The organism is Paenibacillus sp. MDV22-iso6 (genome assembly GCF_058408365.1).
Genome location: NZ_JBZVDZ010000008.1, coordinates 57,672 through 173,014, shown reverse-complemented (window position 1 = coordinate 173,014; position 115,343 = coordinate 57,672). Strand labels below are relative to the sequence as shown.

General features: G+C 47.5%; 111 protein-coding genes, 2 pseudogenes and 2 riboswitches (2 of these 115 cut by a window edge). Of the genes and pseudogenes, 82 read left to right on the top strand and 31 right to left on the bottom strand.

What is annotated here, in order from left to right; all coding sequences use genetic code 11:
* Window positions 1-849: the 3' portion of a M15 family metallopeptidase gene (locus tag AC4PM4_RS22530; protein ID WP_491614619.1), read on the top strand. The gene continues 114 nt to the left of window position 1, outside the view; 849 of the gene's 963 nt are visible here — the last part of the coding sequence; its start codon lies beyond the left edge, outside the window; its stop codon occupies window positions 847-849.
* A 223-nt stretch (window positions 850-1,072) separates the two neighbouring features.
* Window positions 1,073-1,496: pseudogene (locus AC4PM4_RS22525) on the top strand (RidA family protein).
* A 164-nt stretch (window positions 1,497-1,660) separates the two neighbouring features.
* On the opposite strand, the gene AC4PM4_RS22520 reads toward AC4PM4_RS22525, so the two are convergent.
* Entirely contained in the window at window positions 1,661-2,722 is a 1,062-nt protein-coding gene (locus tag AC4PM4_RS22520) for a copper amine oxidase N-terminal domain-containing protein (protein WP_491614618.1), read from the bottom strand.
* Between the two features lie 294 nt (window positions 2,723-3,016).
* Between AC4PM4_RS22520 and AC4PM4_RS22515 the strand changes: the two genes are divergently transcribed.
* Together AC4PM4_RS22515 and AC4PM4_RS22510 are read left to right on the top strand one after the other, a co-directional pair.
* Window positions 3,017-3,493 (top strand): GNAT family N-acetyltransferase, encoded by a 477-nt coding sequence (locus AC4PM4_RS22515; protein ID WP_072734885.1) that lies wholly within the window; start codon window positions 3,017-3,019, stop codon window positions 3,491-3,493.
* A 38-nt stretch (window positions 3,494-3,531) separates the two neighbouring features.
* Window positions 3,532-4,602, top strand: a complete 1,071-nt coding sequence (locus AC4PM4_RS22510) for a Gfo/Idh/MocA family protein (RefSeq protein ID WP_063568361.1) — start codon at window positions 3,532-3,534, stop codon at window positions 4,600-4,602.
* A gap of 115 nt (window positions 4,603-4,717) precedes the next feature.
* Here AC4PM4_RS22510 and AC4PM4_RS22505 read toward each other — a convergent pair whose 3' ends face one another.
* From AC4PM4_RS22505 to AC4PM4_RS22495, 3 genes are all read right to left on the bottom strand, one after another.
* Window positions 4,718-5,755, bottom strand: coding sequence for a zinc-binding alcohol dehydrogenase family protein (locus tag AC4PM4_RS22505; RefSeq protein ID WP_491614617.1), 1,038 nt, complete (start codon window positions 5,753-5,755; stop codon window positions 4,718-4,720).
* A 204-nt stretch (window positions 5,756-5,959) separates the two neighbouring features.
* Window positions 5,960-6,328 carry a hypothetical protein gene (locus tag AC4PM4_RS22500; protein ID WP_491614616.1) on the bottom strand — a complete coding sequence of 123 codons (369 nt, stop codon included), beginning with the start codon at window positions 6,326-6,328 and terminating at the stop codon, window positions 5,960-5,962.
* Between the two features lie 85 nt (window positions 6,329-6,413).
* Window positions 6,414-9,077, bottom strand: coding sequence for a UvrD-helicase domain-containing protein (locus tag AC4PM4_RS22495; protein ID WP_491614615.1), 2,664 nt, complete (start codon window positions 9,075-9,077; stop codon window positions 6,414-6,416).
* 348 nt (window positions 9,078-9,425) lie between these two features.
* On the opposite strand from AC4PM4_RS22495, the gene AC4PM4_RS22490 reads away from it, so the two are divergent.
* Complete coding sequence (locus tag AC4PM4_RS22490; RefSeq protein WP_064642520.1) at window positions 9,426-10,217, top strand: zinc ribbon domain-containing protein; 792 nt, start codon at window positions 9,426-9,428, stop codon at window positions 10,215-10,217.
* A 73-nt stretch (window positions 10,218-10,290) separates the two neighbouring features.
* On the top strand, window positions 10,291-11,088 hold the full coding sequence (locus AC4PM4_RS22485; protein ID WP_491614614.1) for a TrmB family transcriptional regulator: 798 nt from the start codon (window positions 10,291-10,293) through the stop codon (window positions 11,086-11,088).
* 188 nt (window positions 11,089-11,276) lie between these two features.
* On the opposite strand, the gene AC4PM4_RS22480 is transcribed toward AC4PM4_RS22485, so the two are convergent.
* Window positions 11,277-11,960 (bottom strand): NUDIX hydrolase, encoded by a 684-nt coding sequence (locus tag AC4PM4_RS22480; protein WP_064642516.1) that lies wholly within the window; start codon window positions 11,958-11,960, stop codon window positions 11,277-11,279.
* 79 nt (window positions 11,961-12,039) lie between these two features.
* On the opposite strand from AC4PM4_RS22480, the gene AC4PM4_RS22475 reads away from it, so the two are divergent.
* On the top strand, window positions 12,040-12,342 hold the full coding sequence (locus tag AC4PM4_RS22475; protein WP_491614613.1) for a hypothetical protein: 303 nt from the start codon (window positions 12,040-12,042) through the stop codon (window positions 12,340-12,342).
* A gap of 285 nt (window positions 12,343-12,627) precedes the next feature.
* On the opposite strand, the gene mscL is transcribed toward AC4PM4_RS22475, so the two are convergent.
* Window positions 12,628-13,122: a large conductance mechanosensitive channel protein MscL gene (gene mscL, locus AC4PM4_RS22470; protein WP_063567891.1), complete on the bottom strand. Its 495-nt coding sequence runs from the start codon at window positions 13,120-13,122 to the stop codon at window positions 12,628-12,630.
* Between the two features lie 270 nt (window positions 13,123-13,392).
* Window positions 13,393-13,492: riboswitch (purine riboswitch) on the top strand.
* Between the two features lie 300 nt (window positions 13,493-13,792).
* Between mscL and AC4PM4_RS22465 the strand changes: the two genes are divergently transcribed.
* Both AC4PM4_RS22465 and AC4PM4_RS22460 read left to right on the top strand, forming a co-directional pair.
* On the top strand, window positions 13,793-14,380 hold the full coding sequence (locus tag AC4PM4_RS22465) for a xanthine phosphoribosyltransferase (RefSeq protein ID WP_063567892.1): 588 nt from the start codon (window positions 13,793-13,795) through the stop codon (window positions 14,378-14,380).
* Between the two features lies 1 nt (window position 14,381).
* Window positions 14,382-15,743 (top strand): nucleobase:cation symporter-2 family protein, encoded by a 1,362-nt coding sequence (locus tag AC4PM4_RS22460; protein WP_063567893.1) that lies wholly within the window; start codon window positions 14,382-14,384, stop codon window positions 15,741-15,743.
* Window positions 15,744-16,058: 315 nt separating this feature from the next.
* Here AC4PM4_RS22460 and AC4PM4_RS22455 read toward each other — a convergent pair whose 3' ends face one another.
* Window positions 16,059-16,397, bottom strand: a complete 339-nt coding sequence (locus tag AC4PM4_RS22455; RefSeq protein ID WP_063567894.1) for a DUF4870 domain-containing protein — start codon at window positions 16,395-16,397, stop codon at window positions 16,059-16,061.
* A 153-nt stretch (window positions 16,398-16,550) separates the two neighbouring features.
* A complete protein-coding gene (locus AC4PM4_RS22450) occupies window positions 16,551-16,832 on the bottom strand; it encodes a hypothetical protein (RefSeq protein ID WP_053779714.1) in 282 nt (93 codons plus the stop codon).
* A 397-nt stretch (window positions 16,833-17,229) separates the two neighbouring features.
* On the opposite strand from AC4PM4_RS22450, the gene AC4PM4_RS22445 reads away from it, so the two are divergent.
* From AC4PM4_RS22445 to AC4PM4_RS22405, 9 genes are all read left to right on the top strand, one after another.
* Complete coding sequence (locus AC4PM4_RS22445; RefSeq protein ID WP_017690840.1) at window positions 17,230-17,418, top strand: hypothetical protein; 189 nt, start codon at window positions 17,230-17,232, stop codon at window positions 17,416-17,418.
* Between the two features lie 232 nt (window positions 17,419-17,650).
* Window positions 17,651-18,412 carry a type I methionyl aminopeptidase gene (map, locus tag AC4PM4_RS22440; RefSeq protein ID WP_491614612.1) on the top strand — a complete coding sequence of 254 codons (762 nt, stop codon included), beginning with the start codon at window positions 17,651-17,653 and terminating at the stop codon, window positions 18,410-18,412.
* A 580-nt stretch (window positions 18,413-18,992) separates the two neighbouring features.
* Window positions 18,993-20,045, top strand: coding sequence for a cytochrome c oxidase subunit II (coxB, locus tag AC4PM4_RS22435; RefSeq protein ID WP_063567896.1), 1,053 nt, complete (start codon window positions 18,993-18,995; stop codon window positions 20,043-20,045).
* 71 nt (window positions 20,046-20,116) lie between these two features.
* On the top strand, window positions 20,117-21,967 hold the full coding sequence (gene ctaD, locus AC4PM4_RS22430) for a cytochrome c oxidase subunit I (protein ID WP_371121660.1): 1,851 nt from the start codon (window positions 20,117-20,119) through the stop codon (window positions 21,965-21,967).
* On the top strand, window positions 21,964-22,590 hold the full coding sequence (locus AC4PM4_RS22425) for a cytochrome (ubi)quinol oxidase subunit III (RefSeq protein ID WP_063567898.1): 627 nt from the start codon (window positions 21,964-21,966) through the stop codon (window positions 22,588-22,590). The genes ctaD and AC4PM4_RS22425 overlap by 4 nt, the downstream gene beginning before the upstream one ends.
* A gap of 3 nt (window positions 22,591-22,593) precedes the next feature.
* Window positions 22,594-22,914, top strand: coding sequence for a cytochrome C oxidase subunit IV family protein (locus tag AC4PM4_RS22420; RefSeq protein ID WP_063567899.1), 321 nt, complete (start codon window positions 22,594-22,596; stop codon window positions 22,912-22,914).
* 106 nt (window positions 22,915-23,020) lie between these two features.
* Window positions 23,021-23,944, top strand: coding sequence for a cytochrome c oxidase assembly factor CtaG (gene ctaG, locus AC4PM4_RS22415; RefSeq protein ID WP_063567900.1), 924 nt, complete (start codon window positions 23,021-23,023; stop codon window positions 23,942-23,944).
* 36 nt (window positions 23,945-23,980) lie between these two features.
* Window positions 23,981-24,445 carry a DUF420 domain-containing protein gene (locus tag AC4PM4_RS22410; RefSeq protein WP_024632131.1) on the top strand — a complete coding sequence of 155 codons (465 nt, stop codon included), beginning with the start codon at window positions 23,981-23,983 and terminating at the stop codon, window positions 24,443-24,445.
* Window positions 24,446-24,556: 111 nt separating this feature from the next.
* Entirely contained in the window at window positions 24,557-24,928 is a 372-nt protein-coding gene (locus AC4PM4_RS22405) for a hypothetical protein (RefSeq protein ID WP_063567901.1), read from the top strand.
* Window positions 24,929-25,034: 106 nt separating this feature from the next.
* Here AC4PM4_RS22405 and AC4PM4_RS22400 read toward each other — a convergent pair whose 3' ends face one another.
* Entirely contained in the window at window positions 25,035-25,322 is a 288-nt protein-coding gene (locus tag AC4PM4_RS22400) for a hypothetical protein (RefSeq protein WP_400348361.1), read from the bottom strand.
* 134 nt (window positions 25,323-25,456) lie between these two features.
* On the opposite strand from AC4PM4_RS22400, the gene AC4PM4_RS22395 reads away from it, so the two are divergent.
* From AC4PM4_RS22395 to AC4PM4_RS22365, 7 genes are all read left to right on the top strand, one after another.
* Entirely contained in the window at window positions 25,457-26,170 is a 714-nt protein-coding gene (locus tag AC4PM4_RS22395; protein WP_143021575.1) for a hypothetical protein, read from the top strand.
* A 92-nt stretch (window positions 26,171-26,262) separates the two neighbouring features.
* Entirely contained in the window at window positions 26,263-26,652 is a 390-nt protein-coding gene (locus AC4PM4_RS22390; protein WP_179261870.1) for a GntR family transcriptional regulator, read from the top strand.
* Window positions 26,653-26,667: 15 nt separating this feature from the next.
* Window positions 26,668-27,564: an ATP-binding cassette domain-containing protein gene (locus AC4PM4_RS22385; protein WP_079695768.1), complete on the top strand. Its 897-nt coding sequence runs from the start codon at window positions 26,668-26,670 to the stop codon at window positions 27,562-27,564.
* Window positions 27,565-27,584: 20 nt separating this feature from the next.
* Window positions 27,585-28,487, top strand: a complete 903-nt coding sequence (locus tag AC4PM4_RS22380; protein ID WP_400348584.1) for an ABC transporter ATP-binding protein — start codon at window positions 27,585-27,587, stop codon at window positions 28,485-28,487.
* Window positions 28,480-29,775, top strand: coding sequence for an ABC transporter permease (locus AC4PM4_RS22375; protein WP_063567904.1), 1,296 nt, complete (start codon window positions 28,480-28,482; stop codon window positions 29,773-29,775). Before AC4PM4_RS22380 ends, AC4PM4_RS22375 begins: the two co-directional genes overlap by 8 nt.
* Window positions 29,776-29,973: 198 nt before the next feature.
* Window positions 29,974-31,194, top strand: coding sequence for a TraB/GumN family protein (locus AC4PM4_RS22370; protein WP_491614611.1), 1,221 nt, complete (start codon window positions 29,974-29,976; stop codon window positions 31,192-31,194).
* A 442-nt stretch (window positions 31,195-31,636) separates the two neighbouring features.
* On the top strand, window positions 31,637-32,866 hold the full coding sequence (locus AC4PM4_RS22365) for a family 8 glycosyl hydrolase (protein WP_090953969.1): 1,230 nt from the start codon (window positions 31,637-31,639) through the stop codon (window positions 32,864-32,866).
* A 254-nt stretch (window positions 32,867-33,120) separates the two neighbouring features.
* Here AC4PM4_RS22365 and AC4PM4_RS22360 read toward each other — a convergent pair whose 3' ends face one another.
* The 6 genes from AC4PM4_RS22360 to AC4PM4_RS22335 form a co-directional block, all read right to left on the bottom strand.
* A complete protein-coding gene (locus AC4PM4_RS22360; protein ID WP_269053845.1) occupies window positions 33,121-34,446 on the bottom strand; it encodes a 6-phospho-beta-glucosidase in 1,326 nt (441 codons plus the stop codon).
* Window positions 34,447-34,500: 54 nt separating this feature from the next.
* Complete coding sequence (locus tag AC4PM4_RS22355; protein WP_491614610.1) at window positions 34,501-35,493, bottom strand: N-acetylglucosamine kinase; 993 nt, start codon at window positions 35,491-35,493, stop codon at window positions 34,501-34,503.
* A 33-nt stretch (window positions 35,494-35,526) separates the two neighbouring features.
* Window positions 35,527-36,534, bottom strand: a complete 1,008-nt coding sequence (locus AC4PM4_RS22350; protein ID WP_063567785.1) for a LacI family DNA-binding transcriptional regulator — start codon at window positions 36,532-36,534, stop codon at window positions 35,527-35,529.
* Between the two features lie 131 nt (window positions 36,535-36,665).
* A complete protein-coding gene (locus AC4PM4_RS22345) occupies window positions 36,666-38,048 on the bottom strand; it encodes an ABC transporter substrate-binding protein (protein ID WP_491614609.1) in 1,383 nt (460 codons plus the stop codon).
* Window positions 38,049-38,101: 53 nt separating this feature from the next.
* Window positions 38,102-38,986 carry a carbohydrate ABC transporter permease gene (locus AC4PM4_RS22340; protein WP_063567787.1) on the bottom strand — a complete coding sequence of 295 codons (885 nt, stop codon included), beginning with the start codon at window positions 38,984-38,986 and terminating at the stop codon, window positions 38,102-38,104.
* Window positions 38,983-39,840, bottom strand: coding sequence for a carbohydrate ABC transporter permease (locus tag AC4PM4_RS22335; protein ID WP_063567788.1), 858 nt, complete (start codon window positions 39,838-39,840; stop codon window positions 38,983-38,985). Before AC4PM4_RS22335 ends, AC4PM4_RS22340 begins: the two co-directional genes overlap by 4 nt.
* A 489-nt stretch (window positions 39,841-40,329) precedes the next feature.
* On the opposite strand from AC4PM4_RS22335, the gene AC4PM4_RS22330 reads away from it, so the two are divergent.
* Window positions 40,330-40,686, top strand: a complete 357-nt coding sequence (locus tag AC4PM4_RS22330; protein ID WP_090953963.1) for a FlxA-like family protein — start codon at window positions 40,330-40,332, stop codon at window positions 40,684-40,686.
* Between the two features lie 143 nt (window positions 40,687-40,829).
* Here AC4PM4_RS22330 and AC4PM4_RS22325 read toward each other — a convergent pair whose 3' ends face one another.
* On the bottom strand, window positions 40,830-42,185 hold the full coding sequence (locus AC4PM4_RS22325) for an MATE family efflux transporter (protein WP_491614608.1): 1,356 nt from the start codon (window positions 42,183-42,185) through the stop codon (window positions 40,830-40,832).
* 167 nt (window positions 42,186-42,352) lie between these two features.
* On the opposite strand from AC4PM4_RS22325, the gene AC4PM4_RS22320 reads away from it, so the two are divergent.
* From AC4PM4_RS22320 to AC4PM4_RS22285, 8 genes are all read left to right on the top strand, one after another.
* A complete protein-coding gene (locus tag AC4PM4_RS22320) occupies window positions 42,353-43,087 on the top strand; it encodes a class I SAM-dependent methyltransferase (protein ID WP_491614607.1) in 735 nt (244 codons plus the stop codon).
* Window positions 43,088-43,261: 174 nt separating this feature from the next.
* A complete protein-coding gene (locus AC4PM4_RS22315; protein WP_090810307.1) occupies window positions 43,262-43,840 on the top strand; it encodes an RNA polymerase sigma factor in 579 nt (192 codons plus the stop codon).
* Window positions 43,837-45,096, top strand: a complete 1,260-nt coding sequence (locus AC4PM4_RS22310) for a hypothetical protein (protein ID WP_491614606.1) — start codon at window positions 43,837-43,839, stop codon at window positions 45,094-45,096. Before AC4PM4_RS22315 ends, AC4PM4_RS22310 begins: the two co-directional genes overlap by 4 nt.
* A 58-nt stretch (window positions 45,097-45,154) precedes the next feature.
* A complete protein-coding gene (locus tag AC4PM4_RS22305; protein WP_063567797.1) occupies window positions 45,155-45,613 on the top strand; it encodes a 2-thiouracil desulfurase family protein in 459 nt (152 codons plus the stop codon).
* Between the two features lie 267 nt (window positions 45,614-45,880).
* Window positions 45,881-46,558 carry an NAD(P)H-dependent oxidoreductase gene (locus AC4PM4_RS22300; protein WP_090810311.1) on the top strand — a complete coding sequence of 226 codons (678 nt, stop codon included), beginning with the start codon at window positions 45,881-45,883 and terminating at the stop codon, window positions 46,556-46,558.
* Between the two features lie 147 nt (window positions 46,559-46,705).
* The gene (locus AC4PM4_RS22295) at window positions 46,706-47,017 is read left to right on the top strand and encodes an ArsR/SmtB family transcription factor (protein ID WP_063567799.1); all 312 of its coding nucleotides are present in this window, start codon (window positions 46,706-46,708) and stop codon (window positions 47,015-47,017) included.
* 164 nt (window positions 47,018-47,181) lie between these two features.
* Window positions 47,182-48,216: an LLM class flavin-dependent oxidoreductase gene (locus AC4PM4_RS22290; protein WP_063567800.1), complete on the top strand. Its 1,035-nt coding sequence runs from the start codon at window positions 47,182-47,184 to the stop codon at window positions 48,214-48,216.
* Between the two features lie 316 nt (window positions 48,217-48,532).
* Window positions 48,533-49,693: an AI-2E family transporter gene (locus AC4PM4_RS22285; RefSeq protein ID WP_063567801.1), complete on the top strand. Its 1,161-nt coding sequence runs from the start codon at window positions 48,533-48,535 to the stop codon at window positions 49,691-49,693.
* Window positions 49,694-49,832: 139 nt separating this feature from the next.
* On the opposite strand, the gene AC4PM4_RS22280 is transcribed toward AC4PM4_RS22285, so the two are convergent.
* Window positions 49,833-50,204 carry an ArsR/SmtB family transcription factor gene (locus tag AC4PM4_RS22280; RefSeq protein ID WP_064642445.1) on the bottom strand — a complete coding sequence of 124 codons (372 nt, stop codon included), beginning with the start codon at window positions 50,202-50,204 and terminating at the stop codon, window positions 49,833-49,835.
* 264 nt (window positions 50,205-50,468) lie between these two features.
* Between AC4PM4_RS22280 and AC4PM4_RS22275 the strand changes: the two genes are divergently transcribed.
* From AC4PM4_RS22275 to AC4PM4_RS22245, 7 genes are all read left to right on the top strand, one after another.
* A complete protein-coding gene (locus tag AC4PM4_RS22275) occupies window positions 50,469-52,841 on the top strand; it encodes a heavy metal translocating P-type ATPase (RefSeq protein WP_491614605.1) in 2,373 nt (790 codons plus the stop codon).
* Between the two features lie 100 nt (window positions 52,842-52,941).
* Window positions 52,942-53,301 carry an SdpI family protein gene (locus tag AC4PM4_RS22270; protein WP_161490650.1) on the top strand — a complete coding sequence of 120 codons (360 nt, stop codon included), beginning with the start codon at window positions 52,942-52,944 and terminating at the stop codon, window positions 53,299-53,301.
* A 246-nt stretch (window positions 53,302-53,547) separates the two neighbouring features.
* On the top strand, window positions 53,548-53,988 hold the full coding sequence (locus AC4PM4_RS22265) for a helix-turn-helix domain-containing protein (RefSeq protein ID WP_090999248.1): 441 nt from the start codon (window positions 53,548-53,550) through the stop codon (window positions 53,986-53,988).
* Between the two features lie 140 nt (window positions 53,989-54,128).
* Window positions 54,129-55,346 carry an MFS transporter gene (locus AC4PM4_RS22260; RefSeq protein ID WP_072734865.1) on the top strand — a complete coding sequence of 406 codons (1,218 nt, stop codon included), beginning with the start codon at window positions 54,129-54,131 and terminating at the stop codon, window positions 55,344-55,346.
* A gap of 19 nt (window positions 55,347-55,365) precedes the next feature.
* Window positions 55,366-55,788 carry a universal stress protein gene (locus tag AC4PM4_RS22255; protein ID WP_090810320.1) on the top strand — a complete coding sequence of 141 codons (423 nt, stop codon included), beginning with the start codon at window positions 55,366-55,368 and terminating at the stop codon, window positions 55,786-55,788.
* A gap of 90 nt (window positions 55,789-55,878) precedes the next feature.
* Window positions 55,879-57,303 (top strand): aldehyde dehydrogenase family protein, encoded by a 1,425-nt coding sequence (locus AC4PM4_RS22250; RefSeq protein WP_090810322.1) that lies wholly within the window; start codon window positions 55,879-55,881, stop codon window positions 57,301-57,303.
* A gap of 368 nt (window positions 57,304-57,671) precedes the next feature.
* Complete coding sequence (locus AC4PM4_RS22245) at window positions 57,672-58,487, top strand: MerR family transcriptional regulator (protein ID WP_063567809.1); 816 nt, start codon at window positions 57,672-57,674, stop codon at window positions 58,485-58,487.
* Window positions 58,488-58,642: 155 nt separating this feature from the next.
* On the opposite strand, the gene AC4PM4_RS22240 is transcribed toward AC4PM4_RS22245, so the two are convergent.
* Entirely contained in the window at window positions 58,643-59,131 is a 489-nt protein-coding gene (locus AC4PM4_RS22240) for a GAF domain-containing protein (RefSeq protein ID WP_063567810.1), read from the bottom strand.
* A gap of 186 nt (window positions 59,132-59,317) precedes the next feature.
* Between AC4PM4_RS22240 and AC4PM4_RS22235 the strand changes: the two genes are divergently transcribed.
* From AC4PM4_RS22235 to AC4PM4_RS22215, 5 genes are all read left to right on the top strand, one after another.
* Window positions 59,318-59,614: a hypothetical protein gene (locus AC4PM4_RS22235; RefSeq protein ID WP_063567811.1), complete on the top strand. Its 297-nt coding sequence runs from the start codon at window positions 59,318-59,320 to the stop codon at window positions 59,612-59,614.
* A gap of 197 nt (window positions 59,615-59,811) precedes the next feature.
* Window positions 59,812-60,384, top strand: coding sequence for a GNAT family N-acetyltransferase (locus AC4PM4_RS22230; RefSeq protein ID WP_063567812.1), 573 nt, complete (start codon window positions 59,812-59,814; stop codon window positions 60,382-60,384).
* 51 nt (window positions 60,385-60,435) lie between these two features.
* Window positions 60,436-61,944 carry an MDR family MFS transporter gene (locus tag AC4PM4_RS22225; protein WP_079695914.1) on the top strand — a complete coding sequence of 503 codons (1,509 nt, stop codon included), beginning with the start codon at window positions 60,436-60,438 and terminating at the stop codon, window positions 61,942-61,944.
* 119 nt (window positions 61,945-62,063) lie between these two features.
* Window positions 62,064-62,552, top strand: coding sequence for a hypothetical protein (locus AC4PM4_RS22220; RefSeq protein WP_063567814.1), 489 nt, complete (start codon window positions 62,064-62,066; stop codon window positions 62,550-62,552).
* Between the two features lie 34 nt (window positions 62,553-62,586).
* The gene (locus AC4PM4_RS22215) at window positions 62,587-62,769 is read left to right on the top strand and encodes a hypothetical protein (protein WP_063567815.1); all 183 of its coding nucleotides are present in this window, start codon (window positions 62,587-62,589) and stop codon (window positions 62,767-62,769) included.
* Between the two features lie 90 nt (window positions 62,770-62,859).
* Here AC4PM4_RS22215 and AC4PM4_RS22210 read toward each other — a convergent pair whose 3' ends face one another.
* Complete coding sequence (locus AC4PM4_RS22210; protein WP_024632985.1) at window positions 62,860-63,321, bottom strand: MarR family winged helix-turn-helix transcriptional regulator; 462 nt, start codon at window positions 63,319-63,321, stop codon at window positions 62,860-62,862.
* A gap of 310 nt (window positions 63,322-63,631) precedes the next feature.
* On the opposite strand from AC4PM4_RS22210, the gene AC4PM4_RS22205 reads away from it, so the two are divergent.
* On the top strand, window positions 63,632-64,963 hold the full coding sequence (locus tag AC4PM4_RS22205) for an MFS transporter (RefSeq protein ID WP_491614604.1): 1,332 nt from the start codon (window positions 63,632-63,634) through the stop codon (window positions 64,961-64,963).
* Window positions 64,964-65,052: 89 nt separating this feature from the next.
* Here the strand turns inward: AC4PM4_RS22205 and AC4PM4_RS22200 are convergent, their stop codons facing one another.
* On the bottom strand, window positions 65,053-65,385 hold the full coding sequence (locus AC4PM4_RS22200) for a type II toxin-antitoxin system death-on-curing family toxin (RefSeq protein WP_491614603.1): 333 nt from the start codon (window positions 65,383-65,385) through the stop codon (window positions 65,053-65,055).
* Window positions 65,386-65,565: 180 nt separating this feature from the next.
* Here AC4PM4_RS22200 and AC4PM4_RS22195 point away from each other — a divergent pair, with 180 nt between their 5' ends.
* From AC4PM4_RS22195 to AC4PM4_RS22185, 3 genes are all read left to right on the top strand, one after another.
* On the top strand, window positions 65,566-66,297 hold the full coding sequence (locus AC4PM4_RS22195; RefSeq protein WP_491614602.1) for an ABC transporter ATP-binding protein: 732 nt from the start codon (window positions 65,566-65,568) through the stop codon (window positions 66,295-66,297).
* Window positions 66,298-66,316: 19 nt separating this feature from the next.
* Window positions 66,317-67,567 carry an ABC transporter permease gene (locus tag AC4PM4_RS22190; protein WP_491614601.1) on the top strand — a complete coding sequence of 417 codons (1,251 nt, stop codon included), beginning with the start codon at window positions 66,317-66,319 and terminating at the stop codon, window positions 67,565-67,567.
* Window positions 67,568-67,681: 114 nt separating this feature from the next.
* A complete protein-coding gene (locus tag AC4PM4_RS22185) occupies window positions 67,682-68,065 on the top strand; it encodes a hypothetical protein (protein WP_063567819.1) in 384 nt (127 codons plus the stop codon).
* Between the two features lie 177 nt (window positions 68,066-68,242).
* On the opposite strand, the gene AC4PM4_RS22180 is transcribed toward AC4PM4_RS22185, so the two are convergent.
* On the bottom strand, window positions 68,243-69,508 hold the full coding sequence (locus AC4PM4_RS22180) for a BaiN/RdsA family NAD(P)/FAD-dependent oxidoreductase (RefSeq protein ID WP_491614600.1): 1,266 nt from the start codon (window positions 69,506-69,508) through the stop codon (window positions 68,243-68,245).
* 169 nt (window positions 69,509-69,677) lie between these two features.
* Between AC4PM4_RS22180 and AC4PM4_RS22175 the strand changes: the two genes are divergently transcribed.
* The 3 genes from AC4PM4_RS22175 (at window position 69,678) to nadE (ending at window position 72,949) form a co-directional block, all read left to right on the top strand.
* Window positions 69,678-71,399 (top strand): two-component system sensor histidine kinase NtrB, encoded by a 1,722-nt coding sequence (locus AC4PM4_RS22175; protein WP_095206241.1) that lies wholly within the window; start codon window positions 69,678-69,680, stop codon window positions 71,397-71,399.
* Window positions 71,400-71,567: 168 nt separating this feature from the next.
* Window positions 71,568-72,002 (top strand): BrxA/BrxB family bacilliredoxin, encoded by a 435-nt coding sequence (locus AC4PM4_RS22170; protein WP_053779648.1) that lies wholly within the window; start codon window positions 71,568-71,570, stop codon window positions 72,000-72,002.
* A gap of 137 nt (window positions 72,003-72,139) precedes the next feature.
* Window positions 72,140-72,949 carry an NAD(+) synthase gene (nadE, locus tag AC4PM4_RS22165; protein WP_063567821.1) on the top strand — a complete coding sequence of 270 codons (810 nt, stop codon included), beginning with the start codon at window positions 72,140-72,142 and terminating at the stop codon, window positions 72,947-72,949.
* A 99-nt stretch (window positions 72,950-73,048) separates the two neighbouring features.
* Here the strand turns inward: nadE and AC4PM4_RS22160 are convergent, their stop codons facing one another.
* On the bottom strand, window positions 73,049-73,864 hold the full coding sequence (locus AC4PM4_RS22160; protein ID WP_491614599.1) for an alpha/beta hydrolase: 816 nt from the start codon (window positions 73,862-73,864) through the stop codon (window positions 73,049-73,051).
* A gap of 186 nt (window positions 73,865-74,050) precedes the next feature.
* Here AC4PM4_RS22160 and acpS point away from each other — a divergent pair, with 186 nt between their 5' ends.
* Together acpS and mutY are read left to right on the top strand one after the other, a co-directional pair.
* On the top strand, window positions 74,051-74,470 hold the full coding sequence (acpS, locus tag AC4PM4_RS22155; protein WP_090810330.1) for a holo-ACP synthase: 420 nt from the start codon (window positions 74,051-74,053) through the stop codon (window positions 74,468-74,470).
* 55 nt (window positions 74,471-74,525) lie between these two features.
* The gene (gene mutY, locus AC4PM4_RS22150; RefSeq protein WP_491614598.1) at window positions 74,526-75,881 is read left to right on the top strand and encodes an A/G-specific adenine glycosylase; all 1,356 of its coding nucleotides are present in this window, start codon (window positions 74,526-74,528) and stop codon (window positions 75,879-75,881) included.
* A gap of 184 nt (window positions 75,882-76,065) precedes the next feature.
* Here mutY and AC4PM4_RS22145 read toward each other — a convergent pair whose 3' ends face one another.
* Window positions 76,066-76,677 (bottom strand): superoxide dismutase, encoded by a 612-nt coding sequence (locus AC4PM4_RS22145; RefSeq protein ID WP_274569474.1) that lies wholly within the window; start codon window positions 76,675-76,677, stop codon window positions 76,066-76,068.
* A 538-nt stretch (window positions 76,678-77,215) separates the two neighbouring features.
* Between AC4PM4_RS22145 and AC4PM4_RS22140 the strand changes: the two genes are divergently transcribed.
* The 9 genes from AC4PM4_RS22140 (at window position 77,216) to AC4PM4_RS22100 (ending at window position 88,207) form a co-directional block, all read left to right on the top strand.
* Complete coding sequence (locus AC4PM4_RS22140) at window positions 77,216-77,641, top strand: GNAT family N-acetyltransferase (RefSeq protein ID WP_024632996.1); 426 nt, start codon at window positions 77,216-77,218, stop codon at window positions 77,639-77,641.
* 423 nt (window positions 77,642-78,064) lie between these two features.
* Window positions 78,065-78,670 (top strand): signal peptidase I, encoded by a 606-nt coding sequence (gene lepB / locus AC4PM4_RS22135; protein WP_024632997.1) that lies wholly within the window; start codon window positions 78,065-78,067, stop codon window positions 78,668-78,670.
* A gap of 178 nt (window positions 78,671-78,848) precedes the next feature.
* Window positions 78,849-80,687: a tRNA epoxyqueuosine(34) reductase QueG gene (gene queG, locus AC4PM4_RS22130; protein WP_090810334.1), complete on the top strand. Its 1,839-nt coding sequence runs from the start codon at window positions 78,849-78,851 to the stop codon at window positions 80,685-80,687.
* A 15-nt stretch (window positions 80,688-80,702) separates the two neighbouring features.
* Window positions 80,703-81,734: an HD-GYP domain-containing protein gene (locus AC4PM4_RS22125; protein ID WP_063568445.1), complete on the top strand. Its 1,032-nt coding sequence runs from the start codon at window positions 80,703-80,705 to the stop codon at window positions 81,732-81,734.
* 223 nt (window positions 81,735-81,957) lie between these two features.
* Window positions 81,958-82,221: a YneF family protein gene (locus AC4PM4_RS22120; protein WP_072734850.1), complete on the top strand. Its 264-nt coding sequence runs from the start codon at window positions 81,958-81,960 to the stop codon at window positions 82,219-82,221.
* Between the two features lie 79 nt (window positions 82,222-82,300).
* Entirely contained in the window at window positions 82,301-82,894 is a 594-nt protein-coding gene (gene folE / locus AC4PM4_RS22115) for a GTP cyclohydrolase I FolE (protein ID WP_063568443.1), read from the top strand.
* Between the two features lie 253 nt (window positions 82,895-83,147).
* Window positions 83,148-84,002, top strand: a complete 855-nt coding sequence (locus AC4PM4_RS22110) for a lipoate--protein ligase family protein (protein ID WP_079695741.1) — start codon at window positions 83,148-83,150, stop codon at window positions 84,000-84,002.
* Window positions 84,003-84,072: 70 nt separating this feature from the next.
* Window positions 84,073-84,297: a hypothetical protein gene (locus AC4PM4_RS22105; RefSeq protein ID WP_053779639.1), complete on the top strand. Its 225-nt coding sequence runs from the start codon at window positions 84,073-84,075 to the stop codon at window positions 84,295-84,297.
* A 352-nt stretch (window positions 84,298-84,649) separates the two neighbouring features.
* Window positions 84,650-88,207 (top strand): S-layer homology domain-containing protein, encoded by a 3,558-nt coding sequence (locus AC4PM4_RS22100; RefSeq protein WP_491614597.1) that lies wholly within the window; start codon window positions 84,650-84,652, stop codon window positions 88,205-88,207.
* A 135-nt stretch (window positions 88,208-88,342) separates the two neighbouring features.
* On the opposite strand, the gene AC4PM4_RS22095 is transcribed toward AC4PM4_RS22100, so the two are convergent.
* Both AC4PM4_RS22095 and AC4PM4_RS22090 read right to left on the bottom strand, forming a co-directional pair.
* Window positions 88,343-89,668 (bottom strand): Fe-Mn family superoxide dismutase, encoded by a 1,326-nt coding sequence (locus AC4PM4_RS22095; protein WP_491614596.1) that lies wholly within the window; start codon window positions 89,666-89,668, stop codon window positions 88,343-88,345.
* A gap of 197 nt (window positions 89,669-89,865) precedes the next feature.
* Complete coding sequence (locus AC4PM4_RS22090) at window positions 89,866-90,894, bottom strand: alpha/beta hydrolase (protein ID WP_063568039.1); 1,029 nt, start codon at window positions 90,892-90,894, stop codon at window positions 89,866-89,868.
* Window positions 90,895-91,252: 358 nt separating this feature from the next.
* Here AC4PM4_RS22090 and AC4PM4_RS22085 point away from each other — a divergent pair, with 358 nt between their 5' ends.
* The 3 genes from AC4PM4_RS22085 to AC4PM4_RS22075 all read left to right on the top strand — a co-directional run bounded on the left by AC4PM4_RS22085 (window position 91,253) and on the right by AC4PM4_RS22075 (window position 94,819).
* On the top strand, window positions 91,253-91,996 hold the full coding sequence (locus tag AC4PM4_RS22085; RefSeq protein WP_063568040.1) for an IclR family transcriptional regulator: 744 nt from the start codon (window positions 91,253-91,255) through the stop codon (window positions 91,994-91,996).
* A gap of 117 nt (window positions 91,997-92,113) precedes the next feature.
* Window positions 92,114-92,227, top strand: a riboswitch (TPP riboswitch).
* 359 nt (window positions 92,228-92,586) lie between these two features.
* On the top strand, window positions 92,587-94,374 hold the full coding sequence (thiC, locus tag AC4PM4_RS22080) for a phosphomethylpyrimidine synthase ThiC (protein ID WP_491614697.1): 1,788 nt from the start codon (window positions 92,587-92,589) through the stop codon (window positions 94,372-94,374).
* Window positions 94,375-94,531: 157 nt separating this feature from the next.
* Window positions 94,532-94,819 carry a hypothetical protein gene (locus tag AC4PM4_RS22075; RefSeq protein WP_491614595.1) on the top strand — a complete coding sequence of 96 codons (288 nt, stop codon included), beginning with the start codon at window positions 94,532-94,534 and terminating at the stop codon, window positions 94,817-94,819.
* 370 nt (window positions 94,820-95,189) lie between these two features.
* Here the strand turns inward: AC4PM4_RS22075 and AC4PM4_RS22070 are convergent, their stop codons facing one another.
* The 5 genes from AC4PM4_RS22070 to AC4PM4_RS22050 form a co-directional block, all read right to left on the bottom strand.
* On the bottom strand, window positions 95,190-95,957 hold the full coding sequence (locus AC4PM4_RS22070; RefSeq protein WP_274569485.1) for a hypothetical protein: 768 nt from the start codon (window positions 95,955-95,957) through the stop codon (window positions 95,190-95,192).
* A 145-nt stretch (window positions 95,958-96,102) separates the two neighbouring features.
* Entirely contained in the window at window positions 96,103-96,843 is a 741-nt protein-coding gene (locus AC4PM4_RS22065) for a hypothetical protein (RefSeq protein WP_491614594.1), read from the bottom strand.
* A gap of 203 nt (window positions 96,844-97,046) precedes the next feature.
* Entirely contained in the window at window positions 97,047-97,214 is a 168-nt protein-coding gene (locus tag AC4PM4_RS22060) for a hypothetical protein (protein ID WP_161490662.1), read from the bottom strand.
* 542 nt (window positions 97,215-97,756) lie between these two features.
* Entirely contained in the window at window positions 97,757-98,575 is an 819-nt protein-coding gene (locus AC4PM4_RS22055) for a zinc ribbon domain-containing protein (protein WP_079695738.1), read from the bottom strand.
* Window positions 98,576-98,647: 72 nt separating this feature from the next.
* On the bottom strand, window positions 98,648-99,598 hold the full coding sequence (locus AC4PM4_RS22050) for a helix-turn-helix transcriptional regulator (protein ID WP_064642392.1): 951 nt from the start codon (window positions 99,596-99,598) through the stop codon (window positions 98,648-98,650).
* Between the two features lie 83 nt (window positions 99,599-99,681).
* Here AC4PM4_RS22050 and AC4PM4_RS22045 point away from each other — a divergent pair, with 83 nt between their 5' ends.
* The 7 genes and pseudogenes from AC4PM4_RS22045 to AC4PM4_RS22015 all read left to right on the top strand — a co-directional run bounded on the left by AC4PM4_RS22045 (window position 99,682) and on the right by AC4PM4_RS22015 (window position 104,193).
* On the top strand, window positions 99,682-100,377 hold the full coding sequence (locus AC4PM4_RS22045) for a response regulator transcription factor (RefSeq protein WP_063568044.1): 696 nt from the start codon (window positions 99,682-99,684) through the stop codon (window positions 100,375-100,377).
* Window positions 100,370-101,458, top strand: a complete 1,089-nt coding sequence (locus AC4PM4_RS22040) for a HAMP domain-containing sensor histidine kinase (RefSeq protein ID WP_064642391.1) — start codon at window positions 100,370-100,372, stop codon at window positions 101,456-101,458. Before AC4PM4_RS22045 ends, AC4PM4_RS22040 begins: the two co-directional genes overlap by 8 nt.
* A 98-nt stretch (window positions 101,459-101,556) precedes the next feature.
* Window positions 101,557-102,217: pseudogene (locus AC4PM4_RS22035) on the top strand (M15 family metallopeptidase); the annotation flags it as partial.
* A 231-nt stretch (window positions 102,218-102,448) separates the two neighbouring features.
* A complete protein-coding gene (locus tag AC4PM4_RS22030; RefSeq protein WP_491614593.1) occupies window positions 102,449-103,000 on the top strand; it encodes a VanZ family protein in 552 nt (183 codons plus the stop codon).
* 13 nt (window positions 103,001-103,013) lie between these two features.
* A complete protein-coding gene (locus tag AC4PM4_RS22025; RefSeq protein WP_491614592.1) occupies window positions 103,014-103,229 on the top strand; it encodes a hypothetical protein in 216 nt (71 codons plus the stop codon).
* Window positions 103,230-103,446: 217 nt separating this feature from the next.
* On the top strand, window positions 103,447-103,845 hold the full coding sequence (locus tag AC4PM4_RS22020; protein ID WP_079695734.1) for a hypothetical protein: 399 nt from the start codon (window positions 103,447-103,449) through the stop codon (window positions 103,843-103,845).
* A 33-nt stretch (window positions 103,846-103,878) separates the two neighbouring features.
* A complete protein-coding gene (locus AC4PM4_RS22015; protein ID WP_143806552.1) occupies window positions 103,879-104,193 on the top strand; it encodes a hypothetical protein in 315 nt (104 codons plus the stop codon).
* Between the two features lie 114 nt (window positions 104,194-104,307).
* Here the strand turns inward: AC4PM4_RS22015 and acnA are convergent, their stop codons facing one another.
* A complete protein-coding gene (gene acnA / locus AC4PM4_RS22010) occupies window positions 104,308-107,022 on the bottom strand; it encodes an aconitate hydratase AcnA (protein ID WP_063568048.1) in 2,715 nt (904 codons plus the stop codon).
* Between the two features lie 381 nt (window positions 107,023-107,403).
* On the opposite strand from acnA, the gene AC4PM4_RS22005 reads away from it, so the two are divergent.
* From AC4PM4_RS22005 to AC4PM4_RS21970, 8 genes are all read left to right on the top strand, one after another.
* Window positions 107,404-108,402: an amidase domain-containing protein gene (locus tag AC4PM4_RS22005; RefSeq protein WP_371121657.1), complete on the top strand. Its 999-nt coding sequence runs from the start codon at window positions 107,404-107,406 to the stop codon at window positions 108,400-108,402.
* Window positions 108,403-108,535: 133 nt separating this feature from the next.
* Window positions 108,536-109,636, top strand: a complete 1,101-nt coding sequence (locus AC4PM4_RS22000) for a D-alanine--D-alanine ligase (protein WP_063568050.1) — start codon at window positions 108,536-108,538, stop codon at window positions 109,634-109,636.
* 31 nt (window positions 109,637-109,667) lie between these two features.
* Window positions 109,668-109,991 carry a hypothetical protein gene (locus AC4PM4_RS21995; RefSeq protein ID WP_053779624.1) on the top strand — a complete coding sequence of 108 codons (324 nt, stop codon included), beginning with the start codon at window positions 109,668-109,670 and terminating at the stop codon, window positions 109,989-109,991.
* Between the two features lie 156 nt (window positions 109,992-110,147).
* Window positions 110,148-111,149 (top strand): UV DNA damage repair endonuclease UvsE, encoded by a 1,002-nt coding sequence (gene uvsE / locus AC4PM4_RS21990; RefSeq protein WP_090810349.1) that lies wholly within the window; start codon window positions 110,148-110,150, stop codon window positions 111,147-111,149.
* A 107-nt stretch (window positions 111,150-111,256) separates the two neighbouring features.
* A complete protein-coding gene (locus AC4PM4_RS21985) occupies window positions 111,257-112,120 on the top strand; it encodes an inositol monophosphatase family protein (protein WP_491614591.1) in 864 nt (287 codons plus the stop codon).
* 25 nt (window positions 112,121-112,145) lie between these two features.
* Window positions 112,146-112,436 (top strand): hypothetical protein, encoded by a 291-nt coding sequence (locus AC4PM4_RS21980; protein ID WP_063568053.1) that lies wholly within the window; start codon window positions 112,146-112,148, stop codon window positions 112,434-112,436.
* A 206-nt stretch (window positions 112,437-112,642) separates the two neighbouring features.
* Entirely contained in the window at window positions 112,643-113,959 is a 1,317-nt protein-coding gene (locus AC4PM4_RS21975; RefSeq protein ID WP_488732415.1) for an SGNH/GDSL hydrolase family protein, read from the top strand.
* Between the two features lie 257 nt (window positions 113,960-114,216).
* Window positions 114,217-115,343, top strand: partial view of a cache domain-containing sensor histidine kinase gene (locus tag AC4PM4_RS21970; RefSeq protein WP_491614590.1) — the 5' portion only. It continues 661 nt past the right edge of the window; the window shows 1,127 of its 1,788 coding nt (coding positions 1-1,127); its start codon is at window positions 114,217-114,219; its stop codon lies off the right edge, out of view.

The following is a 115,343-nucleotide window of genomic DNA, read 5'->3' as shown; positions in this document are numbered from 1 at the left end:
AATCTGAACGCAGCAGGAAGCGCACAGCAAGAGTCGGACGGTACCACGGTTCATTTGACTGAGGATACTGGCAAGGATGGCAGCAACACAGACAGCTCATCTTCGGACAATAACAATGATGATACGGATAGTGGTTCCGGCGATGCTTCAACTGGGGGAGAGGGTTCTTCTGACGCAGGCAATGGAGCCACATCAGAGGATCCCATAATGGAGAAACGCAGCATTAGCGCGCTGCAAACGACGATTGATGCACAAGCGGTAGTGACCAATTCAGAAGCGATGACAGTGATCGTTAACAAACAGCGCAGCTTGCCAGAAGGATATGAGCCGGATGATCTGGTTGAGCCTAACGTACCGTTTTCCTTCGACGGGCCGCATGAAAAGCGCCACATGCGCAAGGAAGCTGCTGAGGCGTTGGAGAAGCTGTTCGCCGGTGCCAAAGCGGACGACATTGAGCTTCGTGCGGTATCTGGATATCGTTCTTATCAGCGTCAGGTTTCGATCTATAACAACAATGTCAAAACCAAAGGCAAAGAATACACGGATCGTGTAAGCTCTGTGCCAGGCCACAGCGAACATCAGACCGGACTAGCGATTGACGTTTCCAGTCCAAGTGTAGGCAATGCCATAGAAGAGGTGTTTGGCACATCGAAAGAAGGCCAGTGGTTGGCTGAGCATGCAGCAGAATATGGGTTCATCATCCGTTATCCAAAAGGTGAGGAAGGGATAACCGGCTATGTGTACGAGCCATGGCATATTCGCTATGTCGGCACTGATCTGGCTCCTGATGTTGTGAAAAGTGGACTGACACTTGAAGAATACTTTGATGAGGCTAATATCAAGCTGTAAGCCTGGTGCTTCATCTTTTGATTGAAGACTAGGGTCCTCAATTTCATAGAGCCCCTGAATGATTCACCCTTGTCCAAGGCACGGGAGATCACTTCAGGGGCTTTTTGGTTTGAGCTAAATTCAGTTATATCCTATTTTATTTGCTTGTTCAGCAGGTCGGCAGGCTGATATAATTCATGTTTAATCAGGAGTCCAAATCACATGTAAAGCGAGGGAAAGCAGAATGAACAGACAGCAAGTGTTTACCGGTTCTCCATGGGAGCCGCTTGTAGGATATTGCCGTGCCATTCGTGTTGGCAACCGAATTGAGGTTGCGGGTACTACAGCCATGCAGGACGGTGTTGTGGTTGGAGCAGGTGATCCATATGCACAGACGAGATTTATTTTGCAGACCATCGAAAATGCACTGAAAGAATTGGGAGCAGACATGTCTCATGTCGTGAGAACCCGCATGTTTGTTACCGACATTTCCCGTTGGGAAGAAGTGGGCAAGGCTCATGGTGAATTTTTTTGGTCAGATCCAGCCTGTCGCCACGATGGTAGAGGTTAGTGCACTCATTGACCCTTTGCTGATGGTGGAGATTGAGGCAGAAGCGATTGTTGAAGCAGAAGCTGAAGTTGATGCCGAAATAACAATAACGGAATAGAGCTATTACGTACATATATATATAAATGCAGGATCGAGAAATAACCTTACCCCAACCTCCATGAAGGAGGAATCGTGGGATAAGGTTATTTCTGCATTAATATAGTGTGGTCTAGATCTGCTGTGCTCTACGCATAAAGAAGGCTAGCCTTCTTTTCTGGCAGCTTATTTCGCTTCAGGTTGATCGGCTGGTGTTTCGATTACTACTTTCCAAGCCGTTCCGATTGGAGGCAGGCTGCGAGTCAGGACGGGGCTATAGAAACCAATCACTTTGGCCCCTTTGGTCAGTTCCTCTGGTTTGATCGTTTCCCCTTGATGATTCACCAGTTTTGTATCTTTGCTAATGTTAAGGATAACATGGTCAGGTGCTGTCTCTGTCAGACGGGAGCCGGAGATCTCGATCTGAGTACCATTATCTTCTGTTGTTTTTACATTTTCAATCGTGCCTGCTGTACCCAGAACTTCTTTTGGTTGTGCTTCGGATTCCGAAGCAGCAGTATCCAGTACAGTGACTTTGTAAGTAGGTGTTTGCGGCGGTAAACTGAGGGTTGCAATCTCAGAATGCTCAGCTTCAACGTTCATGCCAATGGTCAGATCAGTAAGCTTGATATCTTTGCCATCTGCGGATTTGAACACGGTATCTTCACCAACATTAAGGACGATACCATCTGTACCTGCACCGCCGATATGGATGGATTGATATTTGCCTTCACTGTTAATTCCCGTAATGACCCCACGCTCAGTAACAGTTTTCACTTCCTCTTCACTGGAGATGGTTACTTGGTTACCTTTTGTATTCACTTGTGCGTGCAGTACTTTATCTGCAAAAGAAGCGGGTACAAACAATGTACCATTTGTGATTTCAGGTGCTGTTCCCAGCTTAAGCAGCATTTTATTAACTGAATACTGGTCTTTGCCTGTGGTGACGAGTGTCCAGAGGGTACCTTTTGTCAGCTCAGCAGATTTGTTTTCTTTGTTCCATTTCAGTTCAATGCCAAGTGCTTCTGTGAGATCACGCAGCGCGATCATGGGTTCTTGACCATCTTTGTTCCAATAGCCGTCAGTCATCGGTGCCCCGTTCACAGATACTTTTACGGCTTCAGTTCCTTTGCTGTCGGCTGATACGGAAGTTGAATTGATGGGCTGAGTGCTGTCCAGGTTTGCAGCATATGCGGCTCCCCCGCCCAGGGCCAAGGACAGGACCATCAGGGCACTAACTTTTTTCATGTTGTTGTTCATCGTTGATTTCATCCCTTCTCATCTTGGTTATGACGCGGTAAACTCCTATTAAGGCCACGTTCCAACCTTATAGACGGGACAACTTCGTCCAGTGTTGCACTTTGAGGTAATTAATGTGAGCAGCATGTTAGTCTATTATTTGAAAAACAGACCAATAGCCGGTTATAAGAAGCGGGATGCGGTTAAGGATCAATAAGTGGAAGACGTGTGATTCAGATTTTGAATTAACCTAGGATTACATGGGGTTGTGGAGCATCCAAATATGAGGAGGGGGGCAATCATATGAGTGATATGTTGGTTGCGCTTTACCATTTGCCAGAGCAAGAGAGTGGACTGAAGAAGTTGGAGGAGTCCTCCATTGTCATCCGAAGAGCCATCGCACCAGAGAAGCAGGTTGTGCTGGATTGGGTGAGATCCCATTTTAGCCAGCCCTGGGTGGATGAATGTGATGTAGCTTTTGCACGTCAACCCGTGACTTGTTATATTGCGCTTGAGCATGGGAAAATGATCGGCTTCGCTTGTTATGAAGCAACGTGTCGTAATTTCTTTGGTCCAACAGGTGTTGGTCAGGAGGCACGGGGCAAAGGTGTCGGTACAGCGCTGCTGTTGGCCTGTATGCACGCCATGAAGACAGATGGTTACGCTTACGCGATTATTGGATCGGCGGGACCCGTGGATTTCTATGCTCAGACCTTGGGGGCCGTGAAGATCGAAAATTCAACACCAGGGATTTACAAAGGCATGCTCCGGGCAGACTAGACGATATTCGTGTTCTGGAAAAGGAAGGGAGGAAGAAGATGAGTACTAGCAAAATGCTGCATATCGGCATGATCGGCACAGGCTCCATCTCGGATCTTCATATGAGGTGTTATGCCAAGAACGAGAATGCCGTCATTTACGCCATCTGTGACTTGAACGAACAGCGTGCAGCCGCGGCTGCTGAGAAATATGATGCACAATCCGTGTACACTGATTATCGCGAGATGCTGAAGGATCCGCATGTGGATGCCGTTAGTATCTGTACGTGGAATAATACGCATGCCGAATTTGCCATCGCTGCCCTGGAGGCAGGTAAACATGTGCTGCTTGAAAAACCGGTAGCCACCAATGTGGAAGATGCGCTGCGGATCGAAGAGGCTGTGAAGAAAAGCGGATGTACTTTTGTCGTGGGATTTGTGCGTCGTTATGATAACAATATGCAGATGATGCGTAGTTTCATTGATGCGGGTGAGTTTGGTGAGTTGTACTATGCCAAGGCTTCTATCCTGCGTCGCTTGGGAAATCCCGGAGGATGGTTTGCGGACAAAAACCGTTCCGGCGGTGGGCCGCTGATTGATCTTGGCGTACATATTATCGACCAATGCTGGTATCTGATGGGCAAACCGAAACCTGTTTCGGTGAGTGGCAATACGTATCGAAAACTGGGCAATCGTGCCCATATCGAGCATCTTTCTTTTTACAAAGCCGCAGATTACAGTTCCGCTGTCAACAATGTGGAGGATATGGCGAATGCGCTGATTCGCTTCGAGAATGGGGCTTCTTTGGCGGTAGATGTGAGCTTTACCCTGCATGCACGTGGGGAAGAATCTTCAGTCCGATTGTACGGTGAGCGTGGTGGAATTGAGCTGGAGCCGGAGACGCTAATCGTCACCGAGAAACACAATACGATCCTGAACATTGAACCTCAGACAGACTATAAAGGTCTCGATATTCACGGTGCCTTCCAGAATCAGATTGATCACTTTGTGGATTGTTGTCTGAATGGTACCGAGCCCATTAGTCCCATTGCGGATGGTGTGGCTTCGACTCGGATGCTGAGCGGAATTTATGAGTCAGCCGAAAAAGGTCAAGAGATTCGTCTGGACTGATATAGAGATTGAATCTAACGTAATATTAAAGGGTGTTGTATCTCTATCTTATCAATGGAGAGACAACACCCTTTGGTTAATTTATTGATCATGATCAGACAAAATGGATGTATGTTTACTTTTCAAACCCTTCCAACACGATTTTGCCAATTGCAGTGCCCGATTTGCTCTTTCTGTAGGCTTCCAGCAAGTTAGCTGCATTAATAGGTTTAATCCGCTCGGCCATCGTTGTATGAATCTTGCCAGCATCCACTAGATCTGCAATTTCATTAAGTAGAAGATGTTGTTCAATCATATCATCTGTCTGGAACATCGGACGGGTGAACATCATTTCCCAAACGAGTGTTACGCTTTTTGAGAATAACTTTTGAAGTTCGGCTGGTTTTTCGAAGGGTAGAATGGAGCAAATTTTCCCCTGCGGTAAAATAACTTCTGCCATCTCATCCATATGCTCATCTATATGATTTAGCACGAAAATATATTGTACACCAGCGAGTCCGAGATCTTTAAGTTGTGGTCCAAATGGTTGATGATGGTTGATCACGTGGTCTGCTCCGTTTGATTTTACCCAAGAGACTGATTCGGGACGAGAGGCAGTTGCTATAACTTTAAGTCCAGCGAGCTTGGCTAATTGAGTAGCGATCGATCCGACGCCTCCCGCTGCCCCGATAATAAGCATACTGTTACCCTCATTATCCGATGCATTTCTGGAAATGCCCAAGCGCTCAAAAAAAGCTTCTCCTGCCGTAAGGCTTGTCAGAGGTAAAGCTGCCGCCTGGGCGAAATCCAGATTTTTCGGCTTTCTGCCGACAATTCGTTCATCTACTAAATGAAACTCACTGTGTCCGCCTGGGCGCATATTGCTCCCCGCATAATACACTTCGTCACCAACGTTGAACAAATTGCAATCGGAGCCGATGTCCACTACTATTCCCGCTACATCACGACCAGGCACGGTCAGGGATAAATCGTCCGGATGTTTGGAAAGATGAGATCTCCAATCCGTCGGATTGACAGACACCGCCTTCACCTCAACGAGTAAATCCTTTCCTGTAGGTTTTGGTTTCTCAACTTCTACCTCCTGAAATGGTGGTATGTCGGTCTCTAGCCCAGGCTCGTAATATCCGAACGCTTTCATGATTGGATTTCCCATCGTTATAGTTATCCTCCTCGCATAAATAAGTTGTATATAAAATATATAGTATAATATCTAAAATAAATAGTAGTATCATTTTTGATTTATAGTATCAATAATGATACTAATGGGACCGAACTGTAAAAAAATAAAGACTCCCGTTACTCCTGAAGTAGGTCATTGGCCTGAATTCATCGGAGTGGAAGTCTTTGTGATAAGGGTTCATTTATTCAGCGGTGAGTTCTCATACCCCGGATCATCATAATCCGTATCTTGCAGCCGTGAAAGTACATTCATACTCTCAATCGCCTGCCGGGTATCCGGAGTGCCATGGTCGTAAAGAAACGTGTACAGCAACGTCATGCCATCTGAGAATTGTTCTGTAGCCTCGTCATGATCCGCCGATTTGTAGGGTACCGGAGCCCGTTGCAATGTATAGGCATCTTCATCCTCCAGCACTTTCATCAGGTCTTTCAGCCGATTTAGCTGTTCTTCGTCCACCATGACTTCAAACGGTGTTGATTCGTTCTTGGTCTGTTCAATGAGATTATGGGTTACCGATACATAGTAATGCTTTTTGCCGTCCTGCATAATCCAACCTCCATTCTAAAATGGAAAAAAGACGCTTCTACTGTTAATAAACAGCAGGAAGCGTCCTGAAACGAATGGCAATTGTTCATCTTCCAAACCGCCCAGTTACGGGAACCTTCCGGGTACCTGCCTCCATGGTGCCTGAACATAGCGGACAAGCTGGGGGGCCAGACGCCGCCTTTTTGGATACCTTGGCTGAAGGACCATCCGGTTTCTGGCGCAGCCATGCTTTGCAGGTGGAAGAACTGCACTTCCAGATCGCTACGGTTTCTGTACGTTCTGTACCTGAAGATTGCGACCCCGAACTGTTGGAGGACGAAGCTGCCTGATTCACACCCGTGGTGCTGAACGCCGTGTGATTGCGAATAACCCCGCTGCCGCGCCGCTCACTGAGACGATCCTCGTCTCGTTCATCGAGTACTTCAAAATCACGCCGATCACTTTGACGGATCGCGCTGCGCTGATCTGCACCACGCTGAACTGGACTCACTGCATCCCGTCCCTGCGGCCGCGAACCTGAACGGGCGTATGCTGCATTTCCATTTCTAGTTCTACTCTCATTGCCGTTAGCTTTACCATTCGTGTTCCCGTTCCCCTTCCAGTTGCTGCTACCGCTGCCGTATGACGCGTGATTGCCAGTCTGGCTTTCCTCGCGGTTTTTGCGTTTGTCTGGTACCTCCATGCCGAAGGCCTCCAGCAGAAAGCGGGAAACGTCCGCCGGTTTTCCGTGATGACTGGCGGGAGAAGTGATGTATAAATACTGTTTGGCCCGTGTGATTGCGACATAGGCGAGTCGTCGCTCCTCTTCCAGAGCCATGTCCAGTTCGGCATCGGTCTGCTGTACGGTAAGAGCAGCCTTCTGGTCTTCAGGGATATCCTGCCGCAGTGCCGTGCTGTGAGGTACAATTCCTTCGCTGGCGCCGATCCAGTATACACATGGGAATTCAAGTCCCTTGGCCCGGTGAATTGTCATCAGTTGGACTGCATCGCTGTCCTGTGAACGGCGCAGTGATTCCATCTCGCGGTGTCTGCGGGAGAGTTCATCGGCGAATTGGATGAACTCTTCAACGGTTTCGAATTTTTTGGCTGCAGCTTCGAATTCGTCCAGTGTCTCCAGCATCGTTTCCTTATAATGGGTAAAGATGCTTGGATCACCGCTTTCCATATATTTGTCGTAAAACTGGCGCCGCATCTCCTGGATCGCAATCACCGGTTTCAGCTTCGTCAGCGATTTGATCAACTTGATGCGTTCCTTGACCTGCTCCTGCTGAAAAGGCTTCAGCTTGTCCCATTTGGCCAAATGGATAAGCGGATATTTCTTCGCTTGTTGCTCTTCACTGCGCTGAATCCACTCCAGTCCGGCATCTCGGGATACATAGAGAGGCCCCAGCGCACTCGGCAGAGCATCTACAGCACGTGGATTCAGGGACAAGCGCATATGATCCATTAAAGGTCGAATCAGTGACTGGTCATAGAAGACCGGGGAAGCGCCGTGTTGTACAAACGGCACATCTTTCAACACAAGCTGCTCAAATATAGCCCGACTGCTACTTGCTGTCCGGTGCAGGATCGCGATATCCCGATACGTATGCAAACCTTCCTCAACTTGCTGACACAACTGGTTAACAACCCAAGCTGCTTCTTCCTCGGTATTGGAGGGGGTGGCAAACCGAGGCGCATCTCCACGATGCCCGGCTGCGCGCAGCCGCTTGTCACGTCTTCGTTTGTTCCGGGCAACCAATTCGCTGCCCAGTCCCAGAATACGCGCATCGCTGCGGTAATTAATATCCAGCGTCACGATGCGTGCACCGGGGTAAACTTTATCGAATTCCAAAATGGATTCCTGCCGTGCCCCATTAAACGTATAGATCGTCTGGTCATCGTCTCCCACAACCATCAGGTTGCGGTGGGCGGCAGCCAGTTTTTGTACAATTTCATATTGCAGACTATTCGTATCCTGGAACTCATCGACCATGATGTACTGAAAACGCTGCTGAAGCGGCCCCAGTACAGCAGGATCACGAAGCAGAGCGGCAGCTCGCAGCAAAATATCATCAAAATCCATTTTGTTGCGATCCCGCTTCCAGGCTTCATAACCAAGGAGAACACGTTTGGCATCTCGTTCCTCCTGTGATTTTTCGGGAAGATCGCTCGTCTCTGAGCCTTGCATTTTCCAAGCGGACAGCATAGCCAACAGACTCTCAGGCTGAAATGCCTCACTCATGCCATTCTGGCGCAGAAGCATCTTGAGTACCGTATGCTGCGCACGGGACTCACCAAAAATCTCCTCCTGCACGCCGTAATGACGCAGCAGCGTCAATGCGAACGAGTGGAATGTACGGGCCTGCACCGCTCGTGCGGCTGCGGGACGAATGCCAGGCAGCGATGCGATGCGGTCTTTCATCTCAGTGGCAGCTTTGTTCGTGAACGTCACCAGCAGGATGCTTCCCGCGTGAGCACCACTAACCTCCATCAGGTAGCCAGCACGTGCAGCCAGTACGGTTGTTTTGCCGCAGCCAGCTCCTGCGAGAGTCAGCAGGGGTCCCTTGCCGTGGCGAACCGCTGAGATCTGGGGTCCGTTCAGACGGATGCCTACCTCTTCCAGAGAGCGGAAATAAGGCGCATCCCGTTCATCGCTGGCAACGAGCTGCCTACTGGTCTCCAGCGGAGCTGAAGGGGACTGGGGCAGTGATGCCGCCGGGGTAACCCCGAGCGGACGGGGGTAAAACGTTGAGTTCGGACTTAACATCATTCATCCACCTCTATATGCATTCAGGGATAGGACTATCCCGGCTTAAAAGTAATTCATTTGCCCTTTTCACAATCACATTGTAAATTGGTATGATAGGGATAACCGCCCAAGTAGGCGGATCAGTAGGGCCAAAGCTTCATTATACCCGAACGTATGGTCCTGACGAAAGCCCCCGAATTCATCCAGCATCGGCAGGAAACGGGCATTCACGCGAGATTTCGCAACTTTTTGGCATGATATCGTATAAGTTATATACTATAAAAAAAATCAAATGAAAATGAGTTTTGGAACAAATGGGTGTTGAATCAAAAGGTTCAACTCTGACGGGACAGAGGAGGAGAAGTCATGAAACTGCTTCAGCGAATTAAGAACGGAGCAAACAAAGCAACAGAGCGTGCCCAGCACGCCGTTGAAATCGGAAAAATAAATAATCAGATTGTGGGCTTGCAGCAGGAACAGGAAGTCCATTTTACAGATATGGGTCGTATCTTCTATGAAGGTTATCGCGCACAGGACATGACGCGTGCCGAAAAAGAGATGGTGGATCTATCGGGATTGTGCGATGAATTGCAGGATGAGATCGATGGTCTGCGCAACAAGATTGCACAACTCAAAAATGAGCGCTTATGCGAGTGTGGACACGTCGCTTCACTGGATGCCAACTTCTGTCCGAAATGCGGACGCAAGTTGGGTGAATTCAAACCCGCAGCAGCATCTGTAGGGGCGACAAACCCTGCGAGACAGGAAGCAGCTGTGGCCCAAAGCCCGGAGGGACCAATCTATGATGCGCCAGCTGAAGAGGAACTGGAGGAAGCTGAGCCGTATCACACGGTAATTCCGTCCATTGCGGACCTGGAGACCGAATCCGAATATAACAGTACGGAATTTACCCAAGAGGAAAAGGAAGCGTTCGATGCCGAGTGGGAACGCCGTCGGGATGAAGAAATGCAACGGGAGCGCGAGCGCCAGCAGGAGCTGGATGAGCGCATTCGGTACTGGAAAGAAAATAATCCGATCGTGAACACGGTGGACGTACAGACGGAAGTGCCACGCGAAATGGTGAATTGTCAGATTTGTACAGCAGAGCTTCCCAAAGGTTCGAAATGGTGCCCACGCTGCGGAGCAGAACAGATCTGATCTGATGCAGTAGAAGCGCTGCCGAATCAATGTGTGGCAGCGCTGGTTGCTTACAGCATGGGGGGACGGGAATATGGACCAACTGCTGCATCATTTGCGTCATCTGGGGTTTACCGAGATGGAATCTAAAATTATGGTGGAACTCGCTCGCCAAGGCTCAGCCTCGGGATATGAGGTTGCGAAAAGGCTGGGTGTGTCCCGTTCCAATGTATATGCCACCCTGCAACGGCTGGAACAGCGGGGATTCCTGCGTTGCAGCGCAGGCGAGCCTGCGAAATACAGTGTCTTGAAGCCTGAGGAGATGACAAGTATGATCTCCGGTCAGATGCGTGCATCCCTTGAATATGTGCAGAGCAGTATGCCGCAGCATGAGCCGGAGAAGCCGGTCTTTTACAATATTGAAGGCGACAAAAATGTATTTGAGAATCTAAGCCGTGAACTGGCTGAGGCCAAACATGAGATTGTGGTGGACGTATGGCGTGAGGAAGCAGAGTTGTTGCGTGCAGACTTGCAGCGTGCTGAAGACCGAGGTGTGCGCCTGTTATGGTCATGTGATGGTGGAGAGGGTATTATGGATCAGCCCGCTCCTTGGCCTTGTTTGCCTTCATACGGAGCAGGGAATGGCCGGAAGTTCTCTTTAGTGGTAGATCGTCGTTGGTGCATGTTAGGGATGCGCGGAGAATCTTGCGCCACTCAGGCGATGGTGACAGAACATCCGGTCATGACCGGACTGCTGTTGAATCATTTTGCTCAGGAATTGGTGTTGTATGAACTGGAGCAGGACATGGGGGAGGAACTGGAGTCTCGATACGGGCCTCGATACCAAAACCTGTCAGCACGTTATTGGTCAGTACCTTCAGATATCCTATGAACTCCAAAATACATGCTTAAAGGAAGCAGGCGTTGCCATGAGGCAGACGCCTCTTCTTGCTAGTTAACAGAAGCAGTGATGTTCATCACAGCAAATGTTCCCTGTTGAGCTAATGTAATAGGGTATGAATTCATGCTATTTTTGAGAAAATGAAGCTATGAACGTAACTTTATCATAGGCAAAATTGGTTAGTTTTTGGGCACGTGAACTAACGCTTCAAGTACATCGATATAATATTCCGTACCGTGTGGCACGAACTCGGCTGCTCTAATCTCGCGCATGTGACGTGTTTGAACGTGAAGAGGAACAGAGCTACTATTTGCCTGATCCACCTGATTGGACGCTGACTGCACGGCTTGCACTCCCGCGGCTTGAATCACATGGGTTTCGCCACGGAACAAGGCAATCAAGTCATCCAAAGGCACTTCGTATAAGCTGTCGACTTCGCTTACCTGCAAGGTATAGGCTTCTAGAGGCTGGTTCAAGCACAGTCCAAAGACGGAGCTGAATTCCCGATCGATAAAAGGTACACCGCGAACCTGCCCTTCAAGTTGCTGTCTTGCCGTCAACAGGTAGGTCAGCGTTTCAAAAGGTGCTTGCACGCCCAGTTCTTCCTCCAGCTCACGACTGGCTTCATGCAGCTGTTCGCCGGCTGTGAGATGCCCTGCTGCGGTAATGTCGTAACATCCGGGGAAGGTATCCTTGATATCCCGTCTTCGCTGAAATAGAACCAACCGCTGTGAGCCTTCGTCCCGCACGATCCAGCAGTGGAATGAACGGTGCCAGAATCCCTTGGCATGAACCACGCTGCGTAGCTCTGTACCTATCCAATTTTGCTGATCGTCGTAAATATCGAAACGTTCTGGGGTCATGATACGTATCTCCTTATATAGCAAGTTTTAAAGTTCAAAATTTCACAAAGTATGTTTTAAACGAAAGGGGAACCATCTTATGGAATGCATTGTACACTTTCAGGTCATTTATCCGCAACCTCAGGAACGTAAAAGTCTTAGAGGATTGATTATGGTAGGGCAAGGTCAGGAACCGGCGAATAGCCAGCTAACAACGATGTTTAAGGATATGGGATTCAACGTACGTCTGGAAGACGAGAACCAATTGTTGTTTAAACCTGTGGATGCGTCGATGAATTTTGATTATATCCGGGTAACAGAGCTCGATACCGGGGAAGAGGTTTATAAGGAAGATCGGGATTTGAAGTCGATTTTGGAGCACTTGTTGCCGCGTCGATTCTAGTTTGTAAGCATGGTGAGCGTAAGATAATAATGACATTAGAGCAACATACCTGCTTGTGAGATAAAGAAAGGCCCCACCTTTACGGTGAGACCTTTCATGTGGTTGCCGATTTGATTCCACCCGCTCCGTGCGGGATTGCAACAACACGGATGAAGAAGCATGACGGACAGATCAAGCAGGAGTTTTTTTACATAAGCCTTTATATATTAACAATTATCCACTACTGTTCTCAATAGAGAGTTTGGGTACACTGTAAATTCTGATACACTTCAAGCATGGAAACGATTAAGCCGTTGCGCCGTTACCTTCAGCTTCCAGCTCTGAAGTACAGTGCGAACAGCGAGTAGCCGCAGCCGGAATTTCGGACAGACAGTATTTGCAAGCCTTGGTCGTTTTTTGCGGCTCGGGCTTTTTGTGTTCTTTGCTTTTGATGTAATTGATCCCCTTCACCAGCATGAAAATACAGAAAGCGACGATGAGAAAATCAATCATCACGTTGATGAACTGCCCATATGCAATCACCGTAGCGCCAGCCTCATTGGCTTGAGCGAGAGTTGTGATCTCCTGTCCGCTGGCTGTTTTCATATCCCGATCCAGATTAATGATTTTCTGACTGAAATCAATGCCTCCAAGCAGTTTACCTACCGGTGGCATGATAATGTCATTCACGAGGGACGTGACAATTTTACCAAAAGCAGCCCCGATAATGACACCGACTGCCAAATCGATGACGTTGCCACGTACTGCAAATTCTTTAAATTCCTTTAGTACGCCTTTCATGTCTGCAAATCTCCTTTACCAAATATATTCATAATACAGGCGGCGTTTCCATCGATTCTCCGTTCGGACACGCGCTTCCGTTCTCATATTGTACATAAAAAAACCGCAGCAATCATCCCTTTAATGCAAATTAAGACAAGTTTCCGCAACTTCCATGAAAATACTTCTTTATTTCACGGCGCCGATTCGGTATACTTCTAACATTATCAGTTCCGTTCACACTTTTACATTCAGGTTCGCGATCATATATTGTAACGAATCATGGAGCTTAAAAAATTTAATATGCCGACTCGTATATGTGCAGGAATAGGCCTGCATGTTTCTACCCGATCACCGGAATGATCGGACTACGGGAAAGATCCTGCAACGTTGTTAAGGTATGGAGAGAGATGATTATCGGGCAGTGTGTCTGAAAAAGGATGTTCAGGCATCTTCATATCCCTTCTTGAATAGGGAGTTTGAGGTTTGCTCTGAGTTATCCTGTTATCATGCTCTTCCATTACACTATACTTGCAGTATCCATGCGGCTTGTCCACATATGTACAAGTCCGTCTTTTCCCGTCTCCGGTTCTTCCGCAGCGTGTAAAAAGGCGGGCTTTTTGTTTTTTACAGAGGGGATCGAGGTCATGCAGGCTTCTGTACGGGAGGGCGCACAGGGGGAAGAATTACGATGCAATTGTTAAAAGACAAGGTAATACAGGAAGGCATTGTCCTGTCCGAGCAGGTACTCAAAGTGGATTCATTCCTGAACCACCAGATGGACCCGGTTTTGATGAAGGAAGTCGGTAAGGAGTTCATCCGCCGTTTTGAAGGGGAGAACATTACGCGTGTACTGACGATTGAATCTTCAGGGATCGCACCAGGCATCATGACTGCGCTGGAACTCAACGTTCCGCTTATTTTTGCACGGAAGCAGAAGTCACTTACACTCACGGAAGACATTCTGGTTGAGAAGGTGTACTCCTTTACCAAGCAGGAGACCAATGAAATTACAGTTGCGAAGAAGTTCATGCAGCCTGGTGACCGTGTACTGATCATCGATGACTTTCTGGCCAATGGCGAGGCAGCATTTGGTCTGGCCCGCATTGTGGAGCAAGTAGGCGCTGAAGTAGTTGGTATTGGCATCGTGATTGAAAAGGCGTTCCAACCAGGAGGCCGCTTGCTGAAAGAAGCAGGATACCGTGTGGAATCACTGGTTCGTATCGGAGCGTTATCAGACGGAAAAGTTACGTTTGCGGACGAGGAGGTCACGATCTAATATGGCACGCGAACGAATTTTTCAGCGGCATCGGCATCCGATCAAAACGTTCTCGTTAGGTCTCCAGCACGTGCTGGCGATGTATGCAGGAGCTGTCGTTGTACCAATTATTGTAAGCAAGGCCCTTGGTTTTACAACGGAGCAGTTGACCTATCTGATTGCGATTGACCTGCTCGCCTGTGGTGTGGCAACACTGCTTCAGGTATGGGGCAATCGTTTCTTCGGAGTGGGGCTGCCCGTCATGCTTGGCTGTGCATTCCAGGCTGTATCACCGATGATTTTAATTGGGATGAAGAGCGGTGTGTCTGCCATTTATGGTGCGATCATTGCTTCAGGGATATTCGTTGTATTGTTCTCGGGCATTTTTGGCAAATTGATACGACTCTTCCCGCCAGTCGTCACTGGATCAGTAGTAACCATTATTGGTCTGACCCTGATTCCGGTTGCGTTCAACGATCTCGGCGGCGGTCAGGGTGCAGAGGACTTTGGCAGTGGGGTTCATCTTCTGCTCGGATTCGGCGTATTGGTGTTCATCATTCTGATGACACGGTTCACGACAGGATTCGTTCGTTCCATCTCGGTGCTGATCGGCCTTCTCGTGGGCACAGTGGCAGCAGGGCTTATGGGTGAAGTGAACTTTGCGCCAATTCGTGAAGCAAGCTGGTTCCATGTCGTGCAGCCGTTCTACTTTGGTACGCCGACATTTGAGATTGTACCGATTCTGACCATGATTCTAGTGGCGATTGTCAGCGTAGCTGAATCTACTGGTGTATTCATGGCTCTTGGCAAAATTTTGGATAAAGACCTGTCCTCCAAAGATCTGGCTCGTGGCTACCGTGCAGAAGGTTTGGCGATTGTGCTGGGTGGTATCTTCAACTCATTCCCTTACACGACCTATTCACAAAACGTAGGGCTTGTACAGATGACTCGTGTCAAAACGCGTGATGTTATCGTTGTAGCGGGTGGACTGCTTGTGGTTATCGGCTTTGTACCGAAGATTGCTGCATTGGCGCAGCTTGTTCCAGGTTCTGTTCTTGGCGGGGCCATGGTTGCATTGTTCGGTATGGTGGTATCGTCAGGTATTCGTATTCTGGGCAGCCAGGTTGATTTGAACCGTCATGAGAACCTGTTCATCATCGCCTGCTCTGTAGGCATGGGTCTGGGTGTAACGGTTGTGCCTCAATTGTTCGCAGGTGCGCCGGACTGGGCACAGATTATGCTCGGTAACGGAATTATTGCAGGTAGCTTTACGGCCATTTTCATGAATTTGCTCTTTAATGGTCTGGGTACTCAAGCAAGGGCTGCCAAAATGGCTGAACGTCAAGCGGATGTGATCCTTGGAGATAACGGCAAGTCGGCGTAAAAAGTAAAGAACTGAAATCATCGTTGTTATTACCCGATGCCTTCAACATGTATATTATGTTAACTTTAAATTCCTCATGGATTGAATAATAAATGTTGTGAATAAAAAAGTTAAACGGCCTGAACTATTCAGGGGATGAATCATCTATCCTGTTAATCGTTATTGAAGGCATAATAAACGGAACACCGGAGACCTTGCTCGTTAGAGAGCAGGAGATCCGGTGTTTTTTCTTTTTTTTGCCCAAAACAAGATGGATTATTATGTAGACTCACATGATGAATTACTTTGAGATGAAGCCGATAGAAACGTTACATCTTACAGATGCCGCATCTGTTTCTCTGCAAAGTCTCCGACCCACGGCAGCTTAAGCCATTTGCCTTGCAGACTGGTCACCACCATGAGAAGCCAGACCACCACACCAAGCAAGGACAATAGCGATGCCAGCAGTGGCCCAAACAGTGGGAGGAAGGCACACAACACATGACCGACCATAATGAGGCCAAATACCGTGACGGATTGAAGTGCATGAAACAGAACGAATCTGCTTCGTTTTTCTACAGCCAGAAAGACGATTCCACCTACAAAAGTGAACAGATAACAGAGCATGCCGGCAATATTTTCATCCAGACCGCTTGATGATTTCATGGGGGACATTCGGTCCAGCCTCCTTTGTCCTTTTTAACTAGGTTATGAAGGAGGTGGACAGAACTGAACCGGATGGGACGAAATGTATCTTTGCTAGCTTAAAAGGGACATGTTCCTAATACTGCCCTGGAACATGCCCCTTTCCTTGCCTCATTATATAACTTAACGGTCACCCCGCTGAAAATGTCTGCGTGGATGTGTGGTCTTGCCAATCTTATCGGTATCATTCTCTTTAGGAACCAAACGCTCGTCGGTACGACCTTCGTGATGGTTGTCAAAAGCGAATTCTGTCAGTTCCCATTCCGTCTTGCCGAGAACGGGATCGGCCGGGAATTGTTGTCCGCGATGCAGATGTTCTTCTTGTCCGGCTTCGTTGGTATATATTCCGTCCACTTCCACCTTTTCATGCGAAAGGGGCAGCATTTCTTTATCTTTCTGATCCATAAAACAACGCCTCCTTAGATCCCATTATTTTAACTGTATGGGTTGTCCGTGATAATATCCCCCGAATAGTTCAGTGTTATGCTGGATATATTAATTCCGTATAGAAGTATCGTATTTATAACATATGATTCGGAATTAAACTTTTTGGGCATAAAAACCGTTATAAATATTAGGTAAAATCGTCAAGTCGTCAGATACTTCCGAATATGCTACAATAAGATTATGATTCACACCGAATCATATCGGGTATTTATAGTGTCAGGTACTTGCTTAAGCAAGGGTTCCCGACCTAAAGCTTGCTTTGAGCCGCGCACACAACTTCATGGATGGCATTTAAGACTTATTCGGCATTCTCTAAACGGAGCATTCACTTTCAACGTTTTGGGAGGGAATTACAATGGCAACGAAAGGTCACAATGAGGTCAAAGAAAGTTTGAGGGAAATGACTCGGATTTTCCGTCCTAAAGATCCAAAAAAATTCGTGAAGGAGTACGTGAGAAAATACCGGATTACGGGTGGATACGAGGAAGAATTGACTTCTGTGGTTGAGCATGAGCTTGTCAAGATGGATTCTTCCGTGTCCTGAAACACACACAACTCTGATTATACTGTTCCGATATGAATAGAACCGTCTCCCGGGCGTTAAGCTCCGGCAGACGGTTTTTTTTGATTGAAAAATGATATGTACATATTTCCAACGTGTAAACCTTTCATCTAAAAGAAAACAGAATTAGCTGTAGAGCTTCGCTCCACTTTTGGGGGCTTTGTTCCGTTCCTGCTGCATATACATGGAAGTACACATATGGCAGGAAGGATGAATGCATGTGGACCCTATTTTGAAAACGAAAGAAGAGATTGGCTACATGCGGGAAGCAGGACGAATCCTGCGAAGCTGTCACGAGCATATTGAAAAGTGGTTGGCCCCCGGTGTAACGACAGGAGATATTGACGAACGGGTGGAGGTTTTTTTGGCTGAAAGAGGAGCTACACCTGAGCAAAAGGGGTACAAAGGTTATCCTTACGCTACATGCGCTTCAGTTAATGAAGTGGTTTGCCACGGCTTCCCTAATGACCGGAAACTGGTCGAAGGCGATGTGGTGACCATTGATATGGTGGTGAACAAAGATGACTGGCTTGCCGATTCTGCATGGACGTATGGGATCGGTGAACAACGCAGGTCCATACGCAAACTAATGAATCGAACGGAAAGGGCGCTTCATAAGGCGATAGCACAGGCAGTGCCAGGAAATACGCTGGGGGATATCGGTAACGCGATTGAACGGACAGCGAGGCTGTATCGTTACGGGATTGTGAAGCCTCTTATTGGTCATGGGATCGGTCAATACATCCATGAACCCCCGAATGTCCTCCCTTACGGGAAACGCAGGACGGGCATGATGCTGACAGAGGGCATGGTCATTACGATTGAGCCTATATTTACGAAAGGCAGCTCTGGAGCAGTTGTATGGGATGAGGATGGCTGGACGGTGAGAACAGTGGATGGAAGCTGGGGCGTCCAGTATGAGCATACGGTAGCCATAACAAGTGATGGTCCTCTTATACTAACTGACGGGACTTAGACGCTGTATCTATGGCAAGCTGGTAAGGGTGCCGCATACGGTGTAAGAGATATACAATAGGTTCAGGCTCCATGCCGTTTGGTTCTATAAGGGAGCGGTATGGAGCTTTACTGCGGCTTCCAGTAGTTGTAAGAGAAACAAGCTGATGCAGGCTTTTCTGTTTTGCATAATACTGCATGTTTTCAATGTGAGAAAAATCGGCAAAAAAATCAATTTCATCACCGAAATTTGGCAAAAATTTTCAAAAGTAGAGAGTAATATTTTTAACTGAAATCGGTTACAAATCAAGTTGTGGTGCGGTTTTTTACATATAGTGAACAATTTGTGAACATGTGTCCAAAGATTGACAAAATCATACCCTCAACTTATATTTAATAAGTGATTGAACCATATAGAATGAATTGGAAGAATGCGCAGACATGCCCTTAGCAGGAAATGACGGGAGTAGTGGAAGCGTTATTTTTGTAAGCGTTCTGTATGTCGGACAGGATTACGTGTATCGTGCTGAAATGAACTGAATTAAGTTTATTTTGGGCGACAACGGCAATCTACGAAAATGTTAAAAAAGTGGGGTAGATCAATGATGAAACAGTGGCAGGTTGCAAAGCGAATTCTCCCCTTGCTGGCGGTGTTCTCTTTGCTGCTATCCGCATGCGGGCGGGAAGACTTGTCGGTAATGAAACCTCAGGGTCCTGTGGCGCAAGGCCAATATGATCTGATGAAGCTGTCCATTGCGATTATGATCGTGGTGCTCATCATTGTATTTGCTATTGCTGCGTATGTGTTGATCCGGTTTCGCAGACGAGCCGGGCAGAATGAAATGCCCGAACAGGTTGAAGGTAATTTCAAGCTGGAAGTAATATGGACAGCCATTCCGTTGCTGCTCGTAATTGTTCTGGCAGTACCGACGGTAAAAACGATTTTTGCCCAAGGCGAAGATCTGTCCAACGACAAAAATGCAATTCAGGTCAAAGTCACCTCGCATCAGTACTGGTGGGAATTCACTTATCCTCAATATGACGTAACCACCGCTCAAGATCTCATCATCCCGACCGGAAAGAAAATCGCATTCGAATTGAAAACCGCTGACGTGCTTCACTCCTTCTGGGTGCCGTCACTTGCGGGTAAAATGGACACAAACCCGGATGGAACGCTTAACAAGTTCAGCTTCTCGGCGCCAAATGAAGGCGTTTACCGAGGCAAATGTGCTGAATTATGCGGCAGGTCGCATGCCTTCATGGAATTCAAGGTAAAAGCGGTCAGTCAGGAATCCTTTGACAAATGGGTTAACGAAATGAAAGCCCCAGCGGTACTTCCGGAAGATACCCAATTGGCTGAGAAGTTCAAAACGAACTGCCTTTCTTGCCATGCAGTTGGGGATCAGGGCGGGCCAGTTGCGCCTAACCTTACAGGTATCGGCGGCAAGCAATCCGTGGCAGGTATTCTGCTGAATCAGGGCGAAGGCCAGGAAGACGGTAATCCGGTGCTGGACAACATGAAAGAATGGCTCCATGATCCACAATCCGTGAAGCCGGGCAATACAATGCCTAATCCGAAAGACCTTGGACTCACAGATGAAGAAATCGACGGAATTGCCGAATATCTGGCCAACTACAAATTGGACTATGAATAGAACAGCAAGGACGAAGAAGGGGGTACACAACCTTGGCTCATGCTCATAGCGTCAAGCGGTATAGGGGCTTGATGGATTGGATCACCACCGTCGATCACAAAAAAATCGCCGTTCTCTATTTGATTGCGGGTGGATTTTTCTTCGGAATCGGCGGCATTGAAGCCATTTTGATTCGGATTCAGTTAATGAAACCGATGAATGATTTTGTGTCGGCACAGGTCTTCAACGAATTGATTACGATGCACGGAACAACGATGATTTTCCTTGGTGTTATGCCTATTATTTTTGCACTTATGAATGCCGTTGTACCTTTGCAAATTGGGGCACGGGACGTTGCTTTCCCTTTTGTTAACGCGCTTGGTTTCTGGACGTTCCTGTTTGGCGGACTGCTCTTGAACCTGAGCTGGTTGATGGGAGGGGCACCGGATGCCGGCTGGACTTCGTATACGCCACTCTCTGGCAGCGAGTACAGTGGGACGCACGGTGTGGATTTCTACACGATAGGTCTCCAGATCGCCGGTCTAGGGACACTCATCGGGGGCATTAACTTTCTTGCGACCATCATTACGATGCGTGCGCCGGGAATGTCCTATATGCGGATGCCGATGTTTACCTGGACCACATTTATTACATCAGCCATTATCCTTTTTGCATTCCCTGCCATTACGGTAGGACTTGTACTGTTAACGTTTGACCGTATACTGGGAGCCAATTTCTTTGATGTTGCAGGTGGCGGTAACCCGGTACTCTGGCAGCATATCTTCTGGATCTTCGGGCACCCGGAAGTATACATTCTCATCCTGCCGGCTTTTGGTATTATCTCGGAGGTTATTCCAACCTTTGCACGTAAAAGATTATTCGGTTACAGCTCCATGGTGTTTGCAACCATCCTGATCGCCTTCTTAGGATTCATGGTATGGGCGCATCACATGTTTACGACTGGTCTGGGAACAGTCGCCAATGCATTGTTCTCGATCTCAACCATGTTGATTGCTGTACCAACAGGGATCAAAATATTTAACTGGCTCTTTACGATGTGGGGCGGACAGATTCGTTTTACGGCAGCAAACCTGTTTGCTGTTGGATTCGTTCCAACCTTCGTTATGGGCGGGGTTACTGGTGTCATGTTGGCCTCAGCGCCTGCGGATTTCCAGTTCCATGATACGTACTTTGTTGTGGCTCACTTCCATTACGTTATCGTTGGTGGATTGGTGCTAGGTTTGTTCTCTGGATTACATTACTGGTGGCCGAAGATGTTCGGTCGCGTCCTGAGCGAAACGCTCGGAAAGTGGACCTTCTGGACATTCATGATCGGTTTCCAATTAACGTTCTTCGTACAGCATTTCCTTGGTTTAATGGGGATGCAGCGCCGGATCGTTACATACTTGCCGAATCAGGATTTTGACCTGCTTAACCTGGTCAGTTCTGTTGGTGCATTCCTAATGGGTGTTGGGGTTATCATGTTCCTCGTGAACATCGTGATTACAACGAGAAAACCAGTTGATGCGCCGAATGATCCGTGGGAAGATGGTCGTACGTTGGAATGGTCAATCCCATCTCCGCCACCGGAATACAACTTTAAGCAGACGCCTCTGGTACGTGGAATCGATGCGTATTGGAAGGAAAAGATGGCTGGACATACGGAGATGACACCGGCCGAACCTGTTGGTTCGATTCATATGCCATCAGCGACTCCACTGCCGTTTGTTATGTCTGTCGGTATATTCATTGCCGGACTTGGTCTCATGTTCAGCAAAGATGATTTTGGCAATGCGTTTATGAACGGATTGTTTAACAATTACATTGTAGTCATTATTGGCCTTCTGATTACATTTGGTGCGATGGCGCTGCGGTCACTCTATGATGATCATGGCTGGCATATTGAACCGGAGGATCAGGATGAGAAGGGGGTTAGAACATGACAACTCCACATGCCGAACCGGTAAACGGCAAATTGCCGCATGAGCCGGAGAAAGCAACGCTGGAAGGACGCAACAAGCTTGTCGGCTTCTGGTTGTTCCTTGGCGGCGAGACCGTATTGTTCGGAACCCTCTTCGCAACCTTTTTGGCCCTCCGTGGCCAAACGAATGACGGACCGACGGCGAATGAATTGTTTCATCTGCCACTCGTGGCTGCAGCAACCTTTATTCTCTTAGTCAGCAGTTTGACAAGTGTATTTGCCATCCAGGCTATGCATAAGGGGAAGCGCAATGCTCTTGCTCTCTGGCTTGGCATTACCGTTGTACTGGGTCTTGGATTCCTCGGTCTGGAAATCTACGAGTTCTATGAATATGTGAAACATAAAGAGTTCGGCATGACTACAAGTGCATTCAGTTCAGCGTTCTACACGCTGGTTGGGTTCCACGGAGCTCACGTTGCATTCGGTATTATGTGGATTGGGCTCATTATCGGGCAACTGTTCAGAAAAGGATTAACGGTCGTAACTGCACCTAAAGTATACGTCTCCGCAATGTACTGGCACTTTATTGACGTGGTTTGGGTGTTTATCTTTACGGTCGTGTACCTGCTCGGAAAGGTGGGGTAACACATGTCGGTACAGGATAAGAGTGATCAGCAGCCTGTGAAGCATCGTCACCGGGCGGAAGGGCCACAGAAACACGTCGTTGTTTTTATTTTCTCGATTGTCCTGACGCTAATTGCGTTCGCGGCTGCTGCCGCGGGAGGAGTCAATACGACCTTTACCATTATTATATTGGTGGTTATGGCGATCCTTCAGGTGTTTGTACAGCTCGGTTACTGGATGCACTTGAAGGATAAAGGGCATTTAATGCCGATCCTGTTCATGAGCTTCGGATTTTTCGTAGCTTTTACGTGCATCATTATGGCACTCTATTGGGTTTGGTGGTAAAAGAGATGGCGGCGGCGCAGTGTCGCCGTCTTTTCCCCTTTTAGGCGGATCAATCCGTCAATGGATTCAGGCAACAACCAAATCAGGTCACGGGGAGGTTTCCCGTATGCTCGGGTTGCAATATTTTAGTTTCAACGATTTATGGAGTCCACTTATTATGGCATTGTTTCTGCTCATTGCTGCAGCTTATCTAGTGCTCGTTGGTCCGTTCAGTGAGCGGATCAAGGGGGCAGATCAGGCTACGGTCGCACAGAAAATGATGTTTATTACTGGGCTTACCGTGTTGTATCTTGCACAAGCGGGGCCATTCAATCTGCTGGGTCATGTGATGTTCAGCTTCCATATGGTGAGTATGGCCCTGTCCTATCTGGTAGCGCCACCGCTATTGATGAAGGGATTGCCCCTCTGGGTATGGCGCGGAATCATCCGGTGGCTGCCGACACGGCAGTTATCTTTTTTGGCTCATCCGATCGTGGCGGCTGTGCTGTTTAACGGGTTGTTCTCGTTATATCATCTACCCGTGGTACATGATTACGTGATGTTAAATTTTACGGTTCACCGTTTGTATTACATTGTACTTTTCATTACTTCCATGCTGATGTGGTGGACGCTGCTCAATCCGTTGCCGGAAGGGAGACAAGCGTCGGGGCTGTCTAAGATTGGTTTTATTTTTCTGAACATGGTGCTTCTGACACCAGCTTGTGGACTGATTATTTTTGCTTCCGAACCCTTGTATGCGACCTACAGCAATCCTGCCGTATGGGCTGAGGCGATGCGGTATTGTGTCTCCGGGGATTCTACGGCATTGCTGCGATCGTTCGGTGGACCGGCGTTCTTCAACTTTCTGTCCTCTGCCAAGGAGGATCAGCAGGTGGGCGGTATTTTGATGAAATTCATACAGGAAGGCATCTTCGTCTCCATGCTGGCGTATGTCTTTTTCCAATGGTACCGCAAGGAAAAACGGGAAGATGATGATGATCCGTACCCTGTAGAGAATACGGGAGGACCGCTCAATCCTGCAGCGAAATAACACAAGTTTTGTTTGGACAAGAGGGGGAAACACACGATGGATATGTATTTTCTGCTACCCACGATCAGTACTTCTTTCATTGTGATTAGCGCAGTGCTGGTTGGAATTGGCTGGGTGCTAATTATCCGTGGCAAACGGGAGGCGCACCAAACCGCGATGATTGCAGGGGCCATTGCTGCCCTTCTGTTCTTTGTCATTTATATGTCTCGTACCATCTTTGTCGGGAATACGGCTTGGGGTGGGGACCCGGAAATGGAGATCTTCTATCGAATATTTCTGATCTTTCATATTATCCTTGCCACGGTGGCAGCGGTCTTCGGGATTTCCACTTTGGTGCTTGGGTTCAAAAAGAAATTCAAGACACATCGCCGTTGGGGGAGATTTACATCCATGATCTGGTTTAGCAGTGCTATCACAGGCGTTATTGTATACGTTTTGTTGTACCTGCTGTATCCTGGTGGACACACTCGTCCGGTATGGGAAGTCATTTTGGGTGTTTAATGCAATGAATTGAATTCTTTGAAAATATGAAAATGGATGTATCCACCCGTGGATTGGTCCAAGCTTCCTCTCGCATTCATTCATAGAATGAGTTCGAGAGGGGGAAAACAAATGAAAAAAACAGTCCATGTAAGTCAAACGTATCCACGTCTCACGGTGTATTCAGAAGAGGATTATCGTGGAAGAAGCAGGGTATACCGTGGTAACACGGGTCTCCGTAATCTGGACAACATCCTGGGTGGGGTAGAAAGCCTGCGTTTCTTCTCGACAAGTTCGAATGCAACGTTGGTTGTGTTTACGAGACCTAACTTTCAAGGCGGATTCCGCGTCTTTCGTGGGAACACCAACTTGAGAGATTTGGATGATCTGATTCGTGGCAATGATGTGGAATCTTTGATTTCCACCAATCAACGGCTTACTTTGGACGAAATTCGTGCGATTCGCAGTAATCGCAGCCTGCCAAGTGGCTACAACCTCGTTTAAGGATTAAACCTCTTCAGTATTCAGGTGCCCGGAAACAGTAAAGAGCTGTTCCGAATTGTGTTCGCACAATATCGGATACAGCTCTTTTTTGGTTTGAGGAGTTATCCTAATCTCCACCACCGCCACTGTCCCCACCGCCACTATCTCCACCACTGTCGTTGCTGGTTCCACTATCGCTACTGTGATGGTGATTAGATCCCGAAAAAGAATCACTGTCATGATGCTTGTGATCGTGTGAATGTTTGGAATGATGAGTGTAGGAGTCATCATTGGTGGTAATGACCGGGTATGCCGGAGAAGAGTCGGTGTAGCCGTTGTTACGGCGAACTCGATGTCTGCCTTTTTTGGCAGCATGACGCTTGGGTTCATCCCGCAAAATGAGCCAGATGACCACGATTCTGACGTGAATCCCATCCTTTCTTCCTGATTCAGGAAAATAAGGAGTTGACGGGAATAGGGAGTGGTCTGTATACTGTGTATATTGATATATACAGTGAGCACAGTCGAGATGGAAAGGCAGGCAATGATATGAACGAATGGAAGCAGGCTTGGTGGCTGACCCGCAGCGAGATGAACAAGGATAAGCTCCAATGGCTGTGGACCGCAATTTTTATGATATACACGGGCAGCATGAGCGGTGTGATGTTATTAGGACAACAGAAGACAGATTTCATTAATCCTGTTGTTGATACTTTCTTTTTGATCATGGTGCCATTTCAGGGATTCGTGTTCAGCAGGCGTTCCTTCCGTTACATACAGGAGGATTCCTATACACAAATGTTGGCCTACTATCGCAGACTTCCCATTCCACACGAGACAGTGATGTGGTCGAGACTTCAGCAGGCTCTGATGGCGTTTACGTATAATGGTATCTTTTTCTATGGATCACTGTATGTGGTTGGGTTGCACGAGGAAGGGTTCCGGTGGGATCAGTACCTGGCCTTTGGCATAACTTGTACAGGTTACGGACTTCTCATGACAGGCTTATATATTTACGGAGAGTTTCTGCACAGTGGCAAAAAATATTTGCTTCTCAGTTCACTCTTTTTGCCGCTTACGATCATCCTATCCTTGCTGATCCGAACGTCGGGCAGTTACGGATTTTCGATTGTAATTGATATGAGTAAATCATGGGGGCTGCTTTCCCCGATTATGTGGGTTGCTTTGGTGGCTGGCATAGCAGGATTATGGCTTTTCAGTCGGTTGACGCTGAAGAAACTTTCCAATCGGGATTTGAGTTAACGGTATGAGGGATGAACGCAAAAATGAATACAGGATGAAACCGGCACGGACAGGTAACAGACTGGAGTGTACCGGAGGGCGAGGTGCAAGATGTGAAAATACCCATTCAAATTAATGAAAATAGCGCTGAACCTTTATACCACCAAATTGAAAATCAGTTAAGATCGTTAATTGTTACGGGTCAGTTGGGGGAGGGAACACATTTGCCGTCCATTCGCGAATTCGCCGGATCACTGAATTGCAGTGTTATAACGGTTAGACGGGTCTATCAGGATCTGGAGAATGAAGGGCTGCTTCGTACGAAGCAGGGGACGGGTACATTTGTGGCCCAGGTAGAAGCTGGCGACAGAGAAAATTATAGATTGAAGGCCGCGCAGGAAGCGATGCAGGCAGCGGTGCAGTCCGGAAAATCGGTGGGATGTACGGAAGAAGAACTGGAGAGTCTGTTCCGGGAAGTCCTCAAGGCAGTTTACTCGAAGTGAGGGAGTGATTCATACATGGAGCCCATAGCAGTTCAGTTGAACGGCGTATCCAAAATGCGAAAACGCAGAGTTATTGGCCCAATCGATCTGACCATCCCGGAAGGGTATGTAGTTGCTATTCTCGGTCATAACGGTTCAGGTAAAAGCACACTTCTTAACATGCTACAACAAGTGGTACTGCCAGATGCCGGGCAGATTATATGGTTTGGGAAGGAACATGAGGGGCCTCTTCCCATTGAACTGAGACAACAGATCGGTTTTGTGGCTGACAACGCTGGGCTCGAAGAGAACCGGATTACTGCACAGGAAGCAGCTGATTTTCGAGCCTACTGGTACCCGCGTTGGGATATGAAGTTGTTCAACCAACTGATTCACGATATGGAAGTACCTGTTGATGTGAAGCTGAACAAGATGTCGAAGGGTGAACGGAGGAAATTCGAGATCGCTGCTGCAATCGCAGCTCGCCCAAGACTATTGCTTTTGGATGAGCCTTCATCAGGATTGGACCCCTTTGCCTGGAAAGTGATGATCGAGCAGTTCCGTACCTTCATGGCTGAGGGAGACACCACGATTCTGATTGCCACACATATTGCGGACGAAGTCAAAAGGCTTGCCGATTACATCGTATTGATGCACCGTGGTCAGTCCCTGGGGATGGCCGAGAAAGATATGGTGCTCGATCAGTGGAAAGAAGTCTGGTATGAAGGAGACTTACGACCAGAGAGCATCCCTGGGGTTGTGGAATCTTCTTCTGAAGAGAGAGGACTGGTTCGCGTCATTACAACCCGGGTCAGTGAAGCGCAGGAAAGGTTGGAGCTGGCAAATAACCGGGTATTGAAAATCCGTAACTTGGAATTGGATGAAGTCTTGGCATTCTGGATTGCCGGGTATGCACCCGTACAGTGGAAATAACCGAAGGGAGACGATAAATGATGAACCGATTGGAATTGAAGCAGGTAGTCAAGCAATATGCAGACAAAACAGCAGTTAATGGTGTGACGCTTAATGTAAAAGAAGGGGAGATTTACGGTCTGCTTGGAGCCAACGGCGCTGGTAAAACAACAACGATGCGTATGGTGCTCGGGCTGATCCACCCGGACGGGGGAAGTATCCAGTACAACGGCAAACCCTATAGCAAAGAATTGCAGCAGATTATGGGATATCTTCCGGAAGAGCGCGGTTTGTACCCGAAGGTAAAGGTCAGTGAACAGATCAACTATCTGGCCCGTCTGCGCGGCATGAATGGAAAGGATGCGGATCAGAGCCTGAAGTATTGGTTGGACCGATTCGAAGTGCCGGAGTATTACGACAAAAAGATTGAGGAACTATCCAAAGGGAATCAGCAGAAGATGGGCTTTATTGCCGCAGTGGTCCACAGGCCGCAAATTCTCATTCTGGATGAAGCCTTCAGCGGACTTGATCCGGTGAACGTGGAATTGCTGAAATCCACGGTGAAGGAGTTGCGTGACGAAGGCACGGCCATTCTGTTCTCGACACACCGTATGGAGCACGTCGAAGAATTATGTCGTCAGATAACAATCCTGCATCGCTCCAACACCGTTGTGCAGGGAGAGATTAAGGAGATCAAGAGCCGTTATCCACGTGAGCATGTATTCTTGAGCACCACGGGTAATGTGGGCGGTCTGGAACAGCTGCCGGGTGTGAAAAAGGTAGAGCAAAATGAGCGTGGATACCTGATCCATATTGGTCAGATGGAAGCAGCTCAGGAAATTCTGAGAGCAGCCATGGCTCAGACGACCGTTGAACATTTTGAAATCAAGGAACCAACGCTTAACCAAATCTTTATTCGTGAGGTAGGTGAGTCGAATGAATAAAATGGGGACAATTATCGGATTTACGTTCAAAAACAAAGTAAAAACGAAGTCTTTCATGGTGACGACTATTGTACTTGCACTTTTAATTACGATTGGACTCAATATTCCATATTTCATTACCTTATTTAATGGCGGTCCCATCGGTGGAGGCTCGAGCACGAATCCGGTAAATATCGGTCTGCTGAGTAAAGGACAAACGGAGGTAGCCGAGAAGCTGGAGACATACTCTTCCGCACAAGGCAACCAAACGTATCGTTTTGTTAACGACGCGAGTAAAGATGAAGCGGCACTCAAAGCCGATGTGGAGTCGGAGCTTTTGGATGGGTACCTGAAGTTTGAACCTGTTGCGGGGCAAGACTTCCCACAACCTGTTTTGTACTCAAGTGAAGATATCTCCCCGCAGGTTATAGCACCCATTGAAGCTGCGCTGCAAATTGTGAAGCTGGATGTCGTGGTGAAAGATACACTCACGGCGGAACAAAAACAGCTCATCAGTACGCCGGTAAAACTGACAGAGCAAAACCTGGATTCTGGCCAAAGCGGAGCTGCAGCGGAGTCGGAAGGTACCATGAGTGGCATCAATTACATTGTGGTATATCTGCTGATTATCCTGTTGTTCACATCAACGATGATGACAGGTAATATGATTGCTTCCGAGATTACAGCCGAGAAGAGCTCGCGTATTATGGAGATTTTGATTACGAGTGTATCTCCGCTCAGTCAGATGTTTGGTAAAATTATCGGTATTTTCATGGTAGGTCTATTGCAAATCGGTATCTTCGGTGCAGTAGTTGCTGGTAATATGCTGTTACCGCATAACCGCGATGTATTGAGTGATTTCAACATGAACCTGGGTGATGTGAACGTCGCAGTCATTGTATACGGACTTATTTTCTACATTCTGGGTTACTTCCTGTATGCGGTGATGTTCGCGGCCATTGGTTCGATGGTGAGTCGGACAGAAGAACTGGGTCAGGCCGTATTGCCGATTACGATGTTGTCCCTGGTTTCCTTCTATATTGCAATTTTCAGTATTGCTACACCGAACATCCTGTTGTTGAAAGTAGCAAGCTTCATTCCGTTCACATCGCCAACGGCAATTCTGGTACGGATTGGGGCAGGCGTTGCGCCAACCTGGCAGATCTGGACGTCCCTGGCCATTCTCGTGGTATCGATTATGATCTTCGGCTGGCTCGCAGCGAAAATCTATCGTACAGGTGTGCTGATGTATGGTAAACGCCCAACGTTCAAGGAATTGTTCAAAGCGATGAAGGCTTATAAGATCTGATCCAAGTTTACGAACACGGGTATTCAATTTTAAATTAGTGGTTCAATAGAACCTTCATGATCCGGAACGGAATTGGCTTGAGTAATTAAAGCAGAGAAGGTGCTATGCTTTAAAGAGGAGCATCTTCTCTGCTTAATTCATAATAATCCAAATATCTTTTATTCAAATTACTATATTGCTTAAAGGAGAATACATAATATGAAAAACTGGAAACGCATGCTCTTGTCCCTGACGATCTCCGTAGGTTTGCTCGCATCGGCAGTACCGGCTATGGCCTCTCCGCAAGAGACATCGGTAAAGGTGAATGACGAAACGGTTGAATACACGGCGGGTGCACCGATCAACGATAAAGGAACAACACTTGTGCCGCTGCGCTCCACGCTGGACGCAATGGACGTGAAGCTGACGACAGCAACAGATGATACAATTACAGCCGTCGTTAACGGCAAGACGATTACGTTGAAGAGCAAGCTTACACGTATTAATGGCGTAACATATGCGCCGATTCGAATTGTAGGGGATGCGGCAGGTTATGAGGTCCGTTGGGATGCTGCTGCACGCACAGTGCTGCTGGTTTCCAAAGGTGGCAAAACAGAAACTGTTCAAACTGGTGGACGTGGCTTCATGTGGGAAGTCGAAAGCAACGGTAACACCGTGTATCTGGTAGGTTCTATGCATATTGCGGATGAAAGCTTTTATCCATTGCGTAAGGAGTTTGAAGAAGCCTTTGCCGAGGCGGATTACCTAGGCGTAGAGATCGATATCAGCAAAGCGGCTGACGAAGCGCAGCAGAAGATTGTTCTGGATCTGGGCTCGTATCAGGATGGCACAACACTGAAAGATCACATCTCCAGCGAGACGTATGCTCAGGTGGGAGACATTTTGAAGAAGAATGGATTGGAAGTGAATGCACTGGATACCTTTAAGCCTTGGGTAGTGGAGAGCACACTGGCCAGCCTGAAATCCATGAAAGCGGGCTATGAAGCTTCTTCGGGGGTTGACCTTTACTTCATACAGAAGGCAATTGAGCGCAAACTTCCGGTGATCGAGTTGGAATCCTATGAATCTCAATTGGGAATGTTCAATGACTTCTCCAAGGAGCTGCAAGAGAAAACATTGAAAGCGACTTTGGACAATTTTGATGTGTTGGATGACAGCGTGAATCAAATGGCCGAAATGTGGAAGACAGGGAATGACGAACAACTGTTGGAGCTGACGAACAGCTTCTCTGATGATGAAGAATACAACAAAGCAATGCTGATCGACCGTAATGTTGGAATGGCTGATAAGATCGATGGTTACCTGAAAAACGGCAAAGGTGAAGAGTATTTCATCGTTGTTGGTGCAGCGCACTACTTGGGTGATCATGGGATTGTGAAGTTGCTGAAAGATAAAGGATATACAGTGGTACGAAAATAATAGAATTATAGCTCCTTATATGGGAGTTTGGTATTCTCTCCACATGATAGACAATAGTGAAAAAAGAGATTGTATAAAATCCCTCTCAAGCACTGGCACTGGAAGCTTGAGGGGATTTTTGTATGCCTGCGAAGTGAATGAAGGCTTGATATTAATTACGGTAAGAAACCCCCGTGCATTGATTCCCGTTTTTTTTTACTGTCAAATGTCGAATCAGGACATTAGATTCAATCTCAGAAATGTCTATTTACAAATATTAGAAAAGCATTTAAAATAAATGTAAGCGTTTTAAAAGTTAAAGCGCTTTAACTTTTAGGCGGAGGTGATTGTGTCTCGCGAGTATCGAATCATGGTTTCTCCATCAAGATGCTGCATTGAATTTTAGGCTTAAAGGTTATGTCATGGATCAAAACCCATTTGGACCTAAAAGGAGCGTAAATTTATGAGAAAAAATAGGGGATTTTCTGTTAGCAGCAAGGCTGTTATGATGTGTTGTCTCGCTTTTCTTCTGATTCCGGCGAGCTTTGCTTTCGCCGCTCCAAACAAGCCGTTTCCGCAGCACACGACATATACCAGCGGCTCGATCAAGCCTAACCATGTTACGCAAAGTGCGATGGATAGCTCCGTGAAAGCGAAATGGGACAGCTGGAAATCGGCTTATCTGAAAACGGCGGGCACAGGCAAGTATTATGTGAAGTATCAGTCCAACGGGGATACCGTATCTGAGGCACACGGGTACGGAATGCTGGCAACGGTTATAATGGCTGGTTATGACGGCAATGCGCAGACCTATTTCGACGGACTTTATCAATATTATAAAGCGCATCCGAGCGCCAACAATTCGAAATTGATGGCATGGAAACAAAACAGCAGCTTCCAGAACATTGAAGGCGCCGACTCGGCCACGGATGGAGACATGGACATTGCTTATTCGCTCCTGCTTGCGGACAAGCAGTGGGGTAGCAGCGGCAGTATCAACTACCTTCAGGCCGGCAAGGACATCATCAATGCCATCATGCAAAGTGACGTGAATCAGTCCCAATGGACGCTGCGTCTTGGCGACTGGGCAACGGATAATACGTTCAAAAATGCTACCCGTCCATCGGACTTTATGCTGAATCACTTGAAGGCGTTCCAGGCAGCAACGGGTGATGCCAAATGGGCGAACGTGATCGACAAAACCTATACCATTGTCAACTCCTTATACAACGGGTACAGCTCATCAACCGGATTGCTTCCAGACTTCGTCGTTCTGTCGGGCTCGACGTACAAGCCAGCTTCAGCCGATTTTCTGGAAGGGGCGAACGACGGCAGCTACGATTACAATTCGTGTCGTACGCCTTGGCGGATCGCAACGGATTACCTGATGACTGGTGACAGCCGGGCACTTAGTCAGCTCAATCAAATGAATAGCTGGATCTCAACCAAAGTAAGCGGTAATCCTAGCAACGTAAAGGATGGTTATAAACTCAACGGCACGGTTACAGGTTCCGGCGGCAGCGGCGCGTTCTATGCACCGTTTGGTGTCAGCGCTATGACCTCGTCCGTGAACCAAAACTGGCTGAATTCCGTCTGGACCAAAACGGCCGGCAGCTCCAATGAAGGCTACTATGAAGATAGCATCAAGCTGTTCTCCATGATCGTGATGTCCGGCAACTGGTGGACATACTAAGCAACTTATAATCCGATGATTGCTCATATGCAAGCAGGCCGGGAGATCAGCTCCCGGCCTGCTTTTTTTATGGATAGAGAGCTAGGAGAATGTATTTAATGATTGATTTAAGAAAGCCTTATAGATGGCAAATCCCTAGAAACAACAAACCGCCATATCTCAGGAAATCCTGGGATATGGCGGTTTCTCTTAATGTGAAATTACGTCGTTAGACGTTTTTCTTATGGTATCAGGAAGAATGGATGATAGCCGAATTATGCTTTAGCTGCAGATTCAGTAAAGAACTGCGGCAAATATTCCTTGTTGGCTTCGAGCATTTCATCCAGCATCTGAATCGCCACTTCGACCGAAGGGACCAAAGGATGATGGGCCAATGCCTGTATGGCCAATCCACGATCGCCGGTCACGGCAGCATCGATGGCGAGGCGCTCATAGGTTTTAACCGCATGGATCAGTCCAACTGCCATTGGAGGAACCTTGGTCAACGGCAGGGGCAGTGGACCGGTTTTGGTGACCACGCAGTTGACTTCAATGCTGGCATCGTCTGGCAGGAAATCAATGATACCTTGATTGGCTACGTTCAACGTCTGAATGTCATTCGTTCCGTTGTAGAGTGAGCGCATCAGGTTCACGGCTGCTTCGGAATAGAAGGCGCCGCCCCGCTGTTCCAGCTGTTTCGGTTTATCTTTCAGGTCCGGGTCATTGTAAAGTTCGAAAAGTTCTTCTTCGACGCGTTTAACCACTTCCGCACGGTTGCCGCCTTTTTGTAAGGATTCCAGCTGCTCTTCGAGCATGGCGTCGGTCATATAGAAATATTTCAAATAGTAGGAAGGCAGGGCATGCAGGGATTGCAGGAATTCCGGATTCCACTCCCGTGCAGGCACGTTCTTCGCGCTGTAACCGGCCGTATCGGACAGCATGTCATCCAGTTTGTCTTCTCCATTCACATCAATACGCGTAATCCAGTGGAGATGGTTCAGGCCAACAAACTCGGCATAGATGCGGTCCGCTTCTACGCCGTATTTGGCTGAGGTTTGCTTGATTAGGCCGATTGGTGCATTACAGAGACCAATGCTTTTAACGTTGGAATACTTCAGAATGGCTTCCGTGACCATACCCGCCGGATTCGTAAAGTTCAGCAGCCAGGCATTAGGAGCGAGTTCTTCAATATCACGGCAGATATCAAGCAGGACCGGAATCGTCCGCAGCGCCTTCATCATGCCTCCGGGACCAGTGGTTTCCTGACCGATCACGCCGTATTTCAGGGGAATGGATTCATCGCGGCCACGGGCGTCAAGCATACCGACACGCATTTGAGTGCTGACGAAGTCCGCACCCTTGATGGCTTCGCGGCGGTCGAACGTCAAATGTACTTCAATCGGCAGACCCGATTTCTCCACCATGCGTTTGGCCAAGTTGCCGACAATATTCAGTTTGCGCTGTCCCGGCTCAATATCTACTAGCCACAGCTCTCGTACAGGAAGCTCGGCATGGTGAAGGATGAACCCCTCAACGAGCTCCGGAGTATAGGAAGATCCACCACCGATTACCGCTATTTTCAGTCCTTGTTCATATGCCATTTTACACACTCCAGTCTTTTATGAATTTTTTGTGATGACAGTGTTTATAGACGTTTATCTTGTTGTTTGCTTAATATGTTCGAAGTCACGGAAGGCCCGCATTTTGTTATATACATCCTGGCTTACCGCATGTCCGGCCGCATCCATAGCAGACCATAAGGCACCGACAACAGGCTCGGTGGCCAACGTTACGATGGTCGCATTTGGAGCGATGGTTGCAACAGTCTGTTCAATTTTGCTACGTAACCAGCCGCGATCTCCCCTTGTTAGCAGACTTCCTGCCAGTATAACGTCAAAGGCGTCCTTTTCCATTCCAAGTTTGTGGATAACCGCAGCCGCTGATTTGCCAAGCTCTACGCCTTGACGGTTCAGAATTTCCAGAGCTACAGCATCGTCCTCTGCGGCAGCTTCAAATAGCAGCTTTGCTACATGGACAGGCACATGCTTGCCGTGATCCTGAAAGTCATCGAACATGTCGTTGACACTGTCATATCCAAGGAAGTTCAGCAGCAGGGGAGTTAGGAGCGTTGGCTGCTCACGGCCGTCCCAAGAACGGATGACAGAGCGGAACACCTCAATATTGAGGGAACCGCCACCGCCGAAATCACCGTACATATAATCAAAACCGCCGACCTGTATATGTTCTCCTGCCGGATTGCGGCCTGCGGAGTTGGTGCCTGTGCCGCAGATCAGCGCGACCCCGTAAGGCCGGTTCGTACCTGCGCGCAGACCGATCATCGTGTCACAGTTAATCGAGTAGTTCTGGGTGAATCCGATTCCTTGAACCAGAGGGTGCAGGATTCGGTAATCTACCTCCCGATCTGCGCCTGCAAGTCCGAAATAGGCGTGCGAGATTTCATGAACCCGCAGTCCTGCTTCGTTTAGAGCTCCTTCTGCAGCTTCCCGTATGCTTTGTGCGGCCAAGGCGCGGTCAATCTGGTGATTGCCGTTGCCGCCCACGCCTTTGCCAAGCACATTGCCGAAGTCATCGGTCAGCAGGGCGTATGTTTTTGTTCCTCCCCCATCGATTCCCAAGTAGTAAGCCAATGGTCGTCACTCCTATATATAAGGTTATATTTTTTATCCGGTTGTACCTTTTGTTGGTGATCCAGTAGATTCTCTCACGATGAGTTCAGGATCGATCCTTACATTAGCCCCGCGTTTCATCGTACCGTCCATGCGTTTCAACAGCATATCCGCAGCGGCGACCCCAATGCGGTCGGCAGGCTGCCGGACCGTTGTCAGATGGGGGTGCAGCTTGGATGAAATATACTGATCGTCATAGCCGACGATAGCTACCTGTTCAGGCACCTTGATGCCTTCTTCCATGAGGGCGTTCACGACCCCAAGCGCGATATGATCATCGCCCGCGAACACCGCGGAAGGCAGGCGTCCCTCACGCAGCCATTTGCGGCAGATGTCATAACCAAAATCGATTTCGAAATCGCCCGTGATCATTTCAAATGGAGCCAGATCTTTTTCCTTAAGTGCCTGCAGGAAACCGCTGCGACGCTCTCTCGTACTGCGGAACATGTTTTGTCCGCTTAAGTGCGCGATGGAGGTATGGCCGAGATCAAGCAGATGCTTCGTAGCGGCATAGCCACCTTTGTAGTTATCGATCGTTACCGAAAAAGTATCATTCTCCGGCTTCTGATTGTCGATTAGGACATAAGGAATATTGCGCCGCTTCAGTTCCACGATGTAGTTATCCTCTTCCATCGGCGAGAGCAGAATAAGTCCGTCTACCCGGTCCTCCTGGATCAGGTAATGGGTTTCATCGGAGCCAATGCCGGTAGAGACCGAAACGGCCAGAAAATAGCCGTGAAGTGCAAGCACTTCGTTCAGCTCTTTAACGACGGTGTCGAAGAAGGAATCCTGAAGAGTGGTCATGATCAAGCCGACGATTCCTGTCTTACCGCGAGCTAAACTCCGCGCAGCAGCGTTGGGATGGTAATCGAGCTCCTTGATGGCTTCCAGAACCTTTTGCCTATTTTTCTCTCGCACGGATTCGGCACCGTTTAAGACGCGTGAGACCGTTACGACGGACAGCCCTGATTTCTTTGCAACATCAAATATACTAACCTTCATTGTTTATTCTCCTTGCGGCAGATTTTCCGTACTTTATATTGACTTAACAATAGTATACATGTACGGAGGCTTAGCCGCGAAGCTAATTTGATAGATGCACCGCCCCTTGCAGGACGGCACAATGTCTAGCGTTAACGTTTGATAATTTCCATGACCTTTTTCTGAATCGTCGGCATCACTTCTTCAACGGTGTTGTGTCCGGTATCGATCGGCTGCATCTCATTAATGAACATGTCGTTGATCTGAGAATAGTGGGTGATCAGGTGGTTATAGGATTCAAAGCCGTATTTCACAGCGCCTTCGTAAACCTTCTTCACATCTGCCGCATCGATGCCATCAAAATGCTTGTAATAGGTTTCGGCTGCCTTCGTATTCACTGGAGGGTTACCACCGCTCAGGTCGATGGATTTTTCCTGAATTTCGTCGCTGACCAGATACTTGATCCATTCAAAAGCTTCCTTCGGATGTTTGGAGCCCTTCAGAATCAAGAGCGGATCGACGAACAGCACGCTGCGGACCTTGTCATTGCCGCCGGCAGGCACTGCAGCCACGCCAACCTTGAAAGGAAAGTCATTGGAGCCCGCAAGGCTCCATGAGCCGCTGACGGTCATACCCACCTTGCCGGTTACGAACGCATCGCCGTTTTGCCCCGCTACGCTTTTGCTCCATTCCGTTGTCGGAGACACTTTATCTTTTAAGATCAGGTTGAACAGCTTGTTATAAGCTGCGATGACTTCAGGCGAATCAAAATAAGTCTCGGATGGTACGCCGCCGTTGGTCCAGGTATCCTGGGAGTAGGGTTCAGCTCCGAAATAGAGCGGGCGCATATCGCGCTCGGACCATGTGAAGTCAACGCCATATTGAGTTTTAGCAATATCATTGGATACATGCGTCATTTTCTTCGCGTCTTCGACCATTTTGTCAAACGTCCAGCTCTTGTCCTCGTAATCGCTTGGAGGATAAGCAACGTTAGCAGCATCGAACATGTCTTTGTTGTAGAGCATCAGAGAGACGTACATGTTGACCGGAATACCGTAGAGTTGGTCTTTGACGGTGTAGATTTTCATAAGATCATCCGGGATGTTGTAGTCGGACGCCTTAAATCCGTCTTCCTTAATAATGTCGTTCATATCAAGCAGCATGTCTTTGTTATAATACTCTGCAAAACCGCCGTATCCATAATGGCTTGTGACGTCAGGCGATTTGCCCCCGGCAATCAGCGTTTGAAGTTTACTGTCGAACTGCTCGTAAGGAGCTTTCTCGATTTTCACCTTAATATTCGGATGTTGGGCTTCGAAATCCGGAACGAGCTTTTCGATAAAAGTGCGATCCTCGGAATCGATGGTGTAGTGCGTTATGGTTACTTGCCCACCTGAGTTAGCGCTATCGCCATCGTTACCAGGTACGACATCTCCCGCTGATTTGCCGCCGCTACAGCCGGACAAAGCCAATACGACGAGCATGCTGGTCGCAAGCAAAAGTGTAAAAGACTTTTTGATCCTTATCGTTTTCATGAATTACAGTCCCCCATATATTCAAGTTTTTTGCCGCCCCTGCGGCGGAGTCTTTACTTGATGCCTGTAAGTACAATTCCTTCCACAAACCGCTTCTGGGCTATCGCAAACAGGGTCACGATCGGCAGCATGGCGAGTACGGAGGCGACCATGAGCAGATGCCACGGCGGAATTCGAAAACGCGAAGATGTGAAGGAAGACATACCGACCGGAAGCGTAAACTTATCCGATGAGCTTAAATAGAGCACAGGTGTCAAAAGGTCATTCCAGCTGTAGATGAAGGCAAAGATCGCAACGGTTGCAAGTGCTGGACCAGACAGAGGCAAAGCAATCTGTCGCCACATCCGGAACTCGCTGCAGCCATCGATACGTCCGGCGTCAAACAGCTCATCCGGCAGCGTGGTAAAGAACTGTCGCAGCAAAAAGATGTTGTATGCTGAACCGAAAAACGCAGGGACAATCAGCGGCAGGAAGGTATCGATCCAGTTCAGCTTGGAAAAGAGAATGAACTGTGGGATCATAATCGCTGGATATGGAAGCATCATGGTGCTGAGCATGAGCATGAACCACAAGTTGCTACCCTTGCCCCGATATCTGGCGAAGCCATAGCCTGCAAGCGCCGACGAAAACAGGGTGCCGACAACAGTCAAAATGCCGATAATGAGACTGTTCATATACATTTGACCGAAGTTCAGCGTGTCGAAAATTTCTCTGTAGTTACTCCACTGCCAGGACTCCGGCAGAAAGGTCGGAGGAAACGTCAGCAGTTCCTTCTTCGATTTCAGTGAGGTAGAGACCATGAAAAACAAAGGGAGGAGCATGAGAAAGGTGGTGACCACCAGGGCAATGAAGCTGGCAATGCTAACCGCATCGATTTTGCGCCGGCGTTTATTCACAGAAGGTGAAGCCCCTGGGCCGGCAGTCGGAATCGTACTCATTTGCGTCCGCCTCCTTCATAGTGAACATAACGGTTCGAGAGTTTGATAATAAGCGCCGTAAACGCCATGACGACGATCAGCAGTACCCAAGCGAGTGCCGAGGAGTAGCCCGCTCTGTATTCCTTGAAGGCGCTGGTGTACAGGTTGTAAACGTAGAACCAGGTCGAGTAGTTTGGACCCCCTTGGGTCATTACATACGCCTGCGTAAATACTTGGAAGGAATCAATGACGCCCATAATCAGTTGGAACAAAAGTACCGGTGAAATCATGGGCAGCGTTACGTTCAGGAAAATCCGGAAACGTCCCGCACCGTCAAGCTTGGCGGCTTCCACGAGGCTTGAAGGAACGCCCTGAAGTCCCGCAAGGAACAAAATCATGCCTGAGCCCACCGTCCAGAAGGACATAATCATCAGAGCGTAAAGCGCATAATCGGGGCTCATGAGCCAAGCTGGGCCGCTAATGCCGAACCAGGACAGCACGTAATTGAACAGACCGATCGATGGATTGAAAATCCAGTACCATAGCAAGGACATGGCGACGCCGGATACCATGCTCGGAAAATACATGGCCGTGCGGAAAAATCCGCGAAACGGTATTTTCGCATTGAGCAGGAGAGCAAATCCCAGTGCCAGCAGCAGCTGGATCGGTACACTGATAAATGTATAGCGTACCGTTACGACAACAGATTTCCAAAATAGGTCATTTTGAAACATTTCTTTGTAATTCGCGAGTCCGACATATTTCGGCGGGTGGATAATGTCATAGTCCGTGAAGCTGTAATAAAGGGATGACAGAATCGGATACAAGGCAAACACGAAGAAACCGATAAGCCATGGAGAGATGAAGAGGTACATGTAAAATGTCTGCCGCCGGCTTTCGCGATGGGTCACATAAACACCAACCTTTCTATTTGATATAAAGTTATAACGCTTTAACTTTCGTAGTTGAGTTTCCCCGAAATTAAAAGGTTTCATGTGATGTTATGTAATTGAAAGTTAAAGTGCTTTAACTTTATTATCCGGACTGATGAGATTATCATAGTGGATGGTTTCTCAATTATCAACCCTTTTTTTGGATGTTTGTAAGCGCTACCTTCATTGGTGCTTCGGAAGTTCTTTCAAAACGCCTGATAAAGGCTGATTTAGAAAGGCTTTTTGGGGGGAATCAAGCCCTCGAAAATTCACGAAACTTCTTGGAAGAAATTTTCGCAAAATGATCGGGTAACTTTGTTCGAAAAACTAGAAATGGCCGGCGCCAATCATTCAGCAACCTTTCAGTTGAATTTAACGTTCCTATCGTCTGGATGGGATATAGTGGAACCAAGAAAGAGGAGGAGATCAACAATGAATATTTCTTCAGCAGCAAGTTCCACGACATCCTACATATCCACGTCTTCATCCAGTTCGAACAGCACAAGTGAGTTGGAAAAACAAAAGACGAAGCTTGAGGCCGAATTGGAGAAAGTGCAATCCAGCAAGGACGATGATAAAACCAAGGAGACCAAAACGAAGCAGCTGCAGCAGCAAATCAAGCAAATCGAAGCTCAAATCTCGCAGCAAAGCTCCCAGAGCAGCGGGACAACCGGAACCAAAGAAGCGCCGCCGGCCAAACCACCAACGAATGGTATGCAAGCAGCATCACCGCAAGAAATTGCAAATGCAACGACGGACAGCAATGGCCGATTTGATATTCGGGTATAAGAAGGAATACAGAACTTAATTTAAAACCGAATATAAAATAATTTAAACCAACGAGCTAATCGATAAGTTGGAGCTGATTGGCTCAACTAAAAGACCTGCCTGATCTCTATAGATCAAGCAGGTCTTTTGGTTGTTCACATGTTTTATTCAATCGTTAAACCGTTTATACGTTCTGAGATGGCTCTTTTTTTATAGTACATGCCGATAGTCACCAGAACCACCATCTCGGATAGCGGAACGGCAAGCCAAACGCCAGTAACACCGAAGAATGAAGGGAGGATCGCAATCAAAGCAACCATAATAATCATCTCGCGTGCAGCTGTAATCCAGATGGCCATTTTGGCATTTCCGACAGATTGAAAGTACGTGCTCATGACAAAGTTAATACCCATGAACAAGTATGCAAAAGTAAATATTCGCAAACCGTACACGGCGTTATCCGTCACGCTGGCACTGAAGTTCCCGAAGATTTGCACAAAATAAGGTGCGCCCAGTTGTACAACGAGTAATAGCAGGACCCCACATGCCAGAGCCGTTCTGGAGGCTAAACGAATGGTCTGTTTTTCCCGATCCATCTGTTTGGCTCCGTGATAATAACTGACCAAAGGTTGGGCAGCGGAGGCTAGACCGAGAAATGCGAGCAGTACAACACCATGAATATAGTTCAAGACTGTAAAAGATGCCACGCCATCCGTGCCCGCAATCCGATCCAGTGAGATGTTGTGAGAGATGGAGAAGACGGACATGCCTAGTTCAGCAAGGAAGCTTGGAAACCCAATGAGTACAATAGAAGCCAGCAGTTTGGTATTCCATTTGAAGCGAGTGAATTTGAGATTATTATTTTTCCTGAAAAAGTGAGTCAGCAACACAAGAAGCGCCAGAGATGCCGATACAATTGTACCAATCGCGACGCCGCGAACGCCCCATTCCAGTACGTATAACGTTATATAGTTAAGCACAATATTAGCTACCGCAAATGTAATCTGAGCATACATGGATGTATTGGGATTGCCGTCGTTACGAACAAAAATCGTGAGTGCATTCTCAATGGTGAAGACAAAACCGAACAAGAGCATAATATTCATATAGTCTGCAGCAAACGGGAATGTTTCAGTATTGGCACCAAGGGCCAAAACAAGCTTATCTCTGAAAGTATATGCCGTATATCCGATAACCATTGTAATCAGCAAAATAATCGTAATGGATTTGGTGAAGATTTGTTTCGCTGTCGTGAAGTCCTTCTTACCCATATAGGTGGAATACAAGGTTGCCCCGCCCATTCCGATCCATAGCGACATAGCTACAAAAAGCGTATAGACAGGAGATGCAATCCCGATTCCCGCCAACGCTGTAGAACCCAGTTTGTGTCCAACCATAATGCCGTCGATAATAAAATTGAAAGCGATAACGAGCATCCCTAATATGGAAGGCACGAGGTAGCTTACAAATGCCTTACCTACAGATTGCCTTTCTAATGGATGCGTCCAATTTGTGTTCATGATGACCTCCGTTAGTATACTGAATGTTCGTTCTATATTATATTATACTGAACGTTCGTTCTGTATAATAACATGCCGAGAATTTGGTTGGCAACTTTTCCAAAAGATGATCGTTTATATGGTAGAGTTAATAGAGCATCTTTTATGACACGGGAGGGAGTCTCTTTATGAAGCAAAACAAATATGATGAAGCTGAGTTTTTCGGCAATTACAGTCAGATGGCTCGATCTACCCAAGGGTTGGAGGCTGCTGGCGAGTGGCATGAACTGCAAACGATGCTGCCTGAATTAAAGGGCAAGAACGTATTGGATCTGGGGTGCGGCTTTGGTTGGCACTGTCGATATGCACGTGAGCAACACGCTAGTTCTGTGGTTGGCGTGGATTTGTCTGAAAATATGTTGCAACGTGCACGCGAGATGACGGATGATCCTCAGATCGAGTACCAGCGTATGGCGATTGAGGATATTGATTTTGCACCCGGACAATTTGATGTAGTGATCAGCTCACTGGCTTTGCATTATATCGAGCGTCTGGATCAGGTATACGCCAAAATCAATGCATGTCTTGTTCAAGGAGGTACGTTTGTCTTGTCTGCGGAACATCCCATCTTCACGGCGCGGGCGGAGCAGGACTGGCATTATGGAGCTCAAGGTGAAATACTGCATTGGCCTGTGGATCATTATCAAGAGGAAGGGCAGCGGGTAGCGAACTTTCTGAATCAGGACGTGGTGAAATATCATCGGACGATGGCGACTCATCTGAATGAATTGATTCAAGCTGGTTTTGTCATTCAACAGGTAGCCGAGTCCAAGCCATCTCCTGAGATGATGGAGCAGGTTCCCGGTATGCGAGACGAGAATCGTCGACCGATGTTTCTGATGATTGCCGCGGCTAAGGCTTGAGCAGCAGCTTCGGCATCAAAATGAAGTTTATGGGTTTTATACTCGATAGACCAGCGCGTTCAGTACATCTGGACTTTGCTGGTTTATTTTATTTTGTAGGAGAGGGAGAAGAAATAAACCGTTTGGGAACCAAATCCGAATGGACGTAGTCTTATTAAGTGAGGTGAACATCAGTTGGACTATCAATATCTGGCACACGCTCAGACGATCGACAATTACACACTTAGCAGCATGATGGATGAGTACGGGAACGATGTATGGAACTACGCGTACTTTCTGACCAAAAGTACCGAGCAGGCAGATGAATTGTCACAGGAGGTGTTTATCCGGGCATATTCTGGGATCGCCCATTTTCGGGGGGAATGCTCATTGAAGACATGGCTGCTGACCATTACTAGGAACACAACATTTACATACCGGAAATCCAGATTTTTTCGCAGCAGTTTATGGGGAGAGACACTGCCACTCCCCACGGAACAGGTGAATACGAGCATGGGTGAGATGAAGCCTGAAAAATGGGTTCACCCCTCTGCCGAAGCCGAGGCGATCAGCAGGGAGCACGTTCATGAAATCTGGGACATCATCATGGCTCTGCCGGACAAATTCCGGGAATTGCTTTTGCTGCATCTGAAGTATGAGCTTACAACGGGTGAAATTGCGGAAATGCTGGGCATCAGCGCAGGAACGGTCAAATCGCGACTGTCCAGAGCGAAGGCCAAAGTACGGAAACAGTGGGAGGAGCGAAGTGAATGAAACATATGGATGACGAATGGGAAAAAGTAGTCAAACAGGAGCCGTTTGCGGAGTCTCCTTTTACCGAGGAGCATAAGCAGAACGTACTTCGCCAGGTAGCCTGGCTCAAATCGGGATCTGCACAAACAATGAGTGATGCTGGGGATAAGTCCGCCGAGCAAAACACCCTGCCCAATCAACACAGACGCCGTCTTCGCTCCCGCAGAGCTGTTATTGCGTGCACGACGATTGCAGCCGTGGCAGCGGCGGTCATTCTTTGGAACGGACAGATTGTGGAGCCTGTAATTGAAAAAGTATATCCCACAGCAGCGCTGCAATATACGGATGATGCCGGCATGAGCCTGCTCACTGACAAGATGAAAAAGAATGTAGCCGTCACGATGCGAGACTATCTTGGCAAACAATTACGTATAACCAAAGTGCAGGACCTGCCTGTCTCTGGAAGAGTTTCTGTCGAGGCTGGAAAAGAAGGCGATGCAGAATATGCGTTGATCTGGCTTGATGCGGCAACAGGCAATCTACGTGAGGTACAGATGAGAAGGGAGATGGCAGCTAATGAGCTGGAGCATCGTTATTTGCGTCAAGTACCGTCACTGCTTGAAGGCATAAACAGTGACCCTACGCTAAAACCGATCTCAGCCAGACGTTATGTGAAAATGAAGCAGGGTCAGGAAAAACCGGTATGGTTCACTACATTGTTTTTGGAGAATAGTAGGGGCAGTGGCAGTATCGAATGGACAAGGGATGAAGCAGTATCCGTTTCTGGTAGTGTGAGTTCAGATACTGTATCACAAGATTTAATAACAGAAGCCAGAATGTCGATTGAAGCCTTGTCTGGTGAGCCCGTACCTGATTTGAAAGATATAATATTTAAACAAAATGACAAGAAGCTTGAAGATACAACGGACCTATATTTTGGAGATCGGTACTTAGTAAGAGAAATTGGTGGGAGATTTAGTAATGAATACACTGTAATGGATTTCCAGAGGGGGATTCCAGAGTTTGAAACTGAGGAAGAGTATGGGCTTTACTTTGAGAAGTTACGTAACATGAAGGAAAGTGTAATCAGGCAGAATGCAGCACCAATAATCAAACAGATGTTCAATATCGATCTTGATAAATATAAACTAAAAAGAGACCCTAACACGCTTGGAATGGTCACATTCAGTTCAGCAGAGACAAAGATCTACAATACTTTTAAGGTTCGATATGAAGACGATGCACGGATCACAATGATTACAAGAATTGACCTCTAGGCCTGACACATATGGTACAATTAAATTAATATATGGATGGAGCATAAGGAGCATAACGATGAAATATTTGGTGAGTTCATGTCTTGCTGGCGTAGCCTGCCGTTACAACGGAACAGCGAGTCTGGATGCAAAGATTCAGGAGCTTGTGGAGCAGGAACAGGCAAAGATGGTCTGCCCGGAGCTGCTTGGAGGGTTTTCCACCCCGCGGGAGCCAGCTGAAATTATCGGCGGTACGGGTAAGGATGTGCTGGCAGGTACAGCCAAGGTGATTGAGAAGAGTGGCAATGACGTCACGGATCTGTACATTAAAGGAGCCTATCAGACACTTGAATGGGCGCAAAAACTGGATGTCACCTGTGTGGTGCTTAAAGAATTCAGTCCTTCCTGCGGTACACAGATGATCTACGATGGTAACTTTGCCAACCACAAAGTCGTGGGCGAAGGGGTTACTTCTGCTTTGCTGCGGCAAGAGGGATTTACGGTTATCTCGGAAAATGAGTTCATGGAACAGTTATAATTGTCGTAATCACAATAATCTCTGATACGAATTACAGGTAAGTCGCCTTGGGGAGCAGCAGATCCATGGCGACTTGTTTTTTTGTTACAACAGGGCATGCACTTGATTATCGAAAAAACCTTGCTAGAAATAATAGTTACTTTTATATACCAAGAAACATTATTGTGCGTACTTTTATATTTTGATTATAAACTCTAAAATAATACTCAGGTATTCAAGTTCAGACCATAAACAGGAACATAAACAAGAAAAGGATGTGCAGATCATATGGAATTCTCGGCAAAAGCCATTACGAAAGAAAACATTTTGAACGCTTACTATTTTCGGCATGCAACCAAACAGTTTGATGCTTCACGTATCATTTCGGCAGAAGATTTTGAGTTTATTCTAGAAACGGGACGGTTGTCGCCAAGCTCAATTGGTTTGGAACCATGGAAATTTCTGATTGTGCAGAACCCGGACTTCCGTAAGCGTCTGTCCGAAGTTTCTTCCGGGGCTCAGAAACAATTGGCGAAGGCAAGCCATTTTATTGTCATTCTGGCGCGGTCTGAGGCGAGTTATAACTCGTCTTACGCGGAATATATGCTGAAAGAAATCAAGGGCATGCCGGATGACGTATTTGAGCTGACCCGTGAAGCTTATGGCAAATTTCAAAAGAACCAACGAATGCTTGAGAACCCGCGTACTTTATTTGACTGGGCGTCCAAACAGACCTACATCGCTCTCGGTAATATGATGACTGCGGCAGCGCTGATTGGTATCGATTCCTGCCCAATTGAAGGGTTTAGATATGAAGACGTACATCGTATTCTGGAAGAGGAAGGTTTGCTTGAGGATGGACAATGGGATGTTTCCGTCATGGCAGCCTTCGGTTATCGGGCGGAAGATCCGCCACGCGAGAAATCCCGTCAGCCTTTGGATAAAATCACGCAGTGGATTGATTAAGCTTATCAGTCCATGCTGGAACAAGTAAAAGAAACGGTCAACACCAAGTTCTAAACGTATACACATGTATTTATTGGCAGGCCGGTTCGTTCGTTGAATCGGTCTGTTTGGTTTGCAAAATGAAAGAAAGGCGGTATAATCTTACCCATGGAACCTATACTCATATTCAAAGCATTATCCAACGAGACACGTCGACAGATTCTGTTGTGGCTCAAAAACCCGGAGCAACACTTTCCACCGCTGGAGTTATCCCAGCATCCGGATGCAGGAAAGAGCGGCATATGTGTTGGAACGATTCAGGTGAAGGCCGGACTGGCTCAATCCGTCATATCCAGCTATCTGCTGACTATGCTCAAAGCCGGGTTGCTGATCTCCGAGCGTAGGGGACAGTGGACGTATTATCGCCGCAACGAAGAAACCATTCGTCAATTTGCCGAGTACGTACAGCACGAGCTATAAGCCGGACGCCGAGACGGAAGCAAGAATGCAGGTGCAGGCGGGTATTCCGTCCGGATGTAAACGGCTAGAGGAGCAGCTCTGTCACATCATTTTTTTGCGCTTTTACATCTATATATCTGGATATACAAAAATAAAAATATGAACAAAGAGGAGAACTTTCTATTATGTCTACCGAAAACACAGCTTCATCCCATAAAAAACTTATTAACGACGTTAAATTGTCCATACTGGATTTGGCTCCTGTCGTAGTAGGTGCCACACCTGCGGATGCGCTTCGCAACAGTCTGGATCTTGCTCAGCACGCCGAGCGTTGGGGATATCACCGTTACTGGGTAGCGGAACACCACAACATGCCGGGCATCGCTTCTTCCGCGACCTCGGTTGTCATTGGTTACCTTGCAGGTGGAACGAAGACCATTCGTCTCGGATCAGGCGGAATCATGCTGCCTAACCATGCGCCGCTTGTTATTGCCGAACAGTTTGGCACGTTAGAGTCACTGTATCCAGGCCGTATTGACCTTGGGCTGGGCCGTGCACCGGGAAGTGACCGACGTACGTCTCTTGCTTTGCGTAAAGACCTGAACAGTGGTGAAGATTTCCCCGAATTGCTGGCTGAACTTAGAGCATACTTCGATGCTTCTGCTACATCGTATCACGCGCCTGTTCGCGCTGTACCCGGTGAAGGGTTGAATATCCCGATTTACCTGCTCGGCTCCAGTGATTTCAGTGCTCGTCTCGCCGGACAGCTGGGATTGCCGTTTGCTTTTGCCAGCCACTTCTCACCGGATTACACCCGGATTGCACTTGAAACGTATCGGAGCAGCTTCCAACCATCCGATTACTTGAAGGAACCCCATGTTATTGTGGGTGTAAATGCTGTCGTGGCGGATACCGACGAAGAAGCAGCATGGCTTGGCACAACGATGCAGCAGCAGTTCTTGAATATTATTCGTGGCACAACCGGATTGGTGCAGCCACCAGCCGATATGGAAGGCAAATGGACAGATCGTGAGAAAGCTGGTGTAGAGCAGACGCTAAAAGCAGCTGTGAACGGTTCTCCAGAGACCGTGCGTGGTCAACTGGAATCATTTATTGCTCAGACCCAGGCGGATGAGCTGATTATTACGTCGATGATCTATGATCATCAGGCACGCCTGCACTCGTATGAGCTGATCGCTCAACTGGCGGGAAAAGCATAAACAAAAGCATAAACTCAACAGCGGACGTGAACAAAAGGCTCGCATGCCGCTGACATATTAACGGTTTGTCTCTTCGGAGGCGAGCCGTTTTTTGGTAGGGAAATTATTCAAAGGAGTTGTATGGGGCAGAAGGTTCTTTTTAGGGTAAAATGAACTTACCGGTCTAATTTGAAACGGTTAAACAGCGCCATACGTATAAACTCAATGTGTTATACATATGTTGGCTTGTACAAGCAACTTTATGCGCAGTCAAGAAACATGCAGGTTTACAGCTTATGCTTTTGATAAAGGATACATAAGAGAGGAAGACACGCCTATGGAGCAACCCGAGCAACCCCGCATTTGGCCGGATCGGTTTAAGCGATTTTTTTTGAATAATAAGTTTGTCCTTTTTCTGTTAATTCTGCTGCTGGTAGGACTGAACGTGATGGTTCTTACCAAAGTATCCTTTGTTTTGCACCCGCTCGCGGTGCTGATCAAGACGATTGTGCTGCCGATTATTCTGTCGGGTATTCTCTATTACCTGCTGAATCCGATTGTGGATGTCATGGAGAAATGGAAAATCAAACGTGGCTGGTCCATTCTGATCTTATATCTGGCTATCGGGGGCATCCTGACAGTCGTGGTACTGGCGGTAATTCCGGTCGTACGTAACCAGATTACGAGTCTGATTGAAAATTTCCCAACGTACAGTGAGACGGTCAAACAGCAGTTTGAGCAGCTTACGGGCAGCAAGCTGTTCGGTCAGTTCCAGGAGACAGTCAATTTGAATTCTCAGGACTGGTGGGGCACGATTTCCCAGAAAGCCACTGACATTCTGAACTCGACCTGGAACAAATTGGGCGGATTCCTCGGAGCGTTCACCGAGACGGTGCTGTCCATTGTAACGGTTCCGTTTATCCTGTTCTATCTGCTGAAAGACGGCAAGAAGCTTCCATCGAAAATTCTGTCTTTCCTGCCAATCAAGAGTCGTACAGGTGCAATGCATGTGCTGGAAGATATCAATCACCAGATCAGTTCGTTCATTCGTGGACAGATTATCGTTAGCTTCTGCATCGGTATTCTGCTCTACATCGGTTATATGATTATTGGTCTGGACTATGCGCTGATTCTTGCGATTATCGCATCGTTCACGAGTGTTGTACCGTATCTGGGACCTGCGATTGCGATTACGCCTGCGTTGATTGTTGCTCTGGTCACTTCCCCGGTGATGCTGCTGAAGATGGTAGCGGTGTGGACGATCGTGCAATTAATTGAGGGTAAATTCATCTCACCTCAGATTATGGGCAAAACGCTCAAAATTCACCCCATCACGATTATCTTTGTCATTCTGACTTCAGGTAATCTGTTCGGTGTAGTGGGCATTCTGCTGGCTGTTCCGGGATACGCAGTGCTGAAAGTATGTGTGTCGCATATCTTCAACTGGTTCAAGGAACGATCCGGTCTGTATGATCCGAAAAATAACAATCTACTGTAACCGAAGTGGGCAAGCCCGTAGCTAGAGCATGATAAACTTCTTTTTCTGGCAAAACGGTGCCCTAATTCAACAGAACCCCCGTCCATCGGCTAACAGCCGAGAGGCGGGGGTTTTGTTGTGTGAACAGGCTGGCTGATGCCTAGCCATGTTTAATATGCTGAAGCGTCTGCAGGAAAATCTGCTCAATGTGTGTATCATCCAGAGAATAATACACGGTCTTGCCTTCTTTGCGCCGCTTGACAATCCGCATGTTGCGGAGTGATCGCAGCTGGTGCGAAATGGCCGACTGTCCCATATCGAGCAGCACCGTCAGATCATGAACACATAATTCCTTCTGCAACAGTGCATCAATAATACGAAGCCGTGTCGGGTCACTGAAAGCCTTGAACCAATCAGCCATCTCGGAAGAGGTCTCGCGATCCATGAGAGAAGCACGAATGGTCTGCACGTCAGCCTCTGTTCCAGAGCAGGCCGCGTCGCAATCGGCTGGAGCTTTAACCGGTTGTTCCATTTCCTATCACCACCTATATTAACTCAACCTTTGATTTGATCAAATGTTCTTCGATAAGCCTATTATATCCAAAAAACGTCTAAAGCGAAATGATTACTATTAGCATATTCTGTATGAAAAATCAACCGGAATTGTTGACACTCATGTTTAAGCGTGCATATAATAGGGTTAACAAAACATATGAATGATTGCTCATATATTGATTTTAACGTAAAAATTACGAATAATAATATTGATTTACGTACTGCAAAGGGGAGAGTTCACATGGGAACCGGACAGGAACAGGTGAAAAGGGAACTGCTGCTGGATGGATTGGATTGCGCGAACTGCGCATTGAAGATTGAGAATGGCGTCAAAAAAATTAAAGGCATTTCCGATTGCTCAGTCAATTTTGTGACCAAAACCTTATCCATGCACACCACATCCGATATGGATGAGCAGGTGGTGGAAGAAGCGAAGCGCAAAGTACTTCGGCTGGAGCCGCATATTCGTATTTCGGAAAAAGGTAAATCATCACAAGGCAGTCGTAGTTCTGCAGATTCAATAAACCAAGCTAACGGCAATGTGCACGCACATGCAGGTAGCGGAGCTCACACGCATGAGCATACTCCGAGTGGGCACGATCATGCTGGTCACTCCCATGACCATGACCACGGTCATCATCACGGAGCCCAAGATCACACGCATGATCATGGAAGTCATGCCGGACATGATCACGGTCATGCGGACGGTCACGATCATGACGATGCGCATGCCGGACACTCACATGAACATGGCGCTGGGCAGACGAAGGTGCTGCTGGCACGCCTGGCGGTAGGCTCCATTTTGGTAGCAGCCGCGATCTGGTCTCCGCTGGAAGGCTGGGCACAGCTTGCACTCTATGTTGTCGCTTATCTGATCGCAGGGGGAGATATCGTTCTCCAGGCGTTCAAAAATATTATTCGCGGTCAGGTATTCGATGAATACTTCCTGATGTCCGTGGCTACCATCGGTGCGTTTGCCATTGGTCAATACCCCGAAGGTGTTGCGGTTATGCTCTTCTATCAGCTCGGTGAGCTGTTTCAGGGGCTGGCGGTTAATCGGTCAAGGAAGTCGATCCAGTCGCTTATGGATATTCGCCCGGACTATGCGAATATGCTGATTGGTGCAGGAGACGAGACCAAGCGGGTGTCGCCGGAAGAAGTACGTATTGGAGATCGCATTTTGGTTAAAGCGGGTGAGCGAGTACCTCTGGACGGGATTGTTAAGGCAGGTCGTTCCATGGTGGACACTTCCGCTCTGACAGGTGAGTCAGTTCCGCGTGAACTGGAACCCGGTAGTGATGTACTGAGTGGATTCGTGAACAAAAACGGGATGTTGACTATCGAAGTAACAAAAACTTTTGGTGAATCCACGGTATCCAAAATTCTGGACCTAGTGCAGAATGCGAGTAGCCGCAAAGCCAAAACAGAACATTTTATTAGCAAATTCGCCCGTTATTATACACCGGTTGTCGTCATTCTCGCCGCGTTGATTGCGCTCGTTCCACCATTGGTGCTCAGTGGTGCGACATTTGCCGATTGGATCTATCGTGCACTGGTCTTCCTCGTGATCTCTTGTCCGTGTGCGCTGGTCGTTTCCATTCCGCTTGGTTTTTTCGGCGGTATCGGAGCTGCCTCGCGTAACGGTATTCTCATCAAAGGAAGTAACTACCTTGAAGCCTTGAACGATGTCAAAGTCGTTGTTTTCGATAAAACGGGTACACTAACTAAAGGTGTTTTCAAAGTAACAGCTATTCGCCCTGAAGGTGGGCGTAACGAAGATGAATTGATGGAGCTTGCTGCAATTGCCGAGGCTCATTCCAATCATCCGATTGCTGAATCCATTCGCGCAGCTTGGGCAAAAGATATCCGGACCCAAGGTGTGGATGATTACGATGAGGTTGCAGGGCATGGCATCAAGGTCAGTGTGGATGGACGTGAAGTACTTGCTGGTAACGCCAAATTGATGGAACAGGTAGGTATCTCCTACACGACTCCACAAACCGTAGGCACAGTGGTGCACGTTGCCGAATCGGGTTCGTATGTGGGTCACCTGATCATTGCCGATGAGGTTAAGGATGATGCAGCGGCAGCCATTCAGGCACTCAAGAAGCTCGATATCCGCAAAACAGTGATGCTGACAGGGGATGCCAAGGCTGTTGGTGAAGCTGTAGGGCGTGAGCTGGGTGTCGATGAAGTATACGCTGAGCTGCTGCCACAGCATAAAGTCGAACAGTTGGAGCGTCTCGAAGCTGCCAAATCACCGAAGGAGAAAATGGTGTTTGTCGGTGACGGTATTAATGATACCCCGGTGCTGGCTCGTGCCGATGTTGGTGTAGCGATGGGTGGGCTTGGTTCAGATGCCGCGATTGAAGCGGCAGACGTTGTCATCATGACGGATGAACCATCCAGACTGGCAAGTGCGATCCGGATTGCAAAACGGACACGAACCATTGTCTGGCAAAATATCGGTTTTGCGTTGGGTGTCAAAGCGATCTTCCTGCTACTGGGTGTGTTCGGCATTGCCACCATGTGGGAAGCGGTATTCTCTGATGTAGGAGTGACCGTGCTTGCTGTCCTGAACGCTATGCGTGTACTGCGGGTGAAGGACATCTAAGTTTTACGAAACGATCCGGACGGCTCTTCGTATATACGTAGAGCCGTTTTTTTGTTTTATTATCTGTGGTGTATTTTTAATGGAGTTAGGGGAGAACATTGTGGCAGGAGCAGTAGTTGGGATTATTTGCGGAGTGTGCTATTTCATTCTGGGATTAATGGTGTACAAAAAGCCGCCGAAAAGGATTAATGGCGTATATGGTTATCGTACTCCGCGAGCAATGAGTCATCCTGAGTTATGGGAAGAAGCGCAACGTTATAGCGCCAATCTGATGATGCAGTTTGGTGTGATTATTACGGTATTCGGCATAATCGGTTTTTGGCTTACGGATGTACGAGCTTTGGTTCTAAGTCTTGTGGCTATAGGATTCTATACATTCAGGCTGTTTACCAGAGTCGAAGGCCGTTTGAAGCAAATGCAGCGTGTCCAGCAACAGGAACAGAAGGAGCAAGGCGCTTAGAGACACAATATGAAATCGCACCTGAACGAAGATCCGCGCGAGCGGATCTTTTTTGCATCCTATAGAGGCGAAGGATAACAGAGAACTGCTTTTAACAACATATTGTAAAAATTACCACTGCAATAATTTATCCTTGTTTGAGACATACTACATATTCAAGTCCAAAATCTAACGTTGACGTTAACGTTAATAATATATATAATTATGTACATAACATTATAGACATATTAAAGTGAGGTGAAGGAAATGAGTTTATATAAAATCGATGACGTAGCCAAGGAATGTGGTTTGACCAAGCGTACCATTCGGTATTACGAAGAGATCGGTGTTATGCCTTCACCTCAGCGGACGGACGGTGGCACACGATTATACACCCGGGAAGATATCGATTATCTCAAAAAGGTGGTTCGGGCGAAGGAAGTTCTTGGTTTCTCGCTTCAGGAGCTACATACCTATGTGGCAACGGCGGATGCGCTGAACGAACAGCGTTTTGACTACCAACAGACCACTGAGGTGAGAGAACGGATCGAGAAGCTCACCAAGATGGAAACGACGTTGGATGACCAGCTGCAACTGATCGAGCAGAAACTTCAGAGTATTCACGCCGTTCAGGAGGAACTTGAGGAATTACGTGAACGGGTTCAGAACGGCATTCGACGATTAGAAGGGCACGAGAATGACACATAATTAGTATTTCACGATAAGCACCGGGAGATCCGGTGTCATTTGTGCCGTTTTCTTTCCTATATTTCTGAAAAAAAATGAGCATTTCATTGTTTTTCAAAATTTATTTCACAACATAAATCATGAACCAGGAGGAATTACGTATGAAAAGAGAACCCTCATTACCTGACGAATTGCCGTCATCCCGTGGAGGTCTGTTATCCCAGCCCAGAGCAGTATGGGCAGTAGCCTTCGCCTGTATTATCTCCTTTATGGGTCTGGGATTGGTTGACCCGATTCTGCCTGCGATTGCCGATCAGCTGCATGCATCCAAAAGCCAAGTATCTTTATTGTTTACAAGTTATAACGCGGTTACCGGGGTAGCCATGCTGATTACAGGTGTTGTATCCAGCCGGATTGGTGTGAAGTGGACACTGCTCAGCGGGATTTTGCTGATCATTGTTTTCTCTTTCCTCGGAGGAACCTCTGACACTGTAGGTGCGCTCGTCGGTTACCGTGGTGGTTGGGGACTAGGGAATGCCCTGTTCATCGCAACTGCATTATCCGCTATTGTAGGACTGTCCACTTCGGGGACAGCCAAAGCGATTATTTTATACGAAGCAGCGCTTGGTCTGGGGATTGCCGTTGGTCCATTGCTCGGTGGTGAACTGGGTTCCATCTCATGGCGTGGCCCGTTCTATGGTGTAGCTGTTCTGATGGCGATTGCTTTTATCAGTATTACGTTTATGCTGCCTAAGATGGCCAAACCGAAAACGCGTAGTTCCTTGTCCGATCCGTTCAAAGCTCTGGGTTATCCTTCACTGAAAACATTGGCGATCACGGCCTTCCTGTATAACTTTGGTTTCTTTACCTTGATGGCTTACTCACCTTATGTCATGAATCTGGATGAACACGGACTTGGTTATGTATTCTTCGGTTGGGGTTTGATGCTGGCCATTACGTCTGTCTTTGTCGCACCAAGACTGCAACGACGATTCGGATCGGTTCCTTCCATGAGCGTTATGCTGACCCTGTTCGCCATTGATCTGCTGGTAATGGCGGTGGGTACGGTAATGGGATCATCCACAACAGTTATTGTGGCCGTTATCGTTGCCGGGATTTTCCTCGGGATCAACAACACATTGATTACAACGGCAGTTATGGAAGCTGCCCCAGTGGAACGTTCTGTGGCCTCGGCTGCATACAGCTTTGTCCGGTTCCTTGGAGGTGCGCTGGCACCTTGGCTTGCTGGTAAATTGTCCGAGTGGTTCCTGCCGGAGACACCGTTTTATTTTGGCGCATTGATGGTTCTGATCGGGGTCGTTGTGCTTCTGGTACGCCGCAGACATCTGCGCGATATCGATGCTGCCATTACGCATTAATGAACAGGAGGAATGTAAAATGCTGAAACGAATATTGGTTGCTGTCGATGGGTCGGATCATGCACACAAGGCTTTGGAGCAAGCTGTTGATCTGGCAGAAAGTTTGAAACAACCGGCTTCCTTGATGATCGTACATGTTAATCCTTCGATCTCGCTAAATGAGCCCGCACTGGGTGTGGATCTGGAAGCACGGATCGCAGAAGAAGGACAGCATATTATACAACCTGTTAATGAATTGTTAGCCGCTCGTTCTGTTCATTATGAAACGTTGCTGATAGCTGGTGATACCGTGAATGAGATCTGCCGTGTAGCGAAGGATAGAGACTGTGATCTCATTGTGATGGGGACGGCGGGGAAAAGCATGCTCGCTGAGATCGTCGTGGGCAGTGTCAGCCACGGAGTTTTGAAACATGCAGCATGTCCCGTAATGACTGTGAAATAGTGGTATGACTTTCTTGTGTTGATGATGCTAAAGTGGTGTATAAATAGGTATGGGAAAACGCTGCGTTAAACATGAATGGAGGATACAACTATGAAAAAACAACATCTGTTCATCGGGGGCAAGCCCACCGAATCAGTAGACTATATAGCACTTCAGGCACCATACTCGAAAGAAACACTGGCAGACGTATCCTCGGCGACAGCTGAGGAAGTGGAAGCGGCGATTGCCGCCGCAGTTCAGGCGGGCAAAGAGATGCGCAGAATGCCTGCCCATCAGCGTGCAGACATCCTTTACAAGCTGTCCACCCTGCTGGAAGAACGGAAGGAAGAAGCAGCACGGATCATTGCACTGGAGGCAGCAAAGCCGATTACTGCGGCACTTGCCGAGGTTGACCGTACGGTGGAAACGTATCGTTTCGCCGCAGAGGAAGCTAAGCGGCTCACCGGAGAGACGGTTCCCATGGACGCAGCCAAAGGCGGTGAAGGACGCGTAGGCTACACGATGCGGCAGCCTTTGGGTGTTATTGGAGCCATTACGCCGTTTAATTTTCCGATGAACCTGGTGGCTCACAAAGTAGGACCGGCGCTGGCAGCAGGCAATACGATTGTGTTGAAACCTGCGGAGCAGACACCGCTGTCTTCGTATTATATTGCCAATTTGCTTCAGGAAGCGGGATTACCGGATGGCGCATTGAATGTAGTGAGCGGTGACGGCAAAACGATTGGTGATGTACTTGTAGAGCATCCTGACGTGGCCCATATTACGTTTACAGGCAGCCCGGCTGTAGGCACCAGCATTCGCAGCAAAGCCGGACTGAAACGCGTCACATTGGAGCTAGGGTCCAATGCAGCCGTCATTATAGACGCGGATGCCAATTTGGACAAGGTGGTACCGAGATGTGTGACCGGAGCTTTTACTTACCAAGGTCAGGTATGTATCTCGCTACAGCGGATATATGTGCACAGCGCTATCGCGGATGAGTTCATTCGTCGTTTTGCTGAAGCGGCCCAAAAAGTCGTGGTTGGAGACCCGTTGAATCCAGATACCGTTGTGTCTGCGCTCATCACATCCAAAGATGTACAGCGTACGCTGGATTGGATCGATGAAGCGAAGCAGGCAGGCGCTGAGGTGGCAACAGGCGGCGAAGCCGAGGGCGGCGTATTACGTCCAACGGTGCTTGTTAACGTTCCGCGGGATGCCAAGGTGTCTTGTCAGGAGGTCTTTGCCCCGATCGTTGTCATTAATACGGTGGATTCGGTTGAAGAAGGCATCGAGCAAGTGAATGATTCCATCTACGGGCTTCAGGCGGGTGTGTTTACCAATGATATTCATACTGCATTGCATGCAGCGGACCACATCGAAGCAGGCGGCGTGATGATTAACGATATTCCCACTTTCCGTGTGGATCATATGCCTTATGGTGGTGTGAAGCAGAGCGGGATGGGACGTGAAGGTGTTAAATATGCTGTAGAGGAAATGACGGAATTGAAGTTTGTCATGTTTAACAAGAATTAAATATCCACTCCTAGGACGAGCGGATATTCGAGATAAAATAGAACAAGATGATCCTGTGCCCGAGTTAGGGGTGCGGGATTTTTTTCTTTTCTACATTCAGCCCTTACCGTAAAAAAATACATAGCCTTTCTTTATTAACCCCGGGTTCACATCTGATGAGGAGGGTATAAATACTTATCATACCGCAAATGTACCAATTAGATGCCGTTCATATCACCGAAGCATTGTGTATCCATCCAGAGAAATGAACGGATTACGGGGGTACAGAATTGTTGGAAGTCTTATAATATCTCACTTAAATTAAAATAAAATGCAGTATGAACAAGCCTGAACCTAGGAGTTACAGGCCAGACAGGAGGTGTATTCAAATGGCATATTCCATGGTTGATGTATCCGGGATGTCCGGTGTAAGTCTGAGTGAATTGGGACAGTATGCGGAGACAGGTCTGCTGAATCCAGCCTTCGTTGGTCAAGACGAGGATATCTACTATGAGAAGCCGGAGCTGCTGAGACTACAGCAGATTCTGTTCTGTAAAGAAGTAGGCATGGAGGAGGAGGAGATCGGCCCCATGCTCAGGGATACTCCCCGTGACATGATCCGTATTATGCAGCAGCATCGGCTCGAGATGCTGGAGAAGGCACTTCATCTGCACGGAATGATTCAAACACTGGATAAAACCATCTCCTACTTACGTGGAGAGCAGGAACTGGATGAGTACGAACTGTACGCCGGGTTTTCCAACAAGGGGCGTCACCAGCTTCTAAATGAACCGACCTCTGACCAAGCGTCAAAAAATGACTATTCTGAACGGATGCAGACAGAGGACAGTCAGAAGTACAACGCCAATTCACCGGAGCAATCCACAATGCCTGATGGGCAGGAGATGAAGTCGAAGGAAGATTTTCTCGATTCACAGGCGAAGATTGACCGGATTCACTTGGACTTGCAGGGCGCTATTGAGGATGGGTTAGAACCCGGCAGCTCGGAAGTACAGCAGATTATTGGAAGACACCTGGATTGGATCAAGGATTATTACACCCCAACAGCAGAGATTTACCGGGATTTGGCCAATCTGTACGTCGAGCACAAAAATTTTCGTCAGATGTATGATGGCTACCACCCCAAGCTGGCCGAGTTTTTGCGAGATGGGATGATGATTAAAGCGGAACAGGATTTATCCTAGATGCATAAAGTATCTTGGGCGAGCAGAACATGGGTGTGAAGAAAAATAATCATAACAAAGAGCGCAGATCCTCTAGGAGGAGTGCGCTCTTTGTTATTGCATATCATCGTAAGGTCGTTAAACCCTCCATCGGCTTAAGTTGGTATTTCAGGCAGTTAGGATAATTCCAGCTGCTCTGTAATTAGGCTTACCGCCTTTTCCAGGAAGACGCGGTCTTCATCGTCAAAACGGTTTTTGATCGGGCTGTCGATGTCGAGCACCCCGTACAATTCGCCGTTTTTGATAATGGGTACAACGATTTCACTGTTCGATGCGGCATCACAGGCGATATGGCCTGGAAAGGCATGAACATCTTCAACGACCATTGTACGCCGTTCCGCAGCAGAAGTGCCGCATACTCCGCGTCCAAGTGGAATACGGATGCAGGCAGGCAGTCCCTGGAATGGACCGAGTACAAGTTCTTTTCCATCATACAGATAGAATCCGACCCAATTGGTGTCGGTCATAAATACATTGAGCAACGCCGCAGCGTTTGCCAGATTGGCAATAGCGCTAGGTTCATCGCGGATCAGAGCACTTAACTGTCCCAGGACGGCGGTTTGCTGCTCGCTTCGTGTTCCTTCATAAGAAACAGCTTGAAACATGATGAATCACCCTCCCGAGCAAAAATGGTACTTATTTTCAAGATAGTGCAGAGCCTGCGGTTAGTCAAGCGGAGGATTTCGGAAAGGGCAGGTCAGGCATGAATATTCCTCCTGTTTCTCATCTTCCTGGGTGGGGTAAATACTTAGCAACCACGGCGGGCTACAACCCGGGAAGGAGCTTGGCTTATGCATGCAGAGGTACAGAATCTTTTTGTACGAATTCATCTTCTATATTTAGCTCAAAATCAGGATTTAACTGTTAGCGACGCATTGCCTCTATTGGAAGAACGGGGGTATCGCGTTGGAGAACGGGAGATCAAGCAGGAACTTGAGCATCTGACACAGGAAAACTTCCTGACCGCCCATGGAGATCAATGGAGCCTTACCGGGACTGGCATTGAGGAGTTTAAGGAAATCATAGCCGTGTTCGGCCGGGTTAGTGAGGAATTGCTGGGGACGGGCAAGAAGACGTCTACAGCCTGAACTTAAATTTGGATAAGGTATCCCGAAATAGGATGCAAACTTGAGTTGATCCATACGTACAACAAGACCGGGAGCGGAAGTGGCCCGGTTTTTTGACGTGATCATGATGAGTGAACAGTTGCCATTCGGTGCAGGTTATGGTTAGATGGCTATTGAATATGAGGTCTGTGAGATAGATCGGATCGGAGAGTCTTTTCATGTACAAATGCAAAGGGAGAATTCCCGAATTAGAGACAGGGCGGTTGCGTCTGCGCAAAATGCGCCGCCGAGATGCTGCCCAGATGTTCGCTTGCTGGTCAGACCGGGAAGTGACCCGTTATATGAATTTGGCGCCCATGATCGGGACAAGTGAGGCTGCGGATATGATTGGGCTGTTGAACCATATGGCAGGAGAAGAGGAGGCGATTCGCTGGGGTATTGAGCTCAAGGAGACGGGCCAGCTCATCGGAAGTTGTGGATATAACACTTGGCAACTTGAAGGCGCATTCCGTGGGGAGATCGGTTATGAACTGGGGCGCGACTACTGGCGTCACGGTTATATGACGGAAGCATTTTCGGTTATGTTACCGTTTGGGTATGAAACGATGGGTCTCAATCGGATTGAAGCGCTGGTTGATCCGCGCAATGTGGCTTCGGGAGAGTTTTTGACGAACCGCGGTTTCACGAGGGAAGGCCTGCTGCGTCAGGTGCAGCATACATCTACCGGATATAAGGATATGGTGATGTATTCCCTGTTGTACGATGAGTTTTTGCGTAAGAGAGATAAATAGAGATTAGAACGACTTGAAGAGAGAAGGGTTTGTGTGAATACAACCGGAGGTTTGAACCGCAGTTTCATCCTGGCGGGATTGCTGCTGGCGACTTTTTTGTCTGCAATTGAAGGTACAGTCATTGGTCCGGCAGGGCCAACCATTGTCAGTGAGCTGGGAAGTGTGCAGCTGTTGAGCTGGATTTTCACTGCTTATCTGTTAACGATGGCTGTGAGCACGCCGATTTTTGGCAAAATCAGTGATCTATACGGACGAAAGCCAGTATTCCTGATAGGCTGTGCCTTATTCTTATTAGGCTCGCTTCTGTGCTGCCTTTCGCAGAACATGGAGCAACTGATTATTTTTAGAGCGATTCAAGGGATTGGCGCAGGTGCGGTTGTGCCTGTTACGTTTACGATTATTGGTGACATCTACCGCCTTGAAGAACGGGGCAAAATACAGGGCTGGATCAGCTCCGTGTGGGGCATTTCATCTCTGGCCGGACCGCTGCTTGGCGGTTATTTCGTAGACAATCTGGGCTGGCAGTGGATCTTTGGATTTAATTTGCCGTTCGGACTGCTGGCGATGTGGTTTGTGTTCCGTTATTTGAAGGAAGAAATGTCTCCGCGTACCGCGAAAATTGACTATATGGGTGCGTTGACCTTTACCGTTGGTATTACAGCATTGCTCTTTGTATTGTCCGCGGGTGGACAGTATTATGCCTGGAGTTCTCCTATTATTGTGGGACTGAGTATCGTAGCTGTTTTGTTTATGATTTTATTTTTTGTGGTGGAAAAAAGAGCCCAGGCCCCAATGGTACCTCTTCATCTATTCCGTATTCGGGACATCCGGGTGGCGAATATCGCCGGACTACTGACCAGTACCCTGATGATTGGCCTAACCAGTTATTTGCCACTATGGGTGCAGGGGGTTCGGGGCGGTAACGCGACTGAATCAGGATTGCTGCTTGCACCGATGTCTGTTGGCTGGCTGATTGGTAGTGTACTTGCTGGCCGTCTGCTAATGAAAATTGGATCACGCTTAACAGCGGTGATTGGATTAACCGGGATTGCCATTGGATCGGGTGGACTCTTCTTGGTCGGTGGAACATCACCCCAAGCCGTACTGTTTATTTTGACCTTTATTTACGGACTCGGCTTCGGATTTGCTTTTACAATATTCACGATCATTTCACAGTCGTCGGTTGGGTATAAAGAACGTGGATCTTCCACGGCCTTACATACCTTTATGCGTACGCTTGGACAAACCATTGGTGCAGCAGCCTTCGGCACATGGTTAAATTACCGAATTTCAACGTTGTCGAGCGAACAGCATCTGGCAGAGGCGGGGATTTCGGATGGGGACCTGAATCAACTGCTTGCTCCGCATACGGATGCCGCTCTATCGGATGACAAATGGGCGCTACTGCGTAACGTGTTGGAAGGAAGTCTGCATTCCTTGTTTGTCATCATGTTTGTCATTGCCATTATCTCATGGGTGACGACACTGGCCTTGCGCAAACGGCTAATCGTTCCCGAAGATGCAGATACTCCGCCACAAGCACAAGCTTCAGCGAAGTAAACGAAGTGAAAAGAAAATTCATTGGATTAGGGCAGCTGTTTCTTGGCTGCTTTTTTGTTTATTATTTTCTAGAAGGGATTATCTATAATTTACAATAATGGAATGGGAGGCGAGTTAAGATGAGTAAGCAATCGCTGCAATCATTCTGGTTAATATCCTTTTCAATCAAGCTTCTGGCAGTCATTATGACTTGCATTTCGCTCTCAATTGTTGTCGGACTCATGAAATATGTTCCCTTGGCAGAACGAGCGGAACATACATATTACTATCCCTTCTGGTATACATTGATCATAAGCATTCTTATCAACTTGGCTCTTCTTCTGTTTCTGACCCTGCCTTTATCGTTAATTGCGGACAGTGTGCTTGCTTCCCTGAAAATGAACAGATCTATATCCAAGGTAATAAGTACAATCGTAGCTTATTTTCTTCTTGGTGTAGGTAGTGCGCTGTTGTTCTCCATCTTTGTGTACAGAATGCATGCCTTTCAGTATGCTGGCCCTTATCAATACGTAGTAACAACAACGTTTGTTTTTTTACTGTGGCAATCAGGTCTGGGATGGATCTTGAAAAAAATTCGTAAGCAGAAGCAGCAGACCAGCACAGGATAATATAGATATCTCATTTGGAGTAGGGGTGAGGGTGATGTTTCCCAATAATCTGAATTCGTCCAAGGAAGATGAAGCCAAAAGAAAGTACGAAGAGACTCAGAGAGAGATTGAGGGTCACAGCCGCTCAGGTCTGTCCAGTTACATTGTCGATTTGCTGATTGCAGGTGGATTGGTTGTCGCTGTCCTCACGGTGTTGATGTGGATTCTGTACCTTTGATTTGATTAATAAACAAATTCGAATAACCGGTACCGCCTATTAAGGCGAACCGGTTATTTTTAGTTTGGATCAGGTGATACGGGGCTGGCCTTAACCGTTTGCGGATAAACGATCCGCACCGAGTGCAAGCCTTTCCAACAGCTCAGAAAGCAATGTCTTATCATCTTCGCTCAGACCGCTGACAGCACGATCTATTTTGTGTGCGTAGCCTGGATAGATCTCATCCATCGTACGCTGGCCTTCTTCGGTCAATTCTACGAAAATGATGCGTCTGTCCTGCGGACAGTGTTTTCGATGTAAAAGTCCCTTTTGCTCCAGCTTGTCAATGACATAAGTGACATTCCCGCTTTGCAGCAGAAGCTGTGCACCGACTTGTTGAATGGGCTGTGCTCCTTTCATATATAACACTTCGAGCACCCCGTAAGCGGTGGGGTTGAAGCCATGCACTTTGCTTCCGGATACAGCGTGTTCATTCACGCTCTTAAATGTCTGGGCCAAGGTGCGGTACAGATGAAGAGAACGTTCGGTTCCGATTTCCTGTAATTCCAGCATACTGATCCCGCCTTTTCAGATTTATTGGAGTTGATGAATTTACATTTGACGATTCAAAGGTTCGCCATATTTCTATTGTAAGCATCTGTTTGCACGAAAAACATGCGATATGTCACAAGATTTGCATTTTTAGCAATTAAAATTTAATCATTTTTCGTATTGTCAGCATTCATGAGATTTGAAAATAAGTACTGAGAAAATCATCCTGAAGGCGCCGCGTCCTCTCCGTCTCTGGCAGGAGGTTGGAGCTCAGCCTGCTCTCTATAATAAATTCATATCATGAATGGGTTGAGGGCGGAGGAGAAGAATGATGGCAAATGGATTAACGATGCAGGAACGAAGACCCCTGAAGCACAATCGATCTTTTATCACTTTGATGGCTGCGCAGGCTATCTCCAATCTGGGAGACTGGCTGCACCTGCTTGCGATCCTTACGCTGGTGGGCATTCGCTGGAATGCCACGCCATGGGAGATTACGTTCACCACGCTCTGTGCAGCATTGCCTGTCTTACTTACAGGTCCATTTGCAGGGGCACTGGCGGACCGGGTCAATCGCAAGTGGCTGATGATCGGCGCAGACGGTGCGCGAATTGTGATCGTTGGAGGGCTCATTTTTGCGGATCAAATCTGGCATGTGTATGTATTGCTTATTCTCAAGTCTTTATTCGATGTGGTGTTCTCACCGGCCAAGAACGGCAAGCTTAAGGAGATTGTGCCGCAGGAGCAATTGGGGCAGGCGGTGTCCATCAGCTCGGTGATTGAACAGATGTCCAAAATTATCGGTCCGGCTCTTGGCGGGCTGTTGGTTGCCGCTTTTGGGATCACCTGGTGTTTCGTGTTGGATTCCGCGTCCTTTCTGATCTCAGGCATTATTTTGCTATGGATTCCTGGAGCACGAGTGATCCAATCTGTGAATCAGAACGTAGAACAAGTAAGGGAAGAGACAGCAGGTGTTGCTCCAGCAGGTAAAAAAGCTACGTTTATGAAAGATACAACGGAAGGCATCCGCATGCTCGCATCTCTTCCTCATGTGGGTACCTCTTTAGTCCTGCTTGCCTCAGCCCTTCTGTTTCTGCAATTTGCGGATTCCCAGACGGTAGTCCTGTTTAGGCAGCTTCCTGGTATTTCAAGTGATCTGCTCGGATGGTGTGTCGCGGCTAGCGGTGTTGGGACGTTAATTGCAGCGATGAGTGTTCAGAAGTGGAAGAAGGCGGGGCATGTAATCAAGATGGGTCTTGTAACATCATTGATGGGTCTTGTCATTGGTGGAGTAGGCATGATCGTAGGAGTATGGCCGCATGCTGGTCTTGGCGCTAATTTACTGCTGATATCGTTATTTGCCTTGGCAGGTGTGGGGGTTGGGTTTGCCATTGTTCCGTTCCAAATTCTACTTCAGGAGCAAACGCCTGAATCCATGACGGGGCGTGTGTTTGGAACGGTTGGCAGCATCATGACGGCCAGTAACATCATGGGTCCGGTGGTAGGTGGATTTCTGGTGACCTCATTCGGAGTTATTCCGGCTTTTATCAGTTCAGGCATTTTGCTGACGTTGCTTGGCGTGATTTATGTAGCGATTCGTAGGCGAAAAAAGAACGATATGGACGGGAGTCTTACAGCAAACTACATGATTACAGGTGAGTGAAACGAGTATGCAAATATGAGATTTTCACTGTAATATAAAGAAGCAGGGGTTCCGGAACCCCTGCTTCTTTTGTTTATTATAAAATTATGTTACCGCACGACTGAATGGTCCTTTAATATAGTTGCGATGCTTTCAAATGAGTGCTTTCCCTCTGCAATATTGACCACGAACTCTACTGCAAATTGACGTTCCATTTGGAGATGGTAACCATTCAACATCAAAAACGATTTGGTCACGAGATAAGCTGTCCGTTTGTTCCCATTATGAAAGCAGTGATTTTTAACTAAAGACTCTAATAAAGCACTAGCTTTATCGAATATAGAAGGATAGGCATCTTCTCCAAACAAAGTTTGTTGGGGGCTATTTACAGCAGAGTCCAACAAAGAATAGTTCTTCACTCCAGCTTGTGCTGTGTCATTCATCCTCTTCAAAAACATCAAAAAAAGCTTCCAGTACTTCAGGTCTCACATTTTCAGGTATTTTCACAGTATGATCCAACTTAAGAACAAAAGCTTAAAATGATCAAACAATTCCTCACGAACTCGATTACAATAATCAATAAAGAACCGAACAAGCACCTGACAGGACAGGGAGTGAATGATATGGAAATCGAAAACAAAAATACAGCCGCACAGGAGTCCATATTGGACGTAAATATTACGGAAGCAGGATATGAGGCGGGTCAATCCACGATCAGGAACATCCGATTACACGTGGCGCCGGGGGAACTGCTGGGTATTATCGGACCGAATGGTGCTGGCAAAAGCACTACCATCAAAACATTGCTTGGCTTACTTGAGCATGCAAAGTATGAAGTAACCATTGGGGGAGATGGACGTTATGCCTATATCCCGGAACAACCTGTGTTTTACGAATATATGACCCTGTGGGAACATCTCGATCTGGCAGCGGCTGCCTATGAGATGGAGGAAGAGGTCTTTGTTGCCAGGGCGGAGGAGATGTTGGTTCGTTTCGGCATGGACCACGTTCGCAATGATCTTCCGGCCAGTTTCTCCAAGGGGATGCGGCAGAAAATGATGCTGATGATCGGCTTCCTGTCCTCGCCGGATGTATATATTGTGGACGAGCCTTTCATCGGGCTGGACCCACGCGCAACCAAGGATTTTCTGAAATTGCTGGACGATGAGCGCCGCCGTGGTGCGGGTGTCCTTATGTCAACGCATGTACTGGATACCGCTGAGCGAATCTGTGATCGTTTTATTCTTATTCATTCCGGGCGCTCTGCTGCCGAAGGAACATTGGACGAAATCCGTGCAGCCGCAGATTTGCCGGATGCCTCGTTGTTTGATTGTTTTGACACACTGACATCCTAACCGGGAAGGGGGGAGGAAGATGGAGACCTCTCGAGCATACACGCCACTTGGTTTATATAGACGCAGACGCAAGGAGCACTTCAATGAACAGTTAAAAAACCTGAAACTGGTAGTAGATTGGACGGTATGGGTATACCTGCTTATTCCGGGTCTGCTGTATTTCAGCGGATGGTACGTGAGTTTATGGTCCAAACCACTGCCCTCATGGGCGACCGGATTAACGCTGCCTACACTGACAGGACTGATCGACGTCATTATGCTTACAGGTGGAATTCTTATATTTGTAGAGGAAGCGGATGTGTTATTCCTGAAGTCGCGGTCGCTGTGGATGCGTACATTGATGAAACAAGGGATCTACCGGGCTTGCTTGCAGCATTTGGGTAAAATGATTGCAATTACGGCGTTGACTTCACCACTATGGTCCCGTGTGTATGACATGTCATTTATCCATATCGCACTAATAGCGATTTGGTTTGGCGCAGTAGCTTCATTCCAGGTCATTGTACTTCATATGACGAAAGTACGTTATACCGGATGGAGACGCTGGATTCGCATGATCCCTTTAGCAGTTGCCATGGGCATTATCACGATTGGAGTAACATCCTGGATGCATGGACACATCTGGATACTGCTTGCAGGTATTGTGGCCGCAATCCTTCTTCTGATTTTGGTTGGCCGATTGAGGCTGGAGATGAAGGGAACCTTTGAGGGCGATGTGCGTGAAGATTTACGAGAAAGGCTAAAGTTCACAGCCCTTTTACTGAGTCGATCTGTAACCAAACCGAAAGCACCACGCACCCGGACGATCATATTCCGCAAGCAGCGCAAGTTGCTGCGTCATCGAACGATCTCTAATCGGACAGCTGAGACGGCATTCAAAGCATTTTTTCGTAACTCCTCGACCATGAAATTGTACTTGCAGCTTGGCGGCCTTTCGATTGCTGCCGTTGCTTTACCACCTTTCCCGGTCAATGTAATCGTGTGTGGCTTGTTGGTCATCATGTTGAGCGTACTTTTCTATCGTTCCTGGGAGGTATTTGCAACCTCGGAGTACGTTCAGCTTGTATCCTATGATTCCGAGGCGTTAAATCTTGCAGGTGTGACCATGGTACGGATGTTGTTTGTTCCGCTAGGGATTCTAATGGGATTTTCACTGGGAGCAGCCTGGCTAGGCTGGCTGGAAGGTATCGTTACGGCTGCGGCTGTCGTGGCATTTGGGCTGTTCGTCCTATCTATAACAGGCTGGATTCGTTACATCCGATCCGCTTAGTTGATATTCTTCCTTGTTCAGTAGCATATCAGATGAAGTAACTGACCATGCTATAGGAGACGGGTCTTACGATTTTGAAAGTAAGGGATCGGCTCTCGCAAGGAGGAAAAAATCATGTTGGATGATAGTGAACTTCAGGTACATTTTGCAGACAATGCAGCGTTGCTCGCGGCGCAGGCAACTTTGGAGGAACTTGGGTATAAGCCATACCAGTCAGGGCCGCTTGAATTGTACATTCCTACAGATCGACAGGATACGCTATCTGCTGTGGAAATCGTACAGTCACACGGAGGAAGTGCGGTGTTTCTCTCCGAAACAGATGGATTGGATCAGTTTCAGAATATATCCATTCCGGCTCATCTCGTGAATGAAGATTGGAATGAAGGTTATGCGAGCGGAACCCAGGGGGGCAATCCCGAACAGGAGATGTCTAACCGGGATGAAGATCCGACATTCGATGATTCAGTGGATGGTTTCTCGGGCAGTGTGAAGGCGTAAATACAACAGGGGCAACGATGCTGCTTGCCTTGTTGGTGACAGTGATTCTGGATTGCATACATCTCAAAAAAACCTCGATACCCGCCGATAGCGGGATGTCGAGGTTTTTTCATGCTCTTAATAAACTTACGTGATGTGGCCCCTAACTCTGTCCATCAACATCCTATGTTCAAGTCATTAGTGAGCGTTTTTATACTCTGCAGCATGCATGCCAGCCGTGTACCCCGTAGAGAAGGCAGCGGTAATATTATAGCCTCCCGTGTAGCCGTGAATATCCAAAACTTCACCGCAAAAGAATAGTCCCGGCAGCAGCTTGGATTCCATTGTTTTGGGGTATATTTCCTTTAAGTGGATTCCCCCGCCAGTCACAAAGGCTTCTTTGAGAGAACGAGTTCCGTCTACACGGAAGGTAAAATTCTTCATTAACCCCACTAATGCACTTAACATGCCTTTGGGGAAATGGTGAAATGTGAGGTCTTCGCTGATCTCTGCACGCTTCATCATCAATGGAATCATGCGCTCAGGAACCCATGTTTTGAGTATGTTTTTGACGGCCTTTCGGGATTCTTGCTCCAGCACCTGCTGAACCTGGGCTTCCAGAGCACCGGGGGACAGATCGGGGAACAGATCAATACTCATCGTGACCTGAGGGTTCCCAGATTTCATTTGCACCTTGCGAATGAACTGGCTGCAACGAAGCGCGATCGGTCCTGATACGCCGAAATGGGTGAAGATCATATCTCCGCGATGGGAGATAACCGATTTGCCTTTGGCATCTAGAACAGATAACCCGACATCTCGCAAGGACAAGCCTTGCAGTTCTTTGGATTGAATCCAGCTCTCGCCAGACACAATCGGTACTTCCGTCGGATACAGCTCTGTAATCGTATGTCCAGCCGCTTCAGCCCAAGGGTAGCCATCACCGGTTGATCCGGTTTGAGGAACTGATTTACCTCCGGTAGCGATAATAACAGAGCGTGCAAGTACCGTTGTACCAGAAGCTAGCTTCACGCCCTGCACGTGTTGACCATTCTGAATTAATTCCTTAACCGGCTGTTTGGTGCGAATCTCTACCCCAAGGGAAACAATTTTGCCTACCAACGCATCAACGACCGTTTTGGCTTTATCGGTTACCGGGAACATTCTCCCGTTATCTTCCTCTTTCAGGGCAATACCGAGATTTTCAAAAAAACGCATAATTCCCTGATTGTCCAGATTCTGAAATGAACTATATAAAAAGCGTCCATTGCCCGGAATATGCCGGATTAGTTCATCCGTCTCCTTGGCATTGGTCACATTGCAGCGACCGCCGCCAGAGATCCCGAGTTTACGGCCGAGCTGATCTCCTTTATCCAGCAGAAGCACTGAGGCTCCATGCTCAGCAGCGGCAACACAGGCCATGAGGCCCGCAGATCCACCGCCAATTACAATGACATCATACATGCATTATTACCCTCTTTTTTCTTTGATTTTGTCTGTTTTCCGAAAACCCTGTCTACTCCTGCCTGTTTATGAAACAATACAAATGTATTAGCAGTTCTATTATGCAGTCTTAAGGGATATATTGTAATATACTGTCGCCTATGTTTTAATCAGAAATACATGAGGGAATGTGCAGGCAGAGGAGGGAGATGGCATTGTGGTTGCGTTGAAGGACATTCTTTTACAAATACTGCTTGCAGGAGCTGCGGTATTCCTGATTCCATTATTGCACTTGGGGCTCTCCAAGCAAGCGGTCGCCAAGGCAGGATATCATAGGATGGTACAGACCAGTTTTGCCGCGACCAGTGTGGTGAGCATGTTGCTATGTCTGCTTTTTGCCCACTATGGAAGTCCGGTGTCAGTTCCCATCTCCTTGGGCATTGTGCCCCTGACGCTAGTCATATTGTATTGCAGGCCTCGCATTGGTCTAACGCTGTCTCTTCTCCAGATACTCTTCTATTTTCTCTTTGCGCATCCCTATAATCTGTACGGATTTCTACTTCAAACGGGCATCCTTCTCTATCCTATTGTATGGTTGTCAGCCAAACGATTCAAGCATTATACACGTTCACGCAAAATGGCAACAGTTATCGCCTTAATAACGGCAGAGCTGGTTGTGTCCAGTGTACTGTATATTCCATTGATGGAAAGCCAGCCAACATTCTCAATAGTACAGTGGGTATTGCTAGCGCTGGGATATACCATCGGTGCAGTTATTGCTGGAAGTCTTAGTATGCTCTGGATTGAACAGATGCAACATCACCGGGGGCTTGAGCAGCATTTGTCTGAAGTTCATCATAGATACATAGCCGAAACGGAAAAGCTTAACCAAATTCTGAATGCTGTTCCTTTATCCATCGCAACCGTAGATAAGGAAGGGACCGTGCAGTTCGTCAATGATACGATGGAGCAAACGGCGCGGGATCAACTGCCTTGCACAACCACACCAGATTTGATTGGGCAACCAGCGAGTCAGTTTGTCGAACAAGCCCAGGCAGACAAGATGGAGAGCAGTATTCGTAAAGCCATTGTTCATGGAGAAGTGAGTGGACTTACGGTGCGTTACGGTTCAAACGTGTTCCAATCCCGGACCGTTCCCATCTACGCGTATTCAGCAGAACTGCCAAGAGAGGCTATCGGAGCCATGTTGATCATTCAGGATATTACTGAGCTTGAAATGCTGCGAAGCGAGCTCGATAATGTGGATCGCCTCAGTCTTGTCGGCCAAATGGCTGCAAGTATTACCCATGAAGTAAGGAATCCGATGGCGGTTGTGCGTGGTTTTCTTCAATTAATGCAGGAAAAGAGTCCAGAGTCCCTGGATCACTATTACCGGATCGTTCTGGAAGAGCTTGATCGGGCGAATAGCATTATTAATGATTTTCTGTCATTGGCTCAGAATCGAATTGCCGAGAAAGAAGAATCCCAGCTGCATGATATCATCCATGAACTAAGTCCTTTGTTATGGGCGGATGCAAATTTGCGAGGTCAGAGTATTGAATTTATGCTAGCTCACAATGTGCCGAAGCTGCATCTGAATTCAAAGGAAATCAAACAAGTGGTACTTAATCTGGCTCGTAACGGGATGGAAGCCATGAATGAAAAAGGGGTACTTACACTTGAGACCCGGTTGGTGGATGACACCGTGGAGCTGTGTGTGCGAGATACAGGCCCAGGAATACCTAGAGTGAAGCAGGAGAAGCTGTTCGAACCTTTTTTTACGACCAAGGCCAAAGGAACCGGACTGGGATTATCCATGTGTCTGAGTATTGTTGAACGGCATAACGGAACCATTACCGTCGAATCGGAGGAAGGGCAGGGTACAACTTTCAAGGTTGCATTTCAACGCTGAACTTTAAGCATGTTTTGCCAAGGAATGAGACATAATATTGAAGGAGAAGCCTTTCCGCAGGCGGTGTTTGAACCTTGCTTTCATTGATTAGGGATGTATAATAGGAATAGCACAAAAGCATTTAATTTTTTAAATAATAGAACTCACATGTTTAAGGAGTGAAACCGAATGTCTATGTCATTTGATCAATACATGAAAGATATGGTTCAACCGATGCGGGATGATCTGACTCGTTTGGGAATTCAGGAGTTGCGGACTCCAGAAGAAGTTGAAGCAAGTTTGCCGGATGCTAAAGGAACCGCTCTGGTTGTCATTAACTCGGTTTGCGGATGTGCCGCAGGTCAATGCCGTCCAGGTGTATCCCAAGCACTTCAACATGATATTACACCAGACCACCTGTACACAGTATTTGCTGGTCAGGACAAAGAAGCTACAGCAAAAGCACGTGAATACTTTGCACCATATCCTCCATCTTCACCTTCCATCGCTCTGATGAAAGACGGAGAACTCGTTCACTTTATTGAGCGTCATCAAGTGGAAGATCGTTCTGCGGAGGAAATTGCGGCTGAACTCACAAGTGTGTTTGACCGTTACTGCCGTTAATTAGCTCAAGCAACGCCCCGCCTTTCGGATGACCGATGCCGGGGCGTTTCATTTTGAGCGAATAGGGTTATTGAACCATTTGGACCTTTCAAAATGGACATCAAATTTCATTAATTTAGAAACGGGGTGTGTGAACGATGAGTTTGCAACAACAGATCATCGCTGAATTGAAGGTTAAACCAAGCATTAATGAAGAAGAGGAAGTGCGCAAGCGCGTGGACTTTCTCAAAACCTATGTGAAAAATGCCAATTCCAAAGGGTTGCTTATTGCAATCAGTGGCGGGATTGACAGCGCTGTAGCTACGGCACTTTGCAAAAAAGCAACGGACGAGCTTACAGCTGAAGAGAATAAGGAATACAAAACGCTGGGTGTATTCCAGCCTTACGGTGAGCAATCGGACATTGACCATAGCTATGCTGTAGCAAAAGCCTACGACCTGAAGCACGTTGTGGAAACCAACATCGAAGATGCAGTGAACGAAATCGCACTCGAAGTGGAACAAGGTTTCAAATCCATGGGCAGCCCGCGTCATATGACTCATCAAGGCAAAGGGAACGTGAAAGCAAGAACCCGTATGGTGATGCAATATGCTCTGTCGTTTGAGGAAAACCTGTTGGTTGTCGGAACAGACCATGCTTCTGAAGCCATCACGGGCTTTTACACCAAGTGGGGTGACGGCGCCGTGGATATTACACCACTGAGCAGCCTGAACAAACGTCAAGTGCGTCAGCTGGCTGCGTATTTAAACGTGCCACAGGCCATTTTGGACAAGGCTCCATCAGCGGGACTTTGGGAAGGCCAGACTGATGAAGATGAACTGGGCATTTCGTATGAAGCGAACAGTGACTATCTGGAAGGCAAACAGATTGATCCGGCTGCACAGGAGCGTCTTGAAGCATTCTACACACGTACCCATCACAAACGTAATGCCATTCCTGGCATCTAATATGGATTGCAAGCATGCCATGATCTGATATGGGCTATGCAAGCATCTGAACAGCAAAGAGTCACTGCATAAGGCAGCGACTCTTTTTGTTATGCAAGATTAGTTAATCCAATTTGCGATCTGGCGAAGTGTTTCGGCGATCGCCTGCTCAAGCTGCGTCGTCGATTCCTTGAATGGATGCACAGTATTAAAAGTATGATTTCCGCCGGGAATCTGGTGCCACGGGATATCCGGGCGAGCCTGAACCAGTGCGGCCGAGCCGTCACGCAGCCGTGTGCCGTCCTCTGTTCCCTGAATAAGTGCCACACGCAGAGGGGAAGAAGCCAAACGATCAATGATGGCGTAACGCTCCTTATGCGCGTCCAAGTCTTCCAGAATGGACACGTCCAGAGGCATCTGCTGGCCAGTTCGCCCGTTCGTAACATGGCTGCGGCCATGTGTGCGCATTTCTTCTTTTTGCTCAGGGGTAAAGAGATCCAAGTTGGTTACACCGTTCCAGGAGAGTACACCTGCAATCTGTTCGGGATGATCCAGCGCGTACACGAGGCTTACGCCTGCACCGCGGCTATGTCCAAGTAGAAATACCGGCAGTCCGTGGAGTTCTGGCTGTGTGGACACATAATCAAGCAGTGTTGCCAAGTCGGCAAGCTCCCGGCTGTACGTATTGACTGCAAACTTTTCAAGTTCAGAAAATTGCTCTAGATCTTCTCCAACTCCGTTGTGAGAGAAATTGAAGGTCAGGACGTGATAGTTCTCGCTTAGCTGGGATGCAGTGTAGGGGAACATGCCCCAGTCTTTGAAGCCTTTGTAACCGTGAGCTAGGATAATGATTCCTTGAGCGGGTTGCCGTGCAGTGAATATATTTCCGCGAATGACGGCATCTTCGCCTGCAGGCAGTTCAAATGCTGTGGACATATCTTATTCCTCCTAAAGTTTCTTCTATTCCCGATTCATATTTTAACATAAATGGTAATGTGGACGAAGGTACTCGCATCCATGCGCGCCTCCTGCTACAATAGAATACGTGTTCGGATAAGTTACGGATCAGATGACCGAATGGAGATCGTTTACAGCATAAAAGGTTAAGCGGGTGAAGCGTTAATGATATATGGCATTGGAAATGACGTACTGGAGATTGGGCGTATGCGCAGGCTGTTGTCAGGTCAACACGCCGAAGCGTTTATGAAGCGGATTTTAACGCATGCAGAGCAGGAGATTGCGGAGCATCGGGGAAAACGGATGGTGGAGTTTGTATCTGGTCGATTTGCAGCGAAGGAAGCTGTGTCCAAGGCATTTGGCTGCGGCATTGGAAGCATGATGAGTTTTACCGACATTGAAGTGCTGCCTGATGCGAAAGGACGTCCCGTTGCCACACTGTCTGATGAAGCGTGGGAACGACTGCAACTGCCATACGGCAAGCAGTATGATATTCACTTGAGTATTACTCACCAGACGGAGCTGGCTGCGGCCTTTGCTATTGTAGAGCAGATGGGGAAGACGTTGCCTGAATCTGAACAGTAACAATGTGGGAGAACGTGTGAAGAACGTAAGCATGGTAACAGGAGAGGACGGGAATATGGGTTTATTGGAACAGAAACGACATTTCAGTGTGAATTTGCTGGATTGGTATATGGTCAACAGACGGGATTTGCCGTGGCGTCGCCACAACAATCCTTATTTCACGTGGGTATCGGAAATTATGCTGCAACAGACTCGGGTGGATACGGTGATCCCGTATTTCAACCGTTTTATTGGGAATTTTCCGACTGTACAGGCTTTGGCTGAAGCACCGGAAGAAGAGGTCTTGAAAAATTGGGAGGGGCTCGGATATTATTCGCGTGCCCGCAATCTTCAAGCAGCTGCCAGACAAGTCATGGAGCTGCACGGTGGGGAGATGCCACAGGACAAGCAGGCAGTCTTTGCGTTAAAAGGGGTGGGCCCGTATACAGCCGGGGCCATTCTCAGCATTGCCTTCAACCAGCCGCAGCCAGCGGTGGATGGCAATGTGATGCGGGTCCTGTCCCGATACTTCCTCATTGATGAGGACATTATGAAGGGCAGCACCCGGGTGTTGATGGAAGAGCTCGCGGGAGAGCTCATTCCAGAAGGGCGTGCGCGTGATTTCAATCAGGCGCTGATGGAACTTGGCGCACTGGTGTGCACGCCCAAAGCGCCGCACTGCCTGACTTGCCCGGTCATGGAGCAATGTTCCGGCCGCATCGCCGGACGGGAGCTCACGCTGCCGGTCAAGACCAAGGCGAAGCCGCCGCGCCCTGAGCAGCGGCTGGTCGCCATTGTGGAGGGCCGCGGTGCTCATCGCGGCCGTGTGCTTGTGCGCCAGCGCCCAGCGACGGGCCTATTGGCCCGCATGTGGGAGCTGCCGCATGTGTTGGCGGCGCCCGCCGCAGCCGGCAAGGCGGCGGGGCCGCTGGCAGATGAGCCGGCCATGGCTTTGCTGGCCGGCAGTCTGTGGGCGGAAGGCTTCGCTGCCCGCCCGGAAGGGCTGGCTACCCATGCGGAGCATGTGTTCAGCCACATCGTCTGGAGCCTGCAGGTGTACAAGTGCACCGAGCAGGACCAGAGTAACGAGCTTCCGCTGATCGCCGCGGAAGCCAGAGCCGCCTACGATGCACAGGCGGCAACAAGGGAGGGCACAGCCGAATCATCAGCTGTGTCACCTGAGTCAGCCACATCGCCATCGGAGCCGGGCACTCCTCATGCACAGAACATCTCAACATCGCTTAACGATGGAGAGCTGCTCGCACCATCTGACGTTAGTGACCAGGCGCTGAGCACACTGACAGGTAAGGGTGATGGCCTGGCCTATCGCTGGATTGGTCCAGAAGATATGGACAAGATGGCATTCCCGAACATATTCCTGAAGCTGATCAGCAGTTATTTTGCAGGGGCATATGACGATGTTAATGAATAGTGAAACTACTCCATACTAACCGTCTTTGAATGAGGATACTTGCTCTAAGGACTAGGGATTCTTAACTTAAAGCTCGTAGCCGTAGAAGGATTACTCATAACGAAGTGCAGCAAGCAAAAGCAAACAAAAAAAGCCTGATTCGGTCGCGTTGACCAAATCAGGCTCTTCTATTATGCCAGCAGTCTTATTTCGCTGCAGCGTAACGTTTGTTTACTTCGTCCCAGTTGATTACATTCCAGAAAGCACCGATGTAGTCAGGGCGTTTGTTTTGATATTTCAGGTAGTAAGCGTGCTCCCATACATCCAGACCCAGAACCGGAGTCAGACCTTCGAAGAGAGGGCTGTCTTGGTTAGGTGTGCTAGTGATGGACAATTTGCCATCTTTACCAACTACGAGCCAAGCCCAACCGGAACCGAAACGAGTTGTAGCTGCTTTTGCAAAATCTTCTTTGAATTTGTCAAAGCCACCCAGTTCGCTATCGATTGCTGTTGCGATGTCTCCAGTAGGAGCGCCGCCGCCGTTAGGTCCGATGATTTCCCAGAACAGGCTGTGGTTAGCATGTCCGCCACCATTGTTGCGAACGGCTGTGCGGATACCTTCAGGTACGCTGTCAAGGTTAGCAATCAGATCTTCCAAGCTTTTACCTTGCAGTTCAGGAGCGCTTTCCAGAGCTGCGTTCAAGTTCGTTACGTAAGTATTGTGATGGCGATCGTGGTGAATTTCCATTGTTTGCGCATCAATATGTGGTTCCAGTGCGTCGTTAGCGTAAGGAAGTGCTGGTAATTGAAAAGTCATAGTGAAATACCTCCTGAGATTTTTGAATTTTTGTTACGGTCAGCATTTTGCATAATTCAATTCGAATCGCTTCCGGGACAAGTTCTAGACGAATAGGATCACTTCGATCTATATCTTGCTGAGTGAAAGTCGCTCACAGGATTTATGCAAATTGCCACAGGTACCTATGTAATAATACCCTTGTCACTAATATTAAACCGCATTCGGGCTAATTAAGCAACATTTTTGTTTATTAAGTCCCCCCAGACGTTGATCCATTCATGGGTCAGAGATAACAAACATATTTTACCCATTATGAAACTATTTATGTTATTTTAGGTGTTTAAATAGAGGGAAAGTTTAATATTCGGATGTAAACGGTTACAATTAAGCGCTTTCAAAAGAAAATGCGTGTTTTATGGCGTAAAGTATGGTTTAATTGACGAAGAAGCGGTATTTTCTCGTTTTTTGTCATTATATGAACATTGGGTTTTTGGTAAAAAGGGGAGCCCCTTTTTGTAAAACCTCATCTAAGCTAACGAAAAGGGAGATTTAAGACATGCACGTTCGTTCCTTTCAGTTGAGTGATGCAAGCCAGATGACAGAGCTTCTCCAGGTTGCACTATCGGAAGAGTGTTATGAGAACACGATGGGCCCGTTTGCCCGTCAATTGTCATGGGATTCTGACCTGATCATGGTTGCGGAAGAAGAGGGAGACCTCGTCGGCGCTTTGATCGGTACGATTGACCACAACCAGGGATGCATCTATCGTATTGCGGTCCATCCAGACTATCGTCGCCGCGGAGTCGGCAAAAAACTTGTCGAGGCCATGGAACAAAGGTTCCAGCAGCGTAAAGTCAGTCAAATATGGGTGGCGGGTGATGAGCACAACAAAGTGGCCATGCCTCTTTATGAAGCAATGGGTTACGGTGCCAATCAGATTATGAGCGCTTTCCAGAAACTTAGTATCTTGTCTAAAGCTTAGTTTGCATGGTTAAAAAGAAATATAAACAGATTTTCATTTCATATTAGGCGTATCTTTCAGCGTGTAACAACGTGAGGGATATGCCTTTCTATTTATATGGGTGCTACTCACCGATTATTCCCCTTTTTTCGCCACTTCTGAACGCCATTCCATTTAACTTAATCTCTGGTTTAACTGTTTTAATCTCGTTGTTATTCACCCGTCAAGTTGTGTTGGTGCTCATAACCAATTGTTTCACCCTTGCAAATGAAGTAGAATTAAAAGGATTATGATCACTCGATTTTGGTAATATCAGAACATATAAACGTGGAACGCCAGCTTCCTGATATTTTTAAGAAAAACGTTCACTATATGCGATCTGTCTGCCTTGAAAGTACGTCGATCGACGTTTTTCTTTATAAAATTGATAAACGAGGTGTCTCTTTGAACTCCAACAATCTTTCAACGGAGCATGTGGCTTCCAAGGAACGAAATGGTCCGGGAGTGCCTGATCAACCGGGGAAATCCTGGGGTGCAGAGCTTTGGGACTGGGTGAAAACGATAGTGATTGCTTTTGTAATCATGATGCTGTTGAACCTGTTTGTATTCAATCTTTCGATGGTCAAAGGTCAATCGATGCAGCCCACGCTGGTTGAGCGGGACCGTTTGTTTGTGAATAAAATTGTATACGATTTTGGGACACCGTCCCGATCGGATGTTATTGTACTTCGTGATCCAAGCGAAGGTGTGGAGAAAAAAGATTTTCTGGTCAAACGGATTGTCGGACTTCCCGGTGATACGGTTGAAGTACGGGATCATCATCTGTTCGTAAATGGGGAGCAGCAAGCGGAAACGTACACGGATACGGAGGTTCAGGACCCTGATTTTGGACCGATTACGCTGGAAGCGGATCATTACTTTGTGATGGGAGATAACCGTCATGAAGGCAAGAGCAAGGATAGCCGTGTGTTTGGCAGCATTACTTCCAGTGAAATTGTAGGCAGGGCGGAGTTTATTTTTTGGCCGTTCTCGGAAATTAAAAAACTGTAAAATGTTAGCAGGACAAGGACAACAACTTCACGCTGCATTTTGCGTTAAACGATATAGACTCGGTTTCTTTCTAGCTCCGGTATGTCCGACTTGTATATCGAAATCAGCGCCTGTCCTCCCACCTGAGGCGGGCGTTCACTATTTACGGAATTAGCGTGGAAGAAGAGAGGGAATAGATATGACGAGTGTACAGACCGGAGCAGCAAAGGCAGCAGCTGTATGGGAGAAGTTAAAACAAGAGATTAAGGCAGCTGCTCCCGAGATGGGTATTGATGATATAGGATTCGCTTCGGCAGAACCATTCGTGACCTTGAAATCCATTCTGGAGCAACATCGGGCGAAAGGATTCGAGTCCGGATTTGAGGAGCCTGATATTGAGAAAAGGGTGCGTCCCGAACTAAAAGATGGAGAGCCTGCTTCGCTCATTGCTATTGCTGTTGCTTATCCATCGAAGATGGTCAATCCGCCGAAGTCCGAGCCGGGTGCATACCGCGGTATTCTGGCTCGTTCCGCCTGGGGGCAGGATTATCACCAAGTCCTGCGTGCAGCGATGGACAAGCTGGTTAACTTTATACGTGAACGCGTACCTGAAGCCATGATCGAAAGTATGGTAGATACGGGGGCGTTGGTGGACCGTGCTGTTTCCCAACGTGCGGGGATTGGATTCAGTGCCAAGAACTGTGCCATTATATCGCCCAAATTCGGTTCATGGATCTTTCTCGGCGAACTGGTCACGAATATTCCGTTTCAGCCAGATAACCCGGTAACCGAGGATTGTGGTGAATGTACGAAGTGTATTGATGCCTGTCCAACAGGAGCATTGGTGGGACCGGGACAACTGAATGCACAGCGCTGCATTTCGTTTGTGACCCAGACGAAAGGTTTCGTGGATGAAGAGTTTATGCTGAAAATTGGCAACCGTCTGTACGGTTGTGATACCTGTCAGATTGTCTGTCCGAAGAATCGGGGTAAAAACTGGGACCACCATCCCGAGTTTCATCCTGATCCGGAGATTGTAAAACCTTTGCTGATACCGCTGCTTGACATCGGTAACCGTGAATTCAAAGAGCGCTTTGGCCAAAGTTCCGCCGCTTGGCGGGGCAAGAAGCCAATCCAGCGCAACGCCGTAATTGCCCTGGGCAATTTCAAAGACAAAACCGCTGTACCGAAACTAACGGAGGTACTGAAGCGTGATCCGCGTCCCGAGCTGCGGGGAACTGCAGCTTGGGCGCTGAGCAGAATTGGAGGAGAAGACGCAATGAGAGCCATTGGGGAAGCTGCCGCTAACGAACAAGATGGGAACGTGCTAAGCATGCTGCAGAAGGCCAAGGAACGACTGAGTTCGTCCGAGACCTTACCCGATAAGCCTCAGGCAGAGCCAAAGAGTAACAATAAGCCTGAGGATCAGAAGGAACAGAATAAGACACCCGAACAGAACGGGCAGACGACAGAGCCTGCCAAACCAGAAGCTGCAGCATGGAAACCATCAGCCGTAACAGGCCTGCATGGTACGCCAGTATATTACGATGAAGTGCTGACGCCGATCGGTACACTAACGCTCTGTGCCACGGATAAGGGCCTGTGTCACATTGATTTCGGTGCATTCCATGTGCGCGAGGCGCATCTGCAACAATGGGCCCGTACATGGATTGGCGAATATCGATATGAGAAAAATGAAGAGAAGCTGAGTGAAGCTGCACAGCAGTTGAAGCAGTATTTTGCAGGAGAACGAAAAGCGTTTGAACTGAAGCTCGATTTGTTTGGAACACCATTCCAGCTACAAGTATGGCAAGTCCTGTCCGATATATCTTATGGAGAGGCCTCAACACACCAACAGGTTGCGGAAATCATCGGTAGGCCCAAAGCTGTTCGAGCAGTTCTGGATGCCATTAGTAAAAATCCGATTCCGATTATTATTCCCTGTCACCGCATCAGCGGTAAAGATGGAACCCTGGTGGGTTATGTAGGCGGGCTGCAAACCAAAGAGCAATTGCTCACATTGGAGCAGCAATCGTAAGAGCGGGGGACGTTCATGAAGTATGTTAACGTGGAGAGCGTGGAAGCGGGAGAGTTTCTGGGCAAAACAGTATATTCCGGTAACGGTACGGTATTGCTGTCTGCCGGAGTCCAACTCACCGTATTTATGGTTAATACGCTGAAGCGTATTGGCGTGACCATGCTATACATCCAGGATGAAGCTTATAAAGATGTGGATACAGAAGACATTCTGGATGAAGCCACGAAAAAAGCAGTTATTAATGAAATGAGTGTAACTCTTGAATCTATCCGTTCCGGGAAGGACTGGAGCCCGAAGAAGGTCGCCATCAGCATCGATAAATTGTTGAACGATGTTCTGAATGGGCGTGAACTGCTTGTCCAGCTCACAGATATTCGGACCAAAGATAACGCACAGTATGTTCACGCCATGAATGTATGTTTGCTGTCTTCTGTCATTGGTCTGAATCTGGGGCTTAACTATGTGCAGCTCAAGGATCTAGCCGTCGGAGCTCTATTGCATGACATCGGTAAAGTGGGGGAGCCACCCGGCAGCGGTTCAGCAGCGAATTCCTCCCTGCATCACACGTGGAGAGGGTTCGAGTTGATCAAGTCCAAACGGGAGTTCAATCTGCTTGTGGCACATACAGCTCTGCAGCATCATGAGCATGTGGATGGAACGGGACAGCCGAGAGGTATCAAGGGAAAAGACATTCATCTGTTCGCCAGAATCGTCAGTGCAGCTAACACGTATGATAATCTGATCAATGGCCTTTCGGGTCGAAGGTTGCTGCCGCATGAAGCCTGTGAAGAGATGATGGCGATGTCTGGCACGAAGCTGGATCGTGACATTTTGATAGAATTCAACCGGAGTGTATCCGTTTATCCGAATGGAACAGCAGTTCGATTGTCTACCAGAGAGACCGGAGTCATTGTGCGTCAGCACCGGGGTTTGCCCGGTAGGCCGGTCATTCGGGTGGCACGTGGCAGTACACGTTATGATCTGGATGTGATTGAAGTGGATCTGGCTCAGCATACAACCGTTTTCATAGAGGCGGTACTGATGTAACTTATACGGATGTTCCTGAGAGATTTATTGAATGTTTTATATCTGTTTTCTGGATGTTAAATTCAGCAGATAGCTGGAAAATCCGTTTGCTCAAGGCGTGCGGAAATGCTATGATAACTTTCAGGAAATCCGGTGCGTGTCATGTTTGCATTGTGAGCGTATAACATCATGTGCTGACACGGATCATCAGGCTTTTTAGATTGCATACAGAGGTGTCTAAGAGATGGAAATAGCAATACCGATTATTACATTGATTGTTGGTCTGGTCGGAGGATTTTTCATTGGGGTATACTACTTGCGGAAGCAGCTTGAGAAAATGCAAAGCGATCCCGACATGCTCCAGAAGATGGCGAAGCAAATGGGTTATAACCTGAATGGCAAGCAGATGCAGCGCGCCCAGCAGATGATGAAGAACCAGCAGCCTGGCACTAAGATGCCTCAGCCGCAACAACATCCTGCGCGTAAAAACTCGGGCCGCCGAAAATAATAGCTGTGAGTGAGCATTATGCATAATGCTGGAGTGAATGGCTACTTACAGCATGTGGTTCGAAAGGAGGCGTTCGGCAGTGGCTGGCGTTAAAGATTATTTGAATTCAAAAGTATCCGACAATCGGGAGAAGATCGAGTATCACATTGAGCAGATCTTGCAATTGATCGGTGAGGATAGTACGCGGGAAGGGCTGCTTGAAACGCCTGCACGCGTAACCCGGATGTATGAAGAGATTTTTGGCGGGTATGAAGTGGACCCGCGCGATGTACTTGGAGTGACGTTTGACGAGAATCATGAAGAACTGGTCATTGTGAAGGACATTGTCTATTACAGCCAATGTGAACACCATATGGCGCCTTTCTTCGGCAAGGTGCACATTGGATATGTACCGAGTGGCAAGATTGTGGGATTAAGCAAAATGGCCCGTCTGGTGGAGGCAGTTACCCGCCGCCTGCAGGTTCAAGAGCGCATTACCTCACAGATTGCCGATATTCTGACTGAAGCAGTAGAGCCGAACGGTGTCATGGTTGTCGTGGAAGGCGAGCACTTGTGCATGTGTTCCCGCGGCGTGAAGAAGCCGGGCAGTAAGACGGTTACATCTGCTGTACGTGGTTCTTTCCGTGACAATCCGGCACAGCGTGCCGAGTTCCTGTCTCTGATGAAAGATTAAGATCGGCTCATTCCACTCGTTGGACAAGCCAGAAGCATTGGATCCTTTGGCACCATCATGTTGTTTCCATTCGGCAATTTGCTGGATCTGAAATGGCAGTATAGATGCTTGTGCCAATGGAAGCTTTCATAAATAAGCCGTGTTCCCTGGGGAACCGGCTTATTTATATATTACTTTTGCATTCATGGGGATACATAAGGATCACGTAATTATTTCAATTCATCCAGATTAGTTTAGTCGGAGGCTATCTTATATGAGTGTACCGTCCAATTCAGATCAACCCGGATCGCCGGGAATAAAGCAGCAGATGCAGCTGGATCATTCATTGCGTCTACAGATTTGGGAGACACCGCTGCTGCGGCACGGGAGCAGTGTGCTTGAAGCATTTGCTTGGGAAGAAGTCATGTGCCGCCGGGTGGGAGAGGGTCAGTTGCCCGTTGCTCATATATGGCGGCATCCAGATGCCTTTGTAGCAGGGCTGCGGGATCGGAGGCTACCACAGGCGGTAGAAGCGATGGAACGCATTAGAAGCCAGGGAACGGCGGTCTGTGTTCGTCCATCCGGTGGTGCAGCAGTTCCCCTGAATCCAGGGGTGGTTAACGTGTCATTAATTCTGCCGAACCCTGGGCGCGCTATCAATATTCACGATGATTTTCGGGAGATGGCCTCACTGATTGCTGAATCGCTAACACCGTGGTCGAGTCAGGCACGTACGGGGGAGATCGAAGGCGCCTTCTGTCCTGGGGATTATGATGTCAGCGTGGGTGGACTGAAATTCTGTGGTATTGCCCAGCGCAGACAGGCCAAGGCTTATATCATTACGGCCTTTATCATCGTGGAAGGACAAGGGGACCAATTGGCAGCAGACGTGCGTAAGTTCTATCAGGATGCAGCAGACGGTGCCAGCGAAGGTTATCCGGATGTTCGGCCCGGAACGATGGCGAGTTTGCAGGAACTGGCAGGTGTCCCTTCTGCTGCGGCGTATACAGCTTCGCTGGTACGTACACTGCGTCAGCGTTTTCCCCTGGCGGAGACGAGCCGTGTGTTGACCGTGGATCGGGAAGCCGTTAGACGGACGGCTGAGCAGATGAAACTGCGTTACGATTAGGTTCAGAAGCTTGGACTTGGAATTGGGTAATAGAGATGATATGATGTGATTTCGGAAGGAGAGTGTCTACATGGAAACTTTAAGATATACGTACTTATATGAGGTCATTTCTACAGGCGAAAAGTCTGAATTCAGCCAAATGGCTACAAGCAAGGAAGAAGCAGCTGCCCTGATCGTTGCACGTATCGCTGATCTTGAATTTACAGGTGAAGAAGATATCAAGCTGGGCGATCTGATCGCAATTAGCAAACAGGTTGGCGACAACTATGTTGCCTGTGAGGGTTGTGCGTCTTAAGGTAAACGCTCTGCACAGTGATTCTTAAATGATAAGCAAGTCTCTAGTATAGAGACTTGCTTTTTTGTATCTGTATTTGATTTATTCGATTCAGGTGTGCCTCGCTGAACAATAATTGCACGGGAAGAAATATGTTCATTTGAAAGTGGTTTTGCGAAAATGCGAGAAAAGGCATATTTTCACGAAAAATGCCGATCAATGTTCAGAATCGGTTCAGAGCTGATAGGTATAATCTTCCTACAACAGAAAGAGAAGGGAAGATTCGAACATGCGAAAAAAGGATCACCAGAAGCGCTCCAGGCTCCTGAGACGAATAGGGATTGTGATATTAACATTCTTTATGGTCTTTGGAATGCTGCCAGTTGTATTTCAACAAGGTGTCGTACAGGCCAAGAGTTGCTATGATCTAACGGAAAAAGATTCTGATGATGTTGAATGGAAGCTCATTCGTACGCCTGAAGAGCTCTATTGCGTAAGAGAAGACTTAAACGGTAATTACAAGTTGAAGAATGATATTTCTGAAGCAGCCATGAGCACGTTTTTGAACGGAGGATCTTGGACTCCAATTGCTGACATGATAGAAGATGAGCTTATGCCTTTTACAGGCAGGTTCGATGGGAATGGTTATTCAATCTCCGGTTTGAAAACGACGGATGAAAGTCAGAATTCTGTGGGGTTATTCTACGGATTACAAGGTGCTGAGGTTAAAAATCTTATATTAAATAATGTATCCTTTACAGGTGATGCGATGGTAGGTGGGCTTGCAGGAGGTATTAGAGAGTCACGCATTGAAGGCGTGCATATCAGTGGAAACATAAAAGGGAATATGAGAGTAGGCGGTATTTCAGGTTTATCGGACGGAAGTGAATATATAAATAACAGCACTAATGTTGCGGTAATTGCCTTAGGTGAGGATAGCGACTCACTCGGGGGACTTTTTGGAGAAAGTAATAAGGGCACAATCATTGCAAATGCTGCTGAAGGTACAGTGAATGGTTATGAGGCTATAGGTGGACTGATCGGAGAGTCGAATGATAATTTCATTCAACAAAGCTACGCTTCAGGACAGGTAACGGGTAACTACCAGGTAGGCGGTTTGATTGGCCAACTTAATTATGAACTTAGCCATACCATTGCAGACAATTATGTGGTTGGTTCAGTGAGATCTCATGCTACAGGGAATAATGATTTTTCTGCTGAAGCCATTGGCGGACTGATTGGTGAAGTGAAAAAATATGATGAATCAGCCTCCGCAAAAATAGATATTCAAAATAATTATGTAGCTGCGTCTATAGATATTACTGATCCTGATAATTCATCCTCACCGATTGATGAGCAGACCATAGGGTCATTCATAGGTTCTTTCGATGATCCAGAAGGTGAAGTAAGCTTCTCAAGTAATTATTATGATTTGAACAAAAGTAATACTAGCCAGCAGAGCAATTCGATCTACGCAGTGGGAGTTCTTACCGAACAGATGAAACAACAATCTAATTTCAATGGATGGGATTTCGCTGAAGTTTGGACAACTCGTAACAGGATCAATGATGGGTATCCGATCTTGCGTTCATCCAAGCTTATGACTGCGCCGACTCCACCTCTGCCTGATCGGACAATAGATTATTTGTATCCATATCCTACAAGCGGAACAATTACTCAGTCCACATCTAAAGTTATAGTGAAGCTTAATGAAGCTGGTAGATTTTATTTTGACAATCAATTGTTTGATGAAGAAATTGGGTGGCAGTCGGATGAAGATACTAAATTACATGCCTTAGCTAATCTATCTTATGTTGATCTAGAAGCTAATGAAGTAAGATCGTTCTTGTTTACAGGACTGGAAGAGAACACCTTGTACCGAATGTTCCTGGCGGTAGAAGATACGAATGGTCAGCTCTGGGACATGGGAGGTCGGGGATATGAAACACTTGCAAACTCAACGCCTCTTCCACAAAACGTAGTGGCTACACCTGGTGATGGTCAGGCTGCCATTGAATGGATTACAGAGCCAGAATTAGAATATCGCGTGTATATGTACCAAGGTACGGAGGCACCAAAGGATCCGGATCTGTGGACAAATGTGACGGACAGTTACATCGATGGACATATCGGTGGGCTGACGAATGGTGAATCTTATGTGTTTGCAGTTAGATCATATGCTTCCGATGAAGAAAATTCAGATTATGTTGCATCTAACGTGGTGATCCCGCAAGAGGAGAATAATAATGGTGGTGGATCTAATCCAGATCCAGACCCAGACCCGAACTTTCCTGCACCACAGCATGTAGTGGCAACAAAAGGTGAGAAAAAGGTTACGTTAACTTGGGATCTAATCATGAACGGATCAGCTTCGGTCTATATGTACGAAGGTTCGTCAGCACCAGTAGATCCTTCACAATGGGTACTTGTTACTTCTAATATTTTGAATAATAGTTGGGAAATTAATGATCTTAGAGAAGGCGAAAAATATATTTTCGCTGTTAGAGCTGTATATGAAGATGGCGTATCCGAATATGGAATTTCTAATTCAGTGAAGATTAACATAACTCCATCCAATCCAGAAACGCCAGGTAATGGGGGAGGTGGGGGAGTTATTACTCCTACTCCTGTAACGCCAACAACTCCACAAGCTCCACAGAAAGAAGTAATCAAAGTGGATGTAGCGAATGGGGATCAATCTTCAACGATCGCTTCCTTGGAGATTCAACGTACTCGAGGAACAGATGGTACGATTAAGGATGAACTTCTTCTTGATCAGAGTAGAACGCAAACCATTATCAACCAATTGAAACAGACAGGCTCCCGCACAGCGGTTGTCTTGATTCCAGACGCAAAAGATGAAGTATCGCAGTGGGATCTGAACCTCTCTCCACAATCGTCAGCAATGCTGGCTGAGCAAGGGGTGGATCTGGTTATTTCCAATCCTAATGTGAAGATTATCATTCCGGCGAGTTCCTTGAACGGACGCACAGATAATATTTATTTCCGTCTAGTACCGGTGAAGAAGGAAACCCAACGTTTAGAGATCCAAACGAGAGCACAGGCGAATGAATCGATCATCCAATCTGTAGGTACAACGGATATCCAGATCATCGGACGTCCAATGACAATCGAAACGAATCTCCAGAGCAGACCTGTTACACTCATATTGCCTTTGGATGCTAATCAGGTTGCAGGTGTGAAATCTGAGGAGCTAGGTGTATATATTGAGCATAGTGATGGGACGAAGGAGCTTGTGCACGGCAAAAAGGTTACCCTAAACGGTAATCATCAGCAAGGCGTCGAGATTGAAGTAAACAAGTTCAGTACATTCTCCATTGTTAAGGTCAAAGACTGGACAGACAACACATTGAAAGCACGACCGTATATTCAGGGGTACATGGATAGCAGTTTCCGACCAGAGCGTAACGTAACTCGTGCGGAAATGGCAACATTAATCACGCGTATTCTGGGAACATCTACTCTTAAGGGAAGTCATGAATTTACAGATGTTACATCCAGCCACTGGGCACAGGCGGCTATATTAGCAGCAGCTCAATCCGGTTCTGTTCAAGGTTATAAAGATGGCAGCTTTAAGCCGGATCAAGCGATTACCCGCGCGGAAATGGCTGTCGTGTTACAGCCGTTATTAACATCTGCTCAGATGACTACTGCGCCGACAGCATTTACCGATGTGAACGAGCATTGGGCGCAACAAGCAGTAGAACAATTAAGTTCGGCGGGAGTAGTTACCGGATACACGGATGGCACGTTCCGTCCAAGTCAGCCGATAACCCGCGCTGAAGCTGTTACAATGCTGAATAAGCTGATCGGTCTTCAAGCTGAAATGAATGCGGCAGGACATTGGTCGGATGTACCTGCCACACATTGGGCTTATGAAGCGATAGAGGCAGCTTCTATCCGCAAGTAAATAGTTGTATTCAAACTCAAAGAGATATCTTTCAGTCATTCGGCTGGAAATATCTCTTTTTTTACATCAACATATAGCACCATGGATTCAATGCGCTCCAGAGTACTCCCGGATGCTATGCCTAGCCCGAGAATCCTAATAAGGCGGCCATAACAGCTTGCGTGCAGTTTCGTAACGTTCCGCCACAGCTGGCCAGTACACAACCTTCCACCAGTCCTCGATATATTTTTTGCGTTCATTCTGGTGTTTCAGATAGTAGGCGTGTTCCCATACATCAAGTGGCAGGAGAGGCACGATGTCGGACTGGGACAGGTTCTGATGTTTCTCCGCCTGTAAAATCTCCAATCTGTGCGCCCGCGGGCTCCAGACCAGCATGGACCAGCCACTGCCTTCCACTTTGTTGGCCGCTTCAGTGAATTGATTCTTGAACGCTTCATAGCTGCCAAAATCCCGCTTGATCTGCTCTGCGAGCATACCGGAAGGCTTACCTCCACCTTTAGGGTTCATAATTGTCCAGAAGATCGTATGCAGGTAATGGCCTGCACCATTAAATGCGAGTTCGCGTTCCCAATGTTTAACGAGTTCAAAATTATTCTTTTTCCGCGATTCTGCCAGCTTTTTCTCCGCGGTGTTCAGTCCGTCTACGTAGGATTGATGGTGTTTGTCATGGTGTATACGCATCGTCATCTCGTCGATATGTGGTTCCAGCGCATTGTAGGCATAGGGTAGGGGTGGCAGTGTGTGTCCGCCAATAGGTACAGGTTTCTCTTTGACTGGCGCTGCTGAAGAGTTGGTTGTACCCTCGGCATTTGCATTGGGAGTCTTTACAGCAGTCGCTGAAGATTGTGCCTGTACCGCTGGAGTGGAGTTATTGATTTTTCCCGCAGCATTGGACGATTCTTCTACAGCTTCACGATAGGGCTGTTCAGATACGGGCGTTGAAGCAACTTGTACGTTGGGATCAGCCGGTTGTTCCGAGGTTTGAAGAATATGGTCCAGTGAAAAAGATGGATCAGACACCAAATCTCGCAAAGCTCCAGATTGTTTCAGCGTTTCAAGTACCCCCAGGAAATACTCCGATTCACGTATGAAATGCAGAATAACCACTTTGGCAATCGGCACCTGCTGAACAGCAGTACTTTGCTCCAGCAGGACGTACAGCTGTCTAATGAACTCACGCGATTGTGTGCAGGCCGCAGCCACGAGCTGTTCAATACAGCGGATGATGTAAGGAGCAGGCGGTTGGGTTCCCGGCAGTATTTGCTTCAACAGCTGATTCGCGACTCGTTCGCTATTCTCAAAAATCGCTTCCCATTCCGCAAGCCATTTGACATATGAGGGTTCAAGATCAGGAACCAAGGCACGAATGACAATCGTATGTTCCTTCTCTTGCTCTTTCCAGAAACGGACTTCTTCGAGTACCCGCAGAGGCAGCAGATGCCCATATCCATACCAATTCATAAGCGGTATACCTCCGTTCAGATGAATTTGAATTCAGATCCAGTAGCAGAAACGAATTGCTTCCCCGGTTCGCTCAATTTTGTAATATACAAGCTAGAGCTGTCTTTAATTACATCCCAAAAGTATATTCTTCAGGCATGTTGTCCTATGTATACACAAAAAAAAGAGCCCCTAGGGGCTCTTGAATTACCGGATTTTCACGATTCTCCGTTATTCGTATTTTCCACATCATCGCTGCTCGTCTTGGTCACATGACTCAGGAATGTGGAGACACGGCGCAGATATTCCTTCGGATGCTCCCGGAAGATCAGCTCATGATGCGCACCGTCCACAATCCATTCATCGGAATTCGGATTGGTTTGGTTGCCGGCAAGCAGCTCTGCAATCGGGTAAGGAGCTTTCTCATCCTCGGTACCATGGATGAAGAAAATCGGGAAAGGATAATCTTCTTTTTTCACTTCTTGATACGGAATTTGCTGCAATCCGGTCCCGTTCAGAATCGGGAACAGCAGGTTCATAATCTCCAGCGTAGGCTGCCGCGGAAGATCAATCTGATTATGGATGTTGTGATACAGCGTATCCGGCTCAAGCAGGAACGTGCTGTCCAGAATCATAGCATCCACATCTTTGGTAATAAGCCCAGTCTGCAGGGCTGTACCTGCACCCATGGAGAAACCCCATACGACAAGCTCCTGAGCTCCGCGCTGCTTCGCAAACTGGATAGCACCAAGCAGCTGCTGGGACTCGGCTTTGCCGCCTGTGGCAACAGCTTTGTTCACCTGTGAAGCGAAACCGTAATCGAACATCACCACATTGAAGCCAAGTTGGTGAGCATAATGGGCCAGATCATACATTGGTACCCAGGTCTCTTCACGATTCGCACCATATCCATGGCTGAATATGATGGTTTTGTTTGCATTATCATCAGCCGGAATATACCAACCCTGCATCGTTCGACTGCCGTCTGCTGCCGGGAACGTGATGTCTTGATACTTCATGTTCTTCGCCTGCATGGGATTGGAGAATACAGGCGCTACAGTTGGATTGGATAATACCCAAGCAATATAACCGTGTAGTGCAATGAAACAAAAGAGCAGAAAAAATACAACGGAGAGCAACAACGCCACGACAATATGTTTGAACCGGATCAGCCTCGGTGATAACGAAGAAGGCAGATCTGACACTTTCGTTTGCAGCGGGGCTTCGCTCTGGGATGTCGGATACATGATTGCCCCTCCTTTAAAAATCAAATGAAGATAACAACGAGACGAACAGAGCGGATAAATGATTTTTCTGACTACATATGAAGCAAAATCTTAATTTAATATATCTTTATCGTATGTTCCAATATAGTCAAAGTCAATTGATTGAGGCCATTTGTTACGCAATTGTTATATAGTTTTGAAGATATATGGGTAACATTTCCTTAGGGTGCAAATTGCAGGGGATTCTAATTTATAAAAAGAAAATATTTACAAATATCCCTATTCCAAATGGCGCTTTTTGGTTTACAGATGAGACCGTTTCTCATATAATTTATGTAACCAAGTTTCATGTGATGAAACATGAGGAGGGCAACTTGCCATGGAAGACCGAAAGTTAACCGTCCGGGCTGTAGAACGGGCGCTGGATATATTATTGTGTTTTACAACCCGCAGTGATCTGGGGCTCACGGAAATTGCGAGCCAGATCGGTCTGCACAAAAGTACAGTCCATCGTCTGATGGCTACTTTGGAGGACAAGGGGTTTGTGATCCGGGATGCAGCAACCGAGAAGTATCGACTCGGCATACGTATCTGGGAACTGTCTGCCCATATGTCTCGCAGCGATGATCCTGCCATTTTGCTCCTTCCTGCGATGGAGCGGCTGAGAGATCGACTGGGCGAAACCGTGAGTTTATATCTGCGTGATGGCAGTGAGCGGATTCGAATTCAAGCCGTACAGAGTGATCAGGCGATTCGTCGTGTAGCTCCGGTGGGCGTCAGACTTCCGTTATCTGTGGGAGCATCCAGTAAAGTGTTAATGGCTTTTGCCACCGAAGAGGACCGCGAAGATCTGATGAATGGACCGGAATGGCCGGTATTTATCGATCCCAAAGTATATTTGGCCCAGATGAAAGACATTCTGGAATATGGCTACGCAACAAGTTATGAGGAGCGTGAACCAGGAGCCGCGGCAGTATCTGTACCCATCATGGATCGGAAAGGCAACATCGCTGCTGCTCTGTCGGTATCCGGGCCTGTTAGTCGCCTTTCGCAGGAGACGTTGCATGAATATGCACCTGTACTGAAGGAAGCTGCTACACAGATGGGACTTATGTTATCCTGATTTTATGTTCTGGAATATAAAGGTTGTTTTTATGATTCGGTTGCGCTACTCTGTAATGGACGGCCCAACAGGGTCAGCAATTGAATATAAATTTGCGGCTTAAATGCTGCAACTTGTTAACGTTACTGGGGGAGTCCGAATTGTCCGGACTGAGACGGAATCGCATGAGATTCTGGACCCTTTGCACCTGATCTGGATCATACCAGCGTAGGGAAGTAATCGGCGATACGACCACGAACACCGTATAATGTGACCTATGGATGGACTCCGTTATGGAGTCTCTATAAGGTATGTTATTGGTGATGGACATAAGCCGGTTCCCTTGGGAACCGGCTTTTTTTATACAGTAAACAGGCGGAAGCTGGTGTCAGATCTGCTTTTGGATAAAGGGCTGGGTGCCATTGGCGAGCATTGGGTGTAAACCTTTTGCTTCGACTGTCTGTATTAATTGAAGTGTATGTCCCTATTTTGTGTGGTATGGTCGCTCTTCCTTTTTCTATGTTGTGGATGATTTGGACCCGTGAGCAAGCATTTCAATCCAGGCAATCACTAATGAGGAGGAGACAAGAGCGATGAGCACAGGAAACCGAATGATGGGACAGGACAAGCAGAATCTGCAGTTGGCAGAGGAAAAAGGTACGACAGGACGGGTTCAGCCCTTCCCGGGCAGCCGCAAAGTATACATTCATGGCTCACGACCGGACATTGCTGTACCGGAGCGCGAAATTGCCCTTCATGACACCAATACTCCCCAAGGAGTGGAGCATAACGAACCGCTGCGTGTTTACGATACGAGCGGACCAATGACCGATCCTGGATTTCATGCCGATATCCGGGCAGGGCTGCCAGCGCTGCGCACCCGCTGGATTACGGAGCGTGAAGATGTTGAAGCCTACCAGGGAAGAACGGTCAAACCGGAGGATAACGGATTGAAACCAGGAGGGAAGCGAACTGGAGCCGAGAAGTATCCAGGCTTGCGTGCTAAACCATTACGTGGACAGGCAGGGCGCAGTGTGACTCAGATGCATTATGCACGGCAGGGAATGATCACGCCGGAGATGGAGTTCGCCGCTATTCGTGAGGGTGTGGAGCCAGAGTTTGTGCGGCAGGAGCTAGCGAGTGGAAGGGCCATCCTGCCGTCGAATATTAATCACCCAGAGAGTGAGCCGATGCTGATCGGGCGTCATTTTCATGTGAAGATCAATGCGAACATCGGAAACTCTGCGGTATCCTCCTCCATCGAGGAGGAGGTGGAGAAGATGACTTGGGCCGTACGCTGGGGATCGGATACGGTGATGGATCTTTCCACAGGCAAGGACATTCATACGACCCGCGAATGGATCATCCGCAATTCACCTGTACCGATTGGAACAGTACCGCTCTATCAGGCGCTGGAGAAGGTCAATGGAGAAGCCGAAGCGCTGACCTGGGAGTTGTATCGTGACACGCTCATAGAGCAGGCAGAGCAGGGTGTGGACTACTTTACGATCCATGCAGGTGTGCTGCTGAGATATATTCCGATGACCGCCAAACGTATGACGGGCATTGTGTCACGGGGCGGGTCCATCATGGCAGCATGGTGCCTTGCGCATCATCAGGAGAATTTTTTGTATACCCATTTTGAAGAAATCTGCGAGATTATGAAAAGGTATGATGTGGCGTTCTCGCTCGGAGACGGACTGCGCCCAGGAAGCATCTATGATGCCAATGATGAAGCCCAGATGGCGGAACTGGCTACGCTTGGAGAACTAACACAAATCGCTTGGAAGCATGATGTGCAGTTGATGATTGAAGGTCCGGGGCATGTGCCGATGCACAAGATCAAGGAGAATGTCGATCTGCAAATGGAGATATGTAAAGAGGCGCCGTTCTATACGCTGGGACCGCTGACGACCGATATCGCCCCAGGATATGACCATATTACCTCGGCGATTGGGGCGGCGATGATCGGCTGGTTCGGCACGTCGATGCTCTGTTATGTTACGCCAAAAGAACATCTGGGCCTGCCCAATAAGGATGATGTGCGGGAAGGCGTTATCGCCTACAAGATCGCTGCTCATGCCGCTGATCTGGCGAAAGGTCACCCACGTGCCCAGCGGCGGGACGATGCGCTGTCCAAGGCACGGTTTGAGTTCCGCTGGAGGGATCAATTCAACCTATCGCTGGATCCGGAACGTGCGCTATCCTACCACGATGAGACGTTGCCGGCGGAAGGGGCCAAGGAAGCCCATTTCTGCTCCATGTGTGGGCCGAAATTTTGCAGCATGCGCATTACGCAGGATATTCGTGCTTTTGCCGCAGACAAAGGTTTGTCCGAAAATGAGGCCGTGGCAGCGGGCATGCAGGAAAAGGCTGAGGAATACCGGACGCGATTGTAATGCTTTTTTATTCTTGAATATAAATATAATAGACAATTCTCTTTTGCATATTTGGAAGAGAATTGTCTATTATATTTTTTTGTTAACTTACTAAATAATTTACGTGTTTAAACAGCCCATTGAAATTTTGGCTTATCATGTATCGGAGCGAACGACCGTGGATTTGGCGACAAACAAGTTGCTTCACCTACAGAAAATCGTAGATTTAAGAAGAGCAGGGCTCCTGCAATCATTCGGATCAAGTAACCCACTACACTCATCCGGATTTTCAGAAGAAAGTGAAACGTATGGGACGTATGGGTATTGGTCAATCTATGTCCAGACGGGGAAACTGCTGAGACAGTGCACGCAGGAGTTGTTCTTTGGATCAATAAAGGATGAGATCTCGTTAAAGGGCTGTCCCAAGCTGGATAAAGTCAAACATGAAGTTAGCTGGCCTATATGATCTATTACAACACTATAGATACCAGTCGAATATGAGAAGAATGACCCCTGTACAATACAGAGATCATTTTCTTGAAGCAGTATAGTTTTTTTATAAATGTCTTTGACATAGGGTACAGTTTACTATTGAAGCCCCTTTTAGTTTTTGTTGTTCCAAATAAAAAATAATAATCCCGCAATTACAAACAGCAATGCATCACTAAATTTAGGATTTCCTCCATAGAGAAGTGCGGAGCAAGCAAAACCTAATATAAATAATAGAAAAACATAAAGCAATCGCATACATTACTCACTTCCCTGTTACTATAATTACTAAAATAATAAAATCGGAATAAAATTAGCTTTTCTTATATTCTGACTCGAATTTTATCTTAGTAGCTGAAATTTTTTGCTGTCCCTCTAGTATCTGTACTAGCAGTTCCAGAGAAACCAACACTTACAGGCCCAAAGCTTAAACCGATACTCCCGGTTCCTTTGGCATGGTAATAGTTAGATTGGATTTGTGAGGATCCAGTTTGATTTCCTGTCTTTTTATGTTCCAAAGTAAAGACACCTGATGCAATTTGTTCCTTGATAATTGCGCCTCCAACAATATCAGCATTAAATCCGACACCGTTGTCTGCTACATAGGCAAAATTGCGCCCAGTTCTCATGGTAGTAAAGGAGCTGTTTCCGCTGTATTTAACTTTATCTTCATAGTATGCAGATCCTGGTACAGTTCTCCAATTTTCTTTATCAAAAGTAGCCCCATAAGGATCAGTCAGACGCCAAAAAGGCATTGATGTCCACTTGCCTGTCAGTGCAACCATAAATCTTTCTCGGTTATCAACATTATCAGTACGAACAATAGTTATATAATAGTCAAATTGTTTATCATCAATATCTGCTAAAGGGCGAACTTCTTCATTGGAATAAGGTTGTGCTTTTTGATGTGCCACAACTTCAATTGATCCATCTGATTTAGAAAGACTTTCTTTTAATTCCGGGCTCCAAGCTTCAATAAGCTCATATGGAATGCCCTGCTTTAGCAGGGATATGTCCAATTTTTCAGTTCTACTCTCTGCGAAAGTATTTGTAGGAATAAGAAATAGGCTTAGACAGCAGACCAACAGTAGCTTCGATAGACGCCATAAATTCATTGTAAAACCTCACCCTCTTCATTTTTTTGTTAAATTATAACAAAAAAAGTCTAACATAAAATCCCCCTACATGTCCACCTTAATAACCCATTTATTATAATTAAAAACACAAAAGTATTATTATGTAAATTTTATAATAATAAATTTAACATAAATTACTCTGATACAAATAAAGCGTAATAAAGCATATAATTAAACTCAGAGCTACGCCCAACTTCTTCTCCAAATACGATGCAAGCCTTGCCAGCGGGCTATAGATCAACAAGCCTGTGCCTGCTGTGACCCGTACTGCTGCGGGAGCCATCGACAGTTGAGCTGCGACTACCGTGTTATCCGGGAACTGCTCAGCAAGTTGTTGTAACCCGGTGCTCACTGCTGCAAGATAACCTTCCTTATCGCCTCGCATAATTAACTCGAATGTACCCGGGATCAGTACTGCTTCAGTCTTTATGGTCACGGCCTCGTGTCGCTGCTCATCTTCATCATCTTGCTGCAAAGCCTGATTCACCCGCGCCATCGTTCCTTCAATCGTTGCAGGGTTAGTAAACGCTAGAATGTACTCGCCAGGATTCTGCTGCATTTCCTGGAGTAAGGGATCATCAATACCAACCACGGGTACGGGAACATGTTGTACCTCCTGCTCAAGTACGGCTGCAAACAGGGTACAGGTGACAAGGATGGCGTCGGCATGACAATGTGCGATCCATTGCAGCGTTTGTGATACTTTCTCATGTATAACTGCTTCGGTGAAATCAGCATCATCTTTGAGGCGATCCAGCCCCGGATCGACATAATGTACAAGTTCAACCTCATAAGGAGCGAGAGTTTCTTCAATTAGTGCAATATTGGAATAGTGAGCGTGAAAACAGCCAATGGTCATCATCATACTTGCCCCCTGAAATGGATTATCTCTCATATAAGTTCCGTAGATATTTAACCCATTATAGGTATGTGACAATAGACTGTACATATTTAAAATAATTGAGGTAGCAACATTTATCGTGAAAACGCGAATAACCGTTCATCCACAACTTCGCAGAGGAACGGTGCGAACCACGTAAGCGATTCTCAATTCGCTCATCATTTCATTTATCGCATAGAAGGGGCAGCATTCTTTTTAGCCATTTTTTGTTGCAAAATTTCATGAAAGGATAGACCTTGAGTGTTCTCATTCTCCTTTTTGGGAGCAGTGGTCGCCGTGTTGCGCGGATATTGGTGGTGGTACGGGATCATTTGCTGAATAGGCATGCGGATCATCTTGGTTCCTCCTTTAATGCATTTTCGAATATGCATATGTGATTATTAATAGGTTATGTATTCCGACGGGGTATCGTCTCTGTTACGCAAATAGGTATATGTGACTTGTTAGACGAAATAGGCAACTTAAGGTGTAATTCCAATTGGATTGTAGTGATTTTACCCCGTATTCAGGAGATGTAAACGTTTTTAAGTAAATTCAGGAGGAAAGGACCGCATATGTGAGGTTTTGTATGGGAGGATAGAAGCGGTCGTTAAGTGAATAGACCCAGTTTTGGGAATGCCAATTGTGTCGAAATTAAGACATATTGTCTGGTTGTATAGGTACGACGCAAGCTAGCTAACTTGGTACCATGGTCGGTTGTCGGGTGCATATTAGAGCAATTTTGAACGGACAGACAAAGGCGGAATGCCAAAAAGCCGCCAGGAAAACCTGACAGCCTAACAGCATTGTGCATAAATCCGTGAGCGTTATTCCATTGCTGAGATATAGATCGAAACGGTCCAATTGGAATTAAGAAATGACCATAATCACTTTTTTCTTATTTTTCTTGGCGAACAGCGATATATAGATCTACTTGTACATTCTCAGGATCCAGACTTCGTTCATCATATAATTCGAAGTCCCCGGTAAACGTGCGTTCCCCCTGATTGTTCCAGGCCCACACCGCACCCCAGGCCTCACCTACGACCTCGGCCATTGGGCCCTTTCTAGAGGTGAATACCGCATATGTTGCAGGTGGCAGCTCAACGGAACTCACTCCCTCAGGCAACGCTTCATCCGGACCCACCTCATGACCCACCAATATGGTGTATTCTCCATTTATACCTTCTGTATAATCAGCGTAACAGCCAAAGCGGGCGGCTTCAGGGGCAGGCTGATGATCTGAGGCGAAGTAGCTGTTCCAGAGTCCCTGAATACAGCCTTTGCCACTCATCTCAATGGCATTGGTTGTTCTGGCGGACACACCTGCAAGGCGCTTCCCTGGCAGCGTGACATACCGAATGGGCTCTGTGGAAAGCCGATTGTCGTGAGTTCCTTGATTAAATTCAACGGACTCATCCGAATGTTCTGCCCCAAATGCCACGTTCCGTTTTGAGCCGGATGCATTCCATCTTTTCAAAAAAGGAAGTTGGTTGCGCAGCATTGCCCTTGCTGATTCCTCGTCCATTCCTTCCTGATTCAAGATGGCGGTGCACATTTCAATCATGCCCTCCAGTGTAATATCGGGCTGCTCGAACTGGCCTTCTTTATAACAATAGATACAGTATTCGCGGGTTGTAGTACCATCCGTTTCTGTTCCGAATTGAGCAGGGGTAGTAAGTGGCATTCCGCAACTCTGGCATACTGTGACGTTCATCAGCAATTCCTCCTCGTTATGTACAGCTTGAATATAGTAGAAGTATAACGGGAGGAACTGGACACCTGTCTGTCAGGTTAGGGGCGGAGCTTTATAATTTTGCACAATTTGTTCAGCAATTCTACGAATCTCTTCCCGAATATGTAGAGGCTCCAGCACTTCAACATCCGCGCCAAATCCAAGAATGAACCCATACAACCAGTTGTCCTCCGGGAATGCGACTTGGCTGATATAATACCCCTCACCATCCGAAACGACGTTCTCTATGCCAAACCATTCCTCTGCGATGTGACGGATACGAGCATGGAATCTCAGGCTCAGGGCCACTTTATTATCCGGAGTTGCCCACTCTTGCTGCCAGGGCCTGTCCTGCAGGTTGATCGGCTTGCGTTCGAAGCTTCCTTGGGCAAGGACGACATCTCGCATGCGGACCAGCTTGAACATGCGGAAATCGTTTCGTTCGTGACAGAACGCATAGAGGTACCAGGAATGCTTTTTGAGCACAAGAGTATGCGGGTCGGTCGTTCTATGAGTTTGAGTACCTTCTGCACTACAATAGGTAAATGTAATGGGCCGCAGTTGATCCATGCCCTGTTCAATAAGCTGAAGTTTGATTTGCAGCTCTTCGGGATGCGTCCACATCGAATAATCCACAATGAAGCGGCTGGTATTGGCCTGGAAGTCCTCATTTTTGGCTTCAGGTACGATGCTGCTGAGTTTCTCCATCAACAGATCCCGTGCTACATTCGTATGGGAGGTGGAGACACTGCGCAGCGCAGTGACAATGGAGGCCAGATCCTTGTCGGTCAGTACATTTCGGTCAAGACGATAGCCCTCTGCCAGGCCAATACCACCGCTTGCACCCTGATAGGTGACGACAGGAATACCCGCCTGACCCAGGGTGTCTATATCCCTGTAGATGGTGCGGATGGATACTTCAAACGTATCCGCCAGATCCTTGGCCTGCACCCGCCCACGATTGATTAACAGCACAACAATGGCTAATAAACGGTCCAGTTTCATATATTGGATTCCCTTCAATCATTTATAAGTTGGATTCAGATATGTTATATTGTTGAGCATCACATATAGGAGTGGAATAAGCAATGAAGCGTATTACGATTTTGATCGCAGATGATGAAGTTGAGATCGCTGATCTGGTTGCATTGCACTTGCAAAAAGAAGGATATCACATCATCAAGGCATTCGATGGGAAAGCGGCGGTTCAAGCCGTTCAGACACAAGCAATAGATTTGGCCATTTTGGATATTATGATGCCGGGTATGGACGGATATGAGGTGACCCGCAAAATTCGGGAGCAGTATCACCTGCCTATCATTTTTCTGAGTGCCAAAACCTCGGATATGGATAAAATCACCGGGCTCGTGATGGGCGCAGACGATTACATGACAAAACCATTTAACCCGATGGAACTGGTCGCCCGGGTCAATTCCCAACTGCGCCGTTCCCTTCAATTCAGCCAGTCTGTACCGGTCCAGCGCTCCATTCTGGAGAAAGGCGGGCTCATTATCTCGCCAGATCAACATAGCGTTACCCTATACGGCAAGCCAGTAGAGTTAACACCGAAGGAGTTTGATATCCTGTATCTGCTCGCAAGTCATCCCAAACAGGTGTTCAGTGCGGAAAGCATCTTTGAACAAGTGTGGGGAGAGGCTTATTATGAGAGCGGCAATACCGTGATGGTTCATATTCGGACCCTGCGCAAAAAGCTGGGCGAAGATGTGGACAAGAACAAGTTTATCAAAACGATATGGGGTGTGGGGTACACGTTCAATGAATAAACGCAGAAGTTTTCGAACGACCATGATTCTGTTGCTTGGTTTAAGCATGCTGGCATCTGGCGCGATTACCTTTGGGGTATATAAAGTGATGCAATACTATTACACTGGTGTGCGTGCGGAAGATCAGTTAGCGGAATATCGTCACTTTATGAGAAGTATAGGGGATATTTACTTTTTCCTTATCTTGTTCATACCGCTTGCGATCCTGTTTTTCTTCTGGTTTACCAAGCCGTATGTTACTTACTTCAAAAATATCTCCACAGGTATCCGGCAACTCGCGAGTGGTGATTTCCAGCACCGTGTGCAAATTTCGACGAAGGACGAGTTGGGCGCGATTGCAGAGGATATCAATCTGGCGAGTCTTAAACTGAGGGAGGCGGTAGAACGGGGAGATTTTGCGGAGAGCAGCAGGGACCAGCTGGTTGTAAACCTGGCGCATGATTTGCGTACCCCTTTAACATCAGTATTGGGTTATCTGGATCTGTTGATGAAGGATGATCAGCTGACGGAGGAGCAGGTCAAGCACTTTACAGCGATTGCTTTTACCAAGTCTCAACGTCTTGAGAAACTGATCGATGATTTGTTCGAGATTACACGAATGAACTATGGCATGTTGCCGATTGAGAAAAAGAGGCTTGATCTTAGTGAACTGCTAAGGCAGATGAACGAAGAGCTCTACCCTGTTTTTGAAAAGAACCGCTTGGTCACCCGACTGCATATCGATTCCGAGTTAACCATTTCCGGCGATGGTGAGGTGCTTGCACGCGTGTTTGAGAACCTGTTGATTAATGCAGCGCGACACGGTACAGATGGTCTTTATGTGGATATCAACGGACACCGTGATGCAGGACAGGTTATTATTCAGATCATGAATTACGGGGGACATATTCATCCGGATGATCTGCCTCATATTTTCGATATGTACTATACCGGAGATCGTGCGCGGACACCTCAGGAAGGTGGAACAGGTCTGGGCCTGTTTATCGCCAAAAATATTGTGGAGCAGCATGATGGGTCCATTTCGGCCCAAAGTGATATCGTACGGACCGTATTTGAAGTGCGATTGCCTGCATTAGAATGAAGTAAAAGGCTGAATTTAAGAAAAACTTTAGAATTGCCCTGCTTTTTTTTAACTAGTTTTCTCTATCCTTGAATTACGAGGTAAAGGAGGAGCATGGAATGAAAAAGTGGGGATTTTTGATATGTATCATTGTACTGGGATATATCTTTTCCAAGTCACCTGCACTGTTTGAGCAGAAGGAAGAGGCGAATCTGGAAGTTCAGGATACGGGTGAAATTCGTGCAGGATATACCAAAATAATTAACGTGGATATGCAGAATCAAGTACATAAAGGGAATTTATTGCTGGTCAATTCGGAGTATCCCGTTCATGCGGAGGGGATTAGAACCGATATTGTTAATCTGGCTGAACAACAAGAACTGATCCGTGGATACGGATTGCTGGATAATAACATTATGTTGTCAAAGTACGTAGCGCAAGCATTCCAGAAGATGGTTGAAGCTGCTGGGAAAGATGACGTACGATATTTCATCATCAGCAGTGGCTATCGGGACTTTACGAAGCAAGAACAGCTTTATGAGGAAAAGGGATCGGACTATGCGCTTCCCGCAGGTCATAGTGAACATAACCTGGGCTTGTCTATGGATATCGGCTCTACGCTGGCTGCTATGAGTGAAGCACCGGAAGGAGCCTGGCTGGAAAAGAATGCATGGAAATTCGGATTCATCTTGCGTTATCCGAAGGATAAAGTGGACATCACCGGCATCCAATTCGAACCATGGCATTTCCGGTATGTGGGATTGCCGCACAGCGCCATCATGTATCATAATCATCTGGTGCTGGAGCAATATTTGGAGCTGCTACAGCAGAAAAAGAGTATTTCCGCTGAAGTCGGGGACGAGCAGTATCTTATACGTTATTACGATGCATCCAAAGATGAAACCATTAATATACCTGAGCATGGTCAATATGAGATATCGGGAGACAACATGAAGGGAGTTGTCGTGACGGTGGAGGAATAAACAACTAGAAATACATGGAGGTTCATATATGAAACCAAAGGAGTTCAACATGAAGTTGATATGGGTCGCGGCATTGATCGTCTATCTGTATCTGCTAACCAAGCTGATATTATTCAAAGGGCATACGGTGGATTGGGACATTGTGAGGGTTCAACTTATGGCGATCGCGCAACAGCCGGATCTGATTCATACGCGAACCGTTAACCTGACGCCATTTCAGGAAATCTCAAGAGACTGGCATAGCCTGTCGTTACATCGTCCGGATACCGCAATTCATCTGATGGGTAATGTCATGGCCTTTATCCCACTGGGTATTTTCATTCCAGTGCTGATGGGGAACAAGCTGTTGTCAGGGGCCAAGGTACTCGTACTTTCCTTGCTCTTAAGTTTTGCTTTTGAAGCGACACAGCTATTGACAGGCATGGGCATATTCGACGTGGATGATCTTATGTTGAACACCTTTGGTGGAATGATCGGTTATGTTCTGTACAGCCTGCTTATCGGTCTGAAACGGATAATCATAGGTGGAGCAGCTCGCACTACCAGAAAAGAGTATAATTCCAATCAGAGTCGCGTGTAAGGAGGGAAAGCATTTGATGATTTTCTTGGCTGCTTTAATGATTGGCACAGGAATTGTATTTATCGTTAGTCCACGTTATGTTACTCATTCTTCGTCAGAGGATGGAACCAACAACAATCAAATTACCTCCATATGGATTGGGTACTCACTGGTCATAATGTCCTTTCTGTTTGTGGTCATGGCCATACTGCAATCCCTGGATCAAGCATCTCATTACATTGGACATTAAAAGGAAGTGTAGAGGCGTTACATAGCCTTTGGTATATTAATAAGAGAAACTCCCCATCGCGTGCTGAGTACGTGGTGGGGAGCTTTTATATCTGCCAGATAGGGTGGGTGGAGTAAGTTTGTATAAATAATGACGCAGTTTGCGAGCTGAATCGCTAATGAGGTAGAGTAGAGATGATACATTTTATTAACCCACATCCTTACAAGGAGGACATATATTGTATTCATTGGCTAAACAACTCGCAGGAAGAATGAAAGCGATTATGGACATTGAAAGTGAAATTGCTGAAGCTGAGCGTAATCAGCAAGGTGAAGAATTTGTGCGTGATTTAGAACAGAAAAGATCAGACTTGATAAAAACCTTTACACGCGATGAGTTATTGGTCATAAAAACGGTAATGAATGTTGGACGATCGGAGAGAGGCTATCGGTACCATTTTAACTCTAATGAAATTGAAATCATTCACTTACCGATTGAATTAACTGGGCCTGAACTGATGCAAAAATACTCATATTACCTCGTACATAAGACCAAACAGGAACTTGCCAATGGCATCGAATATTATACGGCTGTATCGGAACAGCTGAAAGAAGGTATGGAAATATTGAAGCTTTAAACTACTAATTATAGATGAAAGGAGGTATGTAAATTGATAATGAAGATTTCACACTATACGCCAGATGGTTTCTATTATTATGTTCCCGATCAATATGCAGAGCAGATAGAAGAGTGGAGAATTGAATTTTCTGATTTTTTGCAGAGTATAGAGGGGAAACATCCGTTCACAGAATATATTGAATCTATTAATTATGAGGGCAATTTAGAATATGCTGTTTTTGGCCGTAGTTACGGAGGGGATGATTTCATGGACTGGATCAACGTGGAGAAATTAAACTGCAGAGGTGTATATCGCATTCCTGCGCCACCTGATGATTCGGAAGTTGGATTGAAGATTGATTTTTAAACATATATCGATTATTAAAAATGGCAAAATCAAAAAAAAGCTCCCCGTCACCGTGCAGAGCGCACGTGGCGGGGAGCTTTTTGTACAACTTAACTGCATTAAATATAAATGCGATTAAGATTTTTTCATCATTTGACGCAATACGGTTTGCAGGATACCGCCGTTATGGTAGTAGTCCACGTCCACCATGCTGTCCAGACGAGCGATGACAGGGAAGTCGAACTTGGTGCCGTCCTCACGGGTTACGGTAACCGTCAGTTCTTGTCCTGGCTTCACATCATTGCTCAGACCTGTGATGTCATACGTTTCACGACCGTTCAGACCAAGGCTGGACCAGCCGTGACCTTCCTGGAATTGCAATGGCATTACGCCCATGCCCACCAGGTTACTGCGGTGAATACGCTCGAAGCTTTCTGCGATAACGGCTTTGACGCCAAGCAGGAATGTTCCTTTTGCCGCCCAGTCACGCGAGCTTCCTGTACCATACTCTTTACCTGCGATAACGATCAGGTTCTGTCCTTCGTCCTGATACTTCATGGAAGCATCGTAAATGGACATTTCTTCGTCCGTTGGCAGGTATTTCGTAATGCCACCCTCAGTACCTGGAGCTACTTGGTTACGGATACGAATGTTGGCAAACGTACCACGCATCATAACTTCATGGTTACCACGACGGGAGCCGTATGAGTTGAAGTCTTTGCGTTCTACGCCATGTTCTTTCAGGTACAGTCCAGCCGGACTGGATGGTGCGATATTACCCGCTGGCGAGATGTGATCCGTTGTTACGGAGTCAGCAAGCAATGCCATAACACGTGCGGAACGAATATCTGCGATATCAGTCAACTTGTCGCCAAGCTCCTGGAAGAATGGTGGATTCTGAATGTACGTAGAGTTTGGATCCCACTCATACAATTCGCCTTCCGGTACAGGGATCGTATTCCAACGTTCGTTAGCTGTAAATACGTTCTCGTATTTGTTGCGGAACATCTGTGCGTTCAGCGAGCTAGCGATGGTATCCTTGATTTCCTCGGAGCTAGGCCAGAGGTCTTTCAGGAATACAGGCTCGTTGTTGGTATCATAACCGATTGGATCGGTTGCAAAATCAATATTAACGGTACCCGCGAGAGCATACGCCACAACGAGTGGCGGAGAAGCCAGATAGTTGGCTTTGACTTGCGCGTGCACACGACCTTCAAAGTTACGGTTACCGGACAATACAGCCGCTACCGTCAAATCGTTCTCGGAGATTGCTTCGCTTACTTCGTCTGGCAGTGGGCCAGAGTTACCGATGCAAGTTGCGCAACCATAGCCGGCAACGTTGAATCCGAGTTTGTCGAGATATTCGATCAGACCTGCTTTTTCCAGATACTCGGTAACAACGAGGGAACCTGGAGTCAAGCTGCTTTTCACGTAGCCAGGTTTAGTCAGACCACGTTCAACGGCTTTTTTCGCAAGTAGACCCGCTCCGACCATAACGCTAGGGTTGGATGTGTTGGTGCAGCTTGTGATTGCCGCGATAACGACAGCACCAGCAGACAGTTCGCTAGTGGAACCGTTCGGGTGTTTCACAGGTACTTTTTCTGCAATTTTTTCGTCGCTCAGTCCGTAACCGCCTTTGTCGATCGGCGTACGGATGATACTGTTGAAGCTATCCTTCATTTGAGTCAACTCGATGCGATCTTGTGGACGCTTAGGTCCCGCGAGACTTGGTACAACGGATGCCAGGTCAAGTTCGATCACATCTGTAAATTCAGGATCAACCGTATCAGCAGTACGGAACATGTTCTGAGCTTTGTAATAAGCTTCAACCAGATCCACCTGTTCGTCGGTACGGCCGGTATTACGCATATAGTTCAGTGTTTCGCTATCAACAGGGAAGAAACCAATTGTTGCGCCGTACTCTGGTGCCATGTTGGCTACCGTTGCACGGTCAGCCAGGCTGATGTTGCTAAGACCCGGTCCGTAGAACTCGACAAATTTACCGACAACGCCTTTTTTACGCAGCATTTGAGTAACTGTGAGTGCCAGATCCGTTGCCGTTGAGCCTTCGCTCAGGCTACCTGTCAATTTGAAACCGATAACGTCCGGTGTTACAAAATAAAGCGGTTGGCCCAGCATACCTGCTTCAGCCTCGATCCCGCCAACACCCCAACCAACAACGCCGAGTCCGTTGATCATGGTGGTGTGGGAGTCCGTTCCTACGAGGGAATCCGGGAATACAACAGTTTCGCCATCAATGGTTTTGGTTGCAGCCACGGAAGCCAAATACTCCAAGTTAACTTGGTGAACAATCCCTGTGGATGGTGGAACTGCACGGAAGTTGTTGAATGCCGTTTGTGCCCAGCGCAAGAAGCGGTAACGCTCTTCGTTACGCTCGAATTCAACCTTGATGTTGTAGTCGAGTGCATCGTTCGTTCCGAACGCATCAACCATAACGGAGTGGTCGATAACGAGATCGACGGGAACGAGTGGGTTGATCTGTTTTGGATCGCCGCCTGCTTTTTTCACGGTATCGCGCATTGCTGCAAGGTCAACGACCACGGGTACACCAGTGAAATCCTGCAGAACGATACGTGCAGGGATAAATGGAATTTCTTTGTTATTGTCACGGCCTTCTGCCCAGCCGGTCAGTTGTTTTACATGTTCTTCGGTAATAGCACGTCCGTCGAATTGACGAATAGCTGCTTCGAGCAGCACTTTAATGGAGAAAGGGAGCTTGGAAAGGTCGCCGTAGCCGCCTTCCTGAAGAGCATCTAAACTGTAGTAGCGATAAGACTTGCCTCCGACCTCAAGACTGCGGGCCGCGGAGAAATGATTCTTGGCTGACATACATGTACCTCCTTAAAATGTGTCGGTGAGATGAAGAAAACGTTCATTTAGGTGAAGAACAGGCCTTCATCGTTCCGTGTCCTTGTTCGTTAGTTTCATTAGGTGAAACGTAATTTCATAATCGTAACTTTAGTTTTAAGTATACCGTTTTCAACTCCGTACGTAAAGGGCTTTTTGCCTGTCCAGCCAAGCCATTGAGAGATTGAATGCGTTCTCAAGTAAAGGGAATGGACGCGATCTCTTCCGTACGCATTATCCCCGATAATAAGGCTTCAAAACAGAACCAGACACATACAACCGAAATTCTCTCATATAAATAAAAAAGAGTTTTCATGCAATGGATCATTCCGGACAGAACTCATGCCAAAGGGGGACACAGGCTTGGAACGCGAATGGAAGAGTGCCTTATATACCTACGTGAACCAGTATAATCGCTGTGAGATCGACTACCGTCCACAGACAAGCGAACGGATTGTCACCGATCCGGAATTTGTGCTGGAACGGGGAGAGCGGATGGCCAGACTGGACCAATGGTACCGCAAGCGGCGGGCGGTGCCTCTTCGCAGTGAGACCAGCGCCAAGCTTGTGCGGACACTTATGGATGGGTCCGATGAATCGGTCGTCGATGTGCAATTGTACAGCAGGCTGTTCTATGAGAAGAATGGTTTGACCCATCGGGAAGACCGGATTGAACGGGAACGCCTGACCTTTCTTAGGCAAGGTGGAGTTTGGACCATTGCACGTGTAGAACGTGAAGTGCCGGAGCGTCGCCCGGTAGGAGAGGGCCGTCCTTTTCAACAAGCTGATTTTGTACAGGCGATGAATCGGCCGCTGCTTAACCGAGAAGTACTGGGACAGGGTAGGAGATCGAAGCAGCAGCTGTATCGCAGAGATCTGGCTGTCGCCTATGCGGACCGGTGGTGGAATGCGGGAAACCCGGCATTTGAGGAATTCGAAGTAGATTGCACCAATTATGTGTCCCAATGTCTCTTTGCAGGGGGAGCACCCATCCACTATACTGGTAAAAGAGAAGCAGGATGGTGGTACAAAGGCTATGTAAATGGCTCTGAAATGTGGAGTTACAGCTGGGCCGTGTCCAATAGTCTGGAGCGTTATTTATCTGGCAGCAGCTGGGGATTGTCAGCAACCGAAGTGGATCGTCCAGAGCAGCTAATGCTTGGAGATGTAGTCCTCTATGACTGGGACGGGGACGGCAGGTTTCAGCACAGTACGGTTGTGACCGCTTTTGATGCGGGGGGCATGCCGCTTGTGAACGCACATACAGTCAGCAGCCGCCACCGTTTTTGGGATTACCGGGATTCTTACGCTTGGAACGAGCGGACGGTGTACCGGCTTTTTCACATTGCAGATGAGTTTTGATGGTCAAAGATTTTACGGGATTCGGTGACGTGGACATCCGGTTCCGTGTAAAATAAGTCTAGATAACAGAATAAAAGTGGTGCTGAACATGCAGATATGGCAGCATCATTGCACAGATAATCGGAGGTTACACATGAGTATGGATAAATTAACAGTAGGCGTCGTTTACGGCGGAAAGTCAGGCGAGCATGAGGTGTCGCTGCAAACGGCGTTTGCTGTAACGAACGCATTTGATTATGAGAAGTATGAACTGGTTCCTTTTTATATCTCCAAGCAGGGTACGTGGAAAAAAGGATCTGTCATGCATGCGCCATTCGCGCAGATTGAAGATTTGAAGCTGGAGCAGGCGGCGGGCGGAACACAGGAAGCGCTGAACGCGCTGTTCGGCCGTTTATATGGCGGAGAAGAGGCGATGGACGTCATGTTCCCGCTGCTGCACGGTACGTTTGGTGAGGATGGCACGATTCAAGGGATGTTCGAGATGGCGGATATGCCTTATGTTGGCGCAGGTGTACTCGCTTCGGCTGGCGGTATGGACAAAGTGGTCATGAAGAAACTGTTCGCGCAGGCCGGAATCGACCAATGTGCCTTTACGTATTTTAACGCTACTCAATGGAAGCAGACCGAACATGAAATGATCTTGCAGGTGGAAGATCAACTGGGCTATCCGTGTTTCATTAAGCCGGCCAATCTCGGTTCCAGCGTAGGAATCTCGAAGGCGCGTAACCGGGATGAACTGAAGAAAGCAGTGGAGTTCGCTCTCCGTTACGATACCAAGGTAGTCATTGAGGAGTTTGTAGAGGCTCGAGAAGTTGAAGTCAGTGTACTTGGAAATGACGAACCGATGGCTTCTGTACCAGGAGAAATCGTATCTTCCGGTGAATATTATGACTATGCAGCCAAATACATCGATGGACAGTCTCAGATGCTGATCCCTGCTCCGCTCGACCCGGAAGCCGCAGATCGCATTCGTGAGGCCGCATTGCAGGCATTCCGTGCGATTGAAGGCAATGGCATTTCCCGTGCAGACTTCTTCATTCGCAAATCGGATGGGGCATTGCTTATTAATGAAGTAAACACCATGCCTGGTTTCACACCATACAGCATGTACCCGCTCTTGTGGCGTGAAACGGGCGTATCGTATGCCGAACTGCTGGATCGCATGATTGAGCTGGCTTTGGAACGCTACAACCGCAAGCAGGCGCTGAACTATGAGAACGGCGTACAGGCGTAGCCTAAGGACGACATTATAAGGAGGGGTATGAATGGGATTTCAGACCGAATTCAATTCCGTGTGCAAGTTCAAGAATGAACAAGAGCTGTTTGAATTGCTAGAATACGGCCGTGGCAAAATGGTCAAACAAGGCTTTCGTGTATTTCCTACCGGGCAGAAAGTCATTGCTTACACACCGGATAACGTGGCCGTAGCCATCGTAAAAATCGTAGTCTCCATTGCTGAGATTAACTTCCAGGGTCAGGAAGTGACCGAAGTGGAGATGCAATTGATCCGTAAACTGAACGAGGAAGAATCACGCATTCAGACTGCTCTCGCGGACGAGATGTTCTTTGGTGAACAGGCACAGGGGTAGTTTGTTACATGTGGACCGGGATTGAAGGGACGGATTTGTCCAAATCACGATTATGGTCACTCTTTTAGGGTAAAACTTGGTTATATAAAGTGAAGGGAAGACTGCCGGCTTCATATACCTGGAAGGAATCCCGCCCTAATAGAGAGGAAGAAATTCATGCTCGTACGTTTTGGTTATGTGGCGATGTCCGTGCTTGTGGAGAATGCTTCACCTTCCCGGACGATGACTATGTCCAGCTTTAAGAAAATTGATGATAGGGAAGCAGCAATTCGCAAGCTTGAACGGATTGCAGCCGAGAATTTGCATAATACATTACGTTTGCTCAGACACAACAAAGGAAGCCATATTCATGTATATCGTTTCTCTTCCAAATTAATTCCGCTAGCAACGCATGAGGATCTCAGTGATTGGGACCCGTTTCCCGCGCTTAAGCAGGATTTTGCCGCGATTGGCGATTTTGTGAAGGAGAACCAGATGCGTGTGTCTTTCCACCCGGATCATTTTACGGTACTCAGCACACCTCGGGAGGAAGTGCTGCGCAACTCCATGCGCGACCTTCGCCATCATGTACGGATGCTGGATGCCATGGGGCTGAATGCCACTGCCAAGAACAATATACATATTGGTGGTGCATACGGGGACAAGCCTAGTGCAGCGCTGCGTTTTGAAGAAAATTTTCTGAAGCTGGATCGGGATATTCAGGAACGGATGACGCTCGAAAATGATGACAAAACGTTCAATGCTCCCGAGACCCTCTCGGTATGTCAACGTATGGGGCTGCCCATGGTGCTGGATATACACCATCAATGGGTGAACAATGAAGGCGAACAGCCATGGGATCTCTGGCCGGATATATTGAAGACTTGGGAGTCTCCGCTTGCTCAAGCGGATTCTCCGGCAGACAAGCCGTTGCCGCCCAAAATTCACGTCTCCAGTCCAAAGAGTGAGAAGGACCTGCGTGGTCATGCTGATGGTGTTGAGGTGGAGCCGATGCTCGCTTTTTTACGTCATATTGCAGCAGATACGCCCGCTCTTGATGTGATGATTGAGGCCAAACGCAAGGATGAAGCTCTGGTGCAGTTGATGCAGAAACTAGCATTCTATCACGAAGAGGGTGTGGAATGGGTGGACGAGTCGACGGTAATCATTCATCCGTAGCGCCAAAAGGGGCCTGGGCAACGAGAAACTTTACGACCCTCGGGGCGTATACTTTTAACAAGTATTTTAATTTTTCGTAGATTGATATAGAAAGTAGAGTGAACGCTTTGAATGAGAAGGAAAAAACACCTTATGTCGTGACAAGCAAAAGCTATACTGCCGTCGCCATTAATGCAGCTTCCAAAGCTGGAGAGTGGATCAAGAGTCGTCTCGGAACTGTGGGGGAGCCCGGAACCAAGTATTCGCCGCAGGATCTCGTCACTGAAGTCGATAAAGGTGCGGAACAGATGATCCGCCGCCTGATTCTGACGCATTTTCCCCATCATGCCATTCTGGGTGAAGAAGGCGTGGAGCCAGGACCGGAAGCATCAGCGAAGGCACTGAAAGAAGCTGAGGAAGAAGAGTTTCTCTGGATTGTGGATCCGGTGGACGGAACGACCAATTTCGTACACGGTTTTCCGTTCTACTCCGTATCCATTGCCTTGGCTCATAACGGTGAGGTGATTGTGGGGGTAATCTACGATCCTTCCCGTGACGAGATGTTTGTTGCGGAAAAAGGAAAAGGCGCTTATGTCCATGGAAACCGGATGCTTGTATCTGGTGAACAGGAACTGGCCCAGAGCCTGATCGCAGTTGGCTTCCCGGCGGATACAACCTACGCGTTGCCGATCAATATGGCCGCTGTTCAGGCACTGGCACCGCAAGTACGCAGTCTGCGTGCAGGTGGTTCTGCTGCCCTGCATTTGGCATATGTTGCAGCGGGGCGCCTCAGCGCTTATACCGAAGTCGGTTTGAAGCCTTGGGATATCGCCGCAGGTGCACTGCTAGTTGAGGAATCCGGCGGCAAGGTTACCGATACCGTGGGGACGCCTTACCAACTGTCGGTGAGCCATGTGGTTGCCAGCAATGGCAAGATTCATGATGCACTGACGGGTGTGCTGAAGGAAGCAAGCGCAACCGGTTTGGAGTAAAAATTTACTGAAGGAGCGAACAACAATGGATGAATCCAAAGAACTGGAACGACGTTTGAGTGATATGCTGACTGAAGGGGAGATGGAGGAGTCCGGCGATGCTGACAAACGTGAACGTCAGCTGATTCCTCCCAAGTACGAGGTGCGCATTCAGACAGAACGAGACCCAATTGTTGAAGAAACGTTGAAGTACCGGGACATGGCACGTGAGGTGGACGATCGCTACGATCGATATCTAGATCGGTCTGCCGGGAACAAAACGGAAATGGACACGAATGGTTCTGATTCTGGAGACACGAATAAATCAAAGTCTTAACGAGTGAACATCGTGACTATACTCAACGGATAACAGACTTCCCTAATTAGGGGAGTCTGTTTTTCGTGCGGATATGGGGTGGAGACGACAGCGCCCCTTTAATAATGTTAGAATAGAGTTACACGAACTTCTGTCACCGGAGTGAACAGTGTAATATGTAATTATTTTTTTATTTTATAGATACGGGAAAAAGGAGTGTTCTAAGAATGAAGCGTAAACGCATATGGAGAAGTACCGCCGCGGGATTAACGGCAAGTATGCTAGCAGGGATGCTGATTTTGGCATCATCCGCACAGTCCGCTCATGCTGCGGATAGCAATGCGTTACCCGCAGGAAGCGTAACATCATCATTGCCTGTACAGAAAGATGCGATATCGGTAACCAAGGAATTCCGCCTCGTCACATTGGGGGACTCCATCACCGTAGGATATGAGCCGAACCTGAAAGAACTGCCCTATGGTTATGTAGAACGGTTGCAGGAACAAGGTCTACTTCACGGACGTACTCAGGTGGACAACTATGGTATTGCCGGATTGAAGAGCAGTGGTTTGAAAAACTTTGCAGATGCGATTAAAGAAGGGAAAGCGCTCACTTCCGAAGCCATTCAACCGAGCCTCCCTGATCCAAGAGCGGCACAAGTTGGAGCCAATATTGCTGCCATTCGGGAGAGTGTAGCTGGGGCTAATCTGGTTGCCATCACAATCGGAGGGAACGATGTGTCCGAGTTGCTCGGTTCAGCAGATAAGCTAAGTGATGCGGAACTGGAAGCAAAAGTGAAGGAATTGCTATCTTCCTATACAGCCAATGTTAGCGCTGTTATCAATGATATTCATGAGATTAATCCTAATGCCAAAATCGTAATCGCTGACCAGTACCAACCCATGCCTGAAGTAGCTGGTAAAGTGCTCTATGCGAAACTGATGGAGGCTTCCCAAGGGTTTACTGCGACCATTGATGGAATTGCGACTGAATTTTCCGCTAAAGGAATTGATGTAAAAGTGGCTCATGTCGCCAAGGAGTTTATTGGCGGTGAAGGCACGATGACTCACATGATTAAGGACCGCGATTTCCACCCGAATCAGTTCGGATATGAAGCGATTGCCAAAGTATTCGCAGAAACGATCTGGGGCGATTACACCAAGCTGACGGCTCCTGCTGCAGGCCAACCGATGAATATCATTGTCAGTGGTAAAACGCTGGACACGCCGTACAAACCAATCAACCGCAATGGTAAAAACTTTGTGGCGATCCAGGATATCGTGAATGCCGTTGGCGCAACTACGGTATGGGATAACAAAACCTCAACCGCAACGATTACATACGGAGATCGGAAGGTTGCCGTGAAGATTGGTGCAACGGCCGTTCAGGTGAATGGTGCATCCGTAGCCGTGGATACACCTGCATTCTTGAACAAGGTGGGCACAGAGTCCAAAACATATGTGCCGGTTGCTATGGTAGCCGAGGGTCTTGGCTTTGATGTGCAGTATGTCGCCAAGTTAAAAACCGTTTTTGTAAATCCGTAACGAAATAATTAGCACTCTTATACACTATCGACAAGATATTGAGCAGCCAGATTTCCTTGATCTTTTCAGGGAATCTGGCTGTTTTTGCGTCTATGTTCATACCAGACCAAGGATACACACCTTCGGAAATGACCTAAAATGTTGCATAAATATGACTTGTCATCTGACCATGGATGTGTAAATATGAAAATAACTTACAGTAGATCGAAAACAGTTTCGAATGACAGCACCCTTCGCAAGCCAAAGGAGCGCTTTGGATGAGTAGAATTAAAAACGCTTTCACGACATTGCCGATTCATCACAAAACCATTCTTCTCATCGGATTACTGATGGTGATCAGCTTCACGTTCTATGTATCTGTCCTGGGCTATGTGTTCGGCATTTATGATCGACAAATCTATGAGAAATCCTCACAGGTGCTTAATATGTCTTCGGTGGGCATCGAGAACCAACTGCGTGAGATCTCCAATCTATCCTTCAAGGTCATGTCCGACGAGCCTCTTCAGCAATATCTTCTTCAGTTGGATAAGGCTGAATCGGGGTATGAGAAAAATGGCCTGCGCAAAAAAATTACCAACAGACTGGTGGCATATGCAGGTTCAGAGAAATACGTCTATTCCATGATCTTTATCGATAATGATAATAATATTATGGCAGCTGGAAACCGGGAGGGAATCTCGGAGAAGAAGCAAAGAGAATTGGTTGCTTTGGGACAGCAATATTCGGGCTCTAATGCTTGGTACACAGGCGGGGACCAACAAGCCAGATTACTGTCGGTTAGACAGGTAAAGTCTTTTACCGGTGGAGCATTTACGCTGGAGAAGTTGGGCACCCTGGTTATTCGTGTACGATTGGATCGGATTGTCCAAGACCAGATGCAACACCCGGCAGAGGATTCACAGCTATTAATTACAGATGGCCGGGAAGTAATCTACCCAACAGAGTCGACCGTCAGTAAATCTGAAATCGAGTCTGAACTAAAGCGCACTCAGCCCTATGGAATAGCCATGTTCGAGCAGGGAAGGAATTTTGTCGCTCGTGCGAATTCTCCTTATACCGATTGGGTGTATCTGTACATGACGCCCTTTGACCAAATGTTTAAGCAGATCCAGTTTGTTAAACAGCTGGTGACTGTCATTTTTATCATGATATTCCTAGCGGCACTTATATTCGGAGCCAAGTTTTCCCGCAGTATTACACAGCCTATCGCCCAGTTGATCAAGAAAATGCGCAATATCGAAAAAGGCGATCTGGATAAGCTGGAGGAAGCTGCGCTGGGCAATGTCCCGATATCTTCACAAAATGAGGTCGGATTGCTGCACCGCACGTTCAAGATGATGGTACAGCGTATACGTGAACTCATTGACGAGAATTATGCGAAGCA

What these genes read in the sequence shown, in the direction of transcription:
- AC4PM4_RS22520 (WP_491614618.1), bottom strand. Translation starts at nt 2,722, where the DNA reads ATGAAAAAAGTTAGTGCCCTGATGGTCCTGTCCTTGGCCCTGGGCGGG.
- AC4PM4_RS22515 (WP_072734885.1), top strand. Translation starts at nt 3,017, where the DNA reads ATGAGTGATATGTTGGTTGCGCTTTACCATTTGCCAGAGCAAGAGAGT.
- AC4PM4_RS22510 (WP_063568361.1), top strand. Translation starts at nt 3,532, where the DNA reads ATGAGTACTAGCAAAATGCTGCATATCGGCATGATCGGCACAGGCTCC.
- AC4PM4_RS22505 (WP_491614617.1), bottom strand. Translation starts at nt 5,755, where the DNA reads ATGGGAAATCCAATCATGAAAGCGTTCGGATATTACGAGCCTGGGCTA.
- AC4PM4_RS22500 (WP_491614616.1), bottom strand. Translation starts at nt 6,328, where the DNA reads ATGCAGGACGGCAAAAAGCATTACTATGTATCGGTAACCCATAATCTC.
- AC4PM4_RS22495 (WP_491614615.1), bottom strand. Translation starts at nt 9,077, where the DNA reads ATGTTAAGTCCGAACTCAACGTTTTACCCCCGTCCGCTCGGGGTTACC.
- AC4PM4_RS22490 (WP_064642520.1), top strand. Translation starts at nt 9,426, where the DNA reads ATGAAACTGCTTCAGCGAATTAAGAACGGAGCAAACAAAGCAACAGAG.
- AC4PM4_RS22485 (WP_491614614.1), top strand. Translation starts at nt 10,291, where the DNA reads ATGGACCAACTGCTGCATCATTTGCGTCATCTGGGGTTTACCGAGATG.
- AC4PM4_RS22480 (WP_064642516.1), bottom strand. Translation starts at nt 11,960, where the DNA reads ATGACCCCAGAACGTTTCGATATTTACGACGATCAGCAAAATTGGATA.
- AC4PM4_RS22475 (WP_491614613.1), top strand. Translation starts at nt 12,040, where the DNA reads ATGGAATGCATTGTACACTTTCAGGTCATTTATCCGCAACCTCAGGAA.
- mscL (WP_063567891.1), bottom strand. Translation starts at nt 13,122, where the DNA reads ATGAAAGGCGTACTAAAGGAATTTAAAGAATTTGCAGTACGTGGCAAC.
- AC4PM4_RS22465 (WP_063567892.1), top strand. Translation starts at nt 13,793, where the DNA reads ATGCAATTGTTAAAAGACAAGGTAATACAGGAAGGCATTGTCCTGTCC.
- AC4PM4_RS22460 (WP_063567893.1), top strand. Translation starts at nt 14,382, where the DNA reads ATGGCACGCGAACGAATTTTTCAGCGGCATCGGCATCCGATCAAAACG.
- AC4PM4_RS22455 (WP_063567894.1), bottom strand. Translation starts at nt 16,397, where the DNA reads ATGTCCCCCATGAAATCATCAAGCGGTCTGGATGAAAATATTGCCGGC.
- AC4PM4_RS22450 (WP_053779714.1), bottom strand. Translation starts at nt 16,832, where the DNA reads ATGGATCAGAAAGATAAAGAAATGCTGCCCCTTTCGCATGAAAAGGTG.
- AC4PM4_RS22445 (WP_017690840.1), top strand. Translation starts at nt 17,230, where the DNA reads ATGGCAACGAAAGGTCACAATGAGGTCAAAGAAAGTTTGAGGGAAATG.
- map (WP_491614612.1), top strand. Translation starts at nt 17,651, where the DNA reads ATGCATGTGGACCCTATTTTGAAAACGAAAGAAGAGATTGGCTACATG.
- coxB (WP_063567896.1), top strand. Translation starts at nt 18,993, where the DNA reads ATGATGAAACAGTGGCAGGTTGCAAAGCGAATTCTCCCCTTGCTGGCG.
- ctaD (WP_371121660.1), top strand. Translation starts at nt 20,117, where the DNA reads ATGGATTGGATCACCACCGTCGATCACAAAAAAATCGCCGTTCTCTAT.
- AC4PM4_RS22425 (WP_063567898.1), top strand. Translation starts at nt 21,964, where the DNA reads ATGACAACTCCACATGCCGAACCGGTAAACGGCAAATTGCCGCATGAG.
- AC4PM4_RS22420 (WP_063567899.1), top strand. Translation starts at nt 22,594, where the DNA reads ATGTCGGTACAGGATAAGAGTGATCAGCAGCCTGTGAAGCATCGTCAC.
- ctaG (WP_063567900.1), top strand. Translation starts at nt 23,021, where the DNA reads ATGCTCGGGTTGCAATATTTTAGTTTCAACGATTTATGGAGTCCACTT.
- AC4PM4_RS22410 (WP_024632131.1), top strand. Translation starts at nt 23,981, where the DNA reads ATGGATATGTATTTTCTGCTACCCACGATCAGTACTTCTTTCATTGTG.
- AC4PM4_RS22405 (WP_063567901.1), top strand. Translation starts at nt 24,557, where the DNA reads ATGAAAAAAACAGTCCATGTAAGTCAAACGTATCCACGTCTCACGGTG.
- AC4PM4_RS22395 (WP_143021575.1), top strand. Translation starts at nt 25,457, where the DNA reads ATGAACGAATGGAAGCAGGCTTGGTGGCTGACCCGCAGCGAGATGAAC.
- AC4PM4_RS22385 (WP_079695768.1), top strand. Translation starts at nt 26,668, where the DNA reads ATGGAGCCCATAGCAGTTCAGTTGAACGGCGTATCCAAAATGCGAAAA.
- AC4PM4_RS22380 (WP_400348584.1), top strand. Translation starts at nt 27,585, where the DNA reads ATGAACCGATTGGAATTGAAGCAGGTAGTCAAGCAATATGCAGACAAA.
- AC4PM4_RS22375 (WP_063567904.1), top strand. Translation starts at nt 28,480, where the DNA reads ATGAATAAAATGGGGACAATTATCGGATTTACGTTCAAAAACAAAGTA.
- AC4PM4_RS22370 (WP_491614611.1), top strand. Translation starts at nt 29,974, where the DNA reads ATGAAAAACTGGAAACGCATGCTCTTGTCCCTGACGATCTCCGTAGGT.
- AC4PM4_RS22365 (WP_090953969.1), top strand. Translation starts at nt 31,637, where the DNA reads ATGAGAAAAAATAGGGGATTTTCTGTTAGCAGCAAGGCTGTTATGATG.
- AC4PM4_RS22360 (WP_269053845.1), bottom strand. Translation starts at nt 34,446, where the DNA reads ATGGCATATGAACAAGGACTGAAAATAGCGGTAATCGGTGGTGGATCT.
- AC4PM4_RS22350 (WP_063567785.1), bottom strand. Translation starts at nt 36,534, where the DNA reads ATGAAGGTTAGTATATTTGATGTTGCAAAGAAATCAGGGCTGTCCGTC.
- AC4PM4_RS22345 (WP_491614609.1), bottom strand. Translation starts at nt 38,048, where the DNA reads ATGAAAACGATAAGGATCAAAAAGTCTTTTACACTTTTGCTTGCGACC.
- AC4PM4_RS22340 (WP_063567787.1), bottom strand. Translation starts at nt 38,986, where the DNA reads ATGAGTACGATTCCGACTGCCGGCCCAGGGGCTTCACCTTCTGTGAAT.
- AC4PM4_RS22335 (WP_063567788.1), bottom strand. Translation starts at nt 39,840, where the DNA reads ATGTACCTCTTCATCTCTCCATGGCTTATCGGTTTCTTCGTGTTTGCC.
- AC4PM4_RS22330 (WP_090953963.1), top strand. Translation starts at nt 40,330, where the DNA reads ATGAATATTTCTTCAGCAGCAAGTTCCACGACATCCTACATATCCACG.
- AC4PM4_RS22325 (WP_491614608.1), bottom strand. Translation starts at nt 42,185, where the DNA reads ATGAACACAAATTGGACGCATCCATTAGAAAGGCAATCTGTAGGTAAG.
- AC4PM4_RS22320 (WP_491614607.1), top strand. Translation starts at nt 42,353, where the DNA reads ATGAAGCAAAACAAATATGATGAAGCTGAGTTTTTCGGCAATTACAGT.
- AC4PM4_RS22310 (WP_491614606.1), top strand. Translation starts at nt 43,837, where the DNA reads ATGAAACATATGGATGACGAATGGGAAAAAGTAGTCAAACAGGAGCCG.
- AC4PM4_RS22305 (WP_063567797.1), top strand. Translation starts at nt 45,155, where the DNA reads ATGAAATATTTGGTGAGTTCATGTCTTGCTGGCGTAGCCTGCCGTTAC.
- AC4PM4_RS22300 (WP_090810311.1), top strand. Translation starts at nt 45,881, where the DNA reads ATGGAATTCTCGGCAAAAGCCATTACGAAAGAAAACATTTTGAACGCT.
- AC4PM4_RS22295 (WP_063567799.1), top strand. Translation starts at nt 46,706, where the DNA reads ATGGAACCTATACTCATATTCAAAGCATTATCCAACGAGACACGTCGA.
- AC4PM4_RS22290 (WP_063567800.1), top strand. Translation starts at nt 47,182, where the DNA reads ATGTCTACCGAAAACACAGCTTCATCCCATAAAAAACTTATTAACGAC.
- AC4PM4_RS22285 (WP_063567801.1), top strand. Translation starts at nt 48,533, where the DNA reads ATGGAGCAACCCGAGCAACCCCGCATTTGGCCGGATCGGTTTAAGCGA.
- AC4PM4_RS22280 (WP_064642445.1), bottom strand. Translation starts at nt 50,204, where the DNA reads ATGGAACAACCGGTTAAAGCTCCAGCCGATTGCGACGCGGCCTGCTCT.
- AC4PM4_RS22275 (WP_491614605.1), top strand. Translation starts at nt 50,469, where the DNA reads ATGGGAACCGGACAGGAACAGGTGAAAAGGGAACTGCTGCTGGATGGA.
- AC4PM4_RS22265 (WP_090999248.1), top strand. Translation starts at nt 53,548, where the DNA reads ATGAGTTTATATAAAATCGATGACGTAGCCAAGGAATGTGGTTTGACC.
- AC4PM4_RS22260 (WP_072734865.1), top strand. Translation starts at nt 54,129, where the DNA reads ATGAAAAGAGAACCCTCATTACCTGACGAATTGCCGTCATCCCGTGGA.
- AC4PM4_RS22255 (WP_090810320.1), top strand. Translation starts at nt 55,366, where the DNA reads ATGCTGAAACGAATATTGGTTGCTGTCGATGGGTCGGATCATGCACAC.
- AC4PM4_RS22250 (WP_090810322.1), top strand. Translation starts at nt 55,879, where the DNA reads ATGAAAAAACAACATCTGTTCATCGGGGGCAAGCCCACCGAATCAGTA.
- AC4PM4_RS22245 (WP_063567809.1), top strand. Translation starts at nt 57,672, where the DNA reads ATGGCATATTCCATGGTTGATGTATCCGGGATGTCCGGTGTAAGTCTG.
- AC4PM4_RS22240 (WP_063567810.1), bottom strand. Translation starts at nt 59,131, where the DNA reads ATGTTTCAAGCTGTTTCTTATGAAGGAACACGAAGCGAGCAGCAAACC.
- AC4PM4_RS22235 (WP_063567811.1), top strand. Translation starts at nt 59,318, where the DNA reads ATGCATGCAGAGGTACAGAATCTTTTTGTACGAATTCATCTTCTATAT.
- AC4PM4_RS22230 (WP_063567812.1), top strand. Translation starts at nt 59,812, where the DNA reads ATGTACAAATGCAAAGGGAGAATTCCCGAATTAGAGACAGGGCGGTTG.
- AC4PM4_RS22220 (WP_063567814.1), top strand. Translation starts at nt 62,064, where the DNA reads ATGAGTAAGCAATCGCTGCAATCATTCTGGTTAATATCCTTTTCAATC.
- AC4PM4_RS22215 (WP_063567815.1), top strand. Translation starts at nt 62,587, where the DNA reads ATGTTTCCCAATAATCTGAATTCGTCCAAGGAAGATGAAGCCAAAAGA.
- AC4PM4_RS22210 (WP_024632985.1), bottom strand. Translation starts at nt 63,321, where the DNA reads ATGCTGGAATTACAGGAAATCGGAACCGAACGTTCTCTTCATCTGTAC.
- AC4PM4_RS22205 (WP_491614604.1), top strand. Translation starts at nt 63,632, where the DNA reads ATGGCAAATGGATTAACGATGCAGGAACGAAGACCCCTGAAGCACAAT.
- AC4PM4_RS22200 (WP_491614603.1), bottom strand. Translation starts at nt 65,385, where the DNA reads ATGAATGACACAGCACAAGCTGGAGTGAAGAACTATTCTTTGTTGGAC.
- AC4PM4_RS22195 (WP_491614602.1), top strand. Translation starts at nt 65,566, where the DNA reads ATGGAAATCGAAAACAAAAATACAGCCGCACAGGAGTCCATATTGGAC.
- AC4PM4_RS22190 (WP_491614601.1), top strand. Translation starts at nt 66,317, where the DNA reads ATGGAGACCTCTCGAGCATACACGCCACTTGGTTTATATAGACGCAGA.
- AC4PM4_RS22185 (WP_063567819.1), top strand. Translation starts at nt 67,682, where the DNA reads ATGTTGGATGATAGTGAACTTCAGGTACATTTTGCAGACAATGCAGCG.
- AC4PM4_RS22180 (WP_491614600.1), bottom strand. Translation starts at nt 69,508, where the DNA reads ATGTATGATGTCATTGTAATTGGCGGTGGATCTGCGGGCCTCATGGCC.
- AC4PM4_RS22170 (WP_053779648.1), top strand. Translation starts at nt 71,568, where the DNA reads ATGTCTATGTCATTTGATCAATACATGAAAGATATGGTTCAACCGATG.
- nadE (WP_063567821.1), top strand. Translation starts at nt 72,140, where the DNA reads ATGAGTTTGCAACAACAGATCATCGCTGAATTGAAGGTTAAACCAAGC.
- AC4PM4_RS22160 (WP_491614599.1), bottom strand. Translation starts at nt 73,864, where the DNA reads ATGTCCACAGCATTTGAACTGCCTGCAGGCGAAGATGCCGTCATTCGC.
- acpS (WP_090810330.1), top strand. Translation starts at nt 74,051, where the DNA reads ATGATATATGGCATTGGAAATGACGTACTGGAGATTGGGCGTATGCGC.
- mutY (WP_491614598.1), top strand. Translation starts at nt 74,526, where the DNA reads ATGGGTTTATTGGAACAGAAACGACATTTCAGTGTGAATTTGCTGGAT.
- AC4PM4_RS22145 (WP_274569474.1), bottom strand. Translation starts at nt 76,677, where the DNA reads ATGACTTTTCAATTACCAGCACTTCCTTACGCTAACGACGCACTGGAA.
- AC4PM4_RS22140 (WP_024632996.1), top strand. Translation starts at nt 77,216, where the DNA reads ATGCACGTTCGTTCCTTTCAGTTGAGTGATGCAAGCCAGATGACAGAG.
- queG (WP_090810334.1), top strand. Translation starts at nt 78,849, where the DNA reads ATGACGAGTGTACAGACCGGAGCAGCAAAGGCAGCAGCTGTATGGGAG.
- AC4PM4_RS22125 (WP_063568445.1), top strand. Translation starts at nt 80,703, where the DNA reads ATGAAGTATGTTAACGTGGAGAGCGTGGAAGCGGGAGAGTTTCTGGGC.
- AC4PM4_RS22120 (WP_072734850.1), top strand. Translation starts at nt 81,958, where the DNA reads ATGGAAATAGCAATACCGATTATTACATTGATTGTTGGTCTGGTCGGA.
- AC4PM4_RS22110 (WP_079695741.1), top strand. Translation starts at nt 83,148, where the DNA reads ATGAGTGTACCGTCCAATTCAGATCAACCCGGATCGCCGGGAATAAAG.
- AC4PM4_RS22105 (WP_053779639.1), top strand. Translation starts at nt 84,073, where the DNA reads ATGGAAACTTTAAGATATACGTACTTATATGAGGTCATTTCTACAGGC.
- AC4PM4_RS22100 (WP_491614597.1), top strand. Translation starts at nt 84,650, where the DNA reads ATGCTGCCAGTTGTATTTCAACAAGGTGTCGTACAGGCCAAGAGTTGC.
- AC4PM4_RS22095 (WP_491614596.1), bottom strand. Translation starts at nt 89,668, where the DNA reads ATGAATTGGTATGGATATGGGCATCTGCTGCCTCTGCGGGTACTCGAA.
- AC4PM4_RS22090 (WP_063568039.1), bottom strand. Translation starts at nt 90,894, where the DNA reads ATGTATCCGACATCCCAGAGCGAAGCCCCGCTGCAAACGAAAGTGTCA.
- AC4PM4_RS22085 (WP_063568040.1), top strand. Translation starts at nt 91,253, where the DNA reads ATGGAAGACCGAAAGTTAACCGTCCGGGCTGTAGAACGGGCGCTGGAT.
- thiC (WP_491614697.1), top strand. Translation starts at nt 92,587, where the DNA reads ATGATGGGACAGGACAAGCAGAATCTGCAGTTGGCAGAGGAAAAAGGT.
- AC4PM4_RS22070 (WP_274569485.1), bottom strand. Translation starts at nt 95,957, where the DNA reads ATGAATTTATGGCGTCTATCGAAGCTACTGTTGGTCTGCTGTCTAAGC.
- AC4PM4_RS22065 (WP_491614594.1), bottom strand. Translation starts at nt 96,843, where the DNA reads ATGATGATGACCATTGGCTGTTTTCACGCTCACTATTCCAATATTGCA.
- AC4PM4_RS22060 (WP_161490662.1), bottom strand. Translation starts at nt 97,214, where the DNA reads ATGATCCGCATGCCTATTCAGCAAATGATCCCGTACCACCACCAATAT.
- AC4PM4_RS22055 (WP_079695738.1), bottom strand. Translation starts at nt 98,575, where the DNA reads ATGAACGTCACAGTATGCCAGAGTTGCGGAATGCCACTTACTACCCCT.
- AC4PM4_RS22050 (WP_064642392.1), bottom strand. Translation starts at nt 99,598, where the DNA reads ATGAAACTGGACCGTTTATTAGCCATTGTTGTGCTGTTAATCAATCGT.
- AC4PM4_RS22045 (WP_063568044.1), top strand. Translation starts at nt 99,682, where the DNA reads ATGAAGCGTATTACGATTTTGATCGCAGATGATGAAGTTGAGATCGCT.
- AC4PM4_RS22040 (WP_064642391.1), top strand. Translation starts at nt 100,370, where the DNA reads ATGAATAAACGCAGAAGTTTTCGAACGACCATGATTCTGTTGCTTGGT.
- AC4PM4_RS22030 (WP_491614593.1), top strand. Translation starts at nt 102,449, where the DNA reads ATGAAACCAAAGGAGTTCAACATGAAGTTGATATGGGTCGCGGCATTG.
- acnA (WP_063568048.1), bottom strand. Translation starts at nt 107,022, where the DNA reads ATGTCAGCCAAGAATCATTTCTCCGCGGCCCGCAGTCTTGAGGTCGGA.
- AC4PM4_RS22000 (WP_063568050.1), top strand. Translation starts at nt 108,536, where the DNA reads ATGAGTATGGATAAATTAACAGTAGGCGTCGTTTACGGCGGAAAGTCA.
- AC4PM4_RS21995 (WP_053779624.1), top strand. Translation starts at nt 109,668, where the DNA reads ATGGGATTTCAGACCGAATTCAATTCCGTGTGCAAGTTCAAGAATGAA.
- uvsE (WP_090810349.1), top strand. Translation starts at nt 110,148, where the DNA reads ATGCTCGTACGTTTTGGTTATGTGGCGATGTCCGTGCTTGTGGAGAAT.
- AC4PM4_RS21980 (WP_063568053.1), top strand. Translation starts at nt 112,146, where the DNA reads ATGGATGAATCCAAAGAACTGGAACGACGTTTGAGTGATATGCTGACT.
- AC4PM4_RS21975 (WP_488732415.1), top strand. Translation starts at nt 112,643, where the DNA reads ATGAAGCGTAAACGCATATGGAGAAGTACCGCCGCGGGATTAACGGCA.